Raw genomic sequence first — 114,073 nt, 5'->3', positions numbered from 1 at the left:
GGCAAACGCAAGATCGCGTTCGTGGCAACTGGCGCAGGCGATCTGCCCCGAGCGCGACAACTGCGGGTCGTTGAACAGGCGCTGGCCCAGCGCCACCTTGGCCGGGGTGGTGGGATTGTCCGGCGGCGCCACCAGGCCGGGCAGCGGTCCCAGCTCCTGCCAGGCCACGCCGGCGTCCACCTGGGGCGCCGGCCAGCGCGTGCTCGGCTGGGCATACGCCTGGCGCAGGCACGCCGGTGCCGGCAGCGTGCCGGCGGTGGCGAGCTGCCGACGGCAGTCGGGGTCCACCGCCGGCAACGCGATCGACGCGGCGCGGCTGCCGCCCAGCAGCGCGGCGCCCAGCAGCGTGGCGAGCAACAGGTGCCGGCCCGGGCTCAGAACGAGCAGCCCAGTTCCAGCCAGAAGCTGCGGCCCGGCTCGTAGTACGCCGTGCCGGCAACGCCGCTGGTCAGGTTGCTGCGGTTGAGCACGTTCTGCGCCTCCACCCGCACATACGCCTCCTGGTCACGCAGCAGCGCACGCCGGTACTCGACTGACGCGTCCCAGGTCCAGGTACCGGAGAACTGCTGCCGCGTCAGGTTGGGCACTGACACACCGTCGATGGTCTCGGGGCGTCCGGTGGCAATGCCCTGGTAGCCGGCGCGGTAGCTGAAACTGTTGTTCCAGGTCAGCCCAAGCGCGGGCAGCTCGGTGCGCGTGCCCAGCCGTGCGCTCCACGGGCGCAGGTAGTCGGTGGCCGGCAGCTGGTGGCGGTACATCAGCTTGCCTTCGTAGCGCACCAGCTCATCCATCAGCAGCGTGTCTTCGTAACTGTTGTAGTTGCGCTTGACGTCGGTGTGGTCGGCCGCCAGCTGCCAGCTGTTGCGCGTGCCGAGGAACGTCCACGGTTCCCGCGAGGCGACGGTGAGGGTGGCGATGCCGGCATCGCTGCGGCCGTCGTTGGTGTATTCGAAGGTGTTGCGGTTGTAGAGCGTGGCATCCAGCGGCTCACCGATCCGGCGGCGGAGCACGTCGCGCCGGCTGCGGCGGTCGACATATTTCGCGCTGATGCGCAGCCCGGCCACGCGCTGGTCCAGGCCCAGCGACCATTCGTCGGCATAGGGCGAATCCAGATCGCGCAGGCGGTTGGTGGCCACGTTCCAGGTCCCCACCACATCCTCCCAGGCGGTGCTGGCGCTGCGCCGGGTCCTGCTCTCGCGCAGGCGCTCGCGCCCATCGCGCAGCAGGTAGGCGAAGAAGCTGCGGCCGTAATAGCGGTTCACGCCGGCGTTGATGCGGGTGTCCTCATCACCGAACACATCCCAGCTCACCGCCAGACGCGGCGACAGGTTGGTCTGGTTGAACACGTTGTCGCGGTCCAGGCGCAGGCCCGGCCGCACGCTCCAGTTGCCGATGCGGATATCGTCCTGCAGCCAGGCCGCGTATTCCTCGCCACTCACCGAAAATTCGCCGGCGTGGAAGAGCTGCAGCATGCTCAGGTACTGCCCGTTGCCGCTGCCATCGAGCAGCGGCGACAGCGAGCAGCTCACGCTGTCCACGCGGCCGTCGCTGAGCGTGCAGCTGCGCGTGGCCACCGCGTTCTGGTACACGTACTGGTCGTTGAGGCGCTTGTAGTTGGCATCGCGGCGCTGCACGCTCAGCCCGCCCTGGACGTCGTGCGCGGTGCGGCCCACGGTCACGGTGTCATGGGCGACGGACAGGGTGTAGCCGAGCTTGCGGTCGTGCTGGTCCACGCTGCCCCAGCTGCCCTCGCTGCTCACCGCGGCCACGCCCCAGTCGAACGCCTGGGAAGGGCGCCAATGGCGCATGGTGGTCTCCTCGCTGCGCCGCGACGACTCCAGGTCGCTGTAGCTCAGCCGCTGCGACAGTGTCCAGGCACCGTGCCGCCAGACCGCACTCAGGTTGGCAGTGGGACCGCCGGATTTCAGGTCGAACCAGGAGTTTTTGGTGTTGGCGATGAAGTAGCGGTCATCGGTGGGCGCGTAGCCCAGCCCCAAGCGCAGGTCCAGGGTGTCGCTGCTCCAGTCCAGGGCGATCGTGGCGGCGGTGTTTTCACGGGTCTGGGTGCGCTGGTTGACGTCGTTGCCGGTGGTTGAGCGGCCGGCCGTGTAGGCCCGCAGCGGAATCTCCGAGCGGCTGCGCACCACGGTGCCGATGATGCCCAACCCGCCCTGCGTGCGGCCCTCCAGCCGCGCGCCCACGCGGTACTTGTCGTAGGCGGGCTGGTAGGCCAGCGTTGCCGATTCTTCGTAGGTGGTGTCCTGGGCCGGGTTGGTGATGATCTGGTCCCACGCCGAGCGCGCCATCCGCATCCACACTTTGCCGGCGAACGCGTCGCTGGCGACGCGTGTGCGCGCATCGACCACGCCGCCGGTGAAGCCGCCGTAGGGCGCCGGCACGTTGGCGTCGTAGACCGTGAGCGATTCCAGCAGGTCCACGTCCACGGCGATGCCCTGCGCGGCGCTGGGAACATCGGAGTTGTGATTGGTGTTCTCGGTCGTGCCCACCGCGGTGGCCACCGGGTCGAGATCGTTGTTGAAGCTGGCACCGTCGAGCAGGAACAGGTTCTGGTAGTACGGCGCACCGTTGATGGAGAAATCGTCCGGGCGGATCTCGCCCATGTTGCGGGTGGTGCGCGAGCGGTCGCTGAACTGCACGGCGGGGTTGCCGCGCAGCGCGGTGGCGATGTCACCGTTGCCTTTCACCTGGGCCTGCAGCGCGTGTTCGTCCAGGCGCGTGCCCTGGCCGTAGGGAAGCTGCGAGGGCAGGTAGGTCGAGCCGGCGCTGGCCTCCACCCGCAACGCCGGCATGGGCGCTCTGCCGGAGGCGCGTTCCACCGTATAGCTGCCATCGGCCCGGCGGCGCGCACGCAGGCCGCTGCCGCTCAGCAACTGACTGAAGCCGGCCTCCACCGACAGCCCGTCGGCCACCGGCGGCGCGCTGCGCCCGGCGGCGAGCGCGGGATCGAAGGACAGCGCCACGCCGTGCTGGCCGGCGAAGCTGGACAGCGCCCGCCCGAGCGGCACCGCGGCTGGCTGCAGCTGCGTTTCTTCCGGGGCGGCGGCCACGAACAACGGGGTGGCGAGCAGGGCGAGGGTCAGCGCGCTGGTGGTGAGAAAACGCGGGGATCGGGTCATGGTGGATTCGGTTGGAATGCGGGGTTCCTGTCCTTGCCCCGCGAACGCGCGAAAAGTGTCACCGGCCTGTCGGGCCCATCGGTCAGCGCGGCTCGATCAGTACCCACCAACCGCCGGGTGCGCGTCGCACCCGCACGGGGTAGGTCGCCTCCAGCATCGCCAGACTGCGCTCGGTGTCGTCCAGCGGAAAGGCGCCGGACACCGGCAGCGTGGCGATCGCCGGGTCGCAGCGCAGGCGTCCGTGGCGGTAGCGGCCCAGGTGCGCCAGCAGCGCGGCCAGCGGCATCGCATCGGCGACCCGCATGCCGGTCGTCCAGCTGGTGACGGTGTCGTCCAGCGCCTCGAGGAGGTGGTTGCCGTGCCCATCGAACCGTGCCTGTTCACCGGCCACCATCCGCCAGGCGGGGCCGGTGCCCGCCTGGATCGCCAGTGCGCCTTCCAGCAGGGCAGCATGGGTGTATCCGGTGTCCACGCGCACGTTGAAGCGGGTGCCGAGCGCGGTGATCCGGCCCTGCGACGTCTGCACCGCGAAGGGGCGGGGCGGCATGTGGGTGTCCGTGGTGGTCTCCACCAGGACTTGGCCCTGGTGGAGGTCCAGCGTGCGCTGGCGTGCATCGAGGTGCAGCGAGAGACGGGTGCCGGCATCGAGCACGATCCTGCTGCCATCGGGCAGGCGTGCCTGGCGGCGTTCGCCGATGGCGGTACGCAGCGTGGGGCTGTCCGCGGCAGGGTGCAGCAGGTGCCAGGCCAGCCACGCGCCCGGCGCCAGCGCGAGCCACGCGCCGAGGTGTTTGATCGCGGTGCGCCGCCGCGCGCCGTGCGGCCGCCCGAGCACGGGCAGCGCCGCGGCAGCCGGCACCTGCCCGAGCAGGGCCTGCAGGCGCTGCGCGCGCTGCCACGCACGGGCGTGCTCGGGATGCTGCGCGCACCACTGGTCGCAGGCGCGGCGCACGCCGGCACTGTCGTTGTCATGCAGGCGCAGCAGCCACTCCGCCGCCTGGCCGAGGATTTCCGGGGCGATCGCTGCGTCGCCGCCGGCAGGCTCAGAGGGCATGCGCGAGGCAGCCGACGAGGGCGCGTTTCATGTGCCGCTTCACTGTGCTCAGCGACAACCCCGTGCGTACCGCGATGGCGTCGTAGCGCAGCCCGTCGAACTGCGCCAGCAGGAACACCTGGCGTACTGCGGTGGGCAGACCGTCGAGCATGGCATCGATCTGCTGCAGGGCCTCGCGGACCACCCACTGGTCCTCCAGCGACGGCACCACCGCTTCGGGCAGCGCGGCGAGATGCTCCAGCCACGCGCGCTCCAGCGACTGGCGACGGAACCAGTTGGCGGCCAGGCCGCGCGCTACCGTGGTGAGGAACGCGCGCGGCTCGCGCAGCGCGGCGAGGTCGCGATCCTGCAGCAGCCGCGCAAAGGTGTCCTGGGTCAGGTCGGCGGCGGTCTCGCGGCATCCCACGCGGCCGCTCAGCCAGCCCTGCAGCCAGCAGCGATGGTCCCGGTAGAGGACGCCTAGGAACTCACGTTGTGCCTGCATCGAAGGGCGCCGGTGGTGTGGCCCGGACAGGGCTCGGGAACCAATGGGAATGAGAACGATTCGCAAGTATTGCAGTATGGCGGCTGTATTGCCAGCCCCGGATTGTCTTGAATCACTGCGCGACAACCGCATATCCGGTACATCTGCCAGCCACGCTGGCCATTTCACCAGAGAGGATCTCCCCATGCGGATGGACAAGCTCACCTCGCGTTTCCAGCAGGCGCTGGCCGACGCGCAGTCGCTGGCCGTGGGCCGCGACCACAACATCATCGAACCGGTGCACGTGTTCTCGGCACTGCTGGACCAGCAGGGCGGCAGCACGCGCCCGTTGCTGTCGCAGGCCGGCGTCAACGTGCCGGTGCTGCGCGAACGCCTCAACGAGGCGATGGATGCGCTGCCCAAGGTATCCGGGCAGGAAGGCAACCTGTCGATCGGCAATGACCTCAACCGGCTGCTCAACAACACCGACAAGCTGGCCCAGCAGCATGGCGATGCGTTCATTGCCAGCGAATGGTTCGTGCTGGCTGCCGTGGATGATGGTGGCACGCTGGGCATGGCGCTGCGCGCAGCCGGCGCCGACAAGGCCCGCATCGACGCGGCCATCGACAAGATCCGTGGCGGCGAGAGCGTGCAGTCGGAGAACGCCGAAGACCAGCGCCAGGCGCTGGAGAAGTACACCATCGACCTGACCGCGCGTGCCGAGAGCGGCAAGCTGGACCCGGTGATCGGCCGCGATGAAGAGATCCGGCGCACCATCCAGGTCCTGCAGCGCCGCACCAAGAACAACCCGGTGCTGATCGGCGAACCCGGTGTCGGCAAGACCGCCATCGTCGAAGGACTGGCCCAGCGCATCATCAACGACGAAGTGCCCGAGGGCCTGCGCGGCAAGCGCGTGCTGTCGCTCGACATGGGTGCGCTGATCGCCGGCGCCAAGTTCCGTGGCGAATTCGAGGAACGCCTGAAGGGCGTGCTCAACGACCTGGCCAAGAGCGAAGGGCAGGTGATCCTGTTCATCGACGAGCTGCACACGATGGTCGGCGCGGGCAAGGCCGATGGCGCGATGGACGCCGGCAACATGCTCAAGCCGGCGCTGGCACGTGGCGAACTGCACTGCGTCGGCGCGACCACGCTGGACGAGTACCGCAAGTACATCGAGAAGGACGCCGCGCTGGAGCGCCGTTTCCAGAAGGTGTTCGTTGGCGAACCCAGTGTCGAGGACACCATTGCGATCCTGCGCGGGCTGAAGGAAAAGTACGCGGTGCATCACGGCGTGGAAATCACCGACCCGGCGATCGTGGCGGCCGCGACGCTGTCGCACCGCTACATCGCCGACCGCCAGTTGCCCGACAAGGCCATCGACCTGATGGACGAGGCCGCCTCGCGCATCCGCATGGAGATCGACTCCAAGCCGGAGGAGCTGGACCGTCTGGAGCGTCGGCTGATCCAGCTGAAGATCCAGCGCGAAATGCTCAAGAAGGAAAAGGACGAGGCATCGCGCCAGCGTCTGGCTGATCTGGAGAGCGACATCGATACGCTGGAGCGCGAGTTCTCCGATCTCAACGAGATCTGGAAGTCGGAGAAGGCTGCGTTGCAGGGCGCGACGAAGATCAAGGAGCAGATCGAGCAGGCCAAGCTGGAGCTGGAATCGGCGCAGCGCCGCCAGGATTTCGGCCGCATGAGCGAGATTCAGTACGGCCAATTGCCGCAGCTGGAGAAGCAGCTGGCGGCCGCGCAGGAAGCGGAGAACACCGAGTTCAAGCTGGTGCAGGACCGGGTCACCGCCGAAGAGATTGCCGAGGTGGTCTCGCGCTGGACCGGCATCCCGGTCAACCGCATGCTCGAAGGCGAGCGCGACAAGCTGCTGCGCATGGAAGATGTGCTGCATGAGCGCGTGGTGGGCCAGGAAGAGGCGATCAAGGTCGTCTCCGATGCCGTGCGCCGTTCGCGCGCGGGCCTGTCCGATCCGGACCGGCCCAGCGGCTCGTTCCTGTTCCTGGGGCCGACCGGCGTGGGCAAGACCGAGCTGTGCAAGGCGCTGGCCGAGTTCCTGTTCGACAGCAGCGACGCGATGATCCGCATCGACATGAGCGAGTTCATGGAGAAGCACAGCGTGGCACGCCTGATCGGTGCGCCCCCGGGCTATGTGGGCTATGAGGAGGGCGGTTACCTGACCGAGGCGGTGCGCCGCCGTCCGTACTCGCTGATCCTGCTCGATGAGGTGGAGAAGGCGCATACCGATGTGTTCAACATCCTGCTGCAGGTCCTCGACGATGGTCGCCTGACCGATGGACAGGGCCGCACCGTGGACTTCCGCAACACCGTCATTGTGATGACCTCCAACCTGGGCTCGCACCAGATCCAGGACATGAGCGGCGACGACAGCCCGGAGGCGTACACGCAGATGAAGGCGGCGGTGATGGGCGTGGTGCAGGCGCACTTCCGTCCGGAGTTCATCAACCGGCTGGATGACATCGTGGTGTTCCACCCGCTGGACAAGGCGCAGATCAAGCAGATCGCCAAGATCCAGATGGTCGGTCTGGAGAAGCGCCTGGCCGAGCGTGGGCTGCGCATCGAGGTCAGCGACGCGGCGTTCCAGTTGCTGGGCAACGTCGGCTTCGATCCGGTGTATGGCGCCCGTCCGCTGAAGCGTGCGATCCAGGCGCAGCTGGAAAATCCGCTGGCGCAGAAGATCCTGTCCGGCGAGTTCCTGGGGGGCGACACGATCCGGGTCGATGCCGCCGAGGGCAAGCTGGTCTTCACCAAGGGCTGAGCCGGCACGCCCCGCGCACCGGCCCGGTGGAGTCTGCTACCGGGCCGGTGCCGCGTGTGGCGGTGCGCGGCCCACGTGCCGCATATCACCGCAGCGCCTAAGCGCATGCGTGATCGGCATGAGCACGTGTGCCTGGGCGTGCCGGCGCTCGGGTATCGTCCGGGTTCAACCGGAGGAGGCACGATGAGCGAGCACGGCAGTCCCGACCCGCAATGGAAAGCGGAAACCATCGCCGTGCACGGCGGCTACCGGCCCGACCCGACCACCCGTGCGGTGGCGGTGCCGATCTATCAGACCGTGGCGTATGCCTTCGACGACACCCAGCACGGGGCCGACCTGTTCGACCTGAAGGTGCCGGGCAACATCTACACCCGCATCATGAACCCCACCACCGATGTGCTGGAACAGCGCATCGCGGCGCTGGAAGGCGGCGTGGGCGCGCTGGCGCTGGCCTCGGGCCAGGCGGCGATCACTTATGCGATCCAGACCATTGCCGAGGCCGGTGACAACATCGTCTCGTCCAGCACGCTGTATGGCGGCACCTACAACCTGTTCGCGCATACGCTGCCGCAGTACGGCATCCAGACGCGCTTCGCCGATCCGGACGATCCGGCCTCGTTCGGCGCGCTGATCGACGAGCGCACCAAAGCGGTGTTCGTGGAGTCCATCGGCAATCCCCGCGGCAACATCACCGACATCGAAGCGATTGCGGCGGTGGCCCATGCGCACGGCGTGCCACTGATCGTGGACAACACGGTGGCCACGCCGTACCTGCAGCGTTCGTTCGATTTCGGCGCGGACATTGTGGTGCATTCGCTGACCAAGTACCTCGGCGGCCACGGCACCAGCCTGGGCGGCGCGATCGTCGATTCGGGCCGGTTCCCGTGGGCCGAGCACGCGCAGCGCTTCCGGCGGCTGAATGAACCGGATGTCAGTTACCACGGCGTGGTCTATACCGAGGCCCTCGGTCCGGCCGCCTACATCGGCCGCGCCCGCGTGGTGCCACTGCGCAACACCGGTGCGTCGCTCTCGCCGTTCAACGCCTTCCTGATCCTGCAGGGCATCGAGACGCTGGCGCTGCGCATGGATCGCATCAATGCCAATGCGCTGGCCGTCGCGGAGTTCCTGCGCGACCACCCCAAGGTCGACTGGGTGAACTACGCCGCGCTGCCCGATCATCCCGACCACGCCCGGGTACGGAAGTACCTGCGTGGCCACGGGTCCGGCGTGCTGACCTTTGGCCTGCCCGGCGGCCGCGTGGCGGGCGCGCGCTTCCTGGACGCCCTGCAGCTGTTCACCCGGCTGGTGAACCTGGGCGATGCAAAGTCGCTGGCAACCCACCCGGCATCGACCACGCACCGCCAGCTGGACGCGGCCGAACTGCGCCAGGCCGGGGTCAGCGAGGACACCGTGCGCCTGTCCATCGGCATCGAACACATCGACGACCTGCTGGCCGACCTGCGGCAGGCGTTGGCAACCGCGTAGAGGTGGTACCCACGGCGACCGGTGCGGGCCGGTCGCCGTGGGGTTTTGCCCGGCCCGTCTGCGTGGCTGGTCTCGACCGCACGCGGGCGCTACGCTCTGGCGGTCCTCCACCCATTGCGCAAGATCGGCCACGCGCAGGGGCAGGACACGACGCATGCTGAGCGCCACCCCGACATGGAGCCCGCCATGAGCCGCATCGCCCAGGTACGCCAGCACCACGGTATCGACCGCGTCATCGCCCATCTGCAGGCGTGTCTGCGCGCCGGTGAGCCACTTCCCGATCTGGACGCGCTCGCCGCGATCGCGCACCAGTCTCCGTTCCACTTCCACCGTCTGTACCGTGCGCTGACCGGGGAAACGCCCGGGCGCACCGTGGCCCGATTGCGGTTGCTGCGTGCGCTGCAGCTGCTGGGCCAGGCCGACAGCCGGGTGACGGCCGTCGCCCTCGCCGTCGGCTTTGAAAGCCCGCAGGCACTGGCCCGGGCCTGCCGCCAGGCGTTGGACGCCACGCCGAGCGCGCTGCGTGATGACACCGCCCTGCGCGAGCGTTGGCAGAACGCGCTGCTGCTGCCCGCCGGCGACCATGCGGCGGAGGCCGTGCCGCTGCAGGTCACGGTGACCACGCTGGAGCCATTCGACGTGGTGGCACTGCGCACGCAGGGTGCGTTCGATGATCTGGACCAGGCCTTCGGCGCGATCTACGCCTGGGCGGCGGAGCAGGGGCTGGCCACGCAGCTGCAACAGCTGGTGGGGGTCGCGCTCAACGACCATCGCGACGTTCCTGCCCGCGCCTGCCTGTTCGACTGCGGCATGGGCTTCGGGCACGCGCCGGAAGGGCTGCCCGCGCCGCTGCGTGCGCTGACGCTGGGCGGCGGCGACCATGCAGTGCTGCGCCACGTGGGCAGCTATGCGGGGCTGGAGGCGGCCACCGACGCGCTGCTGCGCCAGTGGCTGCCCGACAGCGGGCGCGCGCTGCGCGACGCGCCCCTCTACTACCACTACCTGGACGACCCGGAAGACGTGCCCGAGGCGATCCTGCGCGCGGACATCTGCGTGCCGCTGCGCTAGCCCTGCGGGCGGTTACACCACCGGGATGCTGTGCTTGCCCAGGCTGCGGTATGGCGGGGTGGACATCACCATCTCGGCCAGCGAGTAGGCCAGCTCGCGTTCGGCCATCACGGTGCCGTCGGCGCCGTGATCCAGCAGATGCTTGACCTCGGCATCGCTGTGCGCCCGCGCCAGCAGGGTCAGGTCCGGGTTGAGCGCCCGCAGTTTGGCCAGCGTTTCGCCCGCTTCCAGGGGCTGCGGAATGGCCAGCACCGCGATCTTGGCGCGTTCCGGATGGGCTTCGGCCAGCACCCGGTCCGAGGCCGCGCTGCCGCGGATGCCGGGCAGCCCGGCGGCATGCGCCTCGGCCACGTGTTCCTTGTTGTCGTCGATGATCATCACCGGCACGCCGCGATCGCGCAGCACCTGCGCCAGCGCGCTGCCCACCCGTCCGTAGCCGATCACGATGGCATGGTCGTGCAGGTCCAGCGACGGCCCCGGCGGCAGTTCGGTTTCCACGGCGGTCGGGGTCGCCTCCTGGTGCTTGAGCAGCCAGCGGTCGAGCAGGCCGAATACCAGCGGGTTGAGCATGATCGAGATCAGCGCGCCGGCCAGCACCAGCGCCTGCCCGGTGGGCGGCAGGATCTTCAGGGCGACGCCGAGGCCGGCGATGATGAAGGCGAACTCGCCGATCTGCGCCAGGCTGGCCGAGATGGTCAACGCGGTGCCGGTGGGATGGCCGAACGCACGCACGATCACGAAGGCAGCTGCGGACTTGCCGAACATGATGATGGCCGCGGTGGCCAGCACCTGCCACGGGTGCTCGATCAGGATGGCCGGGTTGAACAGCATGCCGACCGAGACGAAGAACAGCACCGCAAAGGCGTCGCGCAGCGGCAGGGAGTCATTGGCGGCCTTGTGGCTGAGTTCGGACTCGTTGAGCAGCATGCCGGCGAAGAACGCGCCGAGCGCGAACGAAACGCCGAACAGCATCGCCGAGCCGAACGCCACGCCGAGCGCGATGGCCAGCACCGACAGCGTGAACAGCTCGCGCGAGCCGGTGCCGGCGATGCGTTCGAGAATCCACGGAATCAACCGGCGGCCGACCACGAGCATCACCGCCACGAACAGGCCCAGCTGCACGAAGGTCCAGCCGATGCTGGCCAGCACGCTGCCGAGGGTGTGCGTTTCGTTGGCGGCATCCGGCCCGAACACGCCGGCCAACACCGGCATCATCACCAGTGCCAGCACGCACGCGAGGTCTTCCACGATCAGCCAGCCCACCGCGATCTTGCCGCGCTGGGTTTCCAGCAGGCGGCGCTCTTCCATCGCACGCAGCAGCACCACCGTGCTGGCGGTGGCCAGCGAGAAGCCGAACACCACGCCGTGGATCACCGGCCAGCCCATCAACGACGCCAGTCCCCAGCCCAGCAGCGTGGCCACCAGAATCTGGCCGATGGCGCCCGGAATGGCGATCGCTTTGACCGCCATGAGGTCTTTGAGCGAAAAGTGCAGGCCCACGCCGAACATCAGCAGCATCACGCCGATCTCGGCGAGCTGGTTGGCCAGTGCCTGGTCGGCGACGAAGCCGGGGGTGAACGGTCCTACGCAGATGCCAGCAACCAGATAACCGACCAGCGGAGACAAGCGCATCTTGTTGGCCAGCGCGCCGAAGATGAAGGCGAGCCCGAGGCCAACGGCGACGATGTTGATCAGGTCGGTGTCATGGTGCATCGGGGCTCGCAGAAAGGGGGGATGCCCCGATTTTCACCGATGCGGCCAGATCCGGCAAACACTGACGCATGCGGCGCGTGCCTGTTCCCGTGGTCAGGGCGTGTGTTGTCCGGGACATCGGCCGGTGTGGGCGATGAATGCGCGGAACGCTGTTGTTGCCCGTCCACAACGACGCTGCCCCGGCGGACCGGGGCAGCGGCAGTCATCGCATGGTGGCCGGCCAGTGGCCGGCACTGCCGGGGATTACCATTTGTACGTTACGCGGCCGTAGACGTACGCGCCGTTGAAGCCGTACGGCGAGTAGTTGCTGTACGGCAGCATGCCCCAGGTCGAGTTCTGCAGGTCCACGGTACGGTCCGGGTACTCGTCCAGCAGGTTGTCCGCGCCCAGGGTAAGCGCCCAGTTCGCGCTGGGCTTGTAGCTCACCGAGGCATCGAGCACCCATGACGCACCGTAGGTCTGGTCGCGCAGCGCGGTGGCCGAGTTGCGCACGGTGAAGCTGCCATAGCGGGTGGCCGCCAGATTGAGGTCCCAGTGGTCCGAACGCCAGGTGCCGCTGAGGATGGCCTTGTCGCGCGGGTAGCTGTCTTCGATGCGGCCGATCTCGTCACGCCCGATCAGCGACTGGGTCAGGCCCAGGCTCTGGAACACCGCCGGCGAGGCGATGAACTTCTTCACCTCGGTTTCGTTGTAGCTGTACGCGGCGGTCAGCTCCAGCGAGCTGGCGGCGAAGGGAAGGGTGTAGCTGGACACCGCGTCCACACCACGGGTGCGGGTGTCCACGCCGTTGGTGAAGTACGAGAACGCGGTGACCTGCGGCAGCCCCAGCCCACCGAGCAGCGCGTTGGTGGCGGCGTTGGTGGTGATGTTGGTGGACAGCACGATGCGGTCGTCGATGTCGATCTGGTACGCATCCACGGTCAGGTACAGGCGGTCCACCGGCTGCAGCACCAGGCCCAGGCTGTAGGAGGTGGAGCTTTCGGCCTTCAGCGGGCTGGCACCCAGCGCCTGCGCGGCAGCGCTGGTGGTGGGGAAGGTGCCGCGTTCGACGAACACGCCGTTGACGATCGTGCTGGTCACCGCCTGGTAGCTCTGCTGGGCCAGCGACGGCGCGCGGAACCCGCTGGAGGCGGTGGCGCGCAGGGCGACCTTGTCGGTGAAGGCATAGCGCGCGGACAGCTTGCCGGAGAACTTGTCGCCGAAGTCCGAGTAGTCCTCATAGCGGCCGGTCGCGCCGGCGGAGAACTTGTCGGTGAAGTCCGCTTCCAGGCCGGCATACACCGCGTAGTTGTTGCGGTCGGCGTCCACCGCATTGATCGGGGTGAAACCGCCGAAGCCCTGGGCGCCGCTGCCGGTGTACGAGTTGGGTTCGCCCGGCGACTGCTCCCACGTTTCGCGGCGGTACTCGCCACCGAAGGACAGCGTCACCGGATACGCCAGGCCCCAGTCCAGGGTCTTGGTCACATCGGCGTTGACGATGTCCTGGGTGTACTCCAGCGCGCCGTCGTAGAACGAACGCGGGCTGTTCACGCCGAGGCTGTAGTTGATGCTGTTGCGGGTGTGGAAGTCGATCTTGTTGTAGCCGTGGTTGTAGCTGACGTCCCAGTTCCAGCCGCTGTCGGTGCCGCCCTTGACGCCGGCCACGATCGAGCGGTCCTTGGAGTACTGATTGATCTGCGGCACGAAGCCGTCCGGGTACACCTGTGCCAGCAGCGGGCCCTGGTTGCTGTTGTTGCGCGAGCGGTAGAACGCGAACGAGGTGATGTCGCGGTTGCTGGCCATCGCCGTGGCATAGGCCGAGACGTGGTCGGTGAACTGGAAGCTGGCATTGGCCGAGGCGGCGGTGGCATCCACCTGCGGGTCGCCCACCACAAAGGTGGTCTGGCCGATGTTGGGGAAGTTGCCGGTGTTGGGCGTGGTGCCCTGGTACGGGCCGGCACGGTTGCTCTCGTCCTGCTGGGTGATCTGCCCGGCCACGTGCACGCTGCCGCGGCCGTCGGCGAAGCCAACGCCGGTATCGCCGGAGAGCTGGTACTTGTTGCCGTCGCCGGCCGAGTACTGGCCGGCATCCAGGACCAGGCTGCCGCCGGCGGAGGATCCCTTGAGCACGATGTTGACCACCCCGGCGATCGCATCGGAGCCGTACTGGGCCGACGCGCCGTCGCGCAGCACTTCGACCCGCTCGATCGCGGCGATCGGAATGGCGTTGATGTCCACCGCCGAGGAGCCGCGGCCGATGCTGCCGTTGACGTTGATCTGCGCCGAGGTGTGGCGGCGCTTGCCGTTGACCAGCACCAGCACCTGGTCGGGCGACAGGCCCCGCAGCTGCGCCGGGCGGATGCCGCTGGTGCCGTCGGTCAGCGCCGGGCGCGGGAAGTTCAGCGAGGGCAGGGCGCGCGACAGCGCGGTGGCCAGCTCGGTGGTACCGGTGGACTGCAGCGCCTCGGGGGTGATGATGTCGATCGGCGACTGCGACTCGGCCACGGTGCGGTCGGCGACCCGGGTACCGGTGACGATGATGGTGTCCAGGGTGTTCGCGGCGGCAGGCGGGGCCTGCTGGGCGGAGACGGCGAAACTGGAGACACCGAGCGCGACAGCTACGGCGGCGGCGAGCGTACTGGTCTTGCGGTTCATCAGGATGTGGCTCCGGTAGGGACGGTGCGGCACCGTGGCGACATCACGACTGCGGGGAGCGGGTCTGCGAAGGCGGTTGTTGCGGTGCGCAACAAAGGAATTAACGGGATATTCATCGCCTGTCAATTCCCGGGTGCATTCGCAAAAAACGTTGCAGCAGCAACCATTTACGTGATGCCCGGGTTTCGACGGAGGGGTCCCGAGGACGCGCGGGCAGGGTCGTGGGAGAGAGAGACGAGCCCTGCCGCGCATCCCGGGGCGCGTCAAGTATTCGTTAACGCTAGAATTACGTCGCAGGAAAGGTGCTCACGAGCACATTCCATTCCGTTATATGGACCCCCAAGATGATTTCCCTTCGTAACTTCGCCTTGCGCCGTGGCGAGCGGCTGCTGTTGTCCAACGTCGACCTGACTCTGCACGCGGGGTACCGCGTTGGCGTGGTCGGCCGCAATGGCGCCGGCAAGTCCAGCCTGTTTGCCGCCGTGAAGGGCGAGCTGGAAGCCGACAAGGGCGACGTCGATCTGCCTGGCAAGGTCCGCATCGCATCGGTGGCCCAGGAAACCCCCTCGCTGCCGGACCCGGCGCTGCAGTTCGTGCTCGAAGGCGACACCGAGGTGGCCGCGGTGCTGCGCGCCGAGGCCGACGCGGCGGCCCGGGAAGACTGGGAGGCGGTGGCCACCGCGCACCAGAAGATGGCTGAAATCGGCGCCTACGACGCCGAAGCGCGGGCCGGCAAGCTGCTGCATGGCCTGGGCTTCCCGGCCGAGACGCATTCCCGGGCGGTGTCGTCGTTCTCCGGTGGCTGGCGCGTGCGCCTCAACCTGGCCCGCGCGCTGATGATGCCCAGCGATCTGCTGCTGCTCGACGAACCGACCAACCACCTCGACCTGGACGCGGTGTTCTGGCTGGAACAGTGGCTGCTCAAGTACCCCGGCACGCTGCTGCTGATCTCGCATGACCGCGAGTTCCTCGACAACGTCGCCACCCATACCCTGCACCTGCATGGCGGTGGCGCCAAGCTGTATCCGGGCGGCTACACCGATTTTGAGCGCCAGCGCGCCGAACAGCTGCGTCAGCAGCAGATCGCGCACGAGAAGGAACAGGCCGAGCGCGCCCACCTGCAGAGCTTCATCGATCGCTTCAAGGCGCAGGCGAGCAAGGCCGCACAGGCGCAGAGCCGCATGAAGCGCCTGGCCAAGCTGGCCGGCACCGAGGCGGTGCGTGCCGAGCGTGAATTCCGTATCGAATTCGCCCCGCCGGCCAAGCTGCCGTTCTCGCTGATCCGCCTGAACCACGTCGATGCCGGCTATGGCCCGGACGCCGTGATCCTGCACGAGGTCGGTTTCGGCCTGGAGGCGGGCCAGCGCATCGGTCTGCTCGGCCCCAACGGCGCCGGCAAGACCACGCTGGTCAAGACCCTGGTCGGCGAGCTGGCGCCGTTGACCGGCGAGCGCGCGGCCCACCCGGACCTGCGCATCGGCTACTTCGCCCAGCACACAGTGGAATCGCTGCACGAAGGCCAGTCGCCGATGGAGCATTTCCGCGATCTGGCCCCGGATGCGCCCAACCAGGCTTTCCGCGATTTCCTCGGCAAGTGGAACTTCGCCGGCGACCGTGCCTTTGAACCGGTGGATGGGTTCTCCGGTGGCGAGCGCGCGCGCCTGGCACTGGCGCTGATCGCCTGGCAGCAGCCGAACGTGCTGCTGCTCGACGAACCGACCAACCATCTCGACCTGGAAATGCGCGAAGCGCTGGCGGAAGCGTTGGCCGATTTCGAGGGTGCCATCGTGATGGTCTCGCACGACCGCCACCTGATCGGTCTGGTCTGCGACACCTTCTGGCGTGTGGCCGATGGGGTGGTGGAGCCGTTCGACGGCGATCTGGACGCCTACGCGGCGTGGCTGCGGTCGCGTCCGGCGGCGCAGGGCACCAAGCAGAAGATGGCCGCCGCCGCACCGGAGCCGGTGCCGCCGACCCCGCCGCTGCCGCCGCGCAAGCCGGTCAATCCGCACAAGCTGGCAGCCGCCGAAGCCAAAGTGGGCGAGCTGGAGGGCACGCTGGCCGAGCTGGACCGCCAGCTGGCCGATCCGTCCAACTACGCCGACGCAACCCGCATGGCCGTGCTCGGCCGCGACCGCGAAGCGACGGCGGCGCTGCTGGCCAAGGCGGAGCAGAGCTGGATGGAACTGCTGGAAGGTTGATCGTCGGGGGCGATGTGCCGACCGCGGTCGGCACCCGTCAGCCCGTGACCTCTCCCTGCGCCTGCAGCCACTGGCGGAACAGCCGCGCCGCGTCGCTCTCGGGGCGTGAACGCAGGCGCGTCAGCCAGTAGCGGCCCAGGTCCAGCACCGGCGCGAACGGCTGGATCAGGCGCCCCTGCGCCAGGTCCTGCCCGAACATCTTCAGCGGCAGCAGGGCCACGCCATTGCCTGCCGCCGCCGCGCTGGCCAGGGTCAGCGACGAATCGAACACCGGTCCACGCGCTTCCAGCTCCGCCACCCCGGCCGCCTGCAGCCAGCGCGGCCATTCGTCGGTGCGGTAGGACCGCAGCAATGCCACGTTCGCCAGGTCGCGCGGCTGGTGCAGCAGGCGGGCCAGGGCGGGCGCGCACAGCGGGGCGAACGGCGCGTCCAGCACCGCATCACTGACCTGCCCCTGCCAGTCGCCCTCGCCGAAGCGGATCGCCAGATCCAGCCCTTCGCCGGCCAGGTCGATGCGGTTGTTGTGGGTCTGCAGACGCAGGTCGATCTGCGGATGGCGGGCATGGAAGTCCGCCAGGCGCGGCAGCAGCCAGCCCGTGGCGAAGGTGCCGACCACGCCCACACGCAGCACCTCGCGGAAGTGCCCGCCCACGAAACGGTCCAGGCTCACCGCGATCCGGTCGAAGGCCTCGTTGAGCACCGGGTACAGCCGCGCGCCTTCGTCGGTGAGCGCCACGCCACGCGGCAGCCGATGGAACAGCGACACCCCGAGCCGATTCTCCAGTGCGCGGATCTGGTGGCTCAGCGCGGCCTGGCTGACACACAGTTCCAAGGCGGCGCGGGTGAAGTTCTGATGCCGGGCGGCGGCCTCGAAAGCGCGCAGCGCATTGAGCGGCAACTGGGGGCGGAGCATGGGCGCGAGCCGTGAGGAGGATCGATGGATCATCGCACCGTTACCCTCGAAAGTGCCGATCGTAAGCCGGCAGATCCTGAAATCCGCCCCGGAAATCCGCCGAGGCATAAGAAAGGCGAATGGCTTCCGCTGAAAATGCTCGCTGGTGCCGCGCCGCCACGGCTTCAATACTCTCCGCCTCACCAGGAGAATCCGCATGCTTGCTCGACGACAGTTCCTGCACTGGACCGGGGTGGCCGCCGCCTCCGCGCTGACCGCCACCGCACTGGCGAAAACGCCGCCGCGCACCACGGCCCCGGCGCTGGCCGCCGCCCCCGACTTCGCCGCGCTGGAAGCGGCCAGCGGTGGCCGGCTCGGGGTCACCCTGCTGGACACCGCGTCCGGCCGGCGCATCGGCCACCGCCAGGACGAGCGCTTCCCGATGTGCAGTACCTTCAAGTTCGTCCTGTGTGCGGCGGTGCTTCGCCAGGTCGATGCCGGCCGGCTCGACCTGGACAAGCGCGTGCCGATGCGCGCGGAGGATCTGATCGACCACGCGCCGGTCACCCGGCGGCACATCGGCAAGGACCTCACCGTGCGCGATCTGTGCCGGGCCACGATGATCACCAGCGACAACCCTGCCGCGAACCTGCTGCTGGGGGTGGTGGGCGGCCCGCCTGCCGTCACGCGCTTCCTGCGTGAGCACGGCGATGCGGTGACCCGCAACGACCGTCTCGAGCCGGAGATGAACCGGTTTGCGCCGGGCGACCCGCGCGATACCACCAGCCCGGCGGCGATGGCCGCCAGCCTGCAGCGCTTCCTGCTCGGCCAGGTGCTGGCGCCCGCGTCGCGCCAGCAGCTGGCCGACTGGCTGATCGACAACGAAACCGGCGACGAGCGCCTGCGCGCGGGGCTGGGCAGCACGTGGCGGGTGGGCGACAAGACCGGCAGCAACGGCAAGGACACCACCAACGACATCGCGATGCTGTGGCCGATGGCCGGTGGCACCCCGTGGGTGCTCACCAGCTATCTGCAGGGCGCCACGGTGGACGATGCCGGACGCAATGACGTGCTGCGCCAGGTCGCCGTGCTGGCCGAAGGCATGATGCGCGGCGCCTGAGGTCAGCAGCCGGACGCTTGCCCGGCTGCATCGCCGTATCAGCCGCGCACCGCCTCCAGGAACTCGCGTCCCCAGCGGTCCACGTCGTAGTACTCCACACTGTCGAACAGCTGTCGCATGCGCCCGGTGGCTTCATCATCGGGCATCGACAATGCCTGCAGCAGCCCGGCGGTGAGGTCGGCCGGATCATGCGGGTTGGTCAGCACCGCGCCCTTCAGCTCGGCGGCGGCGCCGGCGAATTCGCTGAGCACCAGCACGCCGCTGCTGCCTTCGATACCCTGGGTGGCGACGAATTCCTTGGCCACCAGGTTGAGTCCGTCGCGCAGCGGGGTGATCCACATCACCTGCGCGGCGGCGTAGTGCGCCACCACCTCCTCGAACGGCAGTGCCTGGGCGAAGAAGCGCACCGGCGTCCAGTCCAGCCGCGAGAAGCGCCCGTTGATGCGCCCCACTGCCTGCTCGATCTGGTTCTGCAGGGTCCGGTACACCGTCATCTCGCGCGCGGCCGGCACGCAGATCATCAGCAGGGTGACCTTGCCCAAGCGGTCCGGATGCTGCTCGAGCAGCCGCTCGAATGCCTCCAGTTTGGCCAGCGTGCCCTTGGTGTAGTCCAGCCGTTCCACCGACAGCACCAGCTTGCGCGCGCCGATCTCGCGGCGCAGCTTGAAGATGTCGTTGCGCACGTCGCCGCGCGCCAGCACGGCGTGGATGCGGCGCAGATCGGTGCCGACCGGATGCGCGCCCAGCGCGATCTCCCGATCACCCACGCGCAACCGCGTGGTCATGGTGTCCAGGCCCACCGCGCAGCCATAGGTCAGAAAGCGCGGTGCGCAGCTCTCCCACGCCAGCCGCTCGGCCGGCATCGCCCCGCGCACCACGTCCACGAAATTCTCCACCTGGCGCGGAATGTGGAAGCCGATGTAGTCGCAGCTGAGCAGGCTGCCGATGATTTCGCGCCGCCAGGGCACCACGTTGAAGACGTCGGCGGAGGGGAAGTAGGTGTGGTGGAAGAAGGCGATCTTCAGGTCCGGACGCAGCTCGCGCAGCGTGCCCGGCACCATCCACAGGTTGTAGTCGTGGATCCAGACCGTGGCGCCGTGCGCGGCTTCGGCGGCGGTGGATTCGGCGAACTTGCGGTTCACCTGCAGGAATACCTGCCAGTCGTCCTCGCGGAAGCGCGCGCGCTCCCAGAACACGTGCAGCATCGGCCAGAACGCTTCCTTGGAGAAGCGCTTGTAGAAGATGTCCACTTCCTGCTTGCTCAGCGGCACGCGCGCGGCGGTCAGGGTCGGATAGCGTTCGGCATCCACCGCCAGGTGGGTCTGGAACGGACCGCGCTTGGGATCGTCGATTCCCCACGCCACCCACGAACCCTTCTGCCCGCCGTCGAAGAAGCTCAGCAGCGACGGAATGATGCCGTTGGGCGAGCGAGGCGGGCGCTGAACGAGCACGCCGTCCTGCATGACCTCATCGAACGGCAGGCGGTGGTAGACCATCACCAGTTCGGCGCCATCGGCGCGCGCCTGCGCCGGCGGATGCAGGAACGGGTCATCGCTGGCGAGCAGGCCGAAGTGTTCGATCGCCTCCAGGATGCCGCCGCAGCCGGGCGCCTCGGCGTGGAAGGTGTGGCCGAGCGTAGCCGTGGCTGCGGTCAGGGCCGGCTCCGAATCGCCGACGCACACGCCGCGGAAACCGGCGGTGTACATGGAAAGATCGTTGAGCGTGTCGCCGGCGACCAGGATGCGCTCGCGCGGCAGTTCGAGCAGGCGCGCCAACGCGGACAGCGTGCGGCCCTTGTCCGTGTCCGGCGGCAGGATGTCCAGATAGCGGTCGGCCGAATAGAGCACATCGCAGCCCAGCGCCTGCGCGGCGGCCTGGATCTGTCCGCGCAGCGGCGCCAGCGTGTCTGGATCGCAGAAGTAGGAGCAGCGGCGCTCCTGCGGTACATCCTGGCGCTGCAGCGCGGCGAACGGGCGCATCGCCGCCGCCACCACCTGCTCGCCGGGCCAGTGCGCGTCGATCATCGATTGCAGGGGCTGCAGCGGCTGCAGCGTATGCCCGTCGACCACGGTCGCGCCGACATCGCAGACCACGACATCCGGGCGCGGGATGGCCGGATCGGAGAGCAGGGGCATCACCGCTTCGAGCCCGCGGCCGGTGATGAAGATCAGGCGGATACCGGGGTGCTGGTCGACCAGCCGGTACAGGCGGTGGCGCGCGGCGGCATCGCCGGCGAGGAAGGTGCCATCCAGATCGGTGGCGAGGATCAGTTGCGCGGCCGGCGTGGCCGGCAGGGTACGGGGTGAGGTGGGGACGGTGGGTGTCGATACAGTCAATGCACTTCCTTTTCGGAGTCGGCGGGGTAAGGGGTGTCCTGGGGGGCCTGCTGGTCGGTTTCGGGCATCAGTTCCAGCGCGCCGGGTGTGGTCCGCAGCATCAGGCGGAAGCCGACCGGATGGGTGCGCAGGCGCTGGAAACGCAGCAGACGAGCGGTGGTGAACAGTGCCAGTGCCAGCAGCACCACCGCGAAATACAGCGGCAGCGCGGCCGGGCCGAAGCGCTGCATGCCGGCACCGGCCAGGGCCGGGCCGAACGCGGCACCCACGCCGTGGACCAGCAGCAGGCTGGAGCAGCCCGCAAGCAGGTGCTCGCGCGGCAGGTAGTCGAGCATGTGCGCCACGGCGGACGGATACAGCGCGAAGGCCAGGCCGCCGTAGAAGAAGAACAGGCCGAACAGCAGGTGGGTCTGGAGCTGGATCATCGGCAGCGACGCCACCAGCGCGATGCCCGCGGCGATCAGGCTCAGCACCACCAGCGCGCTGCGCCGGTCGTGGCCGTTGCTGAGCTGGCCCAGCGGCCACTGCAGCACCGCGCCGCCGATGATCGCCACGAGCATGAACAGAGCCACGCCAGTGTCCTCCAGGCCGACCTCGCCGGCATACACCGGCAACAGCCCCCAGAACGCACCCATCGCCAGACCCGACAGGCCTGCCGCCACGGTCGCCACCGGCGCCATCGCGTACAGACGCCGCAGGCTCAACCGGCTCATCACCGGCACGTCCGGCTGGCGCAGGCGGGTCGCGGTCACCGGCAGCACGGCGGCACAGACCAGGATCGCGGTGAGCATGAACATGGCCGTTGCGCTGGCGTCGCCGAGCATCAGCAGCAGTTGGCCCAGCGCAAGCGCGGACAGATTGACCACCATGTACAGCGAGAATGCGCGGCTGCGTTGGGCCGGATCCGGCTCGGCGTTGAGCCAGCTTTCGATCACGGTGTACAGGCCGACCAGGGCGATGCCGGTGGCGATGCGCAGCACGCCCCAGCCCCAGGGGTTGAGCCACAGGGGATGCAGCAGCACCGCGATTGCGGCGAGCGCGGCGAAGAAGGCGAACGCACGGATATGTCCGATGCGGCCGATCAGCGAGGGGGCGAAGAAGGTGCCGATGAAGAACCCGGCGAAATAGCCGGACATCACCAGACCCAGGGTGCCGGCACCAAAGCCGGCCTGCCCGCCGCGCACCGCCAGCAAGGTACCCAGAAGCCCGCTGCCCGTCAGGAGCAGCGCTACTCCCGTGAGCAGGGCGGTCAGCCGCAACACGCGTGCGACCTTCGTGGGGAAGAAGGCGAACCGGTCACGCCACGACCTTAACACAGCGGGGATGAAGCCCTTCGCGATGCGGGAGGCGTTTGCGCTGCCCGGCCGTGGCCGTTAGGGTGGGTCCATGAACGTACTGAAGCTCGTGCCCCTGGCCGCCGCACTGGGGCTTGCCGCCTGTAGTGGCGAACGCGATCCACTCGCCCACGACATCTCGCTGGCGCCGTCGGACGCCTTCATGGCAGCGGTGGCCGCCCATTGCGGCAAGGCGTTTGAAGGCCGCATCGTGGCCAACGAGCCGCGTACCGATGCACCCGATCCGTTCGAAGGCAAGCGGCTGGTCATGCATGTGCGCGGGTGCGACGACCCGGCCCACGAGCTGCGCATTCCCTTCCATGTCGGCGACGACCATTCGCGGACGTGGGTGCTGACCCGCACCTCCCACGGCCTGCGTCTCAAGCACGATCATCGCCATGCAGACGGCAGCCCCGATGCGATCAGCCTCTACGGCGGCGACAGCAAGCCACCGGGCACCGCGCAGCGTCAGGAATTCCCGGTGGATGCCGACTCGGTGGCGATGTTCCGAAAGGCCGACATGCTGCCCTCCGTGCACAACACCTGGGCGATGGAGGTCGATCCGGACCAGCGCTTCATCTATGAGCTGACCCGGCCCGGCGGCCGCCGCTTCCAGGTCGCCTTCGACCTTGCCAGGCCGGTGGCGCTGCCGCCCCCACCGTGGGGCAGCGCCCCCTGACGCAGGCCGCTGCCCCCGGGGTCGGTCAGCGGACGCCGAAGCGCGCCCGGCACCCGCCGTTCACCCACAGGCTGCCGTTGCTGTAGCCCCAGCTGCGGCCTTCCACACAGGCGGTGCCCGACAATTGCTGGATCAATGCCGGGCGTCCCTGGCGGGCATCCCAGGCGCAGGTCTGCTGGCGGTTGTTGTTGCTGCTGCAGGTCACGCTGTAGTTGCTGTCGCCGCCGCCCCAGCCGCCGCCGCTGTTGCCACGGGCCTCGGCAAACTCCCCCCGGCAGCCGCGGTTGACCCATACGCTGCCGTTGCGCGCGCCCCAGGTCTGGCCCTCCACACAGGCCGAGCCGGAGATCTGCCGGACCAAGGTCGCATTGCGCCAACCGGTGTTGCAGGTGCGCTCGCGGTTGTCCTGGCTTTCGCAGCGGATGGTGCCGCCGCTGCCATTGCCGCCGCCCCAGCCGCCGCCGTTGCCCCGCCCTTCAACGAACTCGGCACGGCAGCCACCGCTGACCCACACCGTGCCGTTGCGCGAGCCCCAGTTGCGGCCTTCCACGCAGGTCGTGCCGGAGATCTGCCGGGACAGGCGCGCGCTGCGCCAGCCGGTATTGCAGACCCGCTCGCGGTTGTCCTGGCTTTCGCAGCGCACGGTCCCGTTGTTGCCGCCGCCACCGTTCCAGCCCCCACCATTGCCGCTGCCGCGCAGCGAGGTGGCGATATCCTGTTTGATCCGCGAGAAACCCCAGCCCGAATTGACCTGGGCCAGGTAGAACCGCAGCTGGTCATCGGGGATGCGCCGGCCATTGGACTGGTCGGCGTACTCCTGGCTGATGACCCGGCTGCGGTCCGAGGAGGACAGCTGCGACAGATTCTCCGGGGCGTAGGCACGTGAACTGATCTGGGCCTGCGCCGCGGGGGCGGCCAGGGCGAGCACGGCGGTCAGGCAGGCGACGGTCAGGCGGCGGTTCATGGCGACATCCCCTTGCGGTCGTTGGTGGGCGGACTATAGGAAGGCCCCCGGTTCACAACGCGTGATGCCGGGCCGGCGAGGCCCGATTTGCCCCGCCGCGCCGACGGCCGCAGAATAACGGGCTTTCCGGCGCAGCTTGGTGCCGGCACTCTCCTGCGGAGCTTTACCCCCATGCGTACCCACTTCTGTGGCCTGGTCGACGAGACCCTGATTGGCCAAACCGTTACCCTTGCCGGCTGGACCGACGTTGCCCGCAATCAGGGCGGCGTGTGCTTCATCGATCTGCGCGATCATGAGGGCATCGTGCAGGTGACGGTGGAAGTCGACAACGCGGCCGTGTTCGCCGTGGCCGCCAGCCTGGGCTATGAGGACGTGCTGCAGGTGGAGGGTGTGGTGCGTGCCCGCCATGCGGTCAACGACAAGCTCCGCACCGGCAACGTGGAGGTGATCGCCACGGCCATCACCATCCTCAACAAGGCCGAGCCGCTGCCGTTCCACGCCCACGAGAACCCGGGCGAGGAAACCCGCCTGAAGTACCGCTACCTGGACCTGCGCCGCCCGGAAATGCAGCGTATGCAGCGCACCCGCATCAAGCTGGTGCAGGCGCTGCGCCGCCACCTGGACGCGACCGGCTTCCAGGACATCGAAACCCCGATCCTGACCAAGGCCACCCCCGAGGGCGCGCGCGACTTCCTGGTGCCGGCGCGCATGCATCCGGGCGAGTTCTACGCGTTGCCGCAGAGCCCGCAGCTGTTCAAGCAGATCCTGATGGTGGCCGGCTTCGACCGCTACTACCAGATCGCCCGCTGCTTCCGCGATGAGGCCCTGCGTGCCGACCGCCAGCTGGAGTTCACCCAGCTGGACATGGAATTCGCCTTCGTGCGCGAGCGCGACGTGCAGGATTTCGTGGAAACCATGATCCGCGCCATCTTCAAGGAAGTGGTCGACGTGGAGCTGGATGCCAGCTTCCCGCGCATGACCTGGGCCGAGGCGATGCGCCGGTATGGCTCGGACAAGCCGGACCTGCGCATCGCGCTGGAGCTGGTGGACGTCGCCGAGCTGGTCAAGACCAGTGAGTTCCCGGTGTTCACCGCCGCGGCCAACGATGCCGACGGCCGTGTCGCCGCGCTTCGCATCCCGGGCGGTGCCAGCCTGTCGCGCAAGCAGATCGACGAGTACGCCGCGCATGCCGCCAAGTACGGCGCCAAGGGCCTGGCCTACATCAAGATCGCCGAGAACGGCGAGGTCAGCTCGCCGATCGCCAAGTTCTTCAGCGAGGAGGCCTTCGCCGCCCTGGTCGCGCACGTCGGGGCCGGCAACGGCGACATCGTGTTCTTCGGTGCAGGTGGCTACAACAAGGTGTCCGACTTCATGGGCGCGCTGCGCCTGAAGGCCGGCAAGGACTTCGATCTGGTCGCGGCCGGTTGGGCGCCGCTGTGGGTCACCGACTTCCCGATGTTCGAATACGACGACGAAGCCCAGCGCTACGTCGCCCTGCATCACCCCTTCACCGCCCCGGCAGTGGACGATATCGCCGACCTGCGTGCCAATGCGAAGACGGCCGTGTCGCGCGGCTACGACATGGTGCTCAACGGCAACGAGATCGGCGGCGGTTCGATCCGTATCCACCGCTCGGACATGCAGAGTGCGGTGTTCGAACTGCTCGGCATCGGTGCCGAAGAGGCCGAGGGCAAGTTCGGCTTCCTGCTCGACGCGCTGCGTTTCGGCGCGCCGCCGCACGGTGGCATCGCCTTCGGCATCGACCGTATCGCCGCCCTCATGGCCGGTACCGAATCGATCCGCGACGTGATTCCGTTCCCCAAGACCACCGGCGCGCAGTGCCTGATGACCGGCGCCCCGTCGCCGATCCCGGACGAGCAGCTGGCCGAAGTGCACGTCCAGGTCCGCCCGGCAAAGCAGTAACCTGCGCCGGGCGCTGCCGCGCCCGGCTGCACCAGATCCATCGTCGTTCCGTAGAGCCGGGCTCTGCCCGGCTGCACCAGATCCATCATCGTTCCGTAGAGCCGGGCTCTGCCCGGCCGCACCAGATCCATCATCGTTCCGTAGAGCCGGGCTCTGCCCGGCTGCACCAGATCCATCATCGTTCCGTAGAGCCGGGCTCTGCCCGGCTGCACCACATCCATCATCGTCCAGGAGAGCCAGGCAATGACCGAATTCGCATTTTCGCTGGAGTGGGAAAAACTGGGCAATGAGGGCGCCGACGCCGCCCTGGTCACCGAACGCGCCCGCGTCTTCGGCGGCTGGCTGGTGCGCGTGGGGACCAACCCCGCCGCGATGGCCCTGACCTTCGTCGCCGACGGTGAAGGCCGTTGGGATGGCGAGGACTTCGGCGTGGAGGACTACGAAGAAGACGAAGACGACGAAGAAGAATTCGAGGACGAGGAAGAGGAAGAGGGCGACGAGGACGAGGAGTACGAAGACGAAGAGGAAGAGGAAGAGGACGACGCGGAAGGTGACGACGCCGACGCCACCGGCGGAGCGCGGGCGTAACGCCTGCCTCCCGGCACCCGTCATGTACGCCATCCGACGCGCCACCGAGGCCGACGCCGACATCCTGTCGGCGCTGGCCACGCGCACCTTCGTTGAAACCTTCGGCCCCCTGTACCCGGCCGAGGATCTGCAGGCCTTCCTCGATGAGGCCTATCCGGCTGCACGCCAGCGCGTGATCCTGGCCCACCCGGACTACGCGGTGTGGCTGCTGGAGCGCGACGGCGTCGCGGTGGGGCATGCCGCCGCCGGCCCGTGCGGGTTGCCGCACCCGGAGGTCGCGCCGGGCGACGGCGAGCTCAAGCGGCTGTACCTGATCAAGGACGAGCAGAGCTGCGGCTGGGGCAGCCGGCTGCTGGAAACGGCGCTGGACTGGCTCGAACGCGACGGACCGCGCACGCTGTGGCTGGGGGTCTGGTCGGAGAACTTCGGCGCCCAGCGCTTCTACGCCCGCTATGGCTTCAGCAAGGTGGGCACCTACGAATTCCCGGTTGGCACGGTGCGTGATCTGGAGTTCATCCTGCGGCGTCCGCCGACGCCGGCGCGCTGATCCCCTCCCCATTCCCTGCTGACGCCCCGGCTGCACCGGCTTCACCCGCCGTTGCGGCCGCCCTTCGTCTAATGGGGGCGTTTCCTCCCGCAGGTTCCAAGGCCGCATGGCCAGGCTGAGTGCATGACTCCCCCCGTTTTACTGCTGCACGGCATCTGGAACGCCCGCGCCTGGGTTGGCCCCTTGGCCTGGCGCCTGCGCGCCCGGGGGTTCACCGTGGACACCTTCGGCTACGCCAGCGTGTTCGGCGGCCCGGATGTGGCCGTGCCGCAACTGCTGGAGCGGCTCCGCGACAGTGGTCCGGTGTCCCTGGTCGGGCACAGCCTGGGTGGGCTGGTCGCGCTGGAGGCGCTGCGCCGGCAACCCGATCTGCCGGTTTCGCGGGTGGTCTGCCTGGGCTCGCCGCTGCGCGGCAGCGGTACCGCCCGGTCGTTGGCCGATCACGGCTGGTCGCTGGCGCTGGGGCGCAGCAGCGACCTGCTGCTGGACGGCCTGCCGGCCTGGGAGGGCAGGGCGCAGGTCGGCCTGATCGCCGGCTCGGTCCCGCACGGCCTGGGCAGCCTGCTCGGCGCGATGGGCGAGGCCTCCGACGGCACCGTGGCACTGGATGAGACCCAGTTGCCCGGCCTGACCGACCATTGCGTGGTGCCGGCCAGCCACAGCGGGCTGGTGTTCTCCCCGGACGCCGCGCGCCAGACCGCCGCGTTCCTGCGCGATGGCCGCTTCCGCCACGACCACGCCGCCCACGCGGCCTGAGTCCCGGCGGGCCCCCGGGGGGCGACTAACACGGTCGCGCCGGGCGATCAGGTAGAATCCGCGCCCTGTTCCTCACGCAAGCACGGAAATACTCATGGGTAGAGGCCCCTCCATCGAGAACCGCAAAAACGCGTCCGACGCGAAGCGCGGCAAGATTTTCACCAAGATCATCCGTGAGATCGGCGTTGCCGCGCGCGGCGGTGGAGGCGACCCCAACAACAACCCGCGGCTGCGCGTGGCGATGGACAAGGGCCTGGCCTCGAACATGTCCAAGGACGTGATCGAACGCGCCATCAAGAAGGCCACCGGTGAACTGGAAGGCGTGGAGTACGAGGAGATCCGCTACGAGGGCTATGCCCCCGGTGGCGTGGCCGTGATCGTGGACTGCCTGACCGACAACCGCGTGCGTACCGTGGCCGATGTCCGCCATGCGTTCAGCAAGTGTGGCGGCAACATGGGCACCGAAGGCTCGGTGTCCTTCATGTTCAAGCGCGTGGGCGTGCTCCACTTCGCTGCCGGCGCCAATGAAGAGGCCGTCACCGAGGCGGCCATCGAGGCCGGCGCGGACGACATCGTGGTCTATCCCGAAGATGGTGCGATCGACGTGCTCACCGCCGCCGACAGCTACCACGCGGTCAAGGACGCAATGACGGCGGCCGGGCACACCCCGGACCATGCCGAGCTCACCTTCCGCGCCGACAACGACATCAAGGTCGAGGGCGACACCGCCCTGCAGGTCAAGAAGCTGCTGGACATGCTCGAAGACCTGGACGACGTGCAGGACGTGTTCTCCAACGCCGATCTCGGCGCGGACGCCTACGCCTGACCGTGCGCCTCACCGGTCGCTTTGCGCGACCGGTGAGCGGACAATGCGGACCATGATGACTCCTGCCGTTCCCTGTTATCGCCGCCGCAGCCGTCCGTTCCGGGCCGCAGGTGGCCGTGTGCGTGTCGCATGACCCGCATTCTCGGCATCGACCCCGGTTCGCAGCGCACCGGGGTGGGCATCATTGATGTGGACGCCACCGGCAAGGTCGTGCATGTGCACCACCTGCCGCTGGTGCTGCTGGGCGCCGACGACTTCCCGCAGCGGATGAAGCTGCTGGTGGTCGGGCTGACCGCCCTGGTGGAGGAATACCGCCCGGACGAGGTCGCCATCGAGAAGGTGTTCATGGCCCGCAACCCGGACTCGGCGCTGAAGCTCGGCCAGGCACGCGGCGCAGCGATCTCGGCCGTGGTCATGCGCGACCTGCCGGTCAGCGAATACGCCGCCACCGAGATCAAGCTGGCCGTGGTCGGCCGCGGTGGCGCGGAAAAGCAACAGGTCCAACACATGGTCGGGCTTATGCTCAACCTGAAAACCAAGCTGCAGGCCGACGCCGCCGATGCGTTGGCGGTGGCCATCACCCATGCCCATGTACGGGCGACGGCGCAGCGGCTGGGCGTCAATGCACGCATGGCCTGGAGCCGGAAATGAGGAACACTGCATGATTGGTCGTCTGCGCGGGATCGTGGCCTACAAGGCGCCGCCGTGGCTGCTGGTGGATGTCAACGGCGTCGGCTTTGAGCTGGAAGCCCCGATGAGCACCTTCTACGACCTGCCCGAGCTGGGCCGCGAGGTCACCCTGTTCACCCATTACGCGCAGAAGGAAGACAGCGTTTCGCTGTACGGATTCCTGCGCGAGGGCGAGCGCCGCCTGTTCCGCGACGTGCAGAAGGTCAGCGGCATCGGCGCCAGGATCGCGCTGGCGGTCCTTTCCGGCGTCAGCGTGGACGAGTTCGCACGCATGGTGCAGGCCGGTGACATCACCGCGCTGACCCGCATCCCGGGCATCGGCAAGAAGACCGCCGAGCGCATGGTGCTCGAGCTGCGCGACCGCGCCGCCACCTTCGGCGGGGGCGGGGCGCCGATCGCCGGGGCCGCACCGGCCACCGATCCGGTCTCCGAAGCCACCGTGGCCCTGCAGCAACTGGGGTACAAACCCACCGAGGCGGCGCGCATGGCGCGCGACGCCAATGCCGACGGCGATGACGTCGCCACGGTCATCCGCAAGGCCCTGCAGGCCGCGCTGCGCTGAGCAGCCGCCTGCTTCCCCGATCCTGAACGCCTGACGTCCGCCCCGGAGCCCCATGTCCACGACCACCCCCCAGCACAGCAACGGCCAGGCCCCGCACGGCCACGCGCCGGCGGCCGGCGGCCTGGCCCTGATGATCGGCGCCATCGGCGTGGTGTTCGGCGACATCGGCACCAGCCCGCTGTACACGCTGAAAGAAGCGTTCTCGCCGCACTACGGGCTCAACAGCGACCATGACACCGTGCTGGGTGTGCTGTCGCTGGCGTTCTGGGCGCTCAATATCGTGGTCACGCTCAAGTACGTGACCATCATCATGCGGGCCGACAACGACGGCGAGGGCGGCATCATGGCCCTGATGGCGTTGACCCAGCGCACCCTGCGCCACGGTTCACGCTCGGCCTACGTGGTGGGCATCCTCGGCATCTTCGGCGCTTCGCTGTTCTTCGGCGATGGCGTGATCACCCCGGCCATTTCCGTGCTCGGTGCGGTCGAAGGCCTGGAGGTGGCCGCGCCCGGCCTGCATGCCTTCATCGTCCCGATCACCGTGGTGGTGCTGCTTGCCGTGTTCGGGGTGCAGCGTTTCGGTACCGCGCGGATCGGCAAACTGTTCGGGCCGATCACCTCGATCTGGTTCATCTCGCTGGCCGCGATCGGCATCTGGAACATCATCGATTCCCCGGAAGTGCTCAAGGCCTTCAACCCGATGTGGGCGCTGCGCTTCTTCATGGAGCACGGCTGGCATGGGGTGTTCATCCTCGGCGCGGTGGTGCTGGCGGTGACCGGTGGCGAGGCGCTGTACGCCGACATGGGGCACTTCGGCGCCAAGCCGATCCGCCATGCGTGGTACTTCTTCGTGCTGCCGTGCCTGGTGCTGAACTACCTGGGACAGGGCGCGCTGGTGCTCAACAACCCCGAAGCGGTGAAAAACCCCTTCTTCGAGGCCGTGCCGGAGTGGGCGCTGTACCCGATGATCATCCTGGCCACGATGGCGGCGGTGATCGCCTCGCAGTCGGTGATCACCGGTGCGTTCTCGGTCTCGCGCCAGGCCATGCAGCTGGGGTACATCCCGCGCATGCGCATTACCCATACCTCGCACGACACCATCGGCCAGATCTACATCCCGGGCATCAACTGGGGCATCGCGGTGATGGTGATCGGCCTGGTGCTGGCGTTCCGCAGCTCCTCCAACCTGGCCGTGGCCTACGGCATCTCGGTGTCGGCCACGATGCTCATCGATACGCTGCTGCTGGCGCTGGTCGCCCGCGCGCTGTGGCCGACCTCGCGCTACTGGATCATCCCCCTGTGCGCGGTGTTCTTCATCATCGACCTCGGCTTTGTGATCGCCAACGGCGCCAAGCTGCTGCAGGGCGCCTGGTTCCCGGTGGTGCTCGGCATCGTGCTGTTCACGATGATGCGCACCTGGCGGCGTGGCCGCGAGCTGCTGCGCGATGAGATCCGCAAGGACGGCATCCGCATCGACACCTTCCTGCCCGGGCTGATGCTGGCCCCGCCGGTACGCGTGCCGGGCACGGCCGTGTTCCTGACCGCCGACCCGTCGGTGGCGCCGCATGCGCTGATGCACAACCTCAAGCACAACAAGGTGCTGCACGAGCGCAACGTGTTCCTGCACGTGGTCACCCTGCCGGTGCCGTACGCGCCGGAAGGCCAGCGTCTGAAGATCGAGTCGGTGGGTGACGAGTTCTACCGCATCTACGTGCGCTTCGGTTTCATGGAGACCCCGGACGTGCCGCTGGCGCTGATGCGCTCGTGCGACCACGGCGGGATCTACTTCGATCCGATGGACACCACCTTCTTTGCCAGCCGCGAAACCATCGTGGCCACGGCCAACCGCGGCATGCCGATCTGGCGCGACAAGCTGTTCGCGCTGATGCATCGCAACGCAGCGCCCGCGACCGGGTTCTTCCGGATTCCGGGCAACCGGCTGGTCGAACTGGGCGCCCAGGTGGAGATCTGACGCGGCAGCGCGCAACCCGCTGCCCCGGGGAGTGCCGGCCCGGTCAGGAGCCGGCCCGCGGCCGGCATTGCCCGGGCGCGGATCGCGCTCCTTTTGCCGCATAATTGCACCATGACTGACGACCGCATCATCGGTGCCGGTGCCACCCGCGAGGATGACACCACCGACGCCAGCATCCGCCCCAAGCGCATGGCCGACTACCTCGGCCAGGCGCCTGTGCGCGAGCAGCTGTCGATCTACATCGACGCGGCCAAGGGGCGTGGCGATGCGCTCGACCACGTGCTGATCTTCGGCCCGCCCGGGCTGGGCAAGACCACCCTGAGCCACGTGATCGCCAACGAACTGGGCGTGGCGCTGCGGGTGACGTCGGGGCCGGTGATCGAAAAGGCCGGTGATCTGGCGGCGCTGCTGACCAACCTGCAGCCGCACGATGTGCTGTTCATCGACGAGATTCACCGCCTGTCGCCCGTGGTCGAGGAAGTGCTGTACCCGGCGATGGAGGATTTCCAGATCGACATCATGATCGGTGAAGGCCCTGCGGCCCGCTCGATCAAGATCGACCTGCCACCGTTCACCCTGATCGGGGCCACCACGCGGGCCGGCCTGCTGACCGCGCCGCTGCGCGACCGCTTCGGCATCGTCCACCGGCTGGAGTTCTACACGCCCGAGGAACTGACCCGGATCGTGCGCCGCTCGGCCGCCATCCTCAACATCGACTGCACCGCCGAAGGCGCAGCCGAGATCGCGCGGCGTTCGCGCGGCACCCCGCGCATCGCCAACCGGCTGTTGCGCCGGGTGCGCGACTACGCCCAGGTCAAGGCCGCCGGCCATATCGACCAGGCCGTGGCCCAGGCCGCCATGCAGATGCTGAAAGTGGACCCGGAAGGGTTCGACGACCTCGACCGGCGCCTGCTCAGGACGATGGTCGACTACTTCGACGGTGGTCCGGTGGGCATCGAGTCGCTGGCAGCGGCCCTGTCCGAAGAGCGTGGCACCCTGGAAGACGTGGTCGAGCCCTACCTGATCCAGCAGGGCTTCCTGATCCGTACCGCGCGCGGCCGCATGTGCACGCACAAGGCTTACCGGCACATGGGCCTGAAGCCGAAGAACCCCCCCGCCGACCTGTTCGCGGAGGTGCCTGATGTCGGTTAGCCCCGGGTTCAGTTGGCCGACACGCATTTACTGGGAAGATACCGATGCTGGCGGTGTGGTCTACCACGCCCGCTATGTCGCCTTCATGGAGAGGGCGCGCACTGAATGGATGCGGGCACTGGGCTTTGGGCAGGAGCGTACGCGCACCGACCACGGCCTGGTGTTCGCGGTCCGCTCGATGAGCATGGATTTCCTGAGGCCGGCGCGACTGGACGATGCGCTGGCCGTGACCGCCACGCTGGTGCAGTGCAAGCGCGCCAGCCTGGTGTTCCACCAGGCGGTGTGTCGCGGCGATGAAACGCTGCTGACCGCGCAGGTGAAGATCGCGGCACTGGACGCCACCACATTCAAACCGCGCGGCATGGACGATGCATTCCATGCGGTGCTGAAACACCACGAATTTCCAGAATCCGCACACTGAGGAACAACGGATGATCGCAATGCTCCTGGCCCTGCAGGCCACGGTGGTCGAGGCGCTGCCGCAGGAAGTCACCAGCGCCGCGTCGCAGACCGTCGCGCAAGCCGCGCATGGCGGTGGCATCAATTACCTGGACCTGATGGTCAAGGCCAGCATCCCGGTGAAGATCATCGTGCTGCTGCTGCTGGCCGGCTCGTTCATCAGCTGGGTGATCATCTTCCGCAAGGCGCGCGTGTTCAACGCCGCCAACCGCGAAGCCGATGAGTTCGAAAGCCGTTTCTGGTCCGGTGCTGACCTGGGCAAGCTGTACAGCGCTGCCACCGACCGCAACCGCAAGGTGGGGGGTCTGGAGGCCATCTTCGAAGCCGGCTTCCGCGAGTTCACCCGCCTGCGCGACAAGCGCCGGCTGGACGGCCGCGCCCAGCTCGAAGGCGCCCAGCGCGCCATGCGGACCACCTACACCCGTGAAGTGGACCAGATGGAGCGCAGCCTGGAGCTGCTCGCCAACATCGGGTCCACCGCCCCGTACGTGGGCCTGGTCGGTACGGTGTTCGGCATCATGGTGACCATGCACGACATGATCAACAGTGGCGAGCAGGCCGGTATCGCCTCGGTCGCGCCGGGCATCTCCGAAGCCCTGTTCGCCACGGCCATCGGCCTGTTCGTGGCGATCCCGGCAGTGTGGGCCTACAACCGCTTCACCACCCGCGTGGAGCGCCTGTCGGTCCGCTTCGAAACCTTCGCAGAAGAGTTCAGCTCGATCCTGCAGCGCCAGACCGCGGGCGACGAGTAAGCGCCCAGCACCAAGGACCCTGCCATGACCGCTGCCATTGGCCGCCGCAAGCGCCGAAAGCTCAAATCCGAAATCAACGTCGTGCCCTACATCGACGTGATGCTGGTGCTGCTCATCATCTTCATGGTCACCGCGCCGCTGCTCACCCTGAGCTTCGATGTGGACCTGCCCAACTCCCAGGCCAAGGCCCTGGAGAGCAAGCAGGACCCGGTCGTGGTCTCGGTGCGCCTGGACGGCCAGCTCACGCTGAAGCTGCCTGACGCCAAGGAGCCGGCCGTGATGGAGGCGGCCGAACTGCAGGCGCGCCTCGGCGCCCTGTCGGCGCAGGACAAAAACCTGCGCGTGATCGTCGCCGCCGACCGCGCCGTGGCCTATGAAAAGGTCGTTGCGGCGATGGACGTGATCAAGCGCGCCAATGTCGAAAAGGTGGGTCTGGCGACCGATGCACGCTGAAGCCCTGCCACCGCAGCGCCAGCCCGAGGAAAAGTGGGGTCTGCCGATCGCGCTGGCGTTGGCCGTGCACCTGCTGCTGGCGCTGGTGTTCATCGCCGCCTGGCTGTGGTCGCCCCAGCGCAGCACCGAGGCTGCCGCCGGCGACCCGGCGATCGAGGCGAGCCTGCAGTTGTCGGCCGCCGAGGCCTCCGCTGCACGGCAGGCGCTGCGCGCCTCCGAATCGCTGCCTGCGCTGCCCGAGCCGGTTGCCCAGCCCGAGCCCATTCCCGAAGACACCGTGCCGCCGCCGCAGCCGCTGCCCGAGCCGCGTCCGCAGGACGCGCCGACCCCGCAGCAGCAACAGGCCCAGGAGCGCGTGGCCCAGCCGGACAAGATCGACCAGGAAGCGGTCAACGCCCTGGCGGTGTCGGCCGAGAAGGCCAGGCAGGAGCAGGAGGCCAAGCGCCGCCAGGAACAGATCGACCTGACCGAACGCAAGCGGCAGGAGCAGGCCGAGCAGAAGCTGCGGCTGGCAAAGCAGCAGGAAGAGGCCGACCGGAAGAAGAAGCTGGCCGAGCAGGAGCAGAAGGCCAATGACGCCAAGGCCGACGCCGAGCGCGACAGGAAGCTGGCCGAGATCCGCGCCAAGCGTGCGCAGGCCGAGAAGGAAGCCAAGCTGGCCGAGCAGAAGCTGCGCCAGGTCACCGCCGCGCGCGCGGCCAGCGCGGCCGCCTCGACCGCCGGCGCTACCGGGGCTGCCCAGCCGGCAGCCGGTGCGGGTGGTACCAGTGACGACCTGCGGGCCAAATACGCCGCCGCCATCCAGGCCAAGGTCACCGAGACCTGGATCCGTCCGCCGAGCGTGTCGCCGGGGCAGGGCTGCCGTATCGCGATCGTGCAGTTGCCGGGTGGCCGGGTGATGTCGGCGACCGTGGTGCCGCCATGCCCGTACGATGACGGCGCCAAACGCTCGCTGGAGGCGGCCGTGCTGAACGCCCAGCCGTTGCCCTACCGCGGCTTCGAAACCGTTTTCGCGCGCGAACTCACCCTGAACTTCCGGCCGGAATGAGTGCCTGGGGCGCCCGTATCGTTAACGCGATGTGAGAGCGCCCCGGTTCGACACTCGGATTTCACGTGTGGTTGGTTCATGATTGCGAAACCGTTCAACCCGGTTCTGTTATCCCTCGTTGTGGTTTCCCGACTGAGCATTCCATGAAGATGATGTCTCGTTTACTGGTCGCGTGCGCGGCCCTGTTGCTCCCGTTTGCTGCCCTGGCGCAGCAGAAGGGCCTTGAAATCGACATCATCGGCGGCCGTGTCTCGGCCACGCCGATCACGGTGGTGCCGATGCCCTACCAGGGCTCCGCCGCCGCACCGGCCACCGATGTCGCTGCCGTGGTCCGCGCCGACCTGGACCGTTCCGGCCAGTTCAGCACCCTGCCTGACGCGCAGATCGTCGAGAAGCCGACCCGCGGCAGCGAGATCCAGTTCCCCACCTGGCGCGCGCTGAAGCAGAACTACATCGTGGTCGGCCGCGTCATGGACGCCGGCGCCGGCGCCTACCGCGTCGAGTACGAGCTGTATGACGTGCCCAAGGGCGAGCGCCTGCTCGGCCTGGCGATGACCGCCCGCGGCACCGCCATGCGCGATGTCGCCCACCAGATGGCCGATGCCATCTACGAGAAGATCACCGGTGTCCGCGGCGCCTTCTGGACCCGCATCGCCTATGTCACCGCCAGCGGCAAGGGCGATGCCATGCGTTACGCCCTGATGGTGGCCGACTCGGACGGCTTCAACCCGCAGACCATCGTGCGTTCGGCCGAGCCGCTGCTCTCGCCGACCTGGAGCCCGGATGGCAGCCGGCTGGCCTATGTCAGCTTCGAGCGCGGCAATTCGGCCATCTACATCCAGAACATCGCCACCGGCGCCCGTGAACTGGTCACCAGCTTCCGCGGCATCAACAGCGCCCCCTCGTTCTCCCCGGACGGGCGTCGCCTGGCCCTGTCCCTGTCGCGCAGCGGCAACCCGGAAATCTACGTGATGGACCTGGGCAGCAAGCAGCTGACCCAGTTGACCAACCACTTCGCCATCGACACCGAGCCGACCTGGAGCCCGGATGGCAGCAGCGTCTACTTCACCTCCGACCGTGGCGGCCGCCCGCAGATCTACCAGGTCCCGGCCAGCGGCGGCAGCGCCTCGCGCGTGACCTTCCAGGGCAACTACAACGCCACCCCGAGCCTGTCCTACGACGGCAAGAAGCTGGTGGTGGCCCAGGGCAGCGGCAATACCTACAAGATCGCGCTGATGGACAGCAGCCTGGGCTCGGCGCGCTGGAGCACGCTGTCGCCGGGGTCGCTGGACGAATCGCCGAGCTTTGCGCCCAACGCAAGCATGGTGTTGTATGCCGCCCGTGAGGGTGGCCGAGGTGTGTTGTATGCCGTGTCGGCCGATGCGCGCGTGCGCCAGCGGCTGGTTCTGGCCGACGGTGACGTCCGCGAGCCGTCGTGGTCGCCATACCGTACAAAGCGCTAACAGAGTGTTAAGATTCGCCGTATTCATCCCTCATCCGGCTTTAGGAGCCTCAAAGGTATCGCCATGAACAAGTCCACCCGTGTTCTGCTTGTCTCCCTGTTGTCCGTGGCCGTCCTGGCCGGTTGCTCCAAGAAGGTGAAGGAAGCGCCGGAAGCTCCGGTCGATACCGGCACCTCGACCACCCAGCCGACCGGTCCGTCGACCTCGGGCCTGTACGGTCCGGGCGATCTGGATACCGATTCCTGCCTGCGCCAGCGCGTGGTGTACTTCGATCTGGACCAGGACAGCCTGAAGCCGGAGTTCCAGGCCATCATGGCCTGCCACGCCAAGTACCTGCGTGACCGTCCGTCCTCGCGCATCACCCTGCAGGGCCACGCCGACGAGCGCGGTTCGCGTGCCTACAACCAGGCCCTGGGCGAGCGTCGTGGCAATGGCGTCTCCTCGGCGCTGCAGGCCAACGGTGGCTCGGCGTCGCAGCTGACCGTCGTGTCCTACGGTGAAGAGCGTCCGGTCTGCACCGAGACCAACGAGTCCTGCTGGTCGCAGAACCGTCGCGTCGAAATCGTCTACACCGCTCAGTAATAGATGCGCCTTCGATTCATATCGATGATCGTTGCGGCAGCCCTCGTGGCTGCCGCACCGGCCTACGCGCAACGTCAGAGTCTGGCCGACCGCGTGGGGTCGCTTGAGCAGCAGGTGCTCAACAACCAGTCCAACACGGACATGCTCAACCAGCTCAATCAGCTCCGCACGCAGGTGCAGGCGCTGCAGTCGCAGGTGGAGCAGTTGCAGCACGAGAACGCCCAGCTCAAGCAGACCAGCCAGGACCAGTATCTGGATCTTGACGGGCGGCTGAACCGGCTGGAAGGCGGCACTCCGCCGGCCCTGCCTGCCGCGCCTGCTGCGAAGGCCCCCGTGGCCCCCCCGAAACCGGCAACGGCCGCTTCCGAGCGGCCGCCTTCCGTGCACGGCGATCCTGGCAGCCTGTCGGCCAGCGGCGACGAACGCACCGCCTACAACGTCGCCTTCGACGCCCTCAAGGCTGGCAAGTACGACGATTCCGCGCAGCTCTTCCTGAGCTTCCTGGAGCTGTACCCCAACGGCGTGTATACCCCCAATGCCTTGTACTGGCTGGGCGAGAGCTACTACGCCACCCGCAATTTCCCGCTGGCCGAGGCGCAGTTCCGCGACCTCGTCTCGCGCTACCCGACCCACGACAAGGCGTCCGGTGGCATGCTCAAGATCGGCCTGTCGCAGTATGGCGAAGGCAAAACCGACGCCGCCCAGGCCACCCTGGAGCAGGTCGTCAGCACCTACCCGGGCTCGGATGCCGCGCGCACCGCGCAGGACCGCCTGCAGTCGATCCGGCTGGGCCAGCAGATCCGCTGAGACCCCGCCGGCCCAGGCCGGTATACTTGGCTGTTGGGCGACCACCAGCGCGGTCGTCACCTGTAGGGCCGGGCCATGCCCGGCCGTCGTCGTTTCCGCAGCCGTAGTCCCAGAACACCTCATGACCGCATCCCTGTCCGCCGCCGCCGCGCTCCCCAGCGAGATCGTGCAATCGCCCCTGCCGCGCCTGAAGATCACCGAGATCTTCACCTCGTTGCAGGGCGAAGCCGATACTGCCGGCTGGCCGACCGTGTTCGTCCGGCTGACCGGTTGCCCGCTCAGGTGCACCTACTGCGACACCGCATACGCCTTCCACGGCGGCACCTGGTGGGACATCGATGCGATCGTGGCCGAGGTGGTGGCGCAGGGCGTCCACCACGTCTGCGTGACCGGCGGCGAGCCGCTGGCGCAGAAGCGCTGCCTGGTGCTGCTTGAAAAGCTCTGCGATGCCGGCCTGGATGTCTCGCTGGAAACCTCCGGTGCGCTGGACGTCAGCGCGGTGGACCCGCGCGTCTCGCGCGTGGTTGACCTCAAGACCCCCGGCTCGGGTGAAATGGCCCGCAACCGGCTGGAGAACCTGCCGCTGCTGACCCGCCGCGACCAGATCAAGTTCGTGCTGTGCAGCCGCGAGGACTACGAGTGGGCACGCGACATGGTCGCCGGGCACCGGCTCAACGAGCGCAGCATGGTGCTGTTCTCGCCGAGCAAGAGCCAGCTGAGCCCGCGCGAACTGGCCGACTGGATCGTCGAGGACCGCCTGCCGGTGCGCTTCCAGATGCAGCTTCACAAGCTCCTCTGGGACGACGCGCCCGGGCGATGACCGGCTGCCGGGCGGGCCCGGCCGCTCTTACTGATTCATTCCGGCGCGGGACAGCGTGCTGGCTTTCCCGCAACCTACCGGAAACACCCCCATGAAGAATGCAGTTGTCCTCCTGTCCGGCGGCATGGATTCGGCCGCCGTCGTCGCCATCGCCCGTGAGCAGGGTTTCGCCGTCCATGCGCTGAGCGTGCGCTACGGCCAGCGCCACACCTCCGAACTCGATGCCGCCGCCGCGGTGGCCACGGCGCTCGGCGCCGTCGCCCACAAGACCGTCAACGTCGACCTGCGCAGCATCGGCGGTTCGGCGCTGACCGACGATATCGACGTGCCCGAGGCGGGCGGCGAGGGCATCCCCGTCACCTACGTGCCGGCGCGCAACACCATCATGCTGTCCGTCGCCCTGGGCTGGGCCGAAGTGCTGGGCGCCAACGACATCTTCTGCGGCGTCAACGCCGTGGACTACTCCGGCTACCCGGACTGCCGCCCCGAATTCATCGCGGCCTTCCAGACTCTGGCCAACCTGGCCACCAAGGCCGGCGTGGAAGGGGCGGGCATCCAGGTCCACGCCCCGCTGCAGTTCCTGAGCAAGGCCGACATCGTGCGTGAAGGCGTGCGCCTGGGCGTGGACTTCGGCCTGACCGTGTCCTGCTACAACGCCGACGACAGCGGCGCGGCCTGTGGCCACTGCGATGCCTGCCGCCTGCGCGCGCAGGGCTTCGCCGATGCGGGCGTGGCCGATCCCACCCGTTACGCCTGATCGCCACACGGGTACGCCTGCGCGCCAAGATAGGTTAGAATGCGCACCCCCGGCAGCGATGTCGGGGCATGCAATGGGCCGTTAGCTCAGTCGGTAGAGCAGAAGACTTTTAATCTTTTGGTCGATGGTTCGAATCCATCACGGCCCACCACTGCATCGATGAACGAAGGCGCCTGCGAGGGCGCCTTTTTTCGTTGCGCCACGTTGCGGCCCGCCAGCATTTCACGCACTCTTTCTGCTTCATTGAAGGCAGGGACAGCGCATGATGCAGGGAACGCACACCACGGCGGCGGCAACCAACGGAGCAGCTGCTGCACGCAGCGGGATCGCGGCCGGGTGGCGCCGCGCAGCCGGGGGCGCTCTGCTGCTTGCCGCGCTGGGCATCGCAACCGTGCAGGCAGAGCCGGACGCCGGGCTGACGATCGAGTACTACGACGTGCAGGGAACCACGCTCGAGCAACTGCGCGAGTCGCTGCGCACCCTCGGACCGGTGGATGACGATGGCGAACGCCACCACGGCCAGGTGCGCTGGAACCTGCAGTGGCGCTACAACTACAGCACCGATCGCGGTGGCTGCCGGCTGACCGGATTCACCGTCCAGCGCAGCACCACCATGCAGTTGCCGCGCTGGGTGGATGTGGATCGCGTGTCACCGGCGCTGCGCAGTGATTGGGAGCGGTACAGCCGCGCGCTGCGCCTGCATGAGGATGGCCACGTGGAGACCGGTGCGCTGGCGGCGGCCGAGATCGAACGTCGTACGGCGGCGGTCAAGCGCAGTCCCACCTGCGCGGCACTGACCGCCACGCTGGATGAGATCGGCAAGGCCGTGATCCAGGAATTCAAGGCGCGCGATGTCGAGTACGACGCGACGACCGGGCATGGCGCCACGCAGGACGCGCAGATCTGAAGAACACGCGATGAGCTCCCGCTCAACGCGACCGCCGGTCACACCGCGATCAGCCGGCGTGAACGCGATCCCGTCAGTATCGCGCCAGATCGAGATCGATCACGTCGAGCACCCGTTGCGCACGGGCGCGTGCCGACTCCCCGGCACGCGCGCCCACCGCAAGATCCGGCACGATGCCGGCGACCTCGTCGCTGCCATCGGCACGCAGCCGCACACAGTTGGGAATGCGCACGCGCAGATGGCTGTTGGGCAGTTCGGCGGGTGACTCCGCGCTCATGAACCCGCAGCCGTAGCCGCCGCTGCGGGTGCCGACAACACGCGCGATGCCGTTGTCCTGCAAGCGGGCCGCGAACATCTCCGCCGAGGACGAGGTTTTGCCGTCGATCAGCAGATAGACCGGGCCGTGCCAGGCACCGCGGTGCGCACGCACGTCCTGCGCCCAGTCCAGGCGGTGGGCGATGAGGAAGTCGTCGAGCCGATCCACGGCCGGGTCGGCCAGCGGGCCGCCAGACGTCCCTGCCGCGACCAGGCGCCGGCAGCGCTGCGCCGACCAGTCCTGTTGGGTCTGCCAGACCCACGACAGGTCGCAGGCAGGGGACTGTGCGGCACGCAGCGCGGCCGCAAACGCCGTGCGCTGCTGCGTCAGCATCGGGCGGGCGCGGGCATCGGGGTGGTGGCGGGTCAGCGCGTCGTCGAGTCGCTCGAACTGTTCCTGCAGATAGTCGACGCCGGTGCCGGACGCGCTCATCTGCAACGTGGCCGAGCGCACCGGCTGATCGGTGAACAGGCGGGCGAGGGTATCGCCGCTGTCGTCGCCACCGGGGTTGGTGCCGACGTCCACCAGCACCGCGTCCACCGCCTGCTGCCGGAAACGACGCAGCGTGGCGGCGATCTCCGCGACCCAGGCCTCCTGCAGCGTGGCCCGCATCGTGCGCACCCCATCGGCGTGGCGCAGCTGCGGCCACAGCCGATGGCACAGGCCGGGATAGCGCAGCGCATCGAACTCGTGCAGGCGCAGCAGGCCGACGCTGCCTCCGTGGGCAAGGGTGATCACGCCGCTGCGCAGGGCCGGGTCGGCGCTGCCGCCGTCGGCGTGGTACGCCGGCAGCGTCTGCAGCGGCAGGCTGTAGTCCTGGCGGCCTTCTTCGATCACGCCCAGCACCGCGCAGCCGGTGGCCGCGTCGAGGGCGCGCGGGTCCACCGCGGTGGGCATCGGCCCGGGTGCATCGGTTGATTGGCGGTCGAGCAGGGCCAGATGCCCATCATGGAAACCGGCCAGGAACGTGCGCAGTGCCTGTTCCGCTTCGGCATCGTCGTGCGCCTCGTCCAGTGCGCGGGTGGCGGCACGTGCCAGGGCCGGCAGGTCCACACCGCTCTGCGGCGACGCCATCCAGGCCAGGTGGGCGTAGTCGTCCTGCAGCGTCTGCGTCAGCGCGGCCAGATCGGCGCGCCAGGCGGCGCGGTCCACCTCGGTGGCGGCGTGGACAGGTGCCGTTGCCAGCACCCCGAGCAGTGCGCCGGTGAGCGCCATCCGTAGCGTGCGTGGTGTCATCCGTGATCTCCGCGGGTGCGGCGCGCCGTTGCGCCGGTGTCTGCATGGAACCTGCACGATGCTAGCAAACAACAGCGCCCTCACACCCCCGTTCCGCAACCGCGCGCATGATCAGGCCGTACCCCTGAAGTCGGGATCGACGATCCCACGGAGCGGTGCCATGAAGACCATCAACACCGGCCCGCGCGTCCGCGCGCTCAACCAGATCATCGGCGTGGCCCGTGACGGGCACGACCTGTATGCGCGCGGCGTAGCGGACATGCAGGACAGTGACCCGGACCTGAGCGCGCTGCTGATGCGCATGGCGGAGTCGAGCGCCAGGGTAGTGGACCGCGTGAGTGGACTGGTACGCAGGGAAGGCGGCCGGCCAGTCCGACACGGCACGATCATCGGCCATGTGCGCGGGTATTTCGGGTGGCTGGGTACGGTGCTGGGCGATGCCGGCATCCAGTATCTGAGCGAAGGCCAAGCCAGCGAGGCCCGGCTGATCCGGGTCATGGAAGCGGCGGTACGCCACGGTGACCTTGGTGAGGACACGTGCGGGACGCTGGACGCGATGCTGCGCGACACACGCCTGTGCCACGACGACATGCGCGGGCGGCTGGACACCATGCGCGCGCGCGATCCCTGAGGAAGCGTCGGACCTCTCATGCAACAGTACCAGCGGCACGCAAGGCGTGCCCGCCACGGAGTGGGTCAATGATGATCGTACTGAAGGATTCGACGGGCAGGCGCCTGCGTCTGGGCGAGGGGTGTCTGCTGGAAGACGGCGTACTGTTCCACCGTCGCACGATGCTGGTGGCGGTTGGCGATGGCCTCCGCCTGGCACCCGGCGTGCTTGACGTGATCAACGCGTCGGTCGCCGGCAGCGCGTGGTTGTCGATGGAACAGGAAGGCAACCTGGCCGCCCGGCCATTGCGCTGGGAAACGCTGCATGTATCGAGCTGAGTCCCCGCGCCGTTGCAACCCCTTACACCCGTGAGGCTGCGCGGACGCGCAGCCCCACCGAATCTATGCAACGCCGCCGCTGTTACTTCTGCTGCGGCGAACGTGTGCTGTCTTTGTTGTCCTGCTGCTGCTTCTGCTGCTTGGCCAACGCGTCCTTGCGCTCCTGCTCCTTCTGCTGGTCGGTCTGGGCAGCGGCATTCTTCTGGACGTTGTTTTCGTTGTTCTGCATGGTGGACATGGTGTTACTCCAATACGACGTGATGTCGCAGGAGCCATACTGGACCGGGTGCCGTTACGCAGCGGTCGCACGCACATGAGGGTAGGGTTAGTGCCCGTTCCCGTGCGTGGAACCATTCAGATGAACAGGTCGATCACGTCAATCAGCGTGTCAGTGCTGTCGTGTTCGTGCTGGCGCTCGTAGTGGTGCTGGTCGCGCGCGTCGAGCTGCTCATCGTCGATCAGGCCGCTGAAGTACACCATGCCGACAAGCAGTACCACCGGCGATGCCAGCAGCGACAGCAGCAGCTGGAACAGCCCGAGCAGCACGCCGCCCTTGAACATCGTCGCGATGGCGAGCACGCCGCCGCAAAGGCCGAGCGCGATCCCCAGCAACAACCCGGCCCAGCCCCACGGCAGCAGGAAACTCAGCCATGACAACAGCAGGACCAGCCATGCCACGCGCGCGCGCCGGCTTGGCGGCGGTGTCCTGGCAGAAGACGCGGAGGCGGACGCAGAGGAAGGCGCGGGGGAAGTGCTGGCGGTCGACATGCAGGGTCCTTCTTGCAAGAGGGCTACATCCTACCGTCCGCGCGCCGTACGCGCAGCGGCGTGCACCTGCCCTCAACGCGGAGGTGGCGATACTGCGGGCGATACCCGTTGCGCGCCGGTGCGCGCAGAATACGTGCCTGTCCGTTGTCGTACCGCTGGAGGTTGCATGAACCGTATCGTCCTTTCCGTTGCCGTGGCGCTGGTTGTGGCGGGCTGCTCGCGCAGTCCCGAACCGGCCGACCCTGCGTCCGCCACGCCCGCGCCTGCCGCGCGCACTGCTCCGGTCCCACTGCCGGCAGCACCGTCGGATACGGCCACGTCCTCCCCGTCGTTCGATTGCACCAGGGCCACCTCCGACGCGGAGAAGTGGGTGTGTACCGATGAGGGACTGGCCGCACTGGACCGTCAGTTGGCTGCACGGTACAAGCGCGCGCAGACCGCGCCGGACGAAGTGGATATCGCGGCCGAGCAGCGGGGCTGGATCAAGGGGCGCGATGCGTGCACCCGCGCCGTGGACCCGCGCCAATGTCTGCGCGAGGCCTACCAGACGCGTCTTGTGGAGCTGACCGTCAGCGGCGGCGGCGTCCCCGCGAGCGCAACCGGCACCTATCGCTGCGACGATGCCGACAAACCGCTGAAGGTCGTGTTCTACAACGACATCGACCCGGCAGCGGCGATCGTGACCCTGGGCACCGACCAGGCCATCGTGTTCCCGATCGAAAGCGCCAGCGGCAGCCGCTACGGCCGCGAAGGCGTGGCGTTCTGGGAACACCAGGGCGAGGCGACGCTGGACTTCTACGGCACCGCGTTGCGCTGCACGGCGGACCGCTGACGGCGTCGAGGATCAGCGTACGCGTCGGTAGCGCACCTCGTTCTGGCGATCGCCCACCTCCGTAGTGACAAAGCCGTCGCGGCTCTGGCTGATGTCGAACACGCTGTCGCCGACATTCAGCCGGCCGCCGTTGACCCAGCCGGACAGGGTCTGGCCGCGCGCCTGCGCGGACATGCGGCCGTCGCCGTCGATGCGCATGCGGATATCGGTACCGTACATGGCGTTGTAGCCCTCGAACTCCCCGATCATCCAGGACGGCACATACGATGTGTGCCGGGCGCCCTGGTAGCGGGTGTCGTCGTAGCGGTCGTCGGATGTCTTGTTGGCGTTGTGGACCATCGCGCCCAGGATGGCCGCGCCGATCAGCACGCCGGCGGCCACCTTGGCGTCGTGGTTGTCATCGTTGTCCCGGTCGTGGCGCGAGCCGCTTCCCTGCACGCGGAAGGTGGCCCGGCAGCCGTCGTCCACCCACACCTCGCGGCGGTCGTAGTCCCAGCTGCGGCCTTGGCGGCAGTCCGCGCCGGACAGCTGCCGGTCCAGGCTGACATGGCCGGCGTACGGCAGGGAGCAGGCGTGATACCGGTTGTCGCGGCTTTCGCAGGTGACGACATCATCGGCCCGCGCATCGGCGAGGCCGGCGAGCAGCAGCAGGGGGGCACTCCAGAGAAGACGGGTCTGCATGGCACGTGTCCGTGGCCCACGGGCGGGCCCTGTGGATCGAACGATGCCAGTCGCGGATGAAAAATGGATGAAGGCGCGTGCCTGCGCCGCTCAGGCCGCGCGGCCGGTTTCCATGACACCGAAACAGGTGCGGATGGCATCGAGCAGCTCGCTCATCGAGTACGGCTTGGGCAGGAAATGGATGCCCTCGCGCAGGCGCCCGGTCACCTCGGCCGGGTCGAGTCCGGAGGTGACCAGCACCGGCAGACCCGGGTGATGGGTGCGGATGCAGTGGGCGGCGTCGATTCCGTTGAGCTCGCCCAGGCACACGTCGGTAAACACCAGGTCGAACCGCTCACCCGCGCGCAGCAATCCCAGCGCTGCCTCGGCCGTGCTCACCGCCGTCACCTCGCAGGCCTGGCTCTCCAGCGCGAGCCGGCTGAGCTCGCGGGTATCTTCGGTGTCTTCGATCAGCAGTACGCGCGGGATGACGTGGCGCTTGGACAGCAACATGACGCGGAATTCCTGGGGTCGGCCGGAAACGGCGCGCAAGTATGGGGCGGCGAAGGTTAGCGGGTCGTGCAGGCGGCCCGGCGGGTGCGATGCCGATGCAGCAGATACACGCCGGCGACGGCCAGCAGCGCGGCCGACAGCCGCAGGCTGTTGCCCTGCCAGCCGATGGCGGTGGCATCGTTTACCTGCATGACGTTCCAGGCCATGTTCAGCGACACGTGCAGCACCACGGCGCTCCACAGCGTGTTGCGGTCCAGGCGGCACAGCACGGCGAACACGACGCCGCCGATGCCCGTCATTGCAAACACGCGTAGTGCCATGCCGCCGCCACCACCAAAGGACCACCAGTGGATGGCGCCGAAGATGACCGCCTGTACCAGAGCCGCTGGCCACCAGGGCCAGCCCTGATGGCGGTGGGCGAACAGGAAGCCGAAGCCGCGGAAGATGATCTCCTCGGCCAGTGGAAACAGCAGTGCGAGCATCACCAGCGGCAGCAGGCTCGCCTCTGCGCTGATGCCGCCCAGCCACCACAGGCCAAGCCAGCACGGCAAGGTGGCCAGCAGCACGATGGCCGGACCCTGCCAGCCGCTGCCGCCCAGCCCCAGGGCATGCCGGAGGGGCAGGCCGGGACGCAGCCAGGCCGCAACGGCAAGGACCAGCAGCACGCCCAGTCCGTTGTCGACGATGGCGCCGCCGAAGGGAATGGGCAGGCCGGGAATCGGCACGCCGGCCCAGCCGGCAAGATCACGCAGGTTGATCGACACCAGCAGGGTGATGACGATCAGGCTGGCGCTGAGCCAGCGGGGACCGGGGTGGGGGGCGGACATGGCCGGATTCCTTGGCGTGTGGTGCGCGCAGTGTGCGGCGCTGGCAACGCGCAATCATGGGGCAGAGGTCGGGGGGCCGTTGGTCATGCGGCGTTGCGCCGGACTCAGCCACGGCAGGGTAGAGTCGGGGTTTGATCGATGGAGTGGCGACGATGCAATGCCCCGTATGCAAGACCCAGGCGCTGGTGATGTCCGAGCGCCAGGGCATCGAGATCGACTACTGCCCGCAGTGCCGTGGCGTCTGGTTGGACCGTGGCGAACTGGACAAGATCATCGAACGCTCGGTGGGCGGCGCCGCGCCGGCACCGGTACGTTCGGCCGCGCCTCCGCCGCCTCCGGCGGTGCAGCATCGCGATACGCGTCATCTGGGCCAGCAGTACGGCGACCAGCAGGGCTATCGCAAGAAGAAGAAGGAGAGCTTCCTGTCGGACCTGTTCGACTTCTGAGCCGGACCGGCTGCGCCGGTCTCAGGGCCGGCGCAGTATGAACTCCAGGTCGCGGCTGTCGCCGACCACGAAGTCGTACTGGCCGACCGGCACGCAGCCGTAGCGCGCATAGAAGCGCTGCGCACCGTGGTTTTCCGACCACACGCCCACCCACAGGGTGCGGCGTGCGGGCTGGTCCAGCCAGGTGAGGAACGCGTCCATCAGGCGCGCGCCATGACCACCGCTCTGGTGGCGTGCCAGCACATACAGGCGCTTCAGCTCGATATCGCCCGGGCGCGCATCGGCATGGGGCAATCCGTTCGGGCCGGCTGCCAGATAGCCCACCGCGCGCCCGTCCTCTTCCAGCAGCCACACCGCGCTGTGCGGATCCTCCAGCTCGCGGCGCTGCGGTGCCGGGCTGTAGTGCGCCTGCAGGAACGCGTGAAGATCGTCCGGCGGATACGAATCGCCGAAGGTTTCGTTGTAGGTCGCGATGGCGATGGCCGAGAGGGCGTCGGCATCGGCCACGGTGGCGCGGCGGATATGCAGGGACATGGGAGCGCGGATGGGGAAACGGTGCGGCAGCTTACGGCATCCCGGGCATGCCCCGGGCGCACGCGGCGCCCGGGATGCATGCTGGCCTAGAACCAGACCCGCACGCCGGCGACCCAGCGGGTGTCGCGCGCGTCTTCGCCGGCGGCCGCGTGATAGTCGGCGGTGTCGCCGAACAGGCGCTCGTGACTGATGCCGATGTACGGGGCGAAGCGGCGGCTGAACTCGTAGCGCAGGCGCAGGCCGGCCTCGACCTTGTTCAGGCCGGCACCGGTGCCGTATTCGGGTTCATCCTTGGCCGAGAACGTGGCCTCCACCAGCGGCTGCAGGATCAACCGGTTGGTCAGCAGCAGCTCGTATTCCACTTCGACCGTGGCTGCGACCTGGCCGCCTTCGCCGACGTAGGCGGTGGCGGAGGTTTCGAACTTGTACGGCGCCAGGCCCTGGATGCCGATGGCCGCCCAGGTGCGCGAATCGGCAGGACGGATGTCCTGCTTCACCCCGACCAGGACGTCCCACCACGGCGACACGCTGCGGCCGTACAGCAGCTCCAGGTCCGACGATCCGGTGCGGCCATCGCTGCGTTCGCCTTCACTGCGCAGCCAGAGGCGGTTGATGTTGCCGCCGATCCAGCCGCTGGCCTCCCAGGCCTGGCCATTGCCGTGTTTGCCGTCCCACTGCTCCAGGCGGTTGATCAGCACCATGCTGTGGATCTCCGGCGCGTGTTCCATCGCGTCGTGGTCGATCGGCGGAAACGCGGCGATGCGATCGGCCTCGGTGACGGCGGGAATCGGCTCCAGCGGTTCCCGCGGCGCGGGTGCTGCGTGACCCATCGCCGCATGGTCCATCCGGGTGTGGTCCATGCCGTCATGGTCGGGGTTGGAGGTCGTCCCGGCGGTGGCGGGTGGCGACGTGTCCGCCGCCACGGTGGCATGCGCATGCGACTGCGCCCAGGCGGGCGCTGACAGGGTGGCCAGCAGCGCCGCCGTCAGCAGGCGGGGCGCGTGAGCGGTGAGCGTGCTCATTCTTCAATCCTCACTTCGCGCATCATGCCCGCTTCCATGTGGTAGAGCAGATGGCAGTGGTACGCCCAGCGGCCCAGTGCGTCCGCGCGCACGCGGTAGGTGCGGCGCGTGCCGGGAGGCATGTCGATGGTGTGCTTGCGCAGGTGGAAGTCGCCGTCGGCGTTTTCCAGGTCGCTCCACACGCCGTGCAGGTGGATGGGGTGCTGCATCATCGTGTCGTTGACCAGCACGATGCGCATGCGCTCGCCGTAGTTCAGGCGCAGCGGTTCCGCGCTGGCGAAGGGAATGCCGTCGAAGGACCAGCTGAACTTTTCCATGTGCCCGGTGAGGTGCAGCTCGACCTCGCGGCCGGGATCGCGCCCATCCGGATCGTCGAACAGGCTGCGCATCGCGCCGTAGGTAAGCACCTGGCGGCCGTTGTCGCGCAATCCGATGCCGGGATCGTCGAGCTTGGGCTCGGTGGCCATGCTCTGCATGTCGATCAGCGGATTGCCCGTCTCGCTCGGCGCGTGGCGCGGCGCCTTGTCGTTGCCGCCGTGCGCGGCGTGGCCCATGCTGGCGCCGCAGCCGCCTTCCATGCCCTTCATGTCGTGGCCCATGCCGCTCATGTCGTGGCCCATGTCGGACATGGTCAGCAGCGGGCGTGGGTCGCGCGCGGGAATGGGGGCCTGCAGGCCGTGGCGTACTGCCAGCGTGCCGGCGGCATAACCGGTGCGGCCCATGTCCTGGCAGAACAGGGTGTAGGCATCCTGGCCGCCGGGTTCGACGATGACATCGAAGGTTTCCGCTGGTGCGATGCGGAATTCATCGATGGTGACCGGATGGATGTATTGCCCGTCGGCGGCGACCACGGTCATCTTCAGGCCGGGAATGCGCACATCGAAGTAGGTCATCGAGCCGCCGTTGATGAAACGCAGCAGCACCTTCTCGCCACTGCGGAACAGCCCGGTCCAGTTGCCGGCCGGCGTGGTGCCGTTGAGCAGGTAGGTATAGGTATGCGCGTTGATGTCGGAGATGTCGGTGGGGGTCATCCGCATCCGGCCCCACATGCCGCGGTCGGCGGTGGCCGCGGCCCAGCCGTCGCGGCGCACGTCGCGCAGGAAGTCGGGCAGGGTGCGCTTGTAGTAGTTGTCGTACTCGGCGAGCTTCTTCATGCGCCGGAACAGCGCACCCGGGTCCATGTCGGTCCAGTCCGAGAGCATGATCACGTGTTCGCGGTCGTAGCGGTACGGCGCCGGCTGCAGCGGGTCGATGATCAGTGCGCCGTACAGGCCGGCCTGTTCCTGGAACATCGAATGGCTGTGGTACCAGTACGTGCCGGACTGCTTGAGGGTGAACCGGTACTGGTAGGCCTCGCCCGGCGCGATGCCGTTGAAGCTCAGGCCTGGCACACCGTCCATGTTGGCTGGCAGCAGGATGCCGTGCCAATGGATGGACGTGGGGTGGCCCTGCAGCGCATTGGCCACGCGGACCGCGACGGTATCGCCTTCGCGCCAGCGCAGGATGGGCGCCGGCAGGCTGCCGTTGACGGTGATTGCCGGGCGGGTACGGCCGGTGAAGTTGGCGAGCGACTCGCCGATGCTCAACTGGAACGCCTGGCCGCTGAGTACCTGCGGGGCGGCAGCGAGCGCGGGACCGGCGGCGGCGAACGCGCGCGGGCTGAGGCCGGTGGCGGCCAGGCCGGCGGCGACGCCTCCGGCGGCCAGCCCCTGGACGAACAGGCGGCGCGACGGCATGGGCAGCGTGCCCGGGCCGGGTTGGGTTGGGAAAGACATTGCAGCTCCGAATCGGATCCAATGGCACGCGCAGGTGCCGATACGCCAACCGCGCACGCAGCGCGGGGCATCGCGTCAGTCGGGCGCTCGCGGGGAGCGCGGGATCAGGCGATCGGAGGGCGGGTGATGCGGTCCAGCGGCAGGCTGGGCAGCCCGGCGCGGATCGGCGGCAGCGGTGCCTGCGCGGGCGGGGGCGGTGTGGCGATCCAGGCGATCTGTACGGCCAGGCTGGGTTGCTGTGCGCAGGTGCGCAGGCAATCCTTGATCTTGCAGGGATCGCCCTGCTGCGGTGCCTGGGCGTGGTCGAGCACCGCCGACGGCGGCGGCGCGGTCACGGCGTCGTGGCCGTGGCAGGGCGGCGCGGGAGCGGTGACGGCAGCATCCACCGGGTGCGCCATTGCCAGCGCCATCGGCCCGGCCAAGGCGGCGTTCAACCCGTTGAGCAACAGGCTGAGCATCAGGATCAGGCGCAGGAGCAGGCCACCGGCGGTCATGGGCGCCACCTTACCGCCAACGCGGCGACGGCGCATCCGTGGCTGAACGCGGGATTCAACTCTGGAGCCCACTCCGTCAGCGCGTACGGTCCCATCAGCCTTCCTCACGCACGATCTCGACCAGCCGCGCGCCGTAACGCGACAGCTTGGTGCCGCCGATGCCACCGACCCGGGCGAGCGCATCGACGCTGGTGGGCCGCTGTTCGGCGATGTTGCGCAGGGTGCTGTCGTGGAAGATCACAAAGGCCGGCACGTTCTGTTCCCGCGCCAGCTCGGCGCGCAGGCCGCGCAGGGCGTTGAACAGCGCCAGGTCCTGCGGCAGCACGGACAGGCCGGTGCGCTGGCCGCTGCGGTCGCGCTCGCGGCCGGCGGCGGGGCTTTCGCGGCGCATCATCACCTTGCGCCGGCCCTTGAGCACGTCGCGGCTGGCATCGGTGAGGCGCAGGCCGCCGTAGGCATCGCTGTCCACTTCGAGCAGGCTGGCGGCCACCAGCTGGCGGAACACGCTGCGCCAGGTGCGGGCGTCCAGATCCTTGCCGATGCCATAGGTGCTCAGTTCGGTATGCCCGAACTGGCGGATCTTCTCGTTCTCACCACCGCGCAGGATGTCGATCAGGTGGCCGACGCCGAAGCGCTGGCCGCTGCGGTACACGCAGCTCAGCGCCTTCTGGGCGGCCACGCTGGCATCCCAGGCATCGGGGGGGACCAGGCAGTTGTCGCAGTTGCCGCAGGGCTGCGGGTAGGTTTCGCCGAAGCCGGCCAGCAGAACCTGGCGGCGGCACTGCATGGATTCGCAGTAGCCGAGCAGGTGGTCGAGCTTGGCGCGCTCGAGTGTTTTCCGCTCTTCGCCGGCCTCGGACTGCTCGATCATCTGCTTGAGCAGCACCACATCGCCCAGGCCGTAGCAGAGCCAGGCCTCGGCCGGTTCACCGTCGCGCCCGGCGCGCCCGGTTTCCTGGTAGTAGCCTTCCATCGACTTGGGCAGGTCGGTATGCGCGACGAAGCGGACATCGGGTTTGTCGATGCCCATGCCGAAGGCGATGGTGGCGCACATCACGATGCCGTCCTCGCGCAGGAAGCGGCGCTGGTTGGCGGCGCGCACTTCGGCGGGCAGGCCGGCGTGGTAAGGCAGTGCGTTCATACCCTCGCGGCACAGGAACTCGGCGGTCTCCTCGACCTTTCGCCGCGACATGCAGTAGACGATGCCGGCCGCGTCGCGATGCGCCTTGAGGAAGTCCAGCAGCTGGCGCTTGGCGTTGTCCTTCTGGACGACCGTGTAGCGGATGTTGGGGCGGTCGAAGGAGCTGACGAAGTGCTGGGCGTTGGTGAGGTCCAGCCGCTCGGCGATTTCACGCTGGGTCGGCGGGTCGGCGGTGGCGGTGAGCGCGATGCGCGGCACGTCCGGCCAGCGCTCGTGCAGCACGGTCAGCTGGCGGTATTCGGGACGGAAGTCATGGCCCCATTGCGAGACGCAATGGGCCTCATCGATGGCGAACAGGGCGATCCGGCTGCGCGCCAGCAGGGACAGGAAGCGGCCGGTGAGCAACCGCTCCGGTGCGACGTACAGCAGCTCCAGTTCACCAGCCACCAGCTCCCGTTCCACCCGCGCAGCGGTTTCCGCATCCAGCGTGGAATTGAGGTACTCGGCGCGCACGCCCAGCTGGCGCAGGGCGTCGACCTGGTCCTGCATGAGGGCGATCAGCGGGGAGATGACGATGCCGGTGCCGTCGCGCAGCAGGGAAGGCACCTGGTAGCACAGCGACTTGCCGCCGCCCGTGGGCATCAATACGAGCGCGTCATTGCCGGCGGCGACATGTTCGACGATCGCCTGCTGCGGACCGCGGAAATCGTCGTAACCAAAGATGCGGCTGAGCAGGTCGTGCGCGGGGCGGGAAGACATCGACGTAGTTTACAGGGCCGAGCGACCTGAGGAGGGTCAGTCGACTCTGGATCTGAACGTCGGCGATGCGCCATCCGGGGACGAAGCCCCCCTTGAGACCAAGGGGGGACAGGAGGGGCAACGCCCCGGCGGGATTACTGCAGCAAGGAACGCAGCATCCAGGCGTACTTCTCGTGGGTCTGCAGGCGCTGGGTCATCAGATCTTCGGTCGGGGCGTCGTCGGCGTCGGCGGCCACATCAAGCACCTTGCGGGCGGTGCGGCACACGGCCTCGTTGGCGGCGACCAACTGGCGTACCATTTCACGCCAGTCCGCGCTGTCGGTCAGGCCCGGTTCCTCGGCGATCGAGGTCAGGGCCGCGAACTCGCGGTAGGAGCCGGGGGCGTTGAAGCCCAGTGCACGGATACGTTCAGCAACGTCGTCCAGGGCTGCCCACTGCTCGGTGTACTGGGTCTCGAACATGGTGTGCAGCGAGTTGAACATCGACCCGGTGACATTCCAATGGAAATTGTGGGTCTTCAGGTAGAGCGTGAACGCATCCGCCTGGAAGGCCGCCAGCCCATCGGCAATCTTCTTGCGATCGCCTTCCTTGATCCCGATATCGATGTTCGGGGCCGAGGGGGCCGCCGTTGCCAGCTTCTGCTTACCGGTCTGGGTCTTCTTTGCCGGCGTCTTGGTTTTCGCCATGGGGGATATCCTCCTTGTGGATGGGATGGCCTTCACAATAGATCAGACTAACCTTTCAGATGTAATCAAAGTTTTAAAACGATCCGATTGATGACCGCTATCAACAAACCCTCCGTTTCCTCTCTGCACCTGCAACAGCGCGCGATCGACGGGGCGATGAGCCGCGACCGCGGTCGCTTGCTGGGGATGCTCTCGCGCTGTCGCGCCAAACCGGCCGATGCGGCGGTGGCGGCCGCGTTCGAGCAGGCCTTGCAGGCGTCGGTACAGCGGCGTGAGGCACGCGCGCGGAACCGGCCGACGATCAGTCTGGACGACACCCTGCCGATTGCGCGTGAAGCTGAACGGATCACCGCCCTGATCCGCGACCACCAGGTCGTGGTGATTGCCGGTGAGACCGGGTCGGGCAAGACCACCCAGCTGCCGAAGCTGTGTCTGGCTGCCGGACGGGGCGTGGCCGGGATGATCGGCTGCACCCAGCCGCGACGGATCGCCGCACGTGCGGTGGCCACCCGTGTGGCCCAGGAACTCCAGTCCGAGCTGGGCACCACGGTGGGGTACCAGGTGCGCTTCACCGACCGGGTTGGCGACGACACCCGCATCAAGTTCATGACCGACGGCATCCTGCTGGCGGAAATCAGCAGCGACCGCTGGCTCTCGCAGTACGACACGATCATCGTCGACGAGGCCCACGAGCGCAGCCTCAACATCGACTTCCTGCTGGGCTACCTCAAGCAGCTGTTGAAAAAGCGGCCGGACCTGAAGTTGATCGTGACGTCGGCGACGATCGACACGTCGCGGTTCGCCGAGCATTTCGACGATGCGCCGGTGATCAGTGTCGAGGGACGCACCTTCCCGGTGGAAGTGCGCTACCGCCCGCTGGAAGGCGAGGGCGCCGGCGACGAGGAGGGCGGCCGCGACGGCGAGCGCACCGTGAACGAGGCGGTGGTGGCGGCGGTGGATGAGATCACCCGGCTCGATCCGCGCGGCGACATCCTGCTGTTCTTCCCCGGCGAACGCGAGATCCGCGACGCGCACCAGTCCCTGGAACGGCGCAAGTACCGCGAAACCGAGGTGCTGCCGCTGTACGCGCGGCTGTCGGTGAAGGACCAGGACCAGGTGTTCAACCCGGGCAGCAAACGGCGCATCGTGCTGGCCACCAACGTGGCCGAAACCTCCCTGACCGTGCCGCGCATCCGCTATGTGGTCGATCCTGGCCTGGCCAGGGTCAAGCGTTACAGCCCGCGGCAGAAGCTGGACCGCCTGCATATCGAAGCGGTGTCGCAGGCCAGCGCCAACCAGCGCAAGGGCCGTTGCGGACGCGTGTCGGAGGGCATCTGCTACCGCCTGTACTCGGAAGCGGAGTTCCTGTCGCGGGCCGAGTTCACCGACCCTGAAATCCGCCGCTCCAGCCTGGCCGGCGTGATCCTGCGGATGCTGCAGCTCGGCCTGGGACGGATCGAGGACTTCCCGTTCCTCGAAGCGCCGGACGAGCGCGCGATCGCCGATGGCTGGCAGCAGCTGGGTGAACTGGGCGCGGTGGACGCCGAGCGTCGGCTGACCCCGGTCGGGCGACAGATGGCGCGCCTGCCGGTGGACGTCAAGCTGGCGCGCATGCTGGTGGCGGCGCAGGCGCAGGGATGCCTGCGGCCGATGCTGGTGATCGCCGCGTTCCTGGGTATCCAGGACCCGCGCGAGCGCCCGCCCGAAGCGCGCGCCGCCGCCGACAACGCGCACGCGCTGTTTGCCGATGGCCGCTCCGAGTTCGTCGGCGTGCTGCGCCTGTGGGACGGCTACCGCCAGGCCCATGAGGACCTGACCCAATCCAAGCTGCGGGGCTGGTGCGAACGCCATTTCCTTGGCTTCCTGCGCATGCGCGAGTGGCGCGAGCTGCATCGCCAGCTGCGCGTCCTGTGCGAAGAACTCGGCTGGACCGAAGAGCCGGCCGCAACGGCGCTGGAACCTTTGCTGGCCGGATCGTCCGCGCCGGCGCCGACGCGCGACGATGATGCCAGGATCAAAGCCACTCGTGGCCAGCAGCACCGTGCCGCACGCCTGGCCCGCGAGGGCAAGGCCGAGCCGCTCCCAGCCACGGCGGCACCGGCATCGGCCGCGCCTGCCGACGCCCGCGAGGCGCGCGGTGGCTTCAGTGAGAAGGTGCGCGCTGCGGCCTACCAGACGCTGCACCGCGCGCTGATCGCCGGCCTGCCCACGCAGATCGGCCACCGCAGCGACAAGGGCGACTTCCTTGCCCCGCGTCAGCGCCGGTTCCTGCCGTTCCCCGGCTCGGTGCTGGCCAAGCGGCCGCCGCCGTGGCTGCTCACCGCGACGCTGCTGGATACCCAGAAAATCTGGGGCCTGACCAACGCGGCGATCGAACCGGACTGGGTGATCGCCGAGCTGCCGCACCTGCTGCTGCGCAAGCACTTCGACCCGCACTGGTCGCGCGCGCAGGGCCAGGTGCTGGCCTCCGAGCAGATCAGTCTCTTCGGGCTGGTGCTGGCACCGAAGAAGCCGGTGCACTACGGCCGCATCGCGCCGGGCGAGGCGCACGACATTTTCGTGCGCCAGGGACTGGTGACCGGCGAGATCAACACGCGCGCCAGCGTCATCGCCGACAACCTCAAGGTGCTGGAGCAGGCGCGCGAGGAAGAGGCCAAGCTGCGTCGTGCCGGCATCGTCGCCGACGAAGGCTGGCAGGCCCGCTGGTACCTGGACCGGATCCCGGCCGAGATCCATTCGGCTACCGGCCTGGATACGTGGTGGAAGGGACTGGCGCCGGACAAGCGGCGCGCGCTGGCGTGGACGCTGGCCGATCTGTTGCCCGGCGAGGGCAGCGATGCCGACCGCTATCCGGCGTACCTGCCGCTGGGCGACGCGCGGCTGGCGCTGCATTACCGCTTCGAACCCGGCAGCGAGGACGACGGGGTCAGCCTGGATGTTCCGCTGCACCTGCTCAATGCGCTGGATCCGGCGCGGCTGTCGTGGCTTGCGCCGGGCTTCGTCGCCGACAAGGCCTCGGCGCTGATCCGCAGCCTGCCCAAGGCGATGCGTCGCAACTACGTTCCGGCGCCGGATTTCGGCCGTGCGTTCGCCGAGGCGTACCCGGACCCCACCGCTGACGATATCCGCGGCGAACTGGCGCGGTTCCTGTCGCGGGCCACCGGGGCGCAGGTGGCGGCCACCGACTTCGATGATGCCGCGCTGGAATCGCATCTGCGCATGAACCTGCGCCTGCACGACGCCAATGGCACGCTGCTGGCCACCTCCCGTGATCTGGATGCGCTGCGGGCACGCTTCGGCGAGAAGGCCGGGGCGGCCTTCGCCGCGCGGGCCGGGCGGGCGCTGGCGGCCGACGGGCTGCGTGATTTCCCGGCCACGCCGATTCCGCTGCAGGTGCCCGGCGAAGCCGGAGTGCCGGCCTATCCGGCGTTGGTGGATGACGGCGAGAGCGCCGCGCTGCGCATCTTCGCCGATCGCAACGAAGCACTGGAGCAGCATCCGCGCGGGGTGCGCCGCCTGCTGGAGATCGCGCTGGCCGACAAGGCCAAGCAGGCGCGCAAGCAGTTGCCCGTTCCGCCCAAGACCGGGTTGTTGTATGCCGCGATCGAATCGCAGGAGCGGTTGCGCGGGGATCTGGTCGAGGCGGCGATGAACGCGGTGCTGGCCGATGGCCTGGGTGACATCCGCGACCCGGCCGCGTTCGCGCAGCGGCGCGATGCGGCGGGCAAAGGCCTGTTCGGCGAGGCGATGGCGCGGCTGAAACTGGCCGAAAACATCCTGGCCCACGTCGCCGAGCTCAAGCCGCAGCTGGAAGCACCGTTGATGGGCTGGGCACGCGGCAATCTGGACGACATGGAGCAGCAGCTGGCCGCGCTGATCCATCCCGGCTTCCTGCGCGATACGCCGGCCGATGCGCTCGCACAGCTGCCGCGCTACCTGCGCGCGATGATCCTGCGTGCCGAACGTGCCAAGCGCGATCCGCCACGCGACCAGGCGCGGATGCTGGAACTGCGCCCGTTCCTGGACGCGCTGCACGAGGCCGAACAGCGTGGCCAACGCGACCGTCCGCAGTGGCAGGAACTGCGCTGGGATCTGGAAGAGCTGCGGGTGTCGCTGTTCGCGCAGGAGCTTGGGGCAAAAAGCGGGATTTCAGCCAAGAAGCTGGCCCAGCGCGTGGCGGCGCTGCGCAGGCCTTGAGCCAATGGCCGCCCCGCGGGTTGCGCGGGGCGGTCGCGGTTACTTGACGCGACGGACCTTGGCGCGGGTGTTGGCGCCCTTCACCTGCAGGTACCAGGCGCCCATCACGCCGGGGGTGATGGTGACCTGCGGCGACTGCGCGCGGATGCCGGACAGGCTGGCACTGTCGGTCTGCTCCCACTCCTGCGCATTGGCCAGCACATAGCGGCGGCCCTTGCCGAAACCGCGGAACTCGCCTTCCAGCGTGCTGATGATCGGCTCGCTGCTGCCGAAGTCGAAGAAGCCGCGGTTCTTGACGATCACTTCCTGGCGGCCTTCCTCGCGCGCCTGCTCCTTGACCTGCTCGCGGACCTGCTCGCGCACATCGGCGGCAACGGCGGCGACCTTGCCCTGCAGCCAGTTGTTGAGTGCGGCCAGTTCGGCGGGTTTGAGCTTGTCCAGGCCGGCCGCCTTGAACTCCTCCGGCGTCATCTGCTGCTGCAGGTCGCCTTCGACCACGCGCTGTGCCCAGGCAGGTGCCGACAGGCTGAGCAGGACGGCTACAGCGGCCAACAACCGCAGACGGGAAAAGCGCATGGCAGGTCTCCTTGGGATGAACGCAGTGTAGGGCCAATGGGCCGGTGCAGCGGTTTTGATTGTTCCCTCGCACGGGCGGCGCTAGTGTAGCTACCTCTGTCTTGTCTGCACGATGCTGTGAACCGCGCTTCTGTCCCCGGCCTGGATGCCTTGTTGAACCGACCCTCGGCGTCGTCGCTGCCGCCTGCCCTGTGCGAGGCGCTGCGCGCGCGCTGGCAGGCGCCCGATACCGATCAGCAGATGCGCAGCAGCTGGACGGTGCTGGCTGACACGCTGGACGCGCTGGCGCTGCTGTCGGCCGATGAAAGCGCGTTGCTGGCCGCGCTGCTGTTCGACCTGCCGGGACTGCGCGCCGGACTGGACGGCCTGCCCTTGGGCACGCTGAAGCCGGCGGTGGTGGGCCTGCTGGAGGGCCAGGACGCGGCCGACCAGGTGTGGGCGCTGCACGCCGGCCGCGAGGCCGGTCGCAACAGCGAGGGCCTGCGCCGGCTGCTGCTGTCGATCATCCAGGACCTGCGCGTGGTGCCGATCCTGCTGTCGCGGCAGCTGGCGCGCATGCGCGCGGCCGACCGCCTGCCGGACGAACAGCGCCGTGCGCTGGCCCAGCTCACCCGCGACATCCATGCGCCGCTGGCCAACCGCCTGGGCATCTGGCAGTTGAAGTGGGAACTGGAAGACCTCGCGTTCCGCCATCTGGAGCCGGAAACCTACCGCCGCATCGCCCGCGAGGTGGATGAAACCCGCGTGGCGCGCGAGCGCTATGTGGAAAGTGTCAAGAAGGCGCTCGCGCGCGAACTGGCCGCTCAGGGCATCCACGCCGAGGTCAGTGGCCGCCCGAAGCACATCTACAGCATCTGGCGGAAGATGCAGAAGAAGCGGCTGGCCTTCGAGCAGCTGTACGACATCCGTGCGCTGCGGTTGATGGTCGATGACGTGGCCGCCTGCTACGCGGCGCTGGGCGTGGTGCATGCGCTGTGGGCGCCGGTACCCAGTGAATTCGACGATTACATCGCGCGGCCCAAGGCAAACGATTACCGCTCGCTGCATACGGCGGTGGTCGGCCCGGAAGGGCGCACCATCGAAGTGCAGATCCGCACCCATGACATGCACGCCCAGGCCGAACTCGGCGTGGCCGCGCACTGGCGTTACAAGGAAGGCAGCAAGGGCGCGGAGAAGGCGTTTGATCGCAAGATCACCTGGATGCGGCAGTTGCTGGAGCATTCCCAGGACGGGCAGGCCGGCGAACTGGCCGGCGCGCTGGATGCCGAGCTGACCGAGGACCGGGTGTACGCGCTGAGCCCCAAAGGCGAGGTGATGGACCTGCCGCAGGGCGCCACCCCGCTGGATTTCGCTTACCACGTGCACACGATGGTCGGGCACCGCTGCCGGGGCGCCAAGGTCAACGGCCGCATCGTGCCGCTGACCTATCGCCTGCGCAGCGGCGACCGGGTCGAGATCCTCACCTCCAAGGAGGCCGATCCGCGGCGCGACTGGCTGCTGGCCTCCAACGGCTTTCTGGCCAGCAACCGCTCGCGGGAGAAGGTCCGTGGCTGGTTCCACAAACTGGACCGGGCGCGCAATGTGCAGGCCGGTCGCGATCTGCTCGACCGTGAACTCAAGCGCCTCGGTCTGCAGCACGCCGACCTCGGCGTGGCGGCCAGAAAATTCCATGCCGACAGCGTGGACGATCTGTATATCCAGGTCGCACTGGGCGATACCGGCCCCAGCCAGGTCAGCCGTGCACTGCTGGAGGCCGAACGTGCCGCCAGCCAGCCGACGGCACCGGCACTGCCGCGCCCGACCGCGCGCCGCGACAGCCTGGGCAAGTCCAAATTCACCGTGCAGGGCGTGGGCAACCTGCTGGTGCAGCTCGCGCGGTGCTGCCAGCCGGTGGCCGGCGAGCCGATCGTCGGCTACCTCACCCGCAGCCGTGGCGTCACTGTCCACCGCACCGACTGCGCCGCACTGGCGCGCCTGTCGGCGGCCAGCCCGCAGCGCATCCTGCCGGTGGAGTGGGGCCAGGCCGGCGGTGGCTACGAAGTGGACGTGGTGGTCGAGGCCGTGGACCGGCGCTGGCTGCTCAAGGACATCACCAATCTGATCGCGCAGGAAGACGCGTATGTGCTGGACATCCACAGCGACAACGTGCGCAACAGTGGTCGTGCGCACCTGCGGCTGCGGCTGAAGGTCAGCGATTACGGTCAGTTGTCCACGCTGCTGGGCAAGCTGGATGCCCTGCCGGGTGTCAGCGAAGCCCGGCGTCTAGGCTGACCTCACGTGACGCCGGCTAGGCTCGCGGCATGAGCCGTGACGCTGACAGGCAGAACCGCGCGCACGAGGTGCTGAGCCGCGTCCGTCGCGAAGGGCGCTGGTGGTGGCTGCAGGCACGTCATGCGCGGCGCATCTGGCGCTGGGCGGTGCTGGCAGCGGCGGTCCTGTTCATTGCCCTGGTGCTGCTGCGCCGGCCGTTGGCCAACTGGTTCTGGGACGCACCGCCGATCGAGCATCTCCTGCAGCAGGGCGACCGCGCGCTGGCCGCCGGCCGGCTGACCGCCACCGATGGGACCGGCGCACGCGAGTGGTATGAGGCCGCGCAGGCAATGGACAGCGACCGCGCCGAGGCGCGTGCCGGACTGGTGCGCACCGGTCAGGCGGCGGTGCAGCAGGCCCGCGGTGCGCTGGCGCAAGGCGACATCGAGGCTGCCGAGACGGCGCTGGCACTGGCGCGCACGCTGCAGGTGCCGCGGCGCGATGTCGATGGGGTGGCCCAGCAGCTGCGCCAGCAGCGCGTGGCGCGCGCCGGCGTGGAGGACCTGCTGGCGCGCGCGGCCGCCGCGTTGCAGGTGCAGCGCCTGGACGACGGCCCGGACAGCGCGTTGCCGCTCTACCAGCAGGTGCTGGTGCTGGTCCCCACCCAGGTGCAGGCCCTGGAAGGACGCGAAGATGCCCTGTCAGATCTGCTGCAGCAGGCGCGGGCGAACGCCGTGCGGGGGGATGTGGCTGCCGCGGCGGCGGCCGTGCGCCGTGCGCGTGGCTTCGATGCCGGCCATGTGGACCTGCCCGCCACCGAGGAAGCGCTGAACATTGCGCTGGAGCGGCGCCTGCGCGACGGCCAGGCGGCACTGCGCCGGGAGCGCCTGGAGACGGCGGTTACCGCTTTCCAGGCGGTGCTGGCGGCGGCGTCGGACGACGCCGCCGCGCGCCAGGGACTGCAGCGCGTGGCCGAGGCCCACCTGCAGCGCGCCGCGCGCCTGGCCGGTGACTTCCGCTTCGAGGCGGCCGGGCAGGCGCTCGCCTCGGCCCAGGCGCTGGGGGCGTCGGCGCGCACACTGGCCGACGCGCGCCGGGGTATCGAGCAGGCCCGGCAGGCACAACGGGCGCTGCAGGCGCCGACCGCGCCGCGGGCGCAGCGCGAGCGCAGCCTGATGGCGCTGCTGCGGCGCATCGAGGAGGCCGAAGCGCGTGGCGACTTTCTCGCGCCACCGGGCCGCAGCGCCTACGACGCGCTGCGCGAAGCACAGGCCCTGGCGCCGCAGGATGTGCGCGTGCGCGCCGCCGCCGGGCGGCTGCTGCCGGCCAGCCGCACCTGCTTCGAAGACCGTCTGCGTGAGAACCGGGTGGTCGCCGCAGGCGCATGCCTGGAGGCCTGGCAGACCCTGGCGCGCAGCGATGCGAGCCTGTCGCAGGCCCGGCAACGCCTCGCCCAGCGCTGGCTGGCGATCGGCAGCGAGCGGCTCGGCGCCGGTGATATCGACTTTGCCGCGCAGGCGCTGGACCAGGCGCGCCACTGGCAGCCGGACCTGCCCGAGCTGCCGGCCTTCGCCGAGCGCCTGCGCAGCGCGCAGGGCGGCTGAGCCGCGGCGCACCGCCGACCCGGGTCGGCTATAGTGCCGCCGTTGTCATTTCCCCCCAGCCCCGCAATGCCCACGCATGCCCGTGTCTTCTTCCGCTCTCCCTGCCGCGCTCCGCGCGGCAGCGTGCCGGCGCGCTGCGCGACTGCCGCCCGGGATGTGGCGTGACCACGGCCGGCGGCCTGCAGGTCTCCGTTGCACTCTGCACCTGGAATGGAGAAGCGTTCCTGGCCGGGCAGCTGCGCAGTATCGCTGCCCAGCGCCGGCGTCCTGACCAGGTGGTCATTTGCGACGACTGTTCCAGCGATTCGACCTGGTCGTGCCTGCAACAGGAAGCGGAGACGCTGCGCGGGCTCGGCATCCAGGTCGACCTGCATCGGCATGCGGCGAACCAGGGCTACGTGCGCAACTTCGAGTACGCCCTGCGCCACTGCCGGGGCGACATCGTGTTCCTGTGCGATCAGGACGATGTGTGGCATCCGGACAAGGTGGCCGAGTTTGCGGCGGCGTTCGAGCGCCGCCCGGCCCTGACGATGCTGCACGGCGACGCCCGGCTCGTCGACGGGCAGGGCGAGCCGCTCGGTGCGCGTCTGTTCGAGGTGCTTGAGGTGGGTGCCGATGACATCGCGCGCGAGCACCGCGGCGAGGCATTCGAGGTGCTGCTCGGGCGCAACGTGGTGACCGGTGCCACGGCCGCGCTGCGCCGTGGCCTGGTCGATGTCGCCCTGCCGGTCGCGCCGGGCTGGATCCATGACGAGTGGCTGGCGCTGGTCGCGGCTGCCGGCGATGGCCTGGACTGCCTGGAGCCGCCCCTGGTCGATTACCGCCAGCACGGCGGCAACCAGGTCGGCGCACGGCGGCGTGGCGTGCGCGACCGCGTGATGCATGACGGCGCGGCGCGCCGGGCGTACCTGACCAAGCGGGTTGCACAGCTGGAAGCCCTGTCGGCGCGGATCGACGACGGCATGGTGCTGTCGGCCGAACGCCGGACAATGGTGCAGCAGCGGCTGCTGCATGCGCGCGCACGTGCCGCGCTGCCCGGGTCGTTCTGGGCGCGCGCGCGGCAGGTATGGGGCGAGTACCGTAGCGGGCGCTACACGCGCTTTTCCAATGGCCTGCGTTCGCTGGCCATCGATCTTCTGGATGTGAAGTGACCGACATGACGATTTCCCAGGCCACGCCCCCCCGGCAGGCCGTGGCTGCCGCCGACATCTGCGCGGTGATCGTGACCTACGCGCCCGATCTGGATCTGCTGGCGCGCGTGGTCGCAGCCGTGCGTGACCAGGTCGGGCACGTGGTGGTGTTCGACAACGGCAGTCCGGCGGCGGATGTGGCTGCCCGGCTGCACACACTCGCCGGGGAGGGCGTGAGTGTGATCGCCTCGCCGGTCAATGTCGGTCTCGGTGCAGCGCTCAACCGTGCGTGTGAGCAGGCGCGCCGGCTCGGCGTGGGGCACGTGATGCTGATGGACCAGGACAGCGTGCTGGAAGCCGGCATGGTCCAGACCCTCGCCACGGCGCTGGCGGCGCTGCAGCAGCAGGGACCGGTGGCGGCGGTGGGCCCCCAGTTCCGCGATTCGCGCAGTGGCGATCTTGCGCCGTTCATCCGTCTTGGTTTTCCGATCAACCACAAGCTGTATGGCGGCCCGGGCCAGTACGTGCCCTGCGATTTCCTGATCACCTCCGGTTCGCTGATTCCGCTGGCGTCGCTGGATCGCGTGGGCCCGATGGACGAGTCGCTGTTCATCGACAACATCGACATGGACTGGTGCTTCCGGGCGACGGCGGCGGGCCTGGGGCTGTATGGCGTCTGTGATGCGCAGATGCAGCACAGCATCGGCGAGCAGTTGAGACCGTCCCGGATCAAGCGCGATGGCGTCATCGTGCACAAGCCGTTCCGCCTGTACTACATCATGCGCAACCGGGTATTGCTGTACCGGCGTCCGCACACCTCCCGGGTCTGGGTGGGCCAGGATCTCCCGCGGCTTGTCCTCAAGCTGATCAGCAACGGGGTGGTCATCGCGCCCCGCCTGGTTCGCCTGCGGTTCATGTTGCGCGGCCTCTGGGATGGCGTGCGCGGGCGCAGCGGTCCCATGCCGCCTGCGTAGCCGCCTGAACGCCGCACAGGCAGGCGCCGCAACGGCTGCTGCGCTGCGTTAGACTGCCGCGATCCTCCTGTTGCGCAATGTACCGTGCCCCGACGCCACGATTCCGACGAGTTCGACGAGTTCGACGACGACACCGAAAGCCGCTGGCCGCAGTGGCGCCGCCGCCTGATCACCTGGGGCATGGCCGCGTTCGCGCTCGCGCTGGGATTTCTGATCCCCTATACGGTGTACCTGAACCAACAGGTCACCCAGCGTTTCGGTGAACTGCGCTGGCAGATTCCGACCCGTGTCTACGCGCGCCCGCTGGTGCTGGCCCCCGGCGTGGCGATGGATGCGCAGACACTGAAGACCGAACTGGCGGCGTCGGCCTACCGGGAAGACGGCACCGGCAAACCGGCGGCCACCTATGCCCAGGAGGGCGGCCGCTTCATCATTTCCAGCCGCGGCTACAACGATGTGGACGGCCCGGTGGCGCCCCGCCGCGTCGAACTGAGCCTGTCTGGCGGCCAGGTTGCCTCGCTGCGCGATGCCGACAGCCGCAAGGCGCTCAAGGCCGCGCGCCTGGACCCGGCGCGGATTGCCACGCTGTACGGGCAGAAGCAGGAAGAACGGCGCCTGGTCCGGATCGAAGAGACCCCCGAACTGCTGGTGACCGGCCTGCAGGCGGTCGAAGACAAGGACTTCAACCGCCATCACGGCATCGACCTGAGCGGCATCGCGCGGGCGATCTGGGTGACGGTGCGCTCCGGCGGACAGAGCCGCCAGGGCGCGTCCACGCTGACCCAGCAGCTGGCCCGCAGCGGTCTGCTCGGGATCGGCAAGGAACAGACCGTCACCCGCAAGTTCAATGAAGTGCTGTACGCGCTGATCATGGAGGCGCGCTACGACAAGCGCACCATCCTGGAGGCGTACCTCAATCAGGTGTACCTCGGGCAGCGCGGCAGCCAGGCCATCCACGGCATGTCCTCGGGTGCGGAATTCTGGTTTGGGCGCGATCTGTCCTCGCTCGGCACCGAGCACGTCGCGCTGCTGATCGGTCTGGTCAAGGGCCCGTCCTACTACGACCCCCGGCGCAACCCGGAGCGCGCGCTGGACCGGCGCAACTTCGTGCTGGGCAAGCTGCATGAGAGCCAGCTGATCGACGATGCCGAGTACCAGCGTGCGCTGAAGGCGCCGCTGGGCGTGCCGAAGAATCCCGGCCTGATCGCGGCGAACCGGTTCCCGGCCTACGTGGACCTGGTGCGCCGCCAGCTGGGCCACGACTACCCGGAGGCCGCGCTGCAGGGCGCAGGCCTGAGCGTGATGACCGGCATGTCGCCCTCCGCGCAGGCGTACGCGGAAGGCGCGGTGACGCGCACGCTGAAGTCGCTGGAAACCAAGCGTCGCCCCGAGCTGCAGGCCGGGCTGGTGCTGACCGACGTGCACAACGGCGACGTGCTGGCCGTGGTCGGCAGCCGCGACGTGTCCGAGCCCGGCTTCAACCGTGCGATCGAAGCGCAGCGCCAGGTCGGTTCGCTGCTCAAGCCGTTCGTGTATCTGCTGGCGCTGGCGCAACCGGACCGCTACTCGCTGGCCAGCTGGGTCGATGATTCGCCGGTGACCGTGCAGCTCAGCCGCGGCAAGCGCTGGACGCCTGGCAACGCCGACAACCGCAGCCACGGCACGGTGCGGATGATCGATGCGCTGGCGCACTCCTACAACCAGGCCACGGTGCGGATCGGCATGGCGGTCGAGCCGCAGCGGCTCACCCAGCTGATCCATGTGCTGGCCGGTATCAAGGCCGAAGCGAATCCGGCGGTGATCCTGGGCGCGACCGACCAGAGCCCGTATGCGATGGCGCAGCTGTACCAGTTCCTGGCCTCCGGCGGTGAGATCCAGCCGCTGCACGCCGTGCGTGGCGTGCTCGATCCGCAGGGCAAGCTGCTCAAACGCTATGACAAATCCCCCGCGCCGGCACAGGAGGGCGACTCGATCGCCGCCAACCTGATCAGCATCGGTCTGCAGCAGGTGGTGTCCAGCGGCACCGCCCAGCGCCTGAACGCCGACGGCCTGGCCCGCCTGCAGCCCGCCGGCAAGACCGGCACGTCCAACGACGGCCGCGACAGCTGGTATGCCGGCTATACCGGCGACCACCTGGCCGTGGTGTGGATCGGCAACGATCAGAACGCGCAGACCGGCCTGTTTGGTGCCAGCGGCGCCATGCGGGTCTGGTCGGGCATCTTCACCCGCCTGCCGAGTTCGCCGTTGCGGGTCAGCAACAAGGGACTGGATTGGCAGTACGTGGAAGCCAGCGGCACCGCCAGTACCGATGAAACCTGTCCGGGAGCCCGTCGCTTCCCGTTCGTCGTGGGCTACGCCCCCGCCTATGCGCCCTGTGCGCCCCCGGCCGTGCTGCCGGAGGGTGAGGGTGACGGGCAGGGGGACGGTGAAACCCAGGGCGGCGGCTGGCGCAGCTGGTTCGGAATGGAACGCAAGCAGGATGCTGCCCCTGAACCGGCGCAAAGCGCGCCGGCGGCCACCCCTCCTGCGCGTTGAGTCCTGCCATGTCTTCGATGTTCCCGCTTCGTCCGATCGCGCTGGTCGCGGTCAGCCTGTCCCTTGCCGCGTGCGTCAGCAGCACGCCGCCGGTAAAACCGCCGGTGGTTGCCACGGTCAGCCCGGCCCAGCGCCTGGCCGCCGTGGACGCTGCTGCCGGCAATGACGACACTGAACTGGCGGTGCAGCCGCTGCGCGATGCCCAGGTCGACGACCTGCGCGCGCATGCCCAGGCCCGCCGCCAGGCCAACGATCTGGCTGGCGCGGCAGAGGCGCTCAACCAGGCCCTGCTGATTGTCGAGGGCGATCCGGCCGTGCTGCAGGAGCGGGCCGAAATCGCTCTGCTGCAGGGCGACTGGGCACGCGCCGAAGCGCTGTCGCGCAAGGCCGTGGACCTCGGCTCGAAGACCGGGCCGCTGTGCCGTCGCCACTGGGCCACCATCGAACAGGCCCGCCTGGCCCGCGGCGAAAAGGAAAACGCGGTGTCGGCGCACGCGCAGCTGGACGGCTGCACCGTCCCGGGCATCAAACGGTATTGAGCGGTGCCGGCCCACGTGACGTAGTGCCCGCCCACGTGACGTAGTGCCGGTCCACGTGACGTAGTGCCGGCCCACGTCACGTAGTGCCGGGCTCTGCCCGGCAGTGCCGGGTTCTGCCCGGCAGCATCTGACCGGGAACAGCAGGGCAGAGCCCCGCTCCACGACGGCAATCCGGCGCGCGGTGGCGGCCGGGGATTATCATGGGGCGATGTCCCGCCTTGCCACTGCCAGCGGCGACGCCCTCAGCGAGGGCGGTGCGCTTGCCAGCCAACTTGATGCCTTCGTGCCGCGCCCGGCGCAGCTGCGCCTGACCGCGGCCATCGCCGAAGCCTTCGACCAGCGCGACGTGCTGCTGGCCGAGGCCGGTACCGGCACCGGCAAGACCTACGCCTACCTGGTGCCGGCCCTGCTGTCCGGGCTGAAGACCATCATCTCCACCGGTACCCGCGCGCTGCAGGACCAGCTTTACCACCGCGATCTGCCGCGCGTGCGCGCCGCACTGGGGGTAGGTCACAGCAGTGCGCTGCTCAAGGGCCGCGCCAACTATCTGTGCCGCTACCGCCTGCAGCAGGCGCGTGGCGAGCCGCGCTTCTCCTCGCCGGAACAGGTGGCCCAGTTCCAGCGCATCCTGGCGTGGTCGGGGCGTACGCGCTTTGGCGATATGGCCGAACTGGACGCGCTGCCGGAAGATTCGCCGCTGTACCCGATGGTGACCTCCACGGTCGACAACTGTCTCGGTACCGAGTGCCCGTTCTGGGACGACTGCTTCGTGGTGCAGGCCCGCCAGCGCGCCCAGGCGGCCGACGTGGTGGTGGTCAACCACCATCTGCTGTTGGCCGACCTGGCGCTGAAGCAGGAGGGCTTCGGCGAAATTCTGCCGGGCGCGCAGGCCTTCGTGATCGACGAAGCGCACCAGCTGCCGGAGCTGGCCGCCAACTTCTTCGGCGAAGGTTTCGGCATGCGCCCCTGGCAGGAGCTGGCGCGCGACTGTCTGGCAGAGAGCCGCAGCGTGGCCGGCGCGCAGGCCGCGCTGCAGGCGCCTGCCGCCGCACTGGAGCAGGGGCTGCGCGATCTGCGCATCGCGATGGATGGCCTGCCGCCGCGCGGCACCCAATGGCGCGCGCTGGCGGTGCCGCAGGTGCGCGACGGATTCGACGCGGCGATGGCCGCGCTGGTGACGCTGCGCGATGGCCTGGCCGGCGTGCGCGAGGCGTCGCCCGGCCTGGATGCCTGCCATGCGCGTGCGCAGGAGGCGGTGTCGCGGCTGTCGCGGTGGCTGGGCGACGATGCGCCGCTGCCGGATTTCGACGTGGACCCCGAGCAGGTGCCGGCACCGGCCGAGGTGCTCTGGTACGAACTGACGCCACGCGGCTTCCGTTGCCAGCGCACCCCGATGGATGTCTCCGGACCGCTGCGCGAGCATCGGCAGCGCTCGATGGCGGCCTGGGTATTCACCTCGGCCACGCTGACCGTGGACGGCCATTTCGATCACATCGCGCAGCGGCTCGGCCTGGACGACCCGGTGACGCTGCTGCAGGCCAGCCCGTTCGACTGGGCGCGCCAGGCGCTGTGTTACCTGCCCACCGATCTGCCCGATCCGGGCGCGCGCGGTTTCGGCACCGCGCTGATCCGCGCCTTGACCCCGGTGCTGGCGGCGTCCGACGGACGTGCTTTCCTGCTGTTCGCCTCGCACCGCGCCCTGCGCGAAGCAGCCGAAGCGCTGCGCGATGCGCCCTGGCCCTTGTTCGTACAGGGCGAGGCGCCGCGTGCCACGCTGCTGCAGCGCTTCCGCGAGTCGGGCAATGGCGTGCTGCTCGGCTCGGCCAGTTTCCGCGAAGGCGTGGACGTGGTCGGCGATGCGCTGAGCGTGGTGGTGATCGACAAACTGCCCTTTGCCGCCCCGGACGATCCGGTGTTCGAAGCGCGCCTGGACGCGATCCGCCGCGACGGCGGCAACCCGTTCCGCGACGAGCAGCTGCCCCAGGCGGTGATCGCGCTCAAGCAGGGCGTGGGCCGGTTGATCCGCAGCGAGACCGACCGCGGCGTGCTGGTGCTGTGCGATCCGCGCCTGCTCAGCCGCGGCTACGGCCGGATATTCCTGGATTCGCTGCCGCCGTTCCGCCGCACCCGGGCGCTGGACGATGTCCGCGCCTTCTTTGCGCCACAATGGCCCGCCGACGCGGCCAGCGGGCCTGCCGTTGCCGCTGCCGTTCCCGCCGCTGCAGCGGCGCCGGCCGCCGACGATTTCCCCACTTCCCTGTTCTGACCGCCATGAAACTGCTTGCCTTTGAAACCGCCACCGAAGCCTGCTCCGTCGCCCTGCATGTGGATGGGCAGGTGCTGGAGCGCTTCGAGATCGCCCCGCGCCGCCATGCCGAGCTGAGCCTGCCCTGGGCCGAGGCGCTGCTGGCCGAGGCGGGCGTGGCCCGGTCGCAGCTGGATGCGATCGCGCTCAGCCGCGGCCCCGGCGCCTTCACCGGCGTACGCCTGGCGATCGCGATCGCGCAGGGGATCGCCCTGGCGCTGGACCGCCCGCTGGTGCCGATTTCAACGCTGCAGACGCTGGCGCTGCGCGCGCCGGCCGACGCCGACCAGGTGCTGTCCAGCATCGACGCGCGCATGGGCGAGGTGTACGTGGCCCGCCAGGTGCGCATGGACGGCCAATGGCGGCTGCAGGGCGAGGAAGTGGTGTGCGCGCCCGACGCGGTGGTCCTGCCCGACGGCACGCGCTGGTTCGGCGTGGGCACCGGGTTCGGTGCTGCCGATGGCGTGCTGGCCACGCGCCTGGCGCCGCAGCTGGCGGGCGTGGATCCGCTGGCCCTGCCGCGCGCCTCGGACGTGCTGGCGCTGGCAGTGCCGGCGTTCGAGCGCGGTGAGGCCGTGGCGCCGGAGCGGGTGGAGCCGGCCTATCTGCGCGACAACGTGGCGTTGACCCTGGTCGAGCAGCAGGCCGCGCGGGCGGCAAAGCAGGGGTAGTGGCGTACCGGCGCCCGGCCTCGTCAGTGGCCGGGTCAGCGGTCGTCGCGCAGCTCGCCGCCGGGCAGGAACACCCAGGTGCGCGTGACCTGCAGGATGTCCACGCCATCGTCGGTTCTGGGCAGCGGCGGGAACGGCTGGGCCAGGGCGATGACGCGCAGCGCGGTGGCATCCAGCAGGGGGCTGTTGCTGCTGCGCAGGATGCGGCTGCTTTCCACGCTGCCGTCGCGGCGGACGCCCACGGTGATCACCACCTGGCCGCCGAGCCGGCGTTGGCGCGCCTCATCGGGGTAGTTCAGATTGCCCACCCGCTCGGCACGGTCGACCCAGGCCCGCAGGTAGTTGGCGTAGGCGTATTCGCGCGTGCTCGCCGACACGAACTTCCGGTTGGGGCGCTTGGCGTACTGCGCCGAGCGCAGGTGCACTTCGGCCGCCAGCCGCGCCATCTCCGCGTCGCGCTGTTCGCGTGCGGTGACCGGCGCGTCCGGCGTGGGGCGGTCGGGCAGCGGTTGCGGCTGCGCGTCGGCGACGCTGTCGGGGCTGTTGCGGCTGCTGATCACGCGTGCCTGCGGGGGCGGCGGGCTGGCCGCATCCTGGCGCTGCTGCGGCACCGGCGACAGGCCGGTCTGCGGCTGCGGCACGATCCCGGCCTGGTTGTCGCGCGGGCGCTCGGCCTTGTCGTGGTCGCCGCCGCCGACCTGGCTGGCCTGGGCGAGGAAGTCGGCCTGTTTGGGCGTCAGCGCGGTCCGGGTCTGGCTGAAGATCACATCCAGGGTCGGCACCAACGGGGCCTGGTCGCTGACCGCGAAGCCCACGCCGAGGATGAGCAGCCCGTGCACGATCACCGACAGGGTCAGGGTCGCGCCCAGCCGCTGCGACTCGCGCGCCTGCGGGCTGGGGGCCGGAGCGACGCGGGCACTCATTGCGGCAGACCGGCCTCGATCGCATCGAACAGCAGCCCGGCGATGTTGAGGCCGAACTGCGCATCCAGTTCGCGTACGCAGGTGGGGCTGGTGACGTTGACCTCGGTGAGATAGTCGCCGATCACGTCCAGGCCGACGAAGCGCATGCCACGGCGCTTCATTTCCGGGCCCACCTGCGCGGCGATCCAGCGGTCGCGCTCGCTCAGCGGGCGGCCTTCGCCGCGGCCGCCGGCGGCGAGATTGCCACGGAACTCGTCGCCCTGCGGGATGCGCGCCAGGCAGTAGTCGACCGGTTCGCCGTCCACCAGCAGGATGCGCTTGTCGCCGGCGCTGATGTCCGGGATGAACTTCTGCGCCAGCGCCAGCGTACGCCCGCCGTCGGTCAGGGTTTCCAGAATCACGTTCAGGTTCGGGTCGCCGGTGCCGCTGCGGAAGATCGAGCGCCCGCCCATGCCATCCAGCGGCTTGAGCACGGCCTGGCCGTGTTCGAGCACGAAGGCTTTCAGGTCGGCACTGCGACGGCTGACCAGGGTCGGCGGACAGCACTGCGGGAACAGCAGCGCAGCCAGCTTCTCATTGAAGTCGCGCAGGCCCTGCGGGTCGTTCACGACCAGCGCACCGGCCTGCCCGGCCACGCTGAGCACGTGGGTGTCGTAGATGAATTCGGCATCCACCGGCGGGTCCTTGCGCATCAGCACGACCTGGCCGGGGCCGAACGGGGTCTGGCTGAATTCGCCCAGGGTGAACCAGTCCCGCGCGTCGTCGCGCACCTGCAGCGGTGCGGTCCGGGCGACCGCCTGGCCGTCCCGCAGCGCCAGGCCGCCCGGGGCGACGTAGTGCAGGGCATGGCCGCGTCGCTGGGCTTCCAGCAGCATGGCGAAGGTGGTGTCTTTGGCAATCTTGATGTCGGCGATGGGGTCCATCACCACGATGACGTTCAACGGCATGGTCGCAACCTGGCGGGCAGGCCGATGATGGTAGCGGCAATGGCCCCCGGTTGCCTGCCCGGCACGGCTGCAACGCAGTGTCCGCCGGCGCCGGTGGCGGCCGCGGGTTTGCGCAGTTCCGGGTCCGGCGAGGGGCGGAGACCCGCGGCCTGCTTGGCGGCAGCCGCGGTGCTTGAAGCCTGCGCCGGAATTGGGATATAGATACGCTTTCGCAGCGGCGCCAGACCAGCAGAAGCGTCGCGCGCTCGGGGAAAGGTAATGACTGAAAACATGGCTGCGGGTGGGGAACTCGCAGGGCTCAGGGTCATGGTCATCGACGATTCGAAGACCATTCGCAGGACCGCGGAAACACTGCTCAAGCGCGAAGGCTGCGAGGTGGTGACCGCGACCGATGGTTTCGAGGCGCTGGCCAAGATCGCCGACCAGCAACCGCAGATCATCTTCGTGGACATCATGATGCCGCGTCTTGACGGGTATCAGACCTGCGCGTTGATCAAGGGCAACCAGCTGTTCAAGTCCACGCCGGTGATCATGCTGTCCTCCAAGGACGGCCTGTTCGACAAGGCGCGCGGGCGCATCGTCGGCTCGGAGCAGTACCTGACCAAGCCATTCACGCGTGAAGAACTGCTGGGTGCCATCCGCACATACGTAAACGCCTGACCAGGGGGGAAAGGCACAATGGCTCGAATCGTTCTGATCGAGGATTCACCGACCGACCGTGCGGTGTTCACGCAGTGGTTGCGCAAGGCCGGCCATGAAGTACTGGAAGCGGACAACGCCGAGGACGGGCTCCAGCTCGTGCGCGAGCAGTTGCCGCAGCTGGTGCTGATGGACGTCGTGCTGCCGGGCATGAGTGGTTTCCAGGCGACCCGCGCGATGGCGCGGGACGCAGCGACCAGGCACATCCCGGTGGTCATCGTCAGTACCAAGGCGATGGAAACCGACAAGGCATGGGGGCTGCGACAGGGGGCGGCCGATTACATCGTCAAGCCGCCGCGCGAGGAGGAACTGATCGCGCGGATCAACGAACTGGTGGTCTGATGCGCTCTCCCTTCGACATCCTGGAAGCCTACGAACGGCGCAGCCTGGCCCATGCCGTGCAGCTGCCGGAACGACAGTTTTCGCAGGATCTGTGGCGTGGTGTCGGCTACCGGGTCGGCAGGCGCCGGCTGGTGTCCGACTTCCGTGAAGTGGTTGAAATCGTGCCGATGCCGCCGGTGACCCCGGTGCCCGGCGCGCAGCCGTGGCTGCTGGGCGTGGGCAACCTGCGCGGCAATCTGTTCCCGGTGGTCGACCTGAAGTACTTCCTGGAAGGCGAGCGCACCGTGCAGCAGGAAGGCCAGCGCGTGCTGATCATGCGCCAGGCCGGTGGCGACGTCGCGCTGACCATCGATGAGCTGTTCGGCCAGCGCAGCTTCGAGCAGGACCAGGACGTGGCGGCCGGCGATCTCGCCGAAGGCCGGTACGGCCACTTCGTCGACCGCGCCTTCCACGGCGACGGTCATGACTGGGGCGTGTTCTCGCTGTCGCTGCTGTCGCGCACCCCCGAATTCAGGCAGGCCGCGGCCTGACCGTCGCCGTCTGTCTCACCGCATTGAAGATCGAGGTTGAACCATGAGTACTGCTTCGGAATCCGCCAAGGCCGGCAAGCTGGGCTCGGTGGGAACCAATTTCTGGCTGGGCCTGCTGGCCCTGTCGATGATCGTGTTCGGCGTCAACACCGGCGTAGCCACCTGGCAGGGCAGCCGCCTGGCCGGCGCCAGCACCGGCGCGGCCGACCTGCAGGTGTTGTCCCAGCAGCTGGCCAACCAGGGCCGTGAGGCGGTGTCGGGCAACGCGCAGGCGTTCACTGCGTTCAAGGACACCAAGACCCGCATCGAAGGCACGGTGAGCAACCTCAAGGGGCGCTACGGCAACGAGGCCAACGTGGCCGGCCCGCTGGAGCAGCTCAGCCAGACCTGGGAGCCGCTCGGCAAGAGCGCCGGCCAGCTGGTGGCCAGTGAACCGGCGGTGCTGGCGCTGGCCGGCAATGCCAACAACTTCGTCAACGGCGTGCCGGCCCTGCAGGCGCAGCTGAACGAAGTGGTCCGCGCGATGTCGGCCGGCGGCGCGCCCGCCTCGCAGGTCTACAACGCCCTGCAGCAGGTCGTGGTGGTGGGCTCGATGGCCCGCCGTGTGACCGAAATGCGCGCCGGTGGCGCCAATGCCGCCGCCGCCGGCGATGCGCTGGCGCGCGACTCGGTGGTGTTCACCCAGGTGCTCGACGCGCTGCGCAACGGCAACGAGGAACTGGGCATCACCCCGGTCCGCAACGCCGCCGCACTGACCGCGCTGGAGCAGTCGCAGAAGCAGTGGGACACGATGAAGCAGGACGCCGACGCGATCCTGGCCAGCTCGCGCCAGCTGTTCGCTGCGCAGTCGTCGGCCGCCGCCCTGACCGCCGGCGCCGGCAGGATGCTGGACGACAGCAAGAAGCTGTTCGAAGCCTTCTCCTCGTTCGGTTCGGTGCGCGATACGCGGTTGTTCCCGAACTTCTGGCTGGGCGTCATTTCCGGCGCGCTGTCGCTGATCGCCATCGTCGGCTTCGTCAGCAGCACCGTGCGCAGCCGCTCGCGTGAACAGGAACTGCGCTACCAGACCCAGGTGGAGTTCAACAGCCGCAACCAGCAGGCGATCATGCGGCTGCTGGACGAAATCAGCTCGCTGGGTGAAGGCGACCTGACGGTCAAGGCCTCGGTGACCGAGGACATGACCGGCGCGATCGCCGACGCGATCAACTACGCCGTGGACGAACTGCGCCACCTGGTGACCACCATCAACGACACCTCGGCCAAGGTCGCCGTGTCCACCCATGAAACGCAGGCCACGGCCATGCAGCTGGCCGAAGCGGCCGGTCACCAGGCCAACCAGATCACCTCGGCGTCGGACCGCATCGGCGAAATCGCGTCGAGCATCGAGCAGGTGTCGCGCAACTCGGCCGAATCGGCCGACGTGGCCCAGCGCTCGGTGGTCATCGCCGCCGAAGGTGCCGGCGTGGTGCGCGAAACGATCCAGGGCATGGACCAGATCCGCGACCAGATCCAGGAAACCTCCAAGCGCATCAAGCGCCTGGGTGAGTCCTCGCAGGAAATCGGCTCGATCGTGGAACTGATCAACGACATTTCCGAGCAGACCAACATCCTGGCCTTGAACGCGGCCGTGCAGGCGGCCTCGGCCGGTGAAGCCGGGCGTGGTTTCGCGGTCGTGGCCGACGAAGTGCAGCGCCTGGCAGAACGTACCTCCGGCGCGACGCGACGCATCGAAAACCTCGTCCAGGCCATTCAGGCCGATACCAACGAAGCGGTCAGCTCGATGGAGCAGACCACCGCCGAAGTGGTGTCCGGTGCGCGCCTGGCCGAAGACGCCGGTACCGCCCTGACCGAAATCGAACGCGTGTCCAACGCGCTCAACAACCTCATCAAGAACATCTCGATCGCTGCCCAGCAGCAGTCGGCCGCTGCATCGGACATCACCCGCACGATGGGCGTGATCCGTCAGATTACCGGCCAGACCTCGCAGGGTGCGGGACAGACCGCCGAGTCGATCGGTCATTTGGCACAGCTGGCGGCCGACCTGCGCCGCTCGGTTGCCGACTTCAAGCTGCCGGCGTGAACGACCGGCAGGGCGGAGAGGGAAGGAATCAGCAGATGATGCATCGCCACAATCACCAGCACATCCTGTGCGCGAACCTGCCCGGAGCCCTGGCATGAGCACGCTGCGCGATGCGATGAGCCACGCTGCCCTGGGCTGGGTCAAGCCGGAGCTGGACGAAACCCTGCGCCAGGTCCGGCACGAGGTCGAGTACTTCGTGGAAGACCCCGCTGACGGCGGCCGCATGCGCTTCTGCGCCGGCTACCTGCATCAGGTGCAGGGCACCCTGCGGATGGTCGAGCTGTATGCTCCGGCGATGGTGGCCGAGGAGCTGGAACAGCTGGCCAACGCCATCGGTGCCGGACAGGTGCCCGACCGCGATGAAGCCTGTGCCACGCTGATGCGCGGCAGCGTGCTGCTGCCCGATTATCTGGAGCGCCTGCAGAACGGCCACCGGGATATCCCGATCGTGCTGCTGCCGCTGCTCAATGACATCCGGGCTGCGCGCGCTGCGCCGGGCATCAACGAAAGCGTGCTGTTCGCCTTCGCGCCGGACAGCGCCAGCGCCACCGAAGCCGAACTGGACCACGCGCGCGGCAGCCTGAGCGGCCGCAACCGCGAGCTGCTCGATACCGTGGGCAACGCGGTCAAGGAAGAACTGCTGCGCATCAAGGATGCGCTCGATCTGCACCTGCGCACCAACGGCGAGCCGGTGCAGCTGCAGACCCAGGTCAACGAGCTGGGTGCGGTGGCCGATACCCTCGGCATGATGGGCCTGGGCGTTGCCCGCGGCGTGGTCGTGCAGCAGCGCGATGCGCTGCGCAGCGTGGTCGACGGCGAACAGCAGATCGACGAAGGGCTGCTGCTGGATATCGCCGGCGCGCTGCTGTACGTGGATGCATCGCTGGACGACCAGGTGGCCCACCTCGGGGCCGGCGGCAGTGGCGAGGACGACCCGAGCGCGGTGGAAAACCGCCGCACGGTGGAAGTGCTGGCCCATGAGGCGATCGCCAACTTCGCCGCGGCGCGCGAGCACTTCGTCGCCTTCATCGAAACCAACTGGAGCCACGCGCAGCTGCAGGAAGTGCCGCGCCTGCTGGGCGAGGTGTCCGGCGCGCTGCGCATGCTGGATCTGGCCGTGCCGGCCGACTACCTGCAGGGCGTGCGCCAGTACATTGCCGTTGAGCTGATCGGCAAACAGCGCGTTCCCAGCGGTCGCCAGCTCGACACGCTGGCCGATGCGATGGCCAGCCTGGAGTACTACCTGGAAGCGCTGCGCGAACGCCGTCCCGGTCGCGACGAGATACTGGACATCACCCGCAGCAGCCTGGAAACCCTGCGTTACTGGCCGTTGCCGGATGCCGGCAGCGCGCCGGCGGATACCAGCGCCGAAGCGCTGCCGGTCGCCGCCGAGCGCATCGATGTGGCCGCGTGGGACGCGCCGTCGATCGAGCCGATCGCGATCGAACCGACCCCGCTCGCTGCGCAGGAACCGGTCAGCGTGCCGCCCCCGTTGCCGGACTTCACCTTCGATCCGCTGCCCGCGGCACCCGCGCAACCCGCGCCGTCCGCGCCGGTCGCGCTGGTGTTCAACGCCTCCACCGCGCCGGTGGCACCGGACGCGCCGCAGTGGGAGCTGTCCACCGCGCGGCCGCATGATGAGGTCTCACCGGCATCTGCCGCGTTCGATCCGGTGCAGGCCGAAACGCCGCCCGCGCCGACCGCATGGAACCTCGTGCCGACGCTGGACAGCGTTGCCGCCGAGGCCGCCGATACCGACACCGCCGATGCGCTGTCGGGGGCCGATGATGTCGATGCCGTGGCCGACGAGATCGTGATCGCCCACAGCGCCGCCGGGTTCGACCCGGTGGCAGCTGAGCATGACGTGCTGGACATCAGCGACGAGCCGATCGAGTTCACCTTCGACGACGACCTGCGCAACGCCGACGACGTGCTGTCGCTGGATGTCCAGGATGCCCAGGATGCCCAGCGTGTCCAGGAGGCGGCGCACCTGGCCGAACCGGACGCGTTCGATGTGGACGCATTGCCGACCTTCCTGCAGGACACCGCCGCCGGCGGCGGCAGCGATGGCGTTGCCGCGTCCGGCGACATGGACGCGGATGCACCTGCGCCGGTCGAGGACGCTGTCCCCGCCGATGCGCTGCCGGACGACACCCTGGCGGTCGATGTGCCGCTGACCCCGGTCAGCGGCGGCGTGCATGAAGCGGTGATCGGCAAGATCGACCTCGATGACGAATCGGCGCGGTTCCTGGCCGAGCTGGACGCGGCGGCGGCCCAGTTCACCACCCAGCCCGTCGAGACACCGGTCGCGGCCACGCTGGCGCCGGACACCCTTGATACCAGCATCGATGCCGGTTTCGAGGACGATGGCGAAAACATCGACCAGGACATCCGCGACGTCTTCATCGAGGAATTCGACGAAGAACTGGAGAATCTGGGCAACCTGCTGCCGGCATGGCGTGCCGCGCCCGACAATCTGGACCGCCTGCGCCCGATCCGTCGCGTCTTCCATACCCTCAAGGGCAGCGGCCGTCTGGTGGGCGCACGCACCCTGGGCGAGTTCAGCTGGAAGGTCGAAGGCATGCTCAACCGCGTGCTCGACGGCAGCCGCGCGGCCACCCCGGCGGTCGTCGCGATGGTCACCCAGGCCTATGAAGTGCTGCCGCAGCTCAATGCCGCGCTGCGCGGCGACAGCCGCGTGACCGCCGACCTGCAGGCCATGCAGGCCATTGCCGACCGCGTGGCGGCCGGTGAAGAGACCTTCCACGTGCCGCTGCAGCGCCCGGCCCCCGTTGCCGCGCCCGTGGCGGAGAACACGACCGCCGAGACGCCTGTCGAGCCCGCGCTCGAGGTGCCGGCGGACGCCCCGGTCGAGGCCGGTACGCCGGCCAATATCGACAGCGTGCTGCGCGAAATCCTCGAGGCCGAGGTCGACACCCACCTGGCCACGCTGCACGCGTGGCTGGATTCGGCAGCGGTGACCCCGGCGCCGGTGACCGATCTGCTGCTGCGTGCCATGCACACCATGAACGGTGCGTTCGCGATGACCGAGGTGCCGGAGATCACGGCCGTCACCGGGGCTGCCGAATCGTTCATCAAGCGCTCGCTGGCGGCCGGTGAAACGCCGGAGACCGACGGTGTGGCGGCGCTGCGCGATGCCGCCGCCGCGATCACGCTGACCATGAACGCGTTGCAGACCGAGTTCCCGCGCATTCCGGTGCAGCACGACCTGGCCGCACGCCTGCAGGCGCTGGCCGATCGGCTGCCCGAAGCGCGCTGGCCGGCGCTGGTCGACGACGACGCGATCGACGTGGAGACGGCGGAGCTCGATGCGCTCGACGCCGACGTCGACGTCGAGGTCATCGACGCCATCGACGCCATCGACGCCGAGCCGGTGGTCGATGCAGTGAAGAGCGCGGATGCCGATGCGACAGCAATCGATGCACCGTCTGAGGCTGATGCCCATGCTGACGAGCGCATCGAGGACATCGACGCTGTCGCGGTGAGTGACGCCGGACAGAGGGCGGCCGCCGATCCACTGGGCGCGGACGTACTGCCCGACGCCGACGCATCCGTACAGGACGTCGACGCGGCCGGCTTCGCCCGTTCCGATGCGTCCGACGACGTGGATGTGCAGGACGCGGAGCTCGAGGCCGACGGCCTGGTGGTCCTGGATGCGGCAGACCTGGCCGCCGACGAGGCGTCGGTGCTGTCCATCGGCGACCTGACGGGCAGCGACGACCTGACGGGCAGCGACGACCTGTCCCGCTTCCTCGATGAAACATCGCTCCCGGCGGCCCTTGCCACCGGTACCGCCGGCGTCGCGACCGCCAGCGGCGACGACGCCGATGCCGACGTGGTTGTTGCGGTGGATGCCGTGCTGGAGACCGCCGCGAACGACACCGCAGCGGACGGTCTGGACGCGGTCGAGCTGACCGCCGCCGATGACCTGTCGCGCTACTTTGGTGTGGTCCACGACAACGCCGGCGCCGCGCCGGCAGACCACGACGCCACCGATGCCGCGCCGCCGGCGTTCGACGGTGAGGCGTTCAGCGACGAGGAAGAGGACGCCCTCATTGCCGACGCCCATGCCCTGGACGACGTGTTGCCGCCGGTGCCGTCGTTCGGCGAGCCGGTGGACACGCAACAGGCGCTGGATGACGGCCTGACCGTGGTCGATGCGCCGGAGGGCAATGAGGCGCCCGTGGTGGGGGTGATCGGACTCGACGCCAGCAACGATGACGGCGCCGGAGCGGATGCGTTCGCCGATACGCTGGACGACACCGGAACGCAGGAGAGCGCCGCAACGCGCGTCGCGCCCACGCCGTTCTTCGAACTGGAACAGTCCACCGTCGCGATCGATGCATCGGTCGATGCGCCGGCATCCTCCGCGACCCTTGACGCCGACGCCGACGCCGACGCCGACCCCGGGCAGGCGCCCACGCGGGTCGATGGGCAGGGTGCAGAGGATGCCGCCGACGCGCTGGACTTCAGCGTGCTCGACCAGGAGCTGGTCGACATCTTCGTGGAGGAGGGCAAGGATCTGCTCGACCACTGCGATGGCCTGATCAGCGAACTGCGCGCCGCGCCGCAGGACCGCGACGTGCTGGCCGGGCTGCAGCGCGATCTGCACACCCTCAAGGGTGGCGCGCGTATGGCCGGGATCAATCCGATCGGTGACCTTGGCCACGGCATCGAATCGTTGCTGGAAGCCGTGGCGGCCAACCGCACCGACATTGACCGCAGCGACGTCCATCTGCTGGAGCGTGGCTTCGACCGCCTGCACCAGATGCTCACCCGCACCGGTGACCACCGCACGGTGGCGATGCCCGACGACCTGATCGCCGCCTTCGAGCAGCGGACCCAGGGCCGTGCGGTCGTGGTCGAGGACGCGCTGCCGGCCGAAGCGCCGGTGGTGGAGGACCGCAACCAGGCCGTGGCCGATGCGATCGCCACACGGGTGGCCGCACCGCTGTCCGCGCCGGTGCCGCTGGAAGTGGTCGGCGACGACGACGCGCTGGCACGTCCGCAGCAGGAACAGGTGCGTGTGCGCGCCGATCTGCTTGACCGCCTGGTCAACCATGCCGGTGAGGTGGCGATCTACCGTTCGCGGCTTGAGCAGCAGCTGGGCGCGTTCCGGGGGGCCATGTCCGAACTGGACCGCACCAACGCCCGTCTGCGCGACCAGCTGCGCCGACTCGACCTGGAAACCGAAGCGCAGATTGTCGCGCGCTACCAGCGCGAGCAGGACCAGGCCGACCACAAGTTCGATCCGCTGGAACTGGACCGCTTCTCCACCCTGCAGCAGCTCAGCCGCGCGCTGAACGAATCGGCGGCCGACCTGGGAGGCCTGCAGGGTGTGCTGGATGATCTGTCGCGCCAGTACGACGTCCTGCTGCAGCAGCAGTCGCGCGTCAGCTCGGAACTGCAGGATGGCCTGATGCGCGCGCGCATGGTGCCGTTCGACGGGCTGGTGCCGCGCCTGCGCCGCGTGGTGCGCCAGGCCGGCCAGGACACCGGCAAGCAGGTGCATGTCACGCTGGAAGGCACCCACGGCGAACTGGACCGCAACGTGCTGGATCGCATGGTCGCGCCGCTTGAACACATGCTGCGCAACTCGGTCGCCCACGGTCTTGAAACGCCGGAGCAGCGCCGTGCCGCCGGCAAGCCGGAAGAGGGCGAGATCGCCATCCGCCTGCGTCGCGAGGGCTCGGAAATCGTGCTGGAAGTGGCCGACGATGGCGCCGGCCTGGACCGTGACGCGATCCGTCGCCGTGCCGAACAGCGCGGCCTGATCGAGGCCGATGCGGTCCTCAACGACACCGAATTGGATGCGATGATCTTCGCCTCCGGCTTCAGCACCGCCGACCAGGTCAGCCAGCTGGCCGGCCGTGGCGTGGGCATGGACGTGGTGCACAACGAAGTACGCCAGCTCGGCGGCTCGGTGGACATCCACTCCGTGCGGGGGCAGGGCGTCACCTTCACGCTGCGCCTGCCGCAGACGCTGGCGGTCACCCAGGCCGTGTTCGTGCAGATCGGTGACACCACCTACGCGGTACCGGTGGCGTCGGTCAGCGGCATCGGCCGCATCTCCCGCGAGCGTTTCGAGTCCACCAGCGCCGGTGTGTACCACTACGGCGGCGAAGAGTTCGCCCTGCACGACCTGGGCACGCTGGTCGGCCAGGCCCAGGCACGCGCCGAAGGCCAGGCCCAGGTGCCGCTGCTGCTGGTGCGCGCCGGCGACCTGCGGGCTGCCGTGGCCATCGACCAGGTGCTCGGCAACCGCGAAATCGTGGTCAAACCGGTGGGTCTGCAGATCGCATCGGTGCCGGGTATCTACGGCGCCACGATCACCGGCGATGGCCGCGTCGTGGTCATCCTCGACGTCGCGCCGCTGGTGCGTCGTTTCCTCGCCAACCCGCACAAGCCGATCGCGGTGACCACCCAGGTCAGCGACCGCGACGTGCCGCTGGTCATGGTGGTGGACGACTCGCTGACGATGCGCAAGGTCACCGGCCGCATTCTGGAGCGCCACAACTTCGAAGTGACCGTCGCCCGCGACGGTGTCGAAGCACTGGAGCGGCTGGAGGAGCGCGTGCCCGATCTGATGCTGCTGGATATCGAGATGCCGCGCATGGATGGCTATGAACTGGCCACCGCGATGCGCGCCGATCCGCGTTACCAGCAGGTGCCGATCGTGATGATCACCTCGCGCAGCGGCGACAAGCACCGCCAGCGTGCGTTCGAAATCGGTGTCCAGCGCTACCTGGGCAAGCCGTACCAGGAACTGGATCTGATGCGAAACGTTTACGACCTGCTGGGGATCGCCCGTGTCCGCGAGTGACTCCCATCCCCTGTTGTCGGTGGCGCTGCTGGCCCGTGACGGTGCGGCGCGCGACCGCCTGCGCGATGCGCTCGGCCACGCCGGTGCGCGCCTGGTGTTCGAGGGCGATCCCAATACCCTGGAGCCACAGGCGCTGCGCGATGCCGATCCGGGCGCGGTGCTGATCGCACTGGAACCGGCCATCGAGGATGCGCTGGAACGCCTGGACCCGGTGCTGGCGTCGCCCTCGCTGACCCTGATCTTCGACGAGGCCGACCTGGCCGCCCGTCGCGACGGCTGGGAAGCCCAGCGCTGGGCGCGTCACCTGGCGGCCAAGCTGCATGGGCACCAGGACGTGCTGCCGCCGGGCTCGGAGCAGGACCACCTGCTGCAGCCCGAACCTGGCCTGCCGACCACCCCGGCGCAGCTGCATGCCGATGCGCCGCTGTCGTTCCACGTGCGCGAGGCGTTCGACGCGGCGACCGAGGTGCCGGCTGACGGTCTCTACCAGGCGCCGTCCGGCATCCGCGAGCCGATGTCGCTGGAAGAAGCGCTGGCCGGGCTGCAGGCACCGCCGGAAACGGTGCCGGCGCCCGTCAACGCGGCGCCGCCGGTGGCGCCGCCCCCTTTGCCGGTGGCCTCCTTTGGCGATCACAGCAGCTGGTCGCTGGTCGATGACCACGGCACGCCTGCTGCAGCGTCCGTCGCCGCCGCTGTGCCGCCGCCTGCGTTCGACAGCGAACGCCTGTCGCTGGTGGCGCTGGAAGCCGACGTGGACCCGGGCAGTGCCGCCCCCGGCGCGGTCCTCGTGCTGGCAGGCATCGGCGGTCCGGACGCACTGCGCCGGCTGCTGGCTGGCCTGCCGGCCACGCTGGCTGTGCCGGTACTGGTGCACATGCGCCTGGACGGCGGCCGCTACGGCAACCTGGTCAAACAGATGGCCCGCGTCTCCGCGCTGCCGGTGGTGCTGGCCGAAGCCGCGCAGCCGGTGGAAGCCGGGCAGGTGTACATCCTGTCCGACGACATCGGCGTGACCGTCCACAACCGCGGCCTGCACTTCGTCGCCGATGCCCACGGCGTCCAGGTCGGCGCGCTGCCGCCGGCGCACAGTGCGGTGGTGCTGCTCAGTGGCGCCGATGCCAGTCAGGTCGATGACGTACTCGCACTGGCCGTGGCCGGTGCCTGGGTGGCTGGCCAGGTGGGTGAGGGCTGCTACGACCCGACCGCCGCCAATGCGGTGGTCGCTGCGGGCATGGAGGCCGGTGAGCCGCAGCAGCTGGCCCAGGTCATCGCCGATCGTTGGGGCGGGGACACGTGAACCACGCCGCCGCCCATTACAGGAACCAGAGCGCATGAGCTACGCCAACAACGACGAAATCCGCGGCGTCCTGATCCAGGCCGGGCATGAGCGCGTGCTGCTGCCCAACGCCACCGTCGCCGAAATGATGTCCAAAGTGCCGGTCGAGACGATCGCCGATGCGCCCGCCTGGCTGGTGGGGCAGATCGCGTGGCATGGCTGGGAAGTGCCGCTGCTTTCGTTCGCGCGCCTGTCCGGGCTCGGCGACGAGCCGGTACATGGCAACAACAAGGTGGTGGTGCTGAAGGCCCTGGGAGGCAATGCGCAACGCCCCTATTTCGCCCTGCTGACCCAGAGCTTCCCGCAGTTGATCTCCGTCCCGCGCGACGGCCTGCTGGCCGACGCCTCCGAGGAAACCCTGCCGCAGGGGGTGCACATGCGTGTGCTGCTGGGCGAGCAGAGCGCACTGCTGCCGGACCTGGACGCGCTGGAAGCGGCGTTGGACCAGGCCCACCCGGTGGCGTGACCGGCAGGCCACGACCGGGGGTCGTGGCACTGCTTACCCCAGATCGCCCAAACGCGCCTGCACGGCCGCAATCGCGGCCAGCCCGGCGGTCTCGGTGCGCAGGATGCGCGGACCCAGCTGCAGGCCCTGGAAGCCGGCCTGCTGCAGTGCCTGGCGGTCGCGCGGCGACCAGCCGCCCTCGGGCCCGATCGCGATCACCACACCGCCGGCCGCCGCCTGCAGGGTGGACAGGCGATGCTCGCCGAGGGGATCCAGGGTCAGCTTGAGCGCCCCGGCGGGCAGGCCGTGTGCTGCATCGAGCAGCGATTGCGGTGCGGCCACGGACGGCACGCGTGCCCGGCCAGACTGGCCGCAGGCCGAGACCACCACGCTGACCCAGTGGGCCAGGCGCTTTTCCGCGCGCGCCGCATCCAGCTTTACTTCGGTGCGTTCGGCGTTCACCGGCACGATGGCATTCACGCCCAGCTCGGTGGCCTTCTGCAGGATCAGGTCCATTTTCTCTCCGCGCGCGATGCCCTGCAGCAGGGTGATGTGCAGCGGCGACTCGTTGGCCACCTCGTGGGCGTCATCGATGCGCACCTGCGCATCGCGCTTGCCTGCTTCGACCAGGCGTGCGGTGTAGTCGTGGCCATCGCCGTTGAACAGCACGCAGGTATCGCCCTCCCGCAGGCGCATCACGCGCACCAGGTGGTTGGCCGCGTCCTCGGGCAGCGACACGGTCTGGCCGATCGCGAGGGCGGTCGGGATGAAGCTGCGGGTCACGCGCATGCGGTGGCGTCCTCGATGGCGGCCAGGGTGGTCTGGGCCAGCAGGTCCAGGTGTTCGTCCTCCACGCAATAGGGAGGCATCCAATACAGCACGTTGCCGAGTGGGCGCAGCACCACCCCGCGCTTCAGCGCGGCGGTGTAGGCGCGCAGCCCGATCCGCGCCTCGGCAGGGAAGGGGGTGTGTCTGTCGCCGTTGCGGGCAAGCTCGAAGGCCACCACCATGCCGGCCTGGCGCACGTCGGCCATGTGGGGATGGTCGGCGAACGGCGCGGCCAGTCGCCGCATCACCTCGGCGGTGCTGCGGTTGCGCGCGATCACATCGTCAGTGGCGAAGATGTCCAGCGTGGCCAGCGCGGCCGCGCAGGCCAGCGGATTGCCCGTATAGCTGTGCGAATGCAGGAAGGCACGCTCGCGCGAGTCATCCAGGAAGGCGTCGTACAGTGCCTGGGTGGTCAATACCGCGGCCAGCGGCAGGAAGCCACCGGTAAGGCCCTTGGACAGGCACAGCAGGTCCGGCATCACCCCGGCCTGTTCGCAGGCGAACAGCGTGCCGGTGCGGCCGAAGCCGGTAGCGATTTCATCGGCGATCAGGAATGCGCCGTTGGCATCGCACAGCGCCCGCGCCCGCTGCAGATACACCGGGTCGTGCATGCGCATGCCGCCGGCGCACTGCAGCCGTGGCTCCAGAATCACCGCGCAGATCTCGCCGGGATGCCGGTCGAACAGGTCGGCCAGGCGGTCGGCGGCCTCATGGGCGCGCTGGGCGGCACTTTGACCGGGCTCGGCCAGATAGGCGTCGGGGGACGGTGCGAACAGTGCTTCGGTGAGGAGCGGCGCGTACACCCGGCGGTACAGCGGAATGTCCCCGACCGACAGGGCGCCCAGCGTCTCGCCGTGGTAGCCGTTCTCCAGCGCCACGAAGCGGGTCCGGTGCATCTCGCCGCGGTTGCGGAAGTAATGGAACGCCATCTTCAGCGCCACCTCCACGCCGGCCGACCCGTTGTCGGCGTAGAACACCTTGGCCAGCGGGTCGCGCCCGGGCTGACGCGGTGCGATCGCCAGCAGGCGCTCGGCCAGGGCCACCGCCGGTTCGTGGCTGAAGCCGGCCAGCATCACCTGCTCCAGCTGGGTGGCCTGGTGCGCGATGGCCGCGCCGATGCGGGGCTCGGCGTGACCGAACAGATTGGTCCACCAGCTGCTCACCGCATCCAGGTAGCGGCGGCCATCATGGTCGATCAGCCACGGGCCTTCGCCACGCGCGATCGGTACCAGGGGCAGGGTGTCGGGGTGCTCGCGCATCTGGGTGCACGGGTGCCACAGCACAGCCAGGTCGCGTTGCCGCCACCGGTCGGCCAGCGTGAGGGGGGCTGGGTCTGCTAGCATTTCGGGCTCATGAACACGTTTTCACCTGCACACATTCTATCCAAGAGCCTGTTCGCATGAGCCGTCGCCTGCCCATCATCCACCAGATCACGGACGAGGAAAGCGGGCCCTTCCAGCGCCAGCACCTGGACCTGGAATTCTCCAACGGCGAACGCCGCCGTTTCGAGCGTCTGGTCAGCCGGGGCCACGGCGCGGTGGTCGTGGTGCCGATGCTCGACGAGGAGACCGTGCTGCTGGTGCGTGAATACGCGGCCGGCGTGCACCGTTACGAGCTCGGCCTGGTCAAAGGGCGCATCGATGCCGGGGAAAGCCCCGAGCAGGCCGCCGACCGCGAACTGAAGGAAGAGGCGGGGTACGGTGCCCGCCGCATTGATGTGCTGCGCGCGATGACGCTGGCGCCGACCTACATGAGCCACCAGTCCTGGCTGGTGGTGGCCCGCGACCTCTATCCCGAACGCCTGGTGGGCGACGAACCCGAGGAGCTGGAAGTGGTGCCCTGGAAGCTGGCCGATCTGGACCAGCTGATGCTGCGCGAGGACGTCTCCGAAGGCCGTTCGCTGGCGGCGTTGTTCATCGCCCGCGAGTGGCTGGGACGTCGGGAATGATCAAACTCACGACGGATCTGCGCGAAACCGTCATCGCCATCGCCCAGGACGCCGCCGCCGCCATCATGGGGGTGTATGCCACTGCGTTCGATGTGGAGATCAAATCCGATCGCAGCCCGCTCACCGCGGCCGACCTGGCCGCCAACCAGGTGATCGAGCGCGGCCTTGGCCAGCTCACTCCGGACCTGCCGATCCTGTCCGAGGAATCGGCGCAGGTGCCGTGGGAGGTGCGCCAGCACTGGGGTGCCTATTGGCTGGTCGATCCGCTCGACGGCACCCGCGAGTTCGTCAAGCGCAACGACGAGTTCAGCGTCAACATCGCGCTGATCTACCAGGGGGCGCCGGCCTTCGGCGTGGTGCTGGCGCCGGTCAGTGGCACGGTCTGGCATGCGATGCGTGGTGAGCTGGCGTATCGCCGCGACGGCATGCGCGACTCGGTGCTGCGCACCCGCACGCCGGCCGTGCCCCCGCTGAAGGTCGCCGCCAGCCGTTCGCACCGCAGCCCGCAGACGCAGGCGCTGCTGGACCGGATGGGCGGGATCGAGCTGGTCGCACAGGGCTCGTCGCTGAAATTCTGCCGGCTCGCCGAGGGCACGCTCGACGTCTACCCCCGGTTGGGACCGACCGCCGAATGGGACACCGCCGCAGGTCAGTGCGTGCTGCACGCCGCCGGTGGTGCGGTGCTGTCGGCGGCCACCGGCAAGCCGTTCCGCTACAACCGCCGCGACACCCTGTTGAACGGCGACTTCATCGCGCTGGGCGATACCCGCCTGCCGTGGCGCGACTGGTTGCCTGCCTGACCCCATCGGAGAACCCCGCATGACCCCCAGTGCCGAACTGGACCGCCTGCTGCAGATCATGGCGCGCCTGCGCGATCCCACGCAGGGGTGCCCGTGGGACCTGCAGCAGGACTTCGCCAGCATTGCCCCGTATACCGTCGAGGAGGCCTACGAAGTGGCCGACGCGATCGACCGCGGTGACCTGGACGACCTCAAGGACGAACTGGGCGATCTGCTGCTGCAGGTGGTCTTCCACGCACAGATGGCCAGCGAGCAGGGCGCGTTCGCCTTCGCCGACGTCGCCCGTGCGATCAGTGACAAGATGCAGCGGCGTCATCCGCACATCTTCGCCGACGTGGAGGTCGACGACGCCGACCAGGTCAACCTGAACTGGGAGGCGATCAAGCGTGCCGAACGCGCGGCCAAGGGCCACACCGATACCTCCGCGCTGGCCGGCATTTCGCGTGGCCTGCCCGAGTGGCAGCGGGCGGTGAAGCTGCAGGCCCGCGCGGCCCGGGTCGGCTTCGACTGGCCCGACCCGCAGCCGGTGCTGGACAAGGTGCGCGAGGAACTGGACGAGGTGGCGGCGGAATTCGCCCGCGGTGATGTCCAGGCCAACCACGCGCGCCTGCAGGAAGAACTCGGGGACCTCCTGTTCGTCTGTGCCAACCTGGCCCGGCACGCCAAGGTCGATGTCGGCGCGGCGCTGCGCCAGGCCAACCACAAGTTCGAGCGCCGCTTCCGCGCGATGGAGGCGCAGGCCGCCGCCGCCGGGCAGCGCATGGACGCGCTGGACCTGGAGGCGCAGGAGCGCCTCTGGCAGCAGGCCAAGCGCGACGAAGCGACATCGTGAACACGCTGCTGCTGTTCGTACTGACCGCCGTGGCCGAAATCGTCGGCTGCTACCTGCCGTGGCTGTGGCTGCGCAAGGACGGCAGTGCGTGGCTGCTGCTGCCGGCAGCGGCCAGCCTGGCCCTGTTCGCCTGGCTGCTGACCCTGCATCCGGTCGCCAGCGGCCGCGTCTACGCCGCCTACGGAGGCGTCTACATCGGCACTGCGCTGATGTGGCTGTGGCTGGTGGACGGCATTCGTCCCAGCCGCTGGGATCTGCTTGGCGTCGCCCTGTGCCTGGCCGGGATGACGGTGATCATGTTTGCCCCCCGCGGCAGCTGAACCGGGTGTCGCAGCGCAACTGACCGTACAATCGGGACATCACAGGGAAAGGAGTTTCCGATGTTTCCGACCATGCTGTTCTCGCTGGTGCTTGCCTTCGTGGCCGTCGTCATCCTGTTCAAGGCCGTGCGCATGGTGCCGCAGGGCTACGAGTGGACGGTCGAGCGCTTCGGCCGCTACACCCACACCATGTCCCCCGGCCTGCATTTCCTGATTCCGATCGTCTACGGCGTCGGTCGCAAGGTGAACATGATGGAGCAGGTGCTGGACGTGCCCAGCCAGGAAGTGATCACCAAGGACAACGCCGCGGTGCGCGTGGACGGCGTGGTGTTCTTCCAGGTGCTCGACGCGTCCAAGGCGGCCTATGAAGTGGCCAACCTGGAAGTGGCGATGATCGCGCTGGTGCAGACCAACATCCGCACCGTGATCGGGTCGATGGACCTGGACGAATCGCTCAGCCAGCGCGAGGTGATCAATGCCCAGCTGCTGAGCGTGGTCGATCATGCCACCAACCCGTGGGGCGTGAAGGTCAACCGCATCGAAATCCGCGACATCCAGCCCCCGCGCGACCTGCTCGACGCGATGGCTCGGCAGATGAAGGCCGAGCGCGAAAAGCGCGCGCAGATTCTGGAAGCCGAAGGCTCGCGCCAGTCCGAGATCCTGCGTGCCGAAGGCGAGAAGCAGGCGGCCGTGCTCGAAGCCGAAGGCCGCAAGGAAGCCGCGTTCCGCGATGCGGAGGCGCGTGAGCGCCTGGCCGAGGCCGAAGCCAAGGCGACCGAAATGGTGTCCGACGCGATCGCCAAGGGCGACGTGCAGGCGATCAATTACTTCATCGCGCAGAAGTATGTGGAGGCGTTCAAGGAACTGGCGACCTCGCCGAACCAGAAGCTGGTGCTGATGCCGATGGAGGCCAGTGGCGTGATCGGATCGATCGCCGGTGTGGCCGAACTGGCCAAGGAAGCGTTCGCCAAGCAGGAAGAGAAGAAGGCCGCGCGCGCGGTGCCGCCGCGGATCGGAGGCTGACATGCGCTGGGAGGTCGTAGGCTGGGGCGCGCTGGCACTGGTGCTGTTTGCGGCCGAAGCGCTGGCCCCGGGGGCGTTCATGCTGTGGATCGGCATCGGGGCGGCGGCGGTGTTCGTGCTGGTGGCCGTGTTCGCCGACATTCCGCTGCTGTGGCAGGTGGTCGCGTTCGTGCTGCTCAGCGTGGTGTCGATCCAGTGCTACCGGCGCTGGGGGCGCTCCCACGATCGGCAGAGCGACGCGCCGTTGTTGAACCGGCGTGCCGAACAGCTGGTGGGGCGGGTGGTGCTGCTGGACCAGCCGATCGTCGCCGGCAAGGGCCGCGCCAAGGTCGACGACGCGTTCTGGGTGGTGGATGGCCCGGACCTGCCGGCCGGGAGCGCGGTACGGGTGGTGGCGGTGGCGGGCATGACGCTGAAAGTGCAACCGGTCTGAGCAGGCTGCGGCGGCGCATTCCGCACCGCCGCAGGCGTTGTGAAGACGGTTCTGGGATAATGGCGCTCTTGCCTTCATTCCCCCGGAACCGGTCATGACCCAGAAGACGCTTCTCAACGACACCCACCGCGCACTCGGCGCCAAGATGGTCGATTTCGGTGGCTGGGACATGCCCATCCACTATGGCTCGCAGCTGGACGAACACCACCTGGTGCGTGCCGACGCGGGCATGTTCGACGTCAGCCACATGACCGTGGTCGATCTGCGCGGCGCGCAGGTCAAGCCGTTCCTGCGCCGCCTGCTGGCCAACTCGGTGGACAAGCTCAAGGCCACCGGCAAGGCGCTGTACTCGTGCATGCTCAACCCGCAGGGCGGGGTGATCGACGACCTGATCGTCTACTACCTGGCCGACGACTTCTTCCGCATGGTGGTGAACGCCTCCACCCGCGAGAAGGACCTGGCCTGGATCCGTGAACAGGCGGCCGCCTTCGACGTGCAGGTCACCGAGCGCGACGACCTGGCGATCATCGCCGTGCAGGGCCCCACCGCACGCGCGCGCGTGATCGGCCTGGCCGCGGAGGGCGACCGCGCCGCATTGAACACGCTCGGCCGTTTCGCCGCGATCGAGGCGACCGCCGCCAGCGGTGCGCCGCTGTTCGTGGCGCGCACCGGCTACACCGGTGAGGACGGGTTTGAAATCCTGATTCCGCAGAACGACGTGGTCGCCTTCTGGAACGCCCTGGCGCAGGCCGGCGTACGTCCGGCCGGGTTGGGCGCGCGCGACACGCTGCGCCTGGAAGCCGGCATGAACCTGTATGGCCAGGACATGGACGAGCAGATCACCCCGTACGAAGCCGCCCTGGCCTGGACCGTGGCGCTGGACGAAGGCCGCGACTTCATCGGCCGCGAGGTGCTGGAAGCGCAGAAGGCGGCGGGCGACGCACGCCAGCTGATCGGCCTGGTGATGGACGAGAAGGGCGTGCTGCGCCACGGCCAGGCGGTACTCACCGCCAGCGGCCAGGGCGAGATCCTGTCCGGCACCTTCTCCCCGACGCTGGGCAAGGGCATCGCGTTCGCCCGCGTGCCGGCCGGTGAGCTGGGCCAGGTGCACGTGGACATCCGCGGCAAGCACGTCCCGGTGCGCGTGGTGAAGTTCCCGTTCGTGCGCGAAGGTCAGGCCCAGCCCGGCGTGCTGGTCGAGGCCTGATCCATCAGTTTCCGGCGCGCGGTTGCCCAGCGGCCCGCGCCGGTTGGTTACACTACCCCCGTTTCCCGAACCCCTGAATTTTCTCGGAGCAGTTCCATGAGCGAGATCCCCGGCGACCTCAAATTCCTCAAGTCCCACGAGTGGGCGCGCGTCGAAGGCAATGGCCGCGTCACCGTCGGTATTTCCGACCATGCCCAGGGCCTGCTGGGCGACCTGGTCTACGTCGAGCTGCCCAACGTCGGCGACACGGTCAAGGCGGGCGAGCAGGCCGCCGTCGTCGAGTCGGTGAAGGCCGCCTCGGACGTGTACAGCCCGATCACCGGTACCGTGGTCGAGGTCAACAGCGCGCTGTCGGACAAGCCGGAAACCATCAACGAAGATGCGTACGGCGAAGGCTGGATCTTCGTGGTGGAAGTGACCGGCACCGACGAGTTGAACGAGCTGCTGGCGCCGGACGACTACGCCGAGCTGCTGGAGAACGAGGATCACTGATCCTGCGTCGCTCCCAGGAACGGCCGCCTTGTGCGGCCGTTTTTTTTTGGCTGTTCTCCCGCGGACGGGAAAACGAACGGCATGCACCGACGCGGCGGCGTTAGCGAGGCGTGATGATGTTGCGGTGTGCGCGCGCTGCCGGCGCGTTCCGCGTCGGCTCATGCCGTCGGGTTGGGAACCCATCGCGACGGGTCATGAGCATGCCGATGCGCGTCGCCGCACATCGACATGCGGTCGCAGGACGACCGCTGGCGACCTGCCGAAGGTGCGATCGCGCCGACACTGCGCGGCAGAAAGTTTGCGCATTTGCGTCAATCGGGTAGTAAAAAGCGCAGCCGGATGTGAAAACTTTTCCGACGGATTTTGCCCCTTTGTTGGCAGCCGGTCAGACAGGCGCGCCGCTGCTCGCACACCTGCCTGTGCGCATGCCGCCACCCGGGGTGTGTTTCGCGAAAGTGCTTCTTTTAAGTTGTTTTTGTTTCAGGGCTTGCCGCCGACAGGGCATCGGCGTGTCCGTTGGTGTGGGCATGACGTGTCGGTACGGGGTGTCCAACGGGTGCTCGGCGCAGCGCGTCGGACGTGTCCGGTGTGAAAATTTTTCGCCGGGGTTGTTGACAGTGAAAAAAAGCGTGATTAGGTTTCGCCAAGCAGACCTTGCCTGCCAAGAGAGTGAGCAGAATCGACATCCAGTCGCGAAGCACAACCAGGACATCCACCTTGCATCCGATGACGGTGGAGTCGGCTTCGCTTCCTTCGGTGAAATGCAAGGGCACCCCTGATCCGACACCTGCCTGGCCGATCCCGGTAGGTGTCCCCGTATCCGTCACGACGCGCATGACGCGACGGCGGTCCCCGCAACGCAGCAACGGCGGGTTTGCTTTACCTGGGCGTTTCAACTCCATAGATCACTGACGAGGAGCCATCCCATGGCAACCAAGAAAGCTGCGAAGAAAAAGCCGGCCGCCAAAAAGGCAGCCAAGAAGGTCGCTAAGAAGGCGACTGCCCGTAAAGCCGTGAAGAAGGTCGCCAAGAAGGCGGCGGCCAAGAAGACGGTGAAGAAGGCCGCCAAGAAGGCGACCGCCCGCAAGGCAGTGAAGAAGACAGCCGCCAAGAAGGCGGTCAAGAAGGTAGCGAAGAAGGCGGCTGCCAAGAAGACCGCGAAGAAGGCAGTGAAGAAGACGGCGAAGAAGGCCGTCCGGAAGGTCGCCAAGAAGGCGGCTGCCAAGAAGACCGCGAAGAAGGCTGTCCGCAAGGTAGCCAAGAAGGCGGCGGCCAAGAAGGCCACCCGCAAGACGGCGAAGAAGGCCGTCAAGAAGGTAGCCAAGAAGGCTACGGCGAAGAAGGCCACCGCCAAGAAGGCGGTCAAGAAGGTTGCAAAGCGCAAGCCGGCAGCCCGCAAGAAGAAGGCTGCCCCGGTCGCCCTGCCGGCAACCCCGGCACCGCTGATCTAAGCGTTTCCCGATAGCCGCACCTGAAACTCCTTCCCCGGCAGCCCAGCGGGGAGGGAGTTTTTTTATGGGTGCGTTTCCGGTCGGTGCCCACAGAAAAAAAGGCGGCCAAGTGGCCGCCTTTTTCCAATGAGAGGTCGCTGCGATCAGTGCGGCGAGGCCACCGCACGGTTGGACGAAACGCCCTTGCGCTTGTTCTGCGGGGCGGCATCTTCGGCCATCAGGTTGTCGCTGCCGAAGTCGGTATCCACGTCCAGCCAACGCTGGCTGGGCAGGCCCATCGCTGCGTCGAGCACGGTCGGCAGCAGGCCGCTGGGCAGGCTGCTTTCACCGTTCCACATGATGGCAATGCCGAGGTCGCGTTCCGGCACCAGCGCAACCAGCCCACGGTAGCCCTGCACCGCGCCGGCATGGAACACCACTTCATGGCCGGCGTAATCGAAGTTGCGCCAGCCCAGTGCGTAGCCGGCCGAATGCAGGCGTTCGCGGCGCCAGCCGGAGCGCATTTCGCCCGGGGTGCTGATCAGGGTGGAGTGCAGGGTGGCCAGCAGCGGCGCAGGCAGCACGTCGGGCCGGTGTCCGGTGTGGGCCAGCAGCCACTGCGCCATGTCGCTGGCGCTGGCATTGACGCCGGCCGCCGGTGCCAACCGGTAATAGGTGGGCTTGGGGGTCAGGGCAACCCAGCCGTTGCGGCTGCGCACATGCGGACGCGCCCAGCGCGAGCTGGCCTGGATGCCGGCCAGGCCGAGGCTGGCGTCATCCATGCCCAGCGGCTTGAACAACCGACGCTCGACCGACTGTTCGTAGAAACTGCCGGAGGCGGCGTAGACCACGTCGCCGATCAGACTGAAGGCAACGTTCTGATAGGCGTAGCACTCGCCCGGCTGGCACTTGAGCGAGGTCGAGGCCAACTTGTGGGTCAGCGTGTAGTACTCCGCGTTGGCTTCCACGTCGCGGTCGTATGCGTTGTAGGGCAGGCCGACCCGATGGCTGAGCAGGTCGGCCACGGTCAGCCGCTCGGTTGCTTCCGGCGAGTTCAGCCGGAAGCCGGGGACGTAGTCGGTGACCTTGCTGTCCCAGCGCAGGGTGCCGTCGTTGACCAGCAGGCCGGCCATCGTACCGGCGAAGGCCTTGGACAGCGACGCGAGGCGGAACACGGTATGCGCGTCGACCTGCTGCGGATTGTTGACGTCGGTAACGCCGTAGCCCCGCGCGCTGAGCACGCGGCCGCCCTGGACGATCGCCACGGCCATGCCGGGGACGCGCTCGCCATAGGTGAGCTGCTGGGCCATCGATTCGATTGCCGCGACATTGAAGCCCGGTGCGGGCGGCAGTACCTGCCGCGCGGCCGGCGCGGCGCGATACGCGGCCGGCTGGGTGTGCGGCACGTTGGCCGGGACGCTGTTCTCGATGTTGACGGGGAACGCGGACGGCGAGGCACTGGGGGTCTGTGCAGTGGAAGACATTGCGATGGGCATCAACATGCCCAGCAACCCGGTTGCCGCCGAACGGATCGGTCGGCGCCTGCTGTTCTGATTCATCGTGTAGGGCCCGTGCGCGACTGCTGTAAGGGATTCTAGCGCCGCTTTTCCTCATTGCACAAACGAAGCGAAGATGAATACGTATCACATTGAAAATGCGTGGGTTTTTGCGCTGCTCCGACGGTCCGTGCCGCCGACGCGGCGGGGCCCGGTTCAGCGTGATCCCGCGTCCTGGCGCAGCCACTGCGCGGCCCGTTCGGCGATCATCAGGGTGGGGGCGTTGGTGTTGCCGCTGATCAGGCTGGGCATCACCGCAGCATCGACCACCCGCAGCCGCTGGGTGCCGTACACCCGCAGCATCGGGTCGACCACGGCATCGGCATGCTGGCCCATCGCACAGGTGCCGACCGGGTGGTAGATGGTCTCGGCCTTGGCACGGATGAACGCGGCCAGGGCCGCATCATCCAGATCGTCGCGGGCAGGAAAGACCGGGGCGCCGCGCCACGGATCGAACGCGGGCTGGGCCAGGATCTGCCGGGACAGCCGGGCGCACTCGATCATCATCCGCAGGTCGTGGCCGTCCGCATCGCCAAGGTAGTTGGGCTGCAGTCGTGGCGGCGACCGCGCGTCGGCATCGCGCAGGTACAGCCTGCCGCGGCTGCGCGGATGCAGCGGGCACGCATGCAGCGTGTAGCCATCACCGGGCAGGCGATGGCGGCCGTGGTTGTCGAGCATGGCCGGCACGAAATGGAACTGCACGTCGGCGCGTGCGTCCGGCGCCAGTGCCGAGCGGGCGAAGCCGCCGGCCTCGGCCAGGTTGCTGGTGCCGGCACCGCGATGGCCGCGCAGGAAGTAGTCGATGGCGATGCGCAGCTCGTTGCTGCGGTCGTAACTCACCCCGGGATGGGTGTGCACGACCGTGCAGATATCCAGGTGGTCCTGCAGATTGCCACCCACCCCGGGCAGGTCCACGCGCGGGGTGATGCCGTGGCCGCGCAGTGCGTGGGCGGGACCGATCCCGGAGAGCATCAGCAATTGGGGCGAATGGATGGCGCCGGCGCTGAGGATCACTTCGGCCGATGCGGTGGCATGTCGATGCTCCCGGCCACGCCGGTAGTGCACGCCGGTCGCGGTGGTGCCGGCGAAGCTCAGCGCCACCGCCTGGGCGCCGGTGAGCACGGTGAGGTTGCGCCGTGCACGCGCCGGGCGCAGGTAGGCGGTGGCACTGGAGCAGCGGGCGCCATCGCGCTGCGTGACCTGATACAGGCCGACGCCGAGCTGGTGGACGCCATTGAAGTCATCGTTGGGCGCATGGCCCGCCTGCACGGCGGCGGCCAGGAACACGGCCGAGAGCGGGTTGTGGTGGCGCAGGTCGGACACCGACAGCGGTCCGGCATCGCCGTGCAGTGCGCTGGCGCCGCGGCTGTTGGCCTCGCCATGCAGGAACCACGGCAGCACCTGCGCCCATTCCCAGCCGGTGGCGCCGGCAGCCGCCCAGCCGTCGTAGTCGGCCGGCACGCCGCGGATGTAGCACATGGCATTGATCGCGCTGGATCCGCCCAGCACCTTGCCACGCGGCCACCACAGGCGCCTGCCGTCCAGGGCGGGCTCCGGCTCGGTGTCCAGGTTCCAGTTGATGCGCCGGTTGTTGACCAGCCGCGCCAGGCCGGCCGGCATGTGGATGAAGGGGTTGCGGTCGGCCGGGCCGGCTTCGAGCAGCAGCACCTGGCACTGCGGGTCGGCACTGAGCCGGTTGGCCAGTACACAGCCGGCCGAGCCGGCGCCGACGATGATGTAGTCGTACCTGTCCCGTGCCAATGCCAGCAGCTCCCCGATGGTGTACCCCGGAGCATAGGGCAGACGGACGGTGAACGGGTCGGGCGGTGTGGGCCGGGCAGCGCTGCGCGGGTGCGGCGGTCGGCTACTGGCGATGTTGCGGTGCATCGTTTACCTTGCGCGCTTTGCCGCCCGGAGTTCCCACGATGCTGCCGTTTCGACGTCGCCTGAGCGCGGAGCGGGTGCGATGACCGCCGTGGCCACGCCGGTGCGGGGATCGGGGCTGCGCGATGCGCTGCGCCAGTCGCCGCCGCTGATCTGGGCATCGGTGTACTTCTTCTGCCTGCTGAGCGGCTATTACGTGCTGCGCCCGGTACGCGAGGCGATGGCGGCCTCGGCGGACCTGCAGACATTGTTCCCGTCCGGGCTGATCGCATGGTTCGCTGGCCACGGCATTGCGCTGCAGGACTTCGTGCTGCAGTTTCTGTTCACCTGCGTGTTCCTGATCATGCTGGTGATGCAGCCGCTGTACGGTGCGCTGGTGAGCCGCTATCCGCGGCGGGTGTTCCTGCCGGTGGTGTACGGGTTCTTCATTGCCACGCTGCTGGGCTTCTATGTGCTGTTCGACAGCGGGGTGCCCGGTCGCGGGATGGCGTTCTTCTTCTGGATCACGGTGTTCAACCTGTTCGCGGTGGCGGTGTTCTGGAGCTTCATGGCCGATGTGTTCTCCAACACGCAGGCACGTGCGTTCTACGGCTACATCGGCGCGGCCGGCACCATCGGGGCCTTTCTTGGCCCGATCATCACGTCGGCGCTGGTGCAGCGGGTGGGCATCGCCAACCTGATGCTGGTCTCGGCCGGCTTCCTCGGTGTATGTCTGTTCTGCATCTGGCGGCTGCGCCTGTGGGCGGTGGCGCGTGAGCGGGATCAGCAGCTGGTGTCGGGCGAGACGCCGATGGGCGGAAGCGTGCTGGACGGCCTGAAGCTGATCGCGCGCGAGCCGCTGCTGCGCTGGCTGGCGCTGATGGTGCTGTTCGGCGTGGGCATCGGGACGCTGTTGTACAACGAGCAGGCCGCGATCGTGCGCCGGCTGTATACCGATCCGGCGGCAAGCACGGCCTTCTTCTCGCGGGTGGATCTGGCGGTGAACGCGCTGACGCTGCTGCTGCAGTTGGGGCTGACCCGCTGGCTGTTGTCGCGCTACGGTATCGCGCCGGCGCTGTTGATCCCGGGCTTTGCGATCATTGTCGGGTTCTCGGCACTCGCGGCCTCGCCGTTGCCGCTGCTGGTGGCGATGGTGCAGGTGATGACGCGGGCGAGCGAGTTCTCGCTGGCCAAGCCGGCACGCGAGACGCTGTACACGCGGGTGGACCGCCAGTGGCGCTACAAGGCCGGTGCGGCGATCGATACGGTGGTGTACCGCGGCGCGGACCTGGGCTTTGCGTGGGTGCACAAGGGGCTGTCGCTGTTCGGCTCGCACGTGCTGTTTGCGGGGGGGCTGGTGGTGGCCGGGCTGATGACCTTTGCCGCGTTCGGCCTGCTGCGCGAAGAAAAGAAGCTGCCGGCCGAGCGCCCGGAGTAAGCTCTGGTCATCTTTTTCGAGGCCTGCCCATGTACTGGACCGCACTGATCCTGACCCTGGTGGTCGCCCTGCTGCACGTGTACTTCCTCGTGCTGGAAATGTTCCTGTGGACGCGTCCGCTGGGCCTGAAGACGTTCCGCAACACGCCGGAGAAGGCCCAGGCCACGCGCGTGCTGGCGGCCAACCAGGGGCTGTACAACGGCTTCCTGGCCGCCGGCCTGTTCTGGGGCCTGTTCGATCATCTGCCGATGCTGGTCAACTTCATGCTGGGCTGCGTGATCGTGGCCGGCTGTTACGGCGCCTACAGCGTCAATAAGCGGATCTTCTTCATCCAGGCCGTCCCGGCGATTCTGGCCGCGATCGCCTGGCATTTCGTGCCGGCGTAAGCGAGGTCGCCGGTAGGTGCCGACCGTTGGTCGGCACAGCCAGAGCCAAAGCCCGCATCTGGATTCTCCCCGGCTTGGCTGGCGGGCGTGTCCCGTACCCCCATTCCCGCCGGCCACGCCCGGGAGAATGCGGATGAGGGCTGTGGCTGTAGCTCTGGCTCTGGCTCTGGCGTTGAAAGGCACAGAGCGTGCCGACCAGCGGTCGGCACCTACCGATCGGTGAGGTGACCGGTGGTTGGAGCGTTCCGCGAACGGTCCTGCGGTGAGAGCCACATCTGGATGCGGGCGCTGAAGACCGGTGTGCCGGCGGTGTCGCGGATATGGACGTCGACGGGCAGGGTGTAGCCGCTGTCGGCCGCGATGATCGGCTGGGCGGGTGTGGCGACGGCGTGCTGGGTGCCCGTGGCCTTGGCGAGGTACTGCACTTCCATGCCCTTCGGAATCCAGCGCATGCCGCGCGGCAGCGAGGCGTCGACCATCAGCCCGGCGGTGAGTTCGGCCAGGTTGCACAGTGCGATGGCGTGGACCGTGCCGATGTGGTTGGTGACCCTGCGCCGGTGCGCGATGTGGCCCTCGCAGCGACCGGGTTCGAGCACGGTGATGCGCGGGGCGATGCTGGCGAAGTAGGGCGCCTTGAAACATACCGCGCGCGCGAACAGCCATTGGCCTGCGGGCCAGCGCTGCATGCGACGGTACAGGGTGAGCAGTGGAGCGGACATCGGGGTCTCCTGGAAAGCGGCCGGGCGCCGCTGCAATGAAAAACGGCGGACCGAAGTCCGCCGTTTCCGTTCACGTCGATGCAGGCATCACGCCGCTTCCGAGCGTGCGTCCTTGCGCTCGCGGTCGTAGTAGCTGGCCGCGCGCAGCTCGTGCGGATCGAAGTCGTCCACGGTGATGGTTTCCAGCGTCAGCGCGCGGAGTTCTTCCAGCAGGGTGCGCTCGTCCTGGGTGATGACGCCCTCGGCCACGGCTTCGTCCAGCTGGGTGGTGAAGTCCAGGGCTTCGATGCCCTTGGTCTTGACCGCCTTGATGAACTTGCGCTCGACCGGCTCGGCCATGATCGCCTTGGACAGGTAGCTGTTGATGCGGCCACCCGGGTTGTTGTCGCACGGCGTCAGGAACACGCCGTTGGCCAGGCGGTCGCGGGCTTCGTTGGGCGCCATGAGCAGCGCGGCGACGCGGTGACCCAGGCGGTCGCCCGGAGCCTCGGCGCGGCGGCCGAACGGGAAGATCAGCGCCCACATCAGCCAGCCGATCGGACGGATCGGGAAGTTGCGCAGCGCGGCCGACAGCGACTCCTCGATCTTGTGCACGCTGTCGTGGAAGGCCCAGGCCAGCAGCGGCTGGTCGGTGGCCGGCGCACCTTCGTCGTGGTAACGCTTGAGCATGGCGCTGGTCATGTAGATGTGGCTCAGCACATCGCCCAGGCGACCGGACAGCGACTCCTTGAACTTCAGCTTGCCGCCGAGGGTCATCATCGAGATGTCGGCCATCAGCGCCAGGTTGGCCGAGTAACGGTCCAGCTTGCGGAAGTAGCGGCGGGTATAGGCATCGCCCGGGGCGGCACCGAACCGGGCGCCGGTCAGGCCGAACCAGAACGAGCGGACGGCGTTGGAGATGCCGAAGCGGATATGGCCGAACAGGCTGCGGTCGAATTCCTGCAGGCCTGCACGGGTGTCCGGATCCTGCGCGGCCTTCATTTCCTTCAGCACCCACGGGTGGCAGAGGATCGCACCCTGGCCGAAGATCAGCAGGCTGCGGGTCATGATGTTGGCGCCTTCGACCGTGATCGCGATCGGTGCGGCCTGCCAGCTGCGGCCGGCGAAGTTGCGCGGCCCCAGGATGATGCCCTTGCCGCCGATCACATCCATCATGTCCGAGATCACTTCACGGCTCATGGTGGTGCAGTGGTACTTGGCGATCGCCGACGGTACCGACGGCACGTCGCCGCGGTCCACGGCGGCGGCGGTGGCCTGGCACAGCGCGCTGATCGCGTAGGCCTTGCCGCCGATGCGTGCCAGGGCTTCTTCCACGCCTTCGAAGCGGCCGACCGACAGGCCGAACTGCTTGCGGATGCGTGCATATGCGCCGGTCACGACCGCGCCGGCCTTGGCACCGCCACTGGCGGTGGACGGCAGGGTGATCGAGCGGCCCACGGCCAGGCACTCATTGAGCATGTTCCAGCCCTTGCCGGCCATCTCGGCACCGCCGATCAGCTGGGTCAGCGGGATGAACACGCCCTTGCCGCGGATCGGGCCGTTCTGGAAGGTCGAGTTGAGCGGGAAGTGACGGCGGCCGATTTCGACACCGGCGGTGTCGCGCGGCAGCAGTGCCAGCGTGATGCCGATGTCGCGGGTGGTGCCGATCAGCCCATCCGGATCGTACATGCGGAAGGCCAGGCCGATCAGCGTGGCCACCGGGGCCAGGGTGATGTAGCGCTTGTCGAAGGTGAGCTTGACGCCGAGCACCTGCTCGCCGTTCCACTCGCCCTTGCAGACGATGCCGTAATCGGGAATGGAGGTGGCGTCCGAGCCGGCGAACGGGCCGGTCAGGCCGAAGCAGGGCACTTCACGGCCGTCGGCCAGGCGCGGCAGGTACTGGTCCTTCTGCGCCTGGGTGCCGTAATGGTTGAGCAGTTCGCCCGGGCCCAGCGAGTTGGGCACTCCGACGGTGGAACTCACCACGCTCGACACCGATGCCAGCTTCTGGATCACCTTGTGGTGCGCCAGCGCGCTGAAGCCCAGACCGCCGTATTCCTTTGGAATGATCATGCCGAAGAACTTGTTCTTCTTGATGAAGCTCCACAGTTCCGGCGGCAGGTCGGCGTAGACGTGGGTGATTTCCCAGTCGTTGACCATCCTGCACAGCTCTTCGACCGGGCCATCCAGGAAGGCCTGTTCTTCGGCGGTAAGCTGCGGCTTGGGGTAGTTCAGCAGGATGTTCCAGTCGGGGTCGCCGGTGAACAGCTGGCCTTCAAAACCGACCGAGCCGGTTTCCAGGGCGATGCGCTCGGTCTGCGACAGCGGCGGCAGCACCTTGCGGAACACCTTCATCATCGGCGCGGTCAGCAGCGGCTTGCGGATGAACGGCAGCAGCAACGGCACGGCGATCACCGCGACGATGGCGGCAGCCACGATCGTGGCGGTCTGGTTGACGTAGGGAATGAACCAGCAGGCGACCAGCAGCGCGACGCTGACGAGCGTCCAGGTGATCAGCCGCATGCGGTGGTAGGCGACGATGGCCCCCGCCAGCAGGAGGGCCAGGAAGGGAACGACAATGCTCATGAGCGTGCTCCGGTGACGTGCTCGGTAGTGGCGGACTGTGCCACGGCGGAGGCCGAGGGCAACACGTCCAGATAGTCCAACACAGTAGCGGTAAAGGCGCTGTTGTCATCGCCGGCGACCATATGGGTGGCCTCCGGCAACTGCACGTGGCGAGCGTGCGGCACCAGCGCGAGGAATTCGGCCACCGTCTGCGGGGTGACCAGGGTGCTGCGCCCGCCGCTGACCAGCAGCAACGGGCATTTCACCTGGCGCGCCGCCTCGGCGAGCGCGTCCTGGTGCTGTTCGCTGTCGCGCGCCAGTTCGGCGACCAGGCGCGGATCCCAATGCCAGCGCCAGCGGCCGTGGCCATCCTCGCGCAGCAGGGCGCGCAGCGCCTCCTCGGACTTGCGCGGGCGGTGCGGCATGTACGCCGAGATCACGTCCGCCGCCTGCGACAGCGAGGCGAAGCCGTCCGGATGCGCGGTCATGAACATCAGGATGCGTTCGACTCCGGCGGTATCCCAGCGCGGGGTGATGTCCACCAGCACCATCGCCGAGAACAAGCCGGGCCAGCGCGACTCGGCGAGCAGGCCGAACAGCCCGCCCATCGACGCGGCGACGAGGATCGGCGGCTGCGGCTGTTCACCGGCGAGCACGATCAGGTCGTCGGCGAACTGTTCGCCGTGATAGGCCAGGGCGGCGGGGTTCCAGTCGGAGTCGCCGTGGCCGCGGGCATCGTAGGCCAGGGTCTGGTAGCCGGCGCCGGCGAGGGTCTGCGCGGCGGCGGTCCAGGCATGCCGGGTCTGGCCGAAGCCGTGTGCGAACAGCACCGTGCCACGACGCCCGGGGGATGAGCGGGTGGCAGCCAGCACGGCATCGTGCGCGCCGGTCAGTCGCTCATCGTCAAAACGGGGCAGGGTAGAAGAAGGAGTGACCATACTCGCTAGTATGGACCGGTGCTGGTCGATGTCAATACTTGGGGGTATGGTGAGCGGATCCCTTGCCCTGACTGGGATAGGGCGGTTGCCGATGCAACCACGTACTGCAACCAACCCCAGCGTATGGTTAAATTACCTCATGAATGAACCCGAAGCTTCCGCCGGCGAGCCACGTGCCGGCCGCAACAGCCGCCTGAGTGCCGAAGACTGGGCCCAGGCCGCACTGGATCTGATTGCCGAGCAGGGCGTCGGCGCCGTTGCAGTCGAACCACTGGCCCGTCGGCTGGGGGTGACCAAGGGCAGTTTCTACTGGCACTTCCCGTCGCGCGATGCCCTGCTGCAGGCCGCGCTGGAGCGCTGGGAGCTGTTCGAGCAGGAGCAGGTGTTCGGCAGCCTGGCCGACGTGACCGACCCGCGTGTGCGCCTGCGCCAGCTGTTCCAGGTGGTGGCCCATGAAGTGCAGCCGCACATCATCTACAGCGAGCTGCTCAAGGCGCTGGATCACCCGATGGTGCGCCCGGTGATCGATCGCGTGTCGCATCGGCGCCTGGAGTACCTGGTCGCGTCGTTCCGGCAGGCCGGCCTCAGCCGCACCGATGCACAGCACCGCGCACGGCTGGCCTATGCCGCGTACGTCGGCTTCCTGCAGCTGTCGCTGCAGCTGCAGCAGCCCAAGCAGGCCCGCGAGGATTTCGAGGCCTACGTCGAGCACGTGATCGAGACGCTGATTCCGGGCTGATCGGCGCTGCGGGCGAGAACACCAGAAGGCCGCGGAAACGCGGCCTTTTTCATGCACGCACGGTCTCCGGCAGCGCAAACGACAACGGCCCCTTTCGGGGCCGTTGCTGCATCAGGTACCGATCAGTGGATCGATCAGAACTTCTGCTTGTACTGCATGTACATGTAGCGGCCCGGCAGGTCGTACTGCGGGTCGAACATGTTGTAGGCCACGACGTACGAGGTCGGCGGCTGCTTGTCCCACAGGTTGTTCACGCCCACGTTGATGGTGCCGTTCCACGGGGTGTTGTAGCGGAACTGGATGTCGTGGTACGTGGTGGCGCCGATGTAGTTGCCAGCCGCTCCGTCGGAGCAGTAGGCGAACGCAACGGGATCTTCATCCGGATCGAAGGGGCATTCTTCCTTCATGCCCGACTTGTAACGCAGGCCGTAGTTGACGCCGAAGTCCTTGAAGCTCCAGTCGACGTACAGGTTGCCACGGATGCGCCAGTACGGATCCTGGTTCAGGTAGTTGCCCTGACGGCCATCAGCCACTGCATCGGCGGTCGCCTTGGTCTCCCACTTGCTCAGGTAGGTCGCATCCAGGTTGATGCTGAACTGGCCGAAGCTGGTTTCCGGCAGACGGTAGGCGATGCCCAGGTCCCAGCCTTCCACGTTGTACGAGGCCAGGTTCAGCAGCGGCATGCGCACGTTGGTGATGGCGTAGTTCTGCACGGCGGTGCCGTAGGTCGGATCGCGGGTGATCAGCGGGCAGTAAACGGCCTGCTGCTGTGCCGAACCGGTGTAGCAGTAGTTCACGATGTCCTGGATGTCCGGACGGGTGATCGCGTTCTCAACTTCGATCTGCCACCAGTCCAGCGTCACGTTCAGGCCGGACACGAAGCTCGGGCTCCACACCAGGCCCAGCGTCTTGCTGGTCGAGGTTTCCGGCTGCAGGTTGTCGTTGGAGGTCCAGGTGAAGGCTTCCGGACCCTGACGACCACCGCTGCCGCCACCCGGCTGCACGAAGTTGCCCGGCACGCCTTCGTCGGCGCAACGCTGGGCGATCGCGCCGGAACGGCGGCCGCTGTGCAGGGAGCAGGGATCAACGAAGGTTTCGAACGAATCGGCATCGCCTGCGTACAGGTCGTTGATGCTCGGTGCGCGGAAGCCTTCGGAGTAGTTGCCGCGCAGCATCAGGTCGTCGATCGGCTTCCAGCGGAAGCCAAACTTGTTGTTGGTGGTGTTGCCGAAGTTGCTGAACTTCGAGTAGCGCGTTGCGGCGCTGAAGTCGAGCAGCTTGGCGCCCGGCAGGTCAGCCAGCACCGGGATCGACAGTTCCAGGTAGACCTCGTCCAGGTCGTAGCCACCCTTGGTCGGCTTGGCGCCGTTGCCGGTGCTGAGGCCCGAAGCGATGAACGCATCCGGATCGAACTGGCCGCTTTCCTTGCGGTATTCGTAACCGGCAGCGAAGGCCAGGTCACCGGCCGGCAGCGGCACGATGGTGCCGGAGATGTTGGCGTAGTAACCCTTCGAGACCAGGGCCGACGAGTCGTGCGCAGTGAAGGCGGTGTAGTTGATCGCGTCCTGCGAGATCGAGCCTTCCGGACCCAGCGGGTTGACCGGCACGCAGTCGGCGATCACGGCGCCGCCCGGTGCGGTGACGCAGACCGGCTTGCCGTCGCGCATTTCCGACGGGCCGTAGGCGTTCGCCAGATTGGCACGGTTGAACAGGCCGTAGGTCAGCACGTTCTCGTCGGTCTTGTCGTAGCGGTAACCGGCATCCCAGTCGAAGGTGCGGCCGGCGAATTCGAAGAAGCCTTCGAAGCCACCGTAGAAGTGCCAGTTCTTTACATTCTGGTTGAACGAACGGCCGCCGGTTTCGTTGAAGCGGCGGGCAACGCTGGTCAGGTCAACGCCGTACGGGTTGTACATGCTGTTGGCGCTGAGGCGCTGGCCGGTCACCGGCATCGCCGCGAGCAGCTGCTCGGACTTGCGCTCGTTGTACAGCGCTTCGGTCTTGAAGGTGATGTTGTCGGTGAGGTTGTACGAGCCGGTCGCGAACAGCGAGGTGCGTTCCTGCGGGGTCAGCAGGTAGTTGTCCGGCGAGGTGTTGTAGCCGTGGATGTCCGAATCGAACAGGGTTTCCACGCCGTTGAGGATCACGTAGCGGTCGCCGTTGCGGATGTACGAGCCCGGCACGCCGGTGGTGCTCTGGCCGCTGAAGAACGGCGGGCCACCGGCGGAGATCGCACGGTCACCGGCCATGACCTTGCCTTCCTTGACGTAGGAAGCGCCCAGCATCAGCGATGCGCGGTCGGTGGTGGTGCCCAGGGTGAAGTCATAGGCGTCGCGCTCGCCGTCGCCCTGGCTGTACTGGCCCTTGTAGACGTTGGCTTCGGCACCATCGAAGTTGTTCTTCAGGATGATGTTGACCACGCCGGCGATGGCGTCCGAGCCGTAGATCGTCGAGGCGCCATCCTTCAGGATGTCGATACGCTCGACCATCGCGGTCGGGATGGTGTTCAGGTCGACGCTGCCGGTGATGCCGGTGGTCCAGCGACGGCCGTTGACCAGCACCAGGGTGCGCTCGCTGCCGAGGTTGCGCAGGCTGATGCCCGAGCTGCCGTCGCCGCCGTTGTTGTACGTACGGTTCAGGGCAGCGCCGCTGGCGGAGATGCGCTGCAGGATGTCGGCCACGGAGGTGACGCCCTGCTTTTCGATGTCGGCACGGCTCAGGCTCAGGACCGGCTGCGAGGTCTCGACGTCGGTGCTCTTGATGCGCGAACCGGTAACCGAGATGCGGTCCAGGTTGGTCGGGTTGGCGGCTTCCTGCGCCTGCGCGGTGGAAACAGCGGCGGACGCGATCAGCGCGACCACCACTGCATCACGCAGCGGGTTGGACTTAACGTTCATTTGCTCTCTCTCTCCAAGGGGAATCTTGGGTACTTCACTGGGGTGTCTGCCTGTGGCGAAGCGAAAGGGCGCTTCAAAGACCACGAGGCTGACTCGATAGTAACTGCGGATTCCAAAGAATTAAAGCATCGTTAACAAACGATGTGGACGGCGTGAAGTTTGAAAAGTTACATGTAAAACAATGGCTTGGTGAGACAGATCGCGATTCCGGCCTCAATCATTAAGGCTGTGTGATGAAAATTCGACGACAAATTTGTCACCGAATGTATCAAGGTTCCTATTCAGTTCAGACGCGCTATGGCATGAATGCGAACGTCTCCCATCGAGCCGCCATCGCCGGTCGGCAAGGGAGGCAGCCCAGCCCCCCTCGGGACGCGCAGGCACAAAAAAACGCGCCGGTGGGCGCGTTTTTTGTTGGGCGATGCCCGCTGTCGGGGGGATCAGAGATCCTGCTCGTAGCGTACGTACGGGACGGTGCCCTCTTCGGTGCTCTCGTTGCGCGGCGCGAAGGGGTTCTTGCCCCGGGTGATGACGTTTTCGGCGCCGACGGTCAGCTGGCCGCTCCACGGCGTGCGCCAGGTCAGGCCGACGCCCAGCCCTTCCCATTTGCCGGGCTGGCCGGGGACATCGACCACCCGGCCGATGATGTTCCCGCTGAAATTGCCATAGCCTGCACCGATGGTCAGGCTCTTGCTGTCCCAGCGGTCCACCAGGGCCGGAGACATGTCGGACAACGGCACGAGGCGCGCTTTGGCATAGGTGCCGCCAATGGACACAAACCCCTCGCGGCCGATGTTCTTCTGGCCGAACACGGTCAGGTCGTTCTGTTCGGCGCGCATCGCCGGGGATTTGTTCGGCCCTGCCAACCATGCCGGCAAGGTGTCGCGGCCGCTGCCGGCGGTGATGCCGAGGCGGCCACCGGGACGGTTGAAGGCTGCCGTGCCAGTGACCCGGCGCGACAGGGAGGTGTCGTCATCGTCACCAAGGCTGGCAAGCATGCAGTGGCTGGCCAGGCCGCTGATGCTGGTGCCGCGGCTGCTGTTGCACAGCAGGCCCAGCGAATCGCCCGAGGACAACCCGAAGGCGGCGTCGAGCGAGCTGCGGCCGAAGTGCCAGCGGGCGCCGGCACTTTGCTCACCGGTGGGCTCCAGGTACAGCAGCGCCTCGACCTTGCCACTGCCCTTGTTCCAGATCGGCAGCACCGTGCCGTCCTGCTTGCCCTTGGACTGCGCATACGCGCCCGGGATCGCGGTCAGGGCGATCATCAGGGCAAGCGGTAGACGCAGAAGGGCACGCATGGGAACTCTCAGACAGCGGCAATGAGCACAAGTTCCCGCCGAGGCGGGACACCGATCCTAGGGTGTTTATGATTTCTTAACAAGTCTTGGTTCTCCCCAGAACAAAACTCGTGCGTCGATTACTGAAGACGTTCAGGTGCCGGCGACGTGGCCGTCGGCTCGCTGAACAGTATGTCCAATTCCGTCAACGGAAAGTGATATTCCCGTCCACAGAATTCGCATCGGATATCCACCGCGCCCGTGGGTTCGGCCGCCGCCCGGGCTTCGGTCTCGCCCAGCGAGATCAGCATCCCCTGCACCCGCTCGCGCGAGCACGAACAGTCAAAGCGCAGGGGGCGCTGCGCCAGCAGTTCCGGTGCCTCTTCGTGGAACAGGCGATGCACCAGGTCTTCCGGGCCCACCTCCAGCAGCTCCTGTCTGCCCAGGGTCTCGAACAGCGCGCTGGCCCGCGACCAGCCGTCGTCGTCGCCCTGGTCGCCGGGCAGCTTCTGCAGCAGCAGGCCGGCGGCGCGGTCGCCATCGGCGGCCAGCAGCAGGCGCGTGGGCAGCTGTTCGGACTGGCGGAAATAGTCCTCGAAGGCTTCGTCCAGGCTGGGCGCGGTCAGACCGACCAGGCTCTGGTAGCGCTGCGGTTCGCGCGGGTCCAGGCCCGGGTTCTCGATGGTGATGGCCAGCAGGGCGTCATCGCCCAGGGCGGTCAGGTCGCGCGGGGCGTCGTCACCGCCGTCGGCCAGCTGCACGATGCCGCGCAGGGTGCCCGCCGCAGTGCATTCGGCGAACAGAGTGCGCATTGCGGTACTGCTGCGCAGCTGGATCGACAGGCGCCCGTCGACCTTGGTGTGGCCGGTGAACAGGGCCGAGGCGACGCTGGCCTGGCCGAGCAGTTCGGTGGCGTTGGCCGGATAGCTGGCCGGGGCGAGGATGTCCCGCCAGGACGCCTGGAGCTTGACGTGGACGCCACGCACGCCGGCATCGGGAAGCAGGAAACGGGTCAGGGTGTCGGTGGTGTGGGTCATCGGTTCGAAGGCTGCGCGAAAGGAGGGGCAGTTGCCGGATAATGCGCCGACAACCGTGCAAGCAGAGGATGCACCACTAATGGGGGCAGAGCGCAGCAACCACAAGGCCGACCCGGGCCTGGATCCACCGCGCGCGCGGCGTTGGCGCTGGAAACGCCTGCTCTGGCTGCCGGTCCTGTTCGTGGCCATCACGGTCCTGCAGGTGGTGCTGCTGCGCTTCCTGGACCCGCCGGTGTCCACGGTGATGATGTGGCGCTATGGCGAGGCGTTGGGCCAGCGTGACTGGGACTACCGCCTGCACTACCAGTGGCGCGACCTGGACCAGATGGCGCCGAGCCTGCCGATTTCCCTGGTGGCCGCCGAAGACCAGCGCTTCCCCGTTCACAACGGCTTCGACCTGCAGGCGATCGAGAAGGCGCGCGATCACAACGCCCGCGGCGGGCGGCTGCGGGGGGCAAGCACGATCAGCCAGCAGGTCGCCAAGAACCTGTTCCTGTGGCAGGGCCGCAGCTGGGTGCGCAAGGGCCTGGAGGTCTGGTACACGCTGCTGATCGAAGCGCTCTGGCCGAAATCGCGGATCCTGGAGGTGTACGCCAACATCGCCGAATTCGGCGACGGCATCTACGGTGCGCAGGCGGCGTCGCGGCAGTTCTGGAACAAGGACGCCGCCCGGTTGAGCCCGGCGGAGAGCGCGCGGCTGGCGGCGGTTCTGCCCGCCCCCCGGCGCTACACCGCGGCCCGCCCCGGCCCCTATGTGCAGCGACGCGCTGCCTGGATCCAGCGCCAGGCGCGCCAGTTGGGCGGGCAGGGCTATCTGGCCGAGGAACCGTGACGGTCCGTGCCGACGGGCGGCCCCGTACAATCGTCACCATGCCTGCCGATCGCCTCACCGTTGTCATTGCCGCGCACGACGAGGCGCAGGCGCTGCCGTTGCTGCACCCGCGCCTGTGCGCCGTGCTCGACACCCTGGACGGCATCGATGGGCGCATCCTGTATGTGGACGACGGCAGCCACGACGCGACCTGGGCGGTGATGGAAGCGCTGGCCGCGCAGGACCCCCGGGTCGGCGTGCTGCGGCTGTCGCGCAACTTCGGCAAGGAGGCGGCGCTGACCGCGGGACTGGACTTTGTCGACAGCGGCGCGGTGATGATCCTCGACGCCGATGGCCAGGACCCGCCGGAGTTGATCCCCGCCTTCGTGGCGCTGTGGCGGGAGGGGTACGACAACATCTATGGCACCCGGCTGGCACGTGATGGCGAAGGCTGGATCAAGCGCGCCACCGCCGCGGCGTTCTACCGGGTGATCGGACGGTTGTCGAAGACGCCGATCCCGGCCGACACCGGTGACTTCCGGCTGCTGTCGCCGCGGGCGCTGCAGGCCCTGCGCCAGTTGCGCGAGCGCCACCGGTTCATGAAGGGGCTGTTCGGCTGGGTCGGTTTCCGTCGCAAGGCGGTGCCCTACCACCGCCATGCCCGGCTGGTGGGCGACAGCAAGTTCGGCCTGTGGCGGTTGTGGAACTTCGCGCTGGAAGGGATTACCGGCTTCTCCACCGCGCCGCTGCGGGTGACCACTTACCTGGGGCTGGCGGCGGCGAGCTTCGCCTTCCTGTTCGCGCTGGTGGTGGTGACCAAGGCGGCGCTGTACGGCGACCGGGTGGCCGGCTGGCCGACGATGATGGCGGTGATCCTGTTCCTGGGCGGCGTGCAGCTGATCGCGCTGGGGCTGATCGGCGAGTACCTGGGGCGGCTGTACGAGGAGTCCAAACAGCGGCCGCTGTATCTGGTTGACACCTGGCAGGCGCCGATCGTGGCAGACTCGGCAGCGCATCCCGTCGGTGGAGAGCAAGGCCATGACCACGGTTCGACAGCTGTTGGAAGGCAAGTCCCCTGAGGTTTTCGCGGTTGCCCCGGACACGGCGGTGATCGAAGCGATCCGGCTGATGGCCGAGAAGGGCATCGGTGCGGTATTGGTGATGGAGGGCCGGCGGCTGGTCGGCATCCTGTCCGAGCGCGATTACGCGCGCAAGATCGTGCTCCACGAGCGCTCGTCCCACACCACCCCGGTCAGCGAGATCATGACCGCCAAGGTGGTCACTGTGGCGCCGTCCGAGCAGGTCGAACACTGTCTGCAACTGGTCACCGATTACCGCATCCGGCACCTGCCGGTGGTGGACGGGAGCGGCGTTCTCGGCGTGATCTCGATCGGCGACCTGGTCAAGTCGGTGATCGACGAGCAGGCGCAGAAGCTGGATCAGCTGCAGCAGTACATCGTCGCCGGCTGACCGCCCCCGGTAGGGAAGGGAGGGTGCCGACCGCCGGTCGGTACTCCCCGCAGGCCTCACTTCGCGTAGTGCCCGCCGCAGTCGCTGTCCTTGCCCGGGCCGGTTTCGATCGTCGCCAGCAGGGCGGCGGGCGGGGTAATGCTGCCCAGGGTCAGGGCGATCGCGCCCCGCAGGCCCAGCGCCTTGAAATCGGGACGGAACGACGGGTCCTTGAAGGTACCGCCGATACGCAGCGGCGAGCGCAGCGCCAGGATGCTGATGTCCTTCGGACGCGGGCGCAGCAGCAGGTCCAGCTGCTCCTGTTTCAGGTCGACCGTGCCTTCGCCGACGATCAGGGTGTCGGTGGTATCCAGCGCCAGCGCACGCGAGCGCATCACGCCATTGCCCACGCTGAAGTCGCCGAACCCGCAGCGCAGGGGGATCTGTTTGTCTCCGGTGAACAGGAATTTCAAGGACTCGGCCACGTCCAGCCCGGCCAGCTCCATGATCAGGTTGCCGACATGGCCCCGCCCGATGGCCACGCCGACGTTGCCATCCGAACTGCCAAGCATTGCGGCCACCGAATTGCCGGTGCCGGCCAGGTCGACGTTGCCGCTGATGCCGCCGGAGGCCTGTTCGGCCAGCTTGGCATCGGGGAACAGGCGGCCGAGCTGGACCTTGCGGATGGTGGCCTGCAGGCGGGTGGCGATGGTGTCCCTCCGCGCATCCAGGCGGATGGTGCTGCGGATGTCGCCGCCGGCGACGCCGAAATTCAGCGGCTCCAGGCGGAGCAGGCCCGCATCCAGTTTGAGATGCGCATCCATGTCATCCAGGGGCAGCACCGGGGAGTTGATGCGCTGTGCCTTCCACCGCACGTCGGCGTCCATCGCGCGCAGCTTGGTCAGGTTGTACGGCGTGTCGGGCAGCACCTTGGCGCGCGCTGCCAGCGCGGCGGCTTCGGCTTTCTGTTCGGCGTTGGCCGACTCCCCTGCGCCGGTCTTCGGCGGCGCGCCGATGAAGCCGGCCAGATCGTCGAAGTCCAGTCGTCTGGACACCAGGTCGGCTTTCAGGAACGGCCGCTCGCCGCCGACATCGATCTGCGCGGTACCGCCGAGGTCGCTGTCGCCGGCGGTGCCGGTGAAGTTCTCGTAGCGCCAGGTATCGTTGTTGCGCTTGAGCCGCCCCTTGAGCCGATACGGCGGTGTGGAGGGAATGGCCAGGCCGATCAGCGGATACAGGTCTTCCATGTCCTGTCCGCTGAGCATCAACTCCAGATCGAAGGTGCGCAGCGCGAACGGGTTGGTCAGCGTGCCGCTGGCGATGGCATGGGTGGCGCCGGCGCGGCCATCCAGGTGGATGCGGAACGGGTGGTCACTGTGGGTCAGTTCCAGCGGCGATTCGGTGTTGCCGTCCAGGGAGAAGGGATTGCCCTTCCAGCGCCCCTTGCCCTTGACCAGCAGGGGCGGTGCGCTGTCCTGGCGACGGGGTTTGCCGCTGTTGAGCGCGACCAGGACATCGGTTTTGCCGGCCGCATCAATGAACTGCAGACGCCCGTCGTCAACCAGCAGGCGCTGAAGTTGCGGCGGGTTGCCGGTGGACGGGCCGAGAAAATCCCAGTTGCCGGGCGTGTCCTTGCCGGGGCCGGTTTCCAGCAGCAGGTCGGGCCGGGTGAGGCGCACTTCGGGAATGCGCACCTCGCCGCGCAGAAGTGGCCAGACGCGGATGGCGATCTCGGCACGATCGGCGGTGGCCATCCGAGGGGTCTTCGCCCACGCTGCATTGGCGAAAGTGAGGCTGTCGCCGCGGATGACGGTAGTGCGGCCGAGGTCGACGTCGAGGTCGCCGTTGATGTGGAATGCACGGCCGGTCCTGGCCTGCACCGCCCGCTCGACCGGTCCCTTGAACCAGTTCCAGTCCCACAGCGCGATGAGGATCAGCAGCGCGGCGAACAGAAACAGCAGGATCGCCAACCAGCGCTGCCCGCGTTTGCCGGGACGGCGCCAGCGGCGCGCTGCAGGAGACGGAGCAGGGGAGTCGACAGTATCCACGCGTTCCATCCTTGCCTGTTCATCGTGCAGGCAACGCGAAGCATTGGTAAGGATGGTGTCAGGGCGTCGTGCAACGGCAACGGCGCTCACCTGATGTGTGGATGAGCGGCGTGGTGCGAGTGGGCTTACGGATTCACGGCGTGTCCCCTAAACCCACCCGCCCCCCCCACGCTGTTCTTTACGTTGCCGTCGGCGTGGGGCAGAGAATCTGCGCAGTCACGGCCCCAAAACGGCCGACGCCG

At 68.3% G+C, this 114,073-nt stretch carries 97 protein-coding genes and 1 tRNA gene (1 of these 98 cut by a window edge); 61 read left to right on the top strand and 37 right to left on the bottom strand.

The window, feature by feature from the left end:
• From OC534_RS11785 to OC534_RS11770, 4 genes are all read right to left on the bottom strand, one after another.
• Positions 1-357, bottom strand: the 5' portion of a protein-coding gene (locus OC534_RS11785) for a cytochrome c peroxidase (RefSeq protein ID WP_262071829.1). The gene continues 765 nt to the left of window position 1, outside the view; only the first 357 of its 1,122 coding nucleotides appear in the window; it begins with the start codon at positions 355-357; the stop codon falls past the left edge of the window.
• A 17-nt stretch (positions 358-374) separates the two neighbouring features.
• Positions 375-3,137: a TonB-dependent receptor gene (locus OC534_RS11780; RefSeq protein WP_262071828.1), complete on the bottom strand. Its 2,763-nt coding sequence runs from the start codon at positions 3,135-3,137 to the stop codon at positions 375-377.
• A gap of 82 nt (positions 3,138-3,219) precedes the next feature.
• Positions 3,220-4,191 (bottom strand): FecR family protein, encoded by a 972-nt coding sequence (locus OC534_RS11775; RefSeq protein WP_153164689.1) that lies wholly within the window; start codon positions 4,189-4,191, stop codon positions 3,220-3,222.
• Positions 4,181-4,675: a sigma-70 family RNA polymerase sigma factor gene (locus OC534_RS11770; protein ID WP_262071827.1), complete on the bottom strand. Its 495-nt coding sequence runs from the start codon at positions 4,673-4,675 to the stop codon at positions 4,181-4,183. The genes OC534_RS11775 and OC534_RS11770 overlap by 11 nt, the downstream gene beginning before the upstream one ends.
• A gap of 184 nt (positions 4,676-4,859) precedes the next feature.
• Here OC534_RS11770 and clpB point away from each other — a divergent pair, with 184 nt between their 5' ends.
• From clpB to OC534_RS11755, 3 genes are all read left to right on the top strand, one after another.
• Positions 4,860-7,445, top strand: coding sequence for an ATP-dependent chaperone ClpB (gene clpB / locus OC534_RS11765; RefSeq protein WP_017357573.1), 2,586 nt, complete (start codon positions 4,860-4,862; stop codon positions 7,443-7,445).
• A gap of 183 nt (positions 7,446-7,628) precedes the next feature.
• On the top strand, positions 7,629-8,930 hold the full coding sequence (locus OC534_RS11760) for an O-acetylhomoserine aminocarboxypropyltransferase/cysteine synthase (protein WP_017357572.1): 1,302 nt from the start codon (positions 7,629-7,631) through the stop codon (positions 8,928-8,930).
• A 186-nt stretch (positions 8,931-9,116) separates the two neighbouring features.
• Complete coding sequence (locus OC534_RS11755; protein ID WP_166473364.1) at positions 9,117-9,998, top strand: AraC family transcriptional regulator; 882 nt, start codon at positions 9,117-9,119, stop codon at positions 9,996-9,998.
• Positions 9,999-10,010: 12 nt separating this feature from the next.
• Here the strand turns inward: OC534_RS11755 and ybaL are convergent, their stop codons facing one another.
• Both ybaL and OC534_RS11745 read right to left on the bottom strand, forming a co-directional pair.
• Positions 10,011-11,711: a YbaL family putative K(+) efflux transporter gene (ybaL, locus tag OC534_RS11750; protein ID WP_262071826.1), complete on the bottom strand. Its 1,701-nt coding sequence runs from the start codon at positions 11,709-11,711 to the stop codon at positions 10,011-10,013.
• A gap of 243 nt (positions 11,712-11,954) precedes the next feature.
• Complete coding sequence (locus OC534_RS11745; protein WP_017357182.1) at positions 11,955-14,345, bottom strand: TonB-dependent receptor; 2,391 nt, start codon at positions 14,343-14,345, stop codon at positions 11,955-11,957.
• A gap of 344 nt (positions 14,346-14,689) precedes the next feature.
• Here OC534_RS11745 and OC534_RS11740 point away from each other — a divergent pair, with 344 nt between their 5' ends.
• The gene (locus OC534_RS11740; protein WP_136003027.1) at positions 14,690-16,546 is read left to right on the top strand and encodes an ABC-F family ATP-binding cassette domain-containing protein; all 1,857 of its coding nucleotides are present in this window, start codon (positions 14,690-14,692) and stop codon (positions 16,544-16,546) included.
• Positions 16,547-16,583: 37 nt separating this feature from the next.
• Here OC534_RS11740 and OC534_RS11735 read toward each other — a convergent pair whose 3' ends face one another.
• Positions 16,584-17,459, bottom strand: coding sequence for a LysR family transcriptional regulator (locus OC534_RS11735; RefSeq protein WP_136003028.1), 876 nt, complete (start codon positions 17,457-17,459; stop codon positions 16,584-16,586).
• A gap of 196 nt (positions 17,460-17,655) precedes the next feature.
• Between OC534_RS11735 and blaL2 the strand changes: the two genes are divergently transcribed.
• Positions 17,656-18,558, top strand: a complete 903-nt coding sequence (gene blaL2 / locus OC534_RS11730; RefSeq protein ID WP_136003029.1) for a L2 family extended-spectrum class A beta-lactamase — start codon at positions 17,656-17,658, stop codon at positions 18,556-18,558.
• 38 nt (positions 18,559-18,596) lie between these two features.
• On the opposite strand, the gene ggpS is transcribed toward blaL2, so the two are convergent.
• Entirely contained in the window at positions 18,597-20,894 is a 2,298-nt protein-coding gene (gene ggpS, locus OC534_RS11725) for a glucosylglycerol-phosphate synthase (protein ID WP_017354664.1), read from the bottom strand.
• Positions 20,891-22,156, bottom strand: coding sequence for an MFS transporter (locus tag OC534_RS11720; RefSeq protein WP_136003030.1), 1,266 nt, complete (start codon positions 22,154-22,156; stop codon positions 20,891-20,893). The genes ggpS and OC534_RS11720 overlap by 4 nt, the downstream gene beginning before the upstream one ends.
• 124 nt (positions 22,157-22,280) lie before the next feature.
• Between OC534_RS11720 and OC534_RS11715 the strand changes: the two genes are divergently transcribed.
• Positions 22,281-22,907: a hypothetical protein gene (locus OC534_RS11715; protein WP_017354666.1), complete on the top strand. Its 627-nt coding sequence runs from the start codon at positions 22,281-22,283 to the stop codon at positions 22,905-22,907.
• Positions 22,908-22,932: 25 nt separating this feature from the next.
• On the opposite strand, the gene OC534_RS11710 is transcribed toward OC534_RS11715, so the two are convergent.
• Positions 22,933-23,871: a DUF3011 domain-containing protein gene (locus OC534_RS11710; protein ID WP_017354667.1), complete on the bottom strand. Its 939-nt coding sequence runs from the start codon at positions 23,869-23,871 to the stop codon at positions 22,933-22,935.
• Positions 23,872-24,042: 171 nt separating this feature from the next.
• Here OC534_RS11710 and aspS point away from each other — a divergent pair, with 171 nt between their 5' ends.
• The 20 genes from aspS to OC534_RS11610 all read left to right on the top strand — a co-directional run bounded on the left by aspS (position 24,043) and on the right by OC534_RS11610 (position 40,935).
• Complete coding sequence (gene aspS / locus OC534_RS11705; RefSeq protein ID WP_136003032.1) at positions 24,043-25,794, top strand: aspartate--tRNA ligase; 1,752 nt, start codon at positions 24,043-24,045, stop codon at positions 25,792-25,794.
• A 243-nt stretch (positions 25,795-26,037) separates the two neighbouring features.
• Positions 26,038-26,382: a DNA primase gene (locus OC534_RS11700; RefSeq protein ID WP_153164682.1), complete on the top strand. Its 345-nt coding sequence runs from the start codon at positions 26,038-26,040 to the stop codon at positions 26,380-26,382.
• 22 nt (positions 26,383-26,404) lie between these two features.
• Positions 26,405-26,929: a GNAT family N-acetyltransferase gene (locus OC534_RS11695; protein ID WP_153164681.1), complete on the top strand. Its 525-nt coding sequence runs from the start codon at positions 26,405-26,407 to the stop codon at positions 26,927-26,929.
• A gap of 123 nt (positions 26,930-27,052) precedes the next feature.
• Positions 27,053-27,685, top strand: coding sequence for an alpha/beta fold hydrolase (locus tag OC534_RS11690; protein ID WP_017354671.1), 633 nt, complete (start codon positions 27,053-27,055; stop codon positions 27,683-27,685).
• Between the two features lie 94 nt (positions 27,686-27,779).
• On the top strand, positions 27,780-28,511 hold the full coding sequence (locus tag OC534_RS11685) for a YebC/PmpR family DNA-binding transcriptional regulator (RefSeq protein WP_017354672.1): 732 nt from the start codon (positions 27,780-27,782) through the stop codon (positions 28,509-28,511).
• A 129-nt stretch (positions 28,512-28,640) separates the two neighbouring features.
• Positions 28,641-29,162: a crossover junction endodeoxyribonuclease RuvC gene (ruvC, locus tag OC534_RS11680; RefSeq protein ID WP_017354673.1), complete on the top strand. Its 522-nt coding sequence runs from the start codon at positions 28,641-28,643 to the stop codon at positions 29,160-29,162.
• Positions 29,163-29,172: 10 nt separating this feature from the next.
• Complete coding sequence (gene ruvA, locus OC534_RS11675) at positions 29,173-29,763, top strand: Holliday junction branch migration protein RuvA (protein WP_262071825.1); 591 nt, start codon at positions 29,173-29,175, stop codon at positions 29,761-29,763.
• A 130-nt stretch (positions 29,764-29,893) separates the two neighbouring features.
• Positions 29,894-31,735 carry a potassium transporter Kup gene (locus tag OC534_RS11670; protein ID WP_243746376.1) on the top strand — a complete coding sequence of 614 codons (1,842 nt, stop codon included), beginning with the start codon at positions 29,894-29,896 and terminating at the stop codon, positions 31,733-31,735.
• A 111-nt stretch (positions 31,736-31,846) separates the two neighbouring features.
• Entirely contained in the window at positions 31,847-32,887 is a 1,041-nt protein-coding gene (gene ruvB / locus OC534_RS11665; RefSeq protein ID WP_136003035.1) for a Holliday junction branch migration DNA helicase RuvB, read from the top strand.
• Positions 32,877-33,308, top strand: coding sequence for a tol-pal system-associated acyl-CoA thioesterase (gene ybgC, locus OC534_RS11660; RefSeq protein WP_017354677.1), 432 nt, complete (start codon positions 32,877-32,879; stop codon positions 33,306-33,308). Before ruvB ends, ybgC begins: the two co-directional genes overlap by 11 nt.
• 10 nt (positions 33,309-33,318) lie before the next feature.
• Complete coding sequence (gene tolQ, locus OC534_RS11655) at positions 33,319-34,098, top strand: protein TolQ (protein WP_017354678.1); 780 nt, start codon at positions 33,319-33,321, stop codon at positions 34,096-34,098.
• A 24-nt stretch (positions 34,099-34,122) separates the two neighbouring features.
• A complete protein-coding gene (gene tolR / locus OC534_RS11650) occupies positions 34,123-34,551 on the top strand; it encodes a protein TolR (protein WP_017354679.1) in 429 nt (142 codons plus the stop codon).
• On the top strand, positions 34,541-35,599 hold the full coding sequence (gene tolA, locus OC534_RS11645) for a cell envelope integrity protein TolA (protein WP_136003036.1): 1,059 nt from the start codon (positions 34,541-34,543) through the stop codon (positions 35,597-35,599). The genes tolR and tolA overlap by 11 nt, the downstream gene beginning before the upstream one ends.
• A gap of 143 nt (positions 35,600-35,742) precedes the next feature.
• Entirely contained in the window at positions 35,743-37,062 is a 1,320-nt protein-coding gene (gene tolB / locus OC534_RS11640; RefSeq protein WP_017357011.1) for a Tol-Pal system beta propeller repeat protein TolB, read from the top strand.
• A 63-nt stretch (positions 37,063-37,125) separates the two neighbouring features.
• Positions 37,126-37,644, top strand: a complete 519-nt coding sequence (gene pal / locus OC534_RS11635) for a peptidoglycan-associated lipoprotein Pal (protein ID WP_017357010.1) — start codon at positions 37,126-37,128, stop codon at positions 37,642-37,644.
• 3 nt (positions 37,645-37,647) lie between these two features.
• Complete coding sequence (gene ybgF / locus OC534_RS11630; protein ID WP_136003037.1) at positions 37,648-38,451, top strand: tol-pal system protein YbgF; 804 nt, start codon at positions 37,648-37,650, stop codon at positions 38,449-38,451.
• A 121-nt stretch (positions 38,452-38,572) separates the two neighbouring features.
• A complete protein-coding gene (gene queE, locus OC534_RS11625; protein WP_136003038.1) occupies positions 38,573-39,271 on the top strand; it encodes a 7-carboxy-7-deazaguanine synthase QueE in 699 nt (232 codons plus the stop codon).
• 91 nt (positions 39,272-39,362) lie between these two features.
• Positions 39,363-40,028: a 7-cyano-7-deazaguanine synthase QueC gene (gene queC / locus OC534_RS11620; protein WP_017357007.1), complete on the top strand. Its 666-nt coding sequence runs from the start codon at positions 39,363-39,365 to the stop codon at positions 40,026-40,028.
• Positions 40,029-40,103: 75 nt separating this feature from the next.
• A tRNA-Lys gene (locus OC534_RS11615) sits at positions 40,104-40,179 on the top strand.
• Positions 40,180-40,290: 111 nt separating this feature from the next.
• Entirely contained in the window at positions 40,291-40,935 is a 645-nt protein-coding gene (locus OC534_RS11610) for a DUF922 domain-containing protein (protein ID WP_153164677.1), read from the top strand.
• Positions 40,936-41,008: 73 nt separating this feature from the next.
• Here OC534_RS11610 and OC534_RS11605 read toward each other — a convergent pair whose 3' ends face one another.
• Positions 41,009-42,487: a S41 family peptidase gene (locus OC534_RS11605; RefSeq protein ID WP_153164676.1), complete on the bottom strand. Its 1,479-nt coding sequence runs from the start codon at positions 42,485-42,487 to the stop codon at positions 41,009-41,011.
• A 160-nt stretch (positions 42,488-42,647) separates the two neighbouring features.
• Here OC534_RS11605 and OC534_RS11600 point away from each other — a divergent pair, with 160 nt between their 5' ends.
• Positions 42,648-43,118: a PA2169 family four-helix-bundle protein gene (locus OC534_RS11600; protein ID WP_165699780.1), complete on the top strand. Its 471-nt coding sequence runs from the start codon at positions 42,648-42,650 to the stop codon at positions 43,116-43,118.
• 68 nt (positions 43,119-43,186) lie between these two features.
• On the top strand, positions 43,187-43,435 hold the full coding sequence (locus OC534_RS11595; protein WP_017357003.1) for a hypothetical protein: 249 nt from the start codon (positions 43,187-43,189) through the stop codon (positions 43,433-43,435).
• A gap of 82 nt (positions 43,436-43,517) precedes the next feature.
• Here OC534_RS11595 and OC534_RS11590 read toward each other — a convergent pair whose 3' ends face one another.
• A complete protein-coding gene (locus OC534_RS11590) occupies positions 43,518-43,673 on the bottom strand; it encodes a hypothetical protein (protein ID WP_153164674.1) in 156 nt (51 codons plus the stop codon).
• 116 nt (positions 43,674-43,789) lie between these two features.
• Positions 43,790-44,113, bottom strand: a complete 324-nt coding sequence (locus OC534_RS11585) for a hypothetical protein (RefSeq protein ID WP_136003043.1) — start codon at positions 44,111-44,113, stop codon at positions 43,790-43,792.
• A 256-nt stretch (positions 44,114-44,369) separates the two neighbouring features.
• On the opposite strand from OC534_RS11585, the gene OC534_RS11580 reads away from it, so the two are divergent.
• A complete protein-coding gene (locus OC534_RS11580; RefSeq protein ID WP_153164673.1) occupies positions 44,370-45,035 on the top strand; it encodes an MliC family protein in 666 nt (221 codons plus the stop codon).
• A 12-nt stretch (positions 45,036-45,047) separates the two neighbouring features.
• Here OC534_RS11580 and OC534_RS11575 read toward each other — a convergent pair whose 3' ends face one another.
• The 3 genes from OC534_RS11575 to OC534_RS11565 all read right to left on the bottom strand — a co-directional run bounded on the left by OC534_RS11575 (position 45,048) and on the right by OC534_RS11565 (position 47,035).
• Complete coding sequence (locus OC534_RS11575) at positions 45,048-45,716, bottom strand: DUF3011 domain-containing protein (protein WP_017356999.1); 669 nt, start codon at positions 45,714-45,716, stop codon at positions 45,048-45,050.
• A 90-nt stretch (positions 45,717-45,806) separates the two neighbouring features.
• Positions 45,807-46,208 (bottom strand): response regulator, encoded by a 402-nt coding sequence (locus OC534_RS11570; protein ID WP_017356998.1) that lies wholly within the window; start codon positions 46,206-46,208, stop codon positions 45,807-45,809.
• A 56-nt stretch (positions 46,209-46,264) separates the two neighbouring features.
• Complete coding sequence (locus tag OC534_RS11565) at positions 46,265-47,035, bottom strand: CPBP family intramembrane glutamic endopeptidase (protein WP_017356997.1); 771 nt, start codon at positions 47,033-47,035, stop codon at positions 46,265-46,267.
• Between the two features lie 152 nt (positions 47,036-47,187).
• Here OC534_RS11565 and OC534_RS11560 point away from each other — a divergent pair, with 152 nt between their 5' ends.
• Positions 47,188-47,481 carry a zf-TFIIB domain-containing protein gene (locus OC534_RS11560; RefSeq protein ID WP_153164672.1) on the top strand — a complete coding sequence of 98 codons (294 nt, stop codon included), beginning with the start codon at positions 47,188-47,190 and terminating at the stop codon, positions 47,479-47,481.
• Between the two features lie 21 nt (positions 47,482-47,502).
• Here OC534_RS11560 and OC534_RS11555 read toward each other — a convergent pair whose 3' ends face one another.
• The 6 genes from OC534_RS11555 to OC534_RS11530 form a co-directional block, all read right to left on the bottom strand.
• Positions 47,503-48,015 (bottom strand): GNAT family N-acetyltransferase, encoded by a 513-nt coding sequence (locus OC534_RS11555; protein WP_153164671.1) that lies wholly within the window; start codon positions 48,013-48,015, stop codon positions 47,503-47,505.
• An 86-nt stretch (positions 48,016-48,101) separates the two neighbouring features.
• On the bottom strand, positions 48,102-49,037 hold the full coding sequence (locus OC534_RS11550; RefSeq protein WP_153164670.1) for a copper resistance protein B: 936 nt from the start codon (positions 49,035-49,037) through the stop codon (positions 48,102-48,104).
• On the bottom strand, positions 49,034-50,812 hold the full coding sequence (locus OC534_RS11545) for a copper resistance system multicopper oxidase (RefSeq protein ID WP_262071824.1): 1,779 nt from the start codon (positions 50,810-50,812) through the stop codon (positions 49,034-49,036). Before OC534_RS11545 ends, OC534_RS11550 begins: the two co-directional genes overlap by 4 nt.
• 104 nt (positions 50,813-50,916) lie before the next feature.
• Positions 50,917-51,306 carry a CopL family metal-binding regulatory protein gene (locus OC534_RS11540; RefSeq protein ID WP_262071823.1) on the bottom strand — a complete coding sequence of 130 codons (390 nt, stop codon included), beginning with the start codon at positions 51,304-51,306 and terminating at the stop codon, positions 50,917-50,919.
• 94 nt (positions 51,307-51,400) lie between these two features.
• Complete coding sequence (recQ, locus tag OC534_RS11535; RefSeq protein ID WP_136003051.1) at positions 51,401-53,206, bottom strand: DNA helicase RecQ; 1,806 nt, start codon at positions 53,204-53,206, stop codon at positions 51,401-51,403.
• Positions 53,207-53,340: 134 nt separating this feature from the next.
• Positions 53,341-53,892 (bottom strand): Dps family protein, encoded by a 552-nt coding sequence (locus OC534_RS11530; protein WP_017356669.1) that lies wholly within the window; start codon positions 53,890-53,892, stop codon positions 53,341-53,343.
• 90 nt (positions 53,893-53,982) lie between these two features.
• Here OC534_RS11530 and hrpA point away from each other — a divergent pair, with 90 nt between their 5' ends.
• Entirely contained in the window at positions 53,983-58,089 is a 4,107-nt protein-coding gene (hrpA, locus tag OC534_RS11525; RefSeq protein ID WP_262071822.1) for an ATP-dependent RNA helicase HrpA, read from the top strand.
• 39 nt (positions 58,090-58,128) lie between these two features.
• Here the strand turns inward: hrpA and OC534_RS11520 are convergent, their stop codons facing one another.
• The gene (locus OC534_RS11520) at positions 58,129-58,665 is read right to left on the bottom strand and encodes a hypothetical protein (RefSeq protein ID WP_017357210.1); all 537 of its coding nucleotides are present in this window, start codon (positions 58,663-58,665) and stop codon (positions 58,129-58,131) included.
• Positions 58,666-58,782: 117 nt separating this feature from the next.
• Between OC534_RS11520 and OC534_RS11515 the strand changes: the two genes are divergently transcribed.
• The 8 genes from OC534_RS11515 to tsaB all read left to right on the top strand — a co-directional run bounded on the left by OC534_RS11515 (position 58,783) and on the right by tsaB (position 70,673).
• Entirely contained in the window at positions 58,783-60,936 is a 2,154-nt protein-coding gene (locus OC534_RS11515; protein ID WP_017357209.1) for a bifunctional (p)ppGpp synthetase/guanosine-3',5'-bis(diphosphate) 3'-pyrophosphohydrolase, read from the top strand.
• A gap of 29 nt (positions 60,937-60,965) precedes the next feature.
• The gene (locus OC534_RS11510) at positions 60,966-62,519 is read left to right on the top strand and encodes a hypothetical protein (protein WP_262071821.1); all 1,554 of its coding nucleotides are present in this window, start codon (positions 60,966-60,968) and stop codon (positions 62,517-62,519) included.
• A gap of 161 nt (positions 62,520-62,680) precedes the next feature.
• A complete protein-coding gene (locus OC534_RS11505) occupies positions 62,681-63,670 on the top strand; it encodes a glycosyltransferase family 2 protein (protein WP_262071820.1) in 990 nt (329 codons plus the stop codon).
• Between the two features lie 5 nt (positions 63,671-63,675).
• Complete coding sequence (locus OC534_RS11500; RefSeq protein WP_262071819.1) at positions 63,676-64,623, top strand: glycosyltransferase family 2 protein; 948 nt, start codon at positions 63,676-63,678, stop codon at positions 64,621-64,623.
• A gap of 84 nt (positions 64,624-64,707) precedes the next feature.
• Positions 64,708-67,158 (top strand): penicillin-binding protein 1B, encoded by a 2,451-nt coding sequence (gene mrcB, locus OC534_RS11495; protein ID WP_262071818.1) that lies wholly within the window; start codon positions 64,708-64,710, stop codon positions 67,156-67,158.
• 17 nt (positions 67,159-67,175) lie between these two features.
• Complete coding sequence (locus tag OC534_RS11490) at positions 67,176-67,697, top strand: hypothetical protein (protein ID WP_017356294.1); 522 nt, start codon at positions 67,176-67,178, stop codon at positions 67,695-67,697.
• 208 nt (positions 67,698-67,905) lie between these two features.
• On the top strand, positions 67,906-69,963 hold the full coding sequence (locus tag OC534_RS11485; RefSeq protein ID WP_136003057.1) for an ATP-dependent DNA helicase: 2,058 nt from the start codon (positions 67,906-67,908) through the stop codon (positions 69,961-69,963).
• 5 nt (positions 69,964-69,968) lie between these two features.
• The gene (gene tsaB / locus OC534_RS11480) at positions 69,969-70,673 is read left to right on the top strand and encodes a tRNA (adenosine(37)-N6)-threonylcarbamoyltransferase complex dimerization subunit type 1 TsaB (protein ID WP_262071817.1); all 705 of its coding nucleotides are present in this window, start codon (positions 69,969-69,971) and stop codon (positions 70,671-70,673) included.
• 35 nt (positions 70,674-70,708) lie between these two features.
• On the opposite strand, the gene OC534_RS11475 is transcribed toward tsaB, so the two are convergent.
• Positions 70,709-71,596, bottom strand: coding sequence for an energy transducer TonB (locus OC534_RS11475; RefSeq protein WP_136003059.1), 888 nt, complete (start codon positions 71,594-71,596; stop codon positions 70,709-70,711).
• Complete coding sequence (gene gshB / locus OC534_RS11470; protein WP_262071816.1) at positions 71,593-72,543, bottom strand: glutathione synthase; 951 nt, start codon at positions 72,541-72,543, stop codon at positions 71,593-71,595. Before gshB ends, OC534_RS11475 begins: the two co-directional genes overlap by 4 nt.
• A gap of 258 nt (positions 72,544-72,801) precedes the next feature.
• On the opposite strand from gshB, the gene pilG reads away from it, so the two are divergent.
• From pilG to OC534_RS11435, 7 genes are all read left to right on the top strand, one after another.
• Positions 72,802-73,203 carry a twitching motility response regulator PilG gene (gene pilG, locus OC534_RS11465; RefSeq protein ID WP_017356958.1) on the top strand — a complete coding sequence of 134 codons (402 nt, stop codon included), beginning with the start codon at positions 72,802-72,804 and terminating at the stop codon, positions 73,201-73,203.
• An 18-nt stretch (positions 73,204-73,221) separates the two neighbouring features.
• On the top strand, positions 73,222-73,584 hold the full coding sequence (locus tag OC534_RS11460) for a response regulator (RefSeq protein ID WP_017356959.1): 363 nt from the start codon (positions 73,222-73,224) through the stop codon (positions 73,582-73,584).
• Positions 73,584-74,114 (top strand): chemotaxis protein CheW, encoded by a 531-nt coding sequence (locus tag OC534_RS11455; protein WP_017356960.1) that lies wholly within the window; start codon positions 73,584-73,586, stop codon positions 74,112-74,114. Before OC534_RS11460 ends, OC534_RS11455 begins: the two co-directional genes overlap by 1 nt.
• A gap of 43 nt (positions 74,115-74,157) precedes the next feature.
• The gene (locus OC534_RS11450; protein ID WP_262071815.1) at positions 74,158-76,194 is read left to right on the top strand and encodes a methyl-accepting chemotaxis protein; all 2,037 of its coding nucleotides are present in this window, start codon (positions 74,158-74,160) and stop codon (positions 76,192-76,194) included.
• A 94-nt stretch (positions 76,195-76,288) separates the two neighbouring features.
• Entirely contained in the window at positions 76,289-83,038 is a 6,750-nt protein-coding gene (locus tag OC534_RS11445) for an Hpt domain-containing protein (protein ID WP_262071814.1), read from the top strand.
• Positions 83,025-84,335, top strand: a complete 1,311-nt coding sequence (locus OC534_RS11440) for a chemotaxis protein CheB (protein ID WP_262071813.1) — start codon at positions 83,025-83,027, stop codon at positions 84,333-84,335. The genes OC534_RS11445 and OC534_RS11440 overlap by 14 nt, the downstream gene beginning before the upstream one ends.
• A gap of 34 nt (positions 84,336-84,369) precedes the next feature.
• Positions 84,370-84,840 (top strand): chemotaxis protein CheW, encoded by a 471-nt coding sequence (locus OC534_RS11435; RefSeq protein ID WP_017354592.1) that lies wholly within the window; start codon positions 84,370-84,372, stop codon positions 84,838-84,840.
• Positions 84,841-84,873: 33 nt separating this feature from the next.
• On the opposite strand, the gene OC534_RS11430 is transcribed toward OC534_RS11435, so the two are convergent.
• A complete protein-coding gene (locus OC534_RS11430) occupies positions 84,874-85,608 on the bottom strand; it encodes a 16S rRNA (uracil(1498)-N(3))-methyltransferase (protein ID WP_136003063.1) in 735 nt (244 codons plus the stop codon).
• On the bottom strand, positions 85,599-86,990 hold the full coding sequence (bioA, locus tag OC534_RS11425) for an adenosylmethionine--8-amino-7-oxononanoate transaminase (protein ID WP_017354594.1): 1,392 nt from the start codon (positions 86,988-86,990) through the stop codon (positions 85,599-85,601). Before bioA ends, OC534_RS11430 begins: the two co-directional genes overlap by 10 nt.
• 56 nt (positions 86,991-87,046) lie before the next feature.
• Between bioA and nudE the strand changes: the two genes are divergently transcribed.
• The 8 genes from nudE (at position 87,047) to gcvH (ending at position 92,702) form a co-directional block, all read left to right on the top strand.
• Entirely contained in the window at positions 87,047-87,595 is a 549-nt protein-coding gene (gene nudE / locus OC534_RS11420; protein ID WP_017354595.1) for an ADP compounds hydrolase NudE, read from the top strand.
• Positions 87,592-88,395 carry a 3'(2'),5'-bisphosphate nucleotidase CysQ gene (gene cysQ, locus OC534_RS11415; protein WP_017354596.1) on the top strand — a complete coding sequence of 268 codons (804 nt, stop codon included), beginning with the start codon at positions 87,592-87,594 and terminating at the stop codon, positions 88,393-88,395. The genes nudE and cysQ overlap by 4 nt, the downstream gene beginning before the upstream one ends.
• 19 nt (positions 88,396-88,414) lie before the next feature.
• Complete coding sequence (mazG, locus tag OC534_RS11410; protein ID WP_017354597.1) at positions 88,415-89,227, top strand: nucleoside triphosphate pyrophosphohydrolase; 813 nt, start codon at positions 88,415-88,417, stop codon at positions 89,225-89,227.
• Positions 89,224-89,547, top strand: a complete 324-nt coding sequence (locus OC534_RS11405) for a YnfA family protein (protein ID WP_017354598.1) — start codon at positions 89,224-89,226, stop codon at positions 89,545-89,547. The genes mazG and OC534_RS11405 overlap by 4 nt, the downstream gene beginning before the upstream one ends.
• Before the next feature lie 60 nt (positions 89,548-89,607).
• Positions 89,608-90,570, top strand: a complete 963-nt coding sequence (locus OC534_RS11400) for an SPFH domain-containing protein (RefSeq protein ID WP_017354599.1) — start codon at positions 89,608-89,610, stop codon at positions 90,568-90,570.
• A gap of 1 nt (position 90,571) precedes the next feature.
• The gene (locus tag OC534_RS11395; protein ID WP_017354600.1) at positions 90,572-91,003 is read left to right on the top strand and encodes an NfeD family protein; all 432 of its coding nucleotides are present in this window, start codon (positions 90,572-90,574) and stop codon (positions 91,001-91,003) included.
• 94 nt (positions 91,004-91,097) lie between these two features.
• Complete coding sequence (gene gcvT / locus OC534_RS11390; RefSeq protein WP_262071812.1) at positions 91,098-92,210, top strand: glycine cleavage system aminomethyltransferase GcvT; 1,113 nt, start codon at positions 91,098-91,100, stop codon at positions 92,208-92,210.
• A 96-nt stretch (positions 92,211-92,306) separates the two neighbouring features.
• Positions 92,307-92,702, top strand: coding sequence for a glycine cleavage system protein GcvH (gcvH, locus tag OC534_RS11385; protein WP_017354602.1), 396 nt, complete (start codon positions 92,307-92,309; stop codon positions 92,700-92,702).
• Positions 92,703-93,166: 464 nt separating this feature from the next.
• Here the strand turns inward: gcvH and OC534_RS11380 are convergent, their stop codons facing one another.
• Positions 93,167-93,538, bottom strand: coding sequence for a hypothetical protein (locus tag OC534_RS11380; RefSeq protein WP_154081099.1), 372 nt, complete (start codon positions 93,536-93,538; stop codon positions 93,167-93,169).
• 90 nt (positions 93,539-93,628) lie between these two features.
• Here OC534_RS11380 and OC534_RS11375 point away from each other — a divergent pair, with 90 nt between their 5' ends.
• Positions 93,629-94,153 carry a hypothetical protein gene (locus tag OC534_RS11375; protein WP_017354603.1) on the top strand — a complete coding sequence of 175 codons (525 nt, stop codon included), beginning with the start codon at positions 93,629-93,631 and terminating at the stop codon, positions 94,151-94,153.
• A gap of 143 nt (positions 94,154-94,296) precedes the next feature.
• Here OC534_RS11375 and OC534_RS11370 read toward each other — a convergent pair whose 3' ends face one another.
• The gene (locus OC534_RS11370) at positions 94,297-95,691 is read right to left on the bottom strand and encodes a serine hydrolase domain-containing protein (protein WP_017354604.1); all 1,395 of its coding nucleotides are present in this window, start codon (positions 95,689-95,691) and stop codon (positions 94,297-94,299) included.
• 153 nt (positions 95,692-95,844) lie between these two features.
• Complete coding sequence (locus OC534_RS11365; protein WP_246863961.1) at positions 95,845-97,575, bottom strand: choline dehydrogenase; 1,731 nt, start codon at positions 97,573-97,575, stop codon at positions 95,845-95,847.
• A gap of 79 nt (positions 97,576-97,654) precedes the next feature.
• Between OC534_RS11365 and OC534_RS11360 the strand changes: the two genes are divergently transcribed.
• Together OC534_RS11360 and OC534_RS11355 are read left to right on the top strand one after the other, a co-directional pair.
• On the top strand, positions 97,655-98,989 hold the full coding sequence (locus tag OC534_RS11360) for an MFS transporter (protein ID WP_262071811.1): 1,335 nt from the start codon (positions 97,655-97,657) through the stop codon (positions 98,987-98,989).
• Between the two features lie 29 nt (positions 98,990-99,018).
• Positions 99,019-99,375: a DUF1304 domain-containing protein gene (locus tag OC534_RS11355; protein ID WP_136003067.1), complete on the top strand. Its 357-nt coding sequence runs from the start codon at positions 99,019-99,021 to the stop codon at positions 99,373-99,375.
• Positions 99,376-99,584: 209 nt separating this feature from the next.
• Here the strand turns inward: OC534_RS11355 and OC534_RS11350 are convergent, their stop codons facing one another.
• From OC534_RS11350 to OC534_RS11340, 3 genes are all read right to left on the bottom strand, one after another.
• Positions 99,585-100,094: a hotdog fold domain-containing protein gene (locus tag OC534_RS11350; RefSeq protein WP_136003068.1), complete on the bottom strand. Its 510-nt coding sequence runs from the start codon at positions 100,092-100,094 to the stop codon at positions 99,585-99,587.
• Positions 100,095-100,181: 87 nt separating this feature from the next.
• Entirely contained in the window at positions 100,182-102,659 is a 2,478-nt protein-coding gene (locus OC534_RS11345; protein WP_017354609.1) for an acyl-CoA dehydrogenase, read from the bottom strand.
• Positions 102,656-103,576 carry an alpha/beta hydrolase gene (locus tag OC534_RS11340; RefSeq protein ID WP_262071810.1) on the bottom strand — a complete coding sequence of 307 codons (921 nt, stop codon included), beginning with the start codon at positions 103,574-103,576 and terminating at the stop codon, positions 102,656-102,658. The genes OC534_RS11345 and OC534_RS11340 overlap by 4 nt, the downstream gene beginning before the upstream one ends.
• 139 nt (positions 103,577-103,715) lie before the next feature.
• Here OC534_RS11340 and OC534_RS11335 point away from each other — a divergent pair, with 139 nt between their 5' ends.
• Positions 103,716-104,315: a TetR/AcrR family transcriptional regulator gene (locus tag OC534_RS11335; protein ID WP_017354611.1), complete on the top strand. Its 600-nt coding sequence runs from the start codon at positions 103,716-103,718 to the stop codon at positions 104,313-104,315.
• Positions 104,316-104,449: 134 nt separating this feature from the next.
• Here OC534_RS11335 and OC534_RS11330 read toward each other — a convergent pair whose 3' ends face one another.
• The 3 genes from OC534_RS11330 to OC534_RS11320 form a co-directional block, all read right to left on the bottom strand.
• The gene (locus OC534_RS11330; RefSeq protein ID WP_017354612.1) at positions 104,450-107,209 is read right to left on the bottom strand and encodes a TonB-dependent receptor; all 2,760 of its coding nucleotides are present in this window, start codon (positions 107,207-107,209) and stop codon (positions 104,450-104,452) included.
• Positions 107,210-107,649: 440 nt separating this feature from the next.
• Entirely contained in the window at positions 107,650-108,474 is an 825-nt protein-coding gene (locus OC534_RS11325; RefSeq protein ID WP_262071834.1) for a hypothetical protein, read from the bottom strand.
• Positions 108,475-108,626: 152 nt separating this feature from the next.
• Positions 108,627-109,523 (bottom strand): Hsp33 family molecular chaperone HslO, encoded by an 897-nt coding sequence (locus OC534_RS11320; RefSeq protein WP_262071809.1) that lies wholly within the window; start codon positions 109,521-109,523, stop codon positions 108,627-108,629.
• A gap of 79 nt (positions 109,524-109,602) precedes the next feature.
• Here OC534_RS11320 and mtgA point away from each other — a divergent pair, with 79 nt between their 5' ends.
• The 3 genes from mtgA to OC534_RS11305 are packed head-to-tail and all read left to right on the top strand — an operon-like array spanning position 109,603 to position 111,804.
• The gene (gene mtgA / locus OC534_RS11315) at positions 109,603-110,355 is read left to right on the top strand and encodes a monofunctional biosynthetic peptidoglycan transglycosylase (RefSeq protein WP_262071808.1); all 753 of its coding nucleotides are present in this window, start codon (positions 109,603-109,605) and stop codon (positions 110,353-110,355) included.
• Positions 110,356-110,393: 38 nt separating this feature from the next.
• On the top strand, positions 110,394-111,413 hold the full coding sequence (locus OC534_RS11310; RefSeq protein ID WP_017354616.1) for a glycosyltransferase family 2 protein: 1,020 nt from the start codon (positions 110,394-110,396) through the stop codon (positions 111,411-111,413).
• Positions 111,373-111,804, top strand: coding sequence for a CBS domain-containing protein (locus OC534_RS11305; protein WP_017354617.1), 432 nt, complete (start codon positions 111,373-111,375; stop codon positions 111,802-111,804). The genes OC534_RS11310 and OC534_RS11305 overlap by 41 nt, the downstream gene beginning before the upstream one ends.
• A gap of 56 nt (positions 111,805-111,860) precedes the next feature.
• Here OC534_RS11305 and OC534_RS11300 read toward each other — a convergent pair whose 3' ends face one another.
• Positions 111,861-113,840, bottom strand: coding sequence for an AsmA family protein (locus OC534_RS11300; protein ID WP_262071807.1), 1,980 nt, complete (start codon positions 113,838-113,840; stop codon positions 111,861-111,863).
• Between the last annotated feature and the right edge of the window lie 233 nt (positions 113,841-114,073).

This window comes from Stenotrophomonas sp. Marseille-Q5258 (assembly GCF_946900935.1).
GTDB classification, from domain to species: Bacteria; Pseudomonadota; Gammaproteobacteria; order Xanthomonadales; family Xanthomonadaceae; genus Stenotrophomonas; species Stenotrophomonas nematodicola.
The sequence above is the reverse complement of the archived record's forward strand: the minus strand, read 5'-3'. Positions and strand labels throughout refer to the sequence as shown.

What these genes read in the sequence shown, in the direction of transcription:
- OC534_RS11450 (WP_262071815.1), top strand. Translation starts at nt 74,158, where the DNA reads ATGAGTACTGCTTCGGAATCCGCCAAGGCCGGCAAGCTGGGCTCGGTG.
- blaL2 (WP_136003029.1), top strand. Translation starts at nt 17,656, where the DNA reads ATGCTTGCTCGACGACAGTTCCTGCACTGGACCGGGGTGGCCGCCGCC.
- OC534_RS11455 (WP_017356960.1), top strand. Translation starts at nt 73,584, where the DNA reads ATGCGCTCTCCCTTCGACATCCTGGAAGCCTACGAACGGCGCAGCCTG.
- OC534_RS11520 (WP_017357210.1), bottom strand. Translation starts at nt 58,665, where the DNA reads ATGCGCTTTTCCCGTCTGCGGTTGTTGGCCGCTGTAGCCGTCCTGCTC.
- OC534_RS11700 (WP_153164682.1), top strand. Translation starts at nt 26,038, where the DNA reads ATGACCGAATTCGCATTTTCGCTGGAGTGGGAAAAACTGGGCAATGAG.
- ruvA (WP_262071825.1), top strand. Translation starts at nt 29,173, where the DNA reads ATGATTGGTCGTCTGCGCGGGATCGTGGCCTACAAGGCGCCGCCGTGG.
- OC534_RS11375 (WP_017354603.1), top strand. Translation starts at nt 93,629, where the DNA reads ATGGCAACCAAGAAAGCTGCGAAGAAAAAGCCGGCCGCCAAAAAGGCA.
- OC534_RS11710 (WP_017354667.1), bottom strand. Translation starts at nt 23,871, where the DNA reads ATGAACCGCCGCCTGACCGTCGCCTGCCTGACCGCCGTGCTCGCCCTG.
- OC534_RS11320 (WP_262071809.1), bottom strand. Translation starts at nt 109,523, where the DNA reads ATGACCCACACCACCGACACCCTGACCCGTTTCCTGCTTCCCGATGCC.
- OC534_RS11355 (WP_136003067.1), top strand. Translation starts at nt 99,019, where the DNA reads ATGTACTGGACCGCACTGATCCTGACCCTGGTGGTCGCCCTGCTGCAC.
- OC534_RS11735 (WP_136003028.1), bottom strand. Translation starts at nt 17,459, where the DNA reads ATGCTCCGCCCCCAGTTGCCGCTCAATGCGCTGCGCGCTTTCGAGGCC.
- OC534_RS11715 (WP_017354666.1), top strand. Translation starts at nt 22,281, where the DNA reads ATGAACGTACTGAAGCTCGTGCCCCTGGCCGCCGCACTGGGGCTTGCC.
- OC534_RS11670 (WP_243746376.1), top strand. Translation starts at nt 29,894, where the DNA reads ATGATCGGCGCCATCGGCGTGGTGTTCGGCGACATCGGCACCAGCCCG.
- OC534_RS11475 (WP_136003059.1), bottom strand. Translation starts at nt 71,596, where the DNA reads ATGAGTGCCCGCGTCGCTCCGGCCCCCAGCCCGCAGGCGCGCGAGTCG.
- OC534_RS11445 (WP_262071814.1), top strand. Translation starts at nt 76,289, where the DNA reads ATGAGCACGCTGCGCGATGCGATGAGCCACGCTGCCCTGGGCTGGGTC.
- OC534_RS11610 (WP_153164677.1), top strand. Translation starts at nt 40,291, where the DNA reads ATGATGCAGGGAACGCACACCACGGCGGCGGCAACCAACGGAGCAGCT.
- OC534_RS11780 (WP_262071828.1), bottom strand. Translation starts at nt 3,137, where the DNA reads ATGACCCGATCCCCGCGTTTTCTCACCACCAGCGCGCTGACCCTCGCC.
- gcvT (WP_262071812.1), top strand. Translation starts at nt 91,098, where the DNA reads ATGACCCAGAAGACGCTTCTCAACGACACCCACCGCGCACTCGGCGCC.
- OC534_RS11380 (WP_154081099.1), bottom strand. Translation starts at nt 93,538, where the DNA reads ATGCGCGTCGTGACGGATACGGGGACACCTACCGGGATCGGCCAGGCA.
- OC534_RS11560 (WP_153164672.1), top strand. Translation starts at nt 47,188, where the DNA reads ATGCAATGCCCCGTATGCAAGACCCAGGCGCTGGTGATGTCCGAGCGC.
- OC534_RS11350 (WP_136003068.1), bottom strand. Translation starts at nt 100,094, where the DNA reads ATGTCCGCTCCACTGCTCACCCTGTACCGTCGCATGCAGCGCTGGCCC.
- mazG (WP_017354597.1), top strand. Translation starts at nt 88,415, where the DNA reads ATGACCCCCAGTGCCGAACTGGACCGCCTGCTGCAGATCATGGCGCGC.
- OC534_RS11395 (WP_017354600.1), top strand. Translation starts at nt 90,572, where the DNA reads ATGCGCTGGGAGGTCGTAGGCTGGGGCGCGCTGGCACTGGTGCTGTTT.
- OC534_RS11310 (WP_017354616.1), top strand. Translation starts at nt 110,394, where the DNA reads ATGCCTGCCGATCGCCTCACCGTTGTCATTGCCGCGCACGACGAGGCG.
- OC534_RS11540 (WP_262071823.1), bottom strand. Translation starts at nt 51,306, where the DNA reads ATGACCGCCGGTGGCCTGCTCCTGCGCCTGATCCTGATGCTCAGCCTG.
- OC534_RS11555 (WP_153164671.1), bottom strand. Translation starts at nt 48,015, where the DNA reads ATGTCCCTGCATATCCGCCGCGCCACCGTGGCCGATGCCGACGCCCTC.
- OC534_RS11460 (WP_017356959.1), top strand. Translation starts at nt 73,222, where the DNA reads ATGGCTCGAATCGTTCTGATCGAGGATTCACCGACCGACCGTGCGGTG.
- OC534_RS11575 (WP_017356999.1), bottom strand. Translation starts at nt 45,716, where the DNA reads ATGCAGACCCGTCTTCTCTGGAGTGCCCCCCTGCTGCTGCTCGCCGGC.
- ybaL (WP_262071826.1), bottom strand. Translation starts at nt 11,711, where the DNA reads ATGCACCATGACACCGACCTGATCAACATCGTCGCCGTTGGCCTCGGG.
- OC534_RS11685 (WP_017354672.1), top strand. Translation starts at nt 27,780, where the DNA reads ATGGGTAGAGGCCCCTCCATCGAGAACCGCAAAAACGCGTCCGACGCG.
- OC534_RS11510 (WP_262071821.1), top strand. Translation starts at nt 60,966, where the DNA reads ATGAGCCGTGACGCTGACAGGCAGAACCGCGCGCACGAGGTGCTGAGC.
- tolA (WP_136003036.1), top strand. Translation starts at nt 34,541, where the DNA reads ATGCACGCTGAAGCCCTGCCACCGCAGCGCCAGCCCGAGGAAAAGTGG.
- OC534_RS11360 (WP_262071811.1), top strand. Translation starts at nt 97,655, where the DNA reads ATGACCGCCGTGGCCACGCCGGTGCGGGGATCGGGGCTGCGCGATGCG.
- OC534_RS11570 (WP_017356998.1), bottom strand. Translation starts at nt 46,208, where the DNA reads ATGTTGCTGTCCAAGCGCCACGTCATCCCGCGCGTACTGCTGATCGAA.
- OC534_RS11325 (WP_262071834.1), bottom strand. Translation starts at nt 108,474, where the DNA reads ATGATCGCCCTGACCGCGATCCCGGGCGCGTATGCGCAGTCCAAGGGC.
- OC534_RS11335 (WP_017354611.1), top strand. Translation starts at nt 103,716, where the DNA reads ATGAATGAACCCGAAGCTTCCGCCGGCGAGCCACGTGCCGGCCGCAAC.
- OC534_RS11695 (WP_153164681.1), top strand. Translation starts at nt 26,405, where the DNA reads ATGTACGCCATCCGACGCGCCACCGAGGCCGACGCCGACATCCTGTCG.
- OC534_RS11370 (WP_017354604.1), bottom strand. Translation starts at nt 95,691, where the DNA reads ATGAATCAGAACAGCAGGCGCCGACCGATCCGTTCGGCGGCAACCGGG.
- tolB (WP_017357011.1), top strand. Translation starts at nt 35,743, where the DNA reads ATGAAGATGATGTCTCGTTTACTGGTCGCGTGCGCGGCCCTGTTGCTC.
- bioA (WP_017354594.1), bottom strand. Translation starts at nt 86,990, where the DNA reads ATGCTAGCAGACCCAGCCCCCCTCACGCTGGCCGACCGGTGGCGGCAA.
- OC534_RS11580 (WP_153164673.1), top strand. Translation starts at nt 44,370, where the DNA reads ATGAACCGTATCGTCCTTTCCGTTGCCGTGGCGCTGGTTGTGGCGGGC.
- pilG (WP_017356958.1), top strand. Translation starts at nt 72,802, where the DNA reads ATGACTGAAAACATGGCTGCGGGTGGGGAACTCGCAGGGCTCAGGGTC.
- OC534_RS11550 (WP_153164670.1), bottom strand. Translation starts at nt 49,037, where the DNA reads ATGAGCACGCTCACCGCTCACGCGCCCCGCCTGCTGACGGCGGCGCTG.
- OC534_RS11300 (WP_262071807.1), bottom strand. Translation starts at nt 113,840, where the DNA reads ATGGAACGCGTGGATACTGTCGACTCCCCTGCTCCGTCTCCTGCAGCG.
- OC534_RS11595 (WP_017357003.1), top strand. Translation starts at nt 43,187, where the DNA reads ATGATGATCGTACTGAAGGATTCGACGGGCAGGCGCCTGCGTCTGGGC.
- OC534_RS11430 (WP_136003063.1), bottom strand. Translation starts at nt 85,608, where the DNA reads ATGCGCGTGACCCGCAGCTTCATCCCGACCGCCCTCGCGATCGGCCAG.
- ruvB (WP_136003035.1), top strand. Translation starts at nt 31,847, where the DNA reads ATGACTGACGACCGCATCATCGGTGCCGGTGCCACCCGCGAGGATGAC.
- OC534_RS11330 (WP_017354612.1), bottom strand. Translation starts at nt 107,209, where the DNA reads ATGAACGTTAAGTCCAACCCGCTGCGTGATGCAGTGGTGGTCGCGCTG.
- ybgC (WP_017354677.1), top strand. Translation starts at nt 32,877, where the DNA reads ATGTCGGTTAGCCCCGGGTTCAGTTGGCCGACACGCATTTACTGGGAA.
- cysQ (WP_017354596.1), top strand. Translation starts at nt 87,592, where the DNA reads ATGATCAAACTCACGACGGATCTGCGCGAAACCGTCATCGCCATCGCC.
- pal (WP_017357010.1), top strand. Translation starts at nt 37,126, where the DNA reads ATGAACAAGTCCACCCGTGTTCTGCTTGTCTCCCTGTTGTCCGTGGCC.
- OC534_RS11760 (WP_017357572.1), top strand. Translation starts at nt 7,629, where the DNA reads ATGAGCGAGCACGGCAGTCCCGACCCGCAATGGAAAGCGGAAACCATC.
- OC534_RS11590 (WP_153164674.1), bottom strand. Translation starts at nt 43,673, where the DNA reads ATGTCCACCATGCAGAACAACGAAAACAACGTCCAGAAGAATGCCGCT.
- tolQ (WP_017354678.1), top strand. Translation starts at nt 33,319, where the DNA reads ATGATCGCAATGCTCCTGGCCCTGCAGGCCACGGTGGTCGAGGCGCTG.
- OC534_RS11435 (WP_017354592.1), top strand. Translation starts at nt 84,370, where the DNA reads ATGAGCTACGCCAACAACGACGAAATCCGCGGCGTCCTGATCCAGGCC.
- aspS (WP_136003032.1), top strand. Translation starts at nt 24,043, where the DNA reads ATGCGTACCCACTTCTGTGGCCTGGTCGACGAGACCCTGATTGGCCAA.
- OC534_RS11340 (WP_262071810.1), bottom strand. Translation starts at nt 103,576, where the DNA reads ATGGTCACTCCTTCTTCTACCCTGCCCCGTTTTGACGATGAGCGACTG.
- mtgA (WP_262071808.1), top strand. Translation starts at nt 109,603, where the DNA reads ATGGGGGCAGAGCGCAGCAACCACAAGGCCGACCCGGGCCTGGATCCA.
- queE (WP_136003038.1), top strand. Translation starts at nt 38,573, where the DNA reads ATGACCGCATCCCTGTCCGCCGCCGCCGCGCTCCCCAGCGAGATCGTG.
- OC534_RS11775 (WP_153164689.1), bottom strand. Translation starts at nt 4,191, where the DNA reads ATGCCCTCTGAGCCTGCCGGCGGCGACGCAGCGATCGCCCCGGAAATC.
- OC534_RS11605 (WP_153164676.1), bottom strand. Translation starts at nt 42,487, where the DNA reads ATGACACCACGCACGCTACGGATGGCGCTCACCGGCGCACTGCTCGGG.
- OC534_RS11745 (WP_017357182.1), bottom strand. Translation starts at nt 14,345, where the DNA reads ATGAACCGCAAGACCAGTACGCTCGCCGCCGCCGTAGCTGTCGCGCTC.
- ruvC (WP_017354673.1), top strand. Translation starts at nt 28,641, where the DNA reads ATGACCCGCATTCTCGGCATCGACCCCGGTTCGCAGCGCACCGGGGTG.
- recQ (WP_136003051.1), bottom strand. Translation starts at nt 53,206, where the DNA reads ATGTCTTCCCGCCCCGCGCACGACCTGCTCAGCCGCATCTTTGGTTAC.
- OC534_RS11600 (WP_165699780.1), top strand. Translation starts at nt 42,648, where the DNA reads ATGAAGACCATCAACACCGGCCCGCGCGTCCGCGCGCTCAACCAGATC.
- OC534_RS11690 (WP_017354671.1), top strand. Translation starts at nt 27,053, where the DNA reads ATGACTCCCCCCGTTTTACTGCTGCACGGCATCTGGAACGCCCGCGCC.
- OC534_RS11530 (WP_017356669.1), bottom strand. Translation starts at nt 53,892, where the DNA reads ATGGCGAAAACCAAGACGCCGGCAAAGAAGACCCAGACCGGTAAGCAG.
- OC534_RS11345 (WP_017354609.1), bottom strand. Translation starts at nt 102,659, where the DNA reads ATGAGCATTGTCGTTCCCTTCCTGGCCCTCCTGCTGGCGGGGGCCATC.
- OC534_RS11485 (WP_136003057.1), top strand. Translation starts at nt 67,906, where the DNA reads ATGTCCCGCCTTGCCACTGCCAGCGGCGACGCCCTCAGCGAGGGCGGT.
- OC534_RS11565 (WP_017356997.1), bottom strand. Translation starts at nt 47,035, where the DNA reads ATGTCCGCCCCCCACCCCGGTCCCCGCTGGCTCAGCGCCAGCCTGATC.
- hrpA (WP_262071822.1), top strand. Translation starts at nt 53,983, where the DNA reads ATGACCGCTATCAACAAACCCTCCGTTTCCTCTCTGCACCTGCAACAG.
- ybgF (WP_136003037.1), top strand. Translation starts at nt 37,648, where the DNA reads ATGCGCCTTCGATTCATATCGATGATCGTTGCGGCAGCCCTCGTGGCT.
- clpB (WP_017357573.1), top strand. Translation starts at nt 4,860, where the DNA reads ATGCGGATGGACAAGCTCACCTCGCGTTTCCAGCAGGCGCTGGCCGAC.
- OC534_RS11770 (WP_262071827.1), bottom strand. Translation starts at nt 4,675, where the DNA reads ATGCAGGCACAACGTGAGTTCCTAGGCGTCCTCTACCGGGACCATCGC.
- OC534_RS11740 (WP_136003027.1), top strand. Translation starts at nt 14,690, where the DNA reads ATGATTTCCCTTCGTAACTTCGCCTTGCGCCGTGGCGAGCGGCTGCTG.
- OC534_RS11400 (WP_017354599.1), top strand. Translation starts at nt 89,608, where the DNA reads ATGTTTCCGACCATGCTGTTCTCGCTGGTGCTTGCCTTCGTGGCCGTC.
- OC534_RS11755 (WP_166473364.1), top strand. Translation starts at nt 9,117, where the DNA reads ATGAGCCGCATCGCCCAGGTACGCCAGCACCACGGTATCGACCGCGTC.
- tolR (WP_017354679.1), top strand. Translation starts at nt 34,123, where the DNA reads ATGACCGCTGCCATTGGCCGCCGCAAGCGCCGAAAGCTCAAATCCGAA.
- OC534_RS11500 (WP_262071819.1), top strand. Translation starts at nt 63,676, where the DNA reads ATGACGATTTCCCAGGCCACGCCCCCCCGGCAGGCCGTGGCTGCCGCC.
- OC534_RS11490 (WP_017356294.1), top strand. Translation starts at nt 67,176, where the DNA reads ATGTTCCCGCTTCGTCCGATCGCGCTGGTCGCGGTCAGCCTGTCCCTT.
- nudE (WP_017354595.1), top strand. Translation starts at nt 87,047, where the DNA reads ATGAGCCGTCGCCTGCCCATCATCCACCAGATCACGGACGAGGAAAGC.
- OC534_RS11545 (WP_262071824.1), bottom strand. Translation starts at nt 50,812, where the DNA reads ATGTCTTTCCCAACCCAACCCGGCCCGGGCACGCTGCCCATGCCGTCG.
- OC534_RS11365 (WP_246863961.1), bottom strand. Translation starts at nt 97,575, where the DNA reads ATGCACCGCAACATCGCCAGTAGCCGACCGCCGCACCCGCGCAGCGCT.
- OC534_RS11305 (WP_017354617.1), top strand. Translation starts at nt 111,373, where the DNA reads ATGACCACGGTTCGACAGCTGTTGGAAGGCAAGTCCCCTGAGGTTTTC.
- gcvH (WP_017354602.1), top strand. Translation starts at nt 92,307, where the DNA reads ATGAGCGAGATCCCCGGCGACCTCAAATTCCTCAAGTCCCACGAGTGG.
- queC (WP_017357007.1), top strand. Translation starts at nt 39,363, where the DNA reads ATGAAGAATGCAGTTGTCCTCCTGTCCGGCGGCATGGATTCGGCCGCC.
- gshB (WP_262071816.1), bottom strand. Translation starts at nt 72,543, where the DNA reads ATGCCGTTGAACGTCATCGTGGTGATGGACCCCATCGCCGACATCAAG.
- tsaB (WP_262071817.1), top strand. Translation starts at nt 69,969, where the DNA reads ATGAAACTGCTTGCCTTTGAAACCGCCACCGAAGCCTGCTCCGTCGCC.